At 70.2% G+C, this 87,576-nt stretch carries 87 protein-coding genes; 32 read left to right on the forward strand and 55 right to left on the reverse strand.

Annotation, left to right across the window (positions count from 1 at the left end):
- The coding region (locus A9X00_RS27325; RefSeq protein WP_067160895.1) for an HNH endonuclease signature motif containing protein at positions 1 to 1,293 on the forward strand (1,293 nt) is incomplete at its 5' end.
- Positions 1,294 to 1,296: 3 nt separating this feature from the next.
- On the opposite strand, the gene A9X00_RS27330 is transcribed toward A9X00_RS27325, so the two are convergent.
- Entirely contained in the window at positions 1,297 to 2,058 is a 762-nt protein-coding gene (locus tag A9X00_RS27330) for an SOS response-associated peptidase (RefSeq protein ID WP_067160898.1), read from the reverse strand.
- Positions 2,059 to 2,102: 44 nt separating this feature from the next.
- Between A9X00_RS27330 and aroA the strand changes: the two genes are divergently transcribed.
- Together aroA and rsgA are read left to right on the forward strand one after the other, a co-directional pair.
- Positions 2,103 to 3,386 carry a 3-phosphoshikimate 1-carboxyvinyltransferase gene (gene aroA, locus A9X00_RS27335; RefSeq protein ID WP_067160901.1) on the forward strand — a complete coding sequence of 428 codons (1,284 nt, stop codon included), beginning with the start codon at positions 2,103 to 2,105 and terminating at the stop codon, positions 3,384 to 3,386.
- Positions 3,383 to 4,363 carry a ribosome small subunit-dependent GTPase A gene (gene rsgA / locus A9X00_RS27340; RefSeq protein WP_067160904.1) on the forward strand — a complete coding sequence of 327 codons (981 nt, stop codon included), beginning with the start codon at positions 3,383 to 3,385 and terminating at the stop codon, positions 4,361 to 4,363. Before aroA ends, rsgA begins: the two co-directional genes overlap by 4 nt.
- Positions 4,364 to 4,437: 74 nt before the next feature.
- Here rsgA and A9X00_RS27345 read toward each other — a convergent pair whose 3' ends face one another.
- Positions 4,438 to 4,911, reverse strand: coding sequence for a helix-turn-helix domain-containing protein (locus tag A9X00_RS27345; protein ID WP_067161103.1), 474 nt, complete (start codon positions 4,909 to 4,911; stop codon positions 4,438 to 4,440).
- Between the two features lie 96 nt (positions 4,912 to 5,007).
- Here A9X00_RS27345 and A9X00_RS27350 point away from each other — a divergent pair, with 96 nt between their 5' ends.
- The 3 genes from A9X00_RS27350 to A9X00_RS27360 are packed head-to-tail and all read left to right on the forward strand — an operon-like array spanning position 5,008 to position 7,578.
- Positions 5,008 to 6,189 (forward strand): thiolase family protein, encoded by a 1,182-nt coding sequence (locus A9X00_RS27350; protein WP_067160907.1) that lies wholly within the window; start codon positions 5,008 to 5,010, stop codon positions 6,187 to 6,189.
- 23 nt (positions 6,190 to 6,212) lie between these two features.
- Positions 6,213 to 7,091, forward strand: a complete 879-nt coding sequence (locus tag A9X00_RS27355; protein ID WP_197515287.1) for an NAD(P)H-binding protein — start codon at positions 6,213 to 6,215, stop codon at positions 7,089 to 7,091.
- On the forward strand, positions 7,084 to 7,578 hold the full coding sequence (locus A9X00_RS27360) for a DUF302 domain-containing protein (protein ID WP_067160910.1): 495 nt from the start codon (positions 7,084 to 7,086) through the stop codon (positions 7,576 to 7,578). Before A9X00_RS27355 ends, A9X00_RS27360 begins: the two co-directional genes overlap by 8 nt.
- 21 nt (positions 7,579 to 7,599) lie before the next feature.
- On the opposite strand, the gene A9X00_RS27365 is transcribed toward A9X00_RS27360, so the two are convergent.
- The 9 genes from A9X00_RS27365 to A9X00_RS27405 form a co-directional block, all read right to left on the reverse strand.
- Positions 7,600 to 8,571 carry a carbon-nitrogen hydrolase family protein gene (locus tag A9X00_RS27365; RefSeq protein ID WP_067160913.1) on the reverse strand — a complete coding sequence of 324 codons (972 nt, stop codon included), beginning with the start codon at positions 8,569 to 8,571 and terminating at the stop codon, positions 7,600 to 7,602.
- 4 nt (positions 8,572 to 8,575) lie between these two features.
- Positions 8,576 to 8,962: a hypothetical protein gene (locus tag A9X00_RS27370; protein ID WP_067160916.1), complete on the reverse strand. Its 387-nt coding sequence runs from the start codon at positions 8,960 to 8,962 to the stop codon at positions 8,576 to 8,578.
- Positions 8,963 to 9,009: 47 nt separating this feature from the next.
- The gene (locus A9X00_RS27375) at positions 9,010 to 9,342 is read right to left on the reverse strand and encodes a DUF732 domain-containing protein (protein WP_067160919.1); all 333 of its coding nucleotides are present in this window, start codon (positions 9,340 to 9,342) and stop codon (positions 9,010 to 9,012) included.
- A 71-nt stretch (positions 9,343 to 9,413) separates the two neighbouring features.
- On the reverse strand, positions 9,414 to 9,950 hold the full coding sequence (locus tag A9X00_RS27380) for a hypothetical protein (protein WP_067160922.1): 537 nt from the start codon (positions 9,948 to 9,950) through the stop codon (positions 9,414 to 9,416).
- Positions 9,951 to 10,005: 55 nt separating this feature from the next.
- A complete protein-coding gene (locus A9X00_RS27385) occupies positions 10,006 to 11,286 on the reverse strand; it encodes a fatty acid desaturase (RefSeq protein WP_067160925.1) in 1,281 nt (426 codons plus the stop codon).
- 87 nt (positions 11,287 to 11,373) lie between these two features.
- Complete coding sequence (locus A9X00_RS27390) at positions 11,374 to 12,564, reverse strand: ferredoxin reductase (protein ID WP_369830799.1); 1,191 nt, start codon at positions 12,562 to 12,564, stop codon at positions 11,374 to 11,376.
- 96 nt (positions 12,565 to 12,660) lie between these two features.
- Complete coding sequence (locus A9X00_RS27395) at positions 12,661 to 13,173, reverse strand: hypothetical protein (RefSeq protein ID WP_067160928.1); 513 nt, start codon at positions 13,171 to 13,173, stop codon at positions 12,661 to 12,663.
- Positions 13,173 to 14,039, reverse strand: coding sequence for a polyphosphate kinase 2 (gene ppk2, locus A9X00_RS27400; RefSeq protein WP_067160933.1), 867 nt, complete (start codon positions 14,037 to 14,039; stop codon positions 13,173 to 13,175). The genes A9X00_RS27395 and ppk2 overlap by 1 nt, the downstream gene beginning before the upstream one ends.
- Before the next feature lie 54 nt (positions 14,040 to 14,093).
- The gene (locus tag A9X00_RS27405) at positions 14,094 to 15,512 is read right to left on the reverse strand and encodes a wax ester/triacylglycerol synthase family O-acyltransferase (protein ID WP_067160936.1); all 1,419 of its coding nucleotides are present in this window, start codon (positions 15,510 to 15,512) and stop codon (positions 14,094 to 14,096) included.
- Positions 15,513 to 15,722: 210 nt separating this feature from the next.
- Here A9X00_RS27405 and A9X00_RS27410 point away from each other — a divergent pair, with 210 nt between their 5' ends.
- Entirely contained in the window at positions 15,723 to 16,226 is a 504-nt protein-coding gene (locus A9X00_RS27410; protein WP_067160939.1) for an Rv3235 family protein, read from the forward strand.
- 43 nt (positions 16,227 to 16,269) lie between these two features.
- On the opposite strand, the gene A9X00_RS27415 is transcribed toward A9X00_RS27410, so the two are convergent.
- The 5 genes from A9X00_RS27415 to mddA all read right to left on the reverse strand — a co-directional run bounded on the left by A9X00_RS27415 (position 16,270) and on the right by mddA (position 21,227).
- A complete protein-coding gene (locus tag A9X00_RS27415) occupies positions 16,270 to 17,409 on the reverse strand; it encodes a cation:proton antiporter (RefSeq protein WP_067160942.1) in 1,140 nt (379 codons plus the stop codon).
- A 4-nt stretch (positions 17,410 to 17,413) separates the two neighbouring features.
- Positions 17,414 to 17,896, reverse strand: coding sequence for a cation:proton antiporter regulatory subunit (locus tag A9X00_RS27420; RefSeq protein WP_067161112.1), 483 nt, complete (start codon positions 17,894 to 17,896; stop codon positions 17,414 to 17,416).
- A gap of 42 nt (positions 17,897 to 17,938) precedes the next feature.
- Positions 17,939 to 19,879: a potassium transporter Kup gene (locus A9X00_RS27425; RefSeq protein WP_067160945.1), complete on the reverse strand. Its 1,941-nt coding sequence runs from the start codon at positions 19,877 to 19,879 to the stop codon at positions 17,939 to 17,941.
- Between the two features lie 48 nt (positions 19,880 to 19,927).
- A complete protein-coding gene (locus tag A9X00_RS27430) occupies positions 19,928 to 20,401 on the reverse strand; it encodes a GtrA family protein (protein WP_067160948.1) in 474 nt (157 codons plus the stop codon).
- 61 nt (positions 20,402 to 20,462) lie between these two features.
- The gene (gene mddA, locus A9X00_RS27435) at positions 20,463 to 21,227 is read right to left on the reverse strand and encodes a methanethiol S-methyltransferase (RefSeq protein WP_067160951.1); all 765 of its coding nucleotides are present in this window, start codon (positions 21,225 to 21,227) and stop codon (positions 20,463 to 20,465) included.
- Positions 21,228 to 21,437: 210 nt separating this feature from the next.
- Between mddA and A9X00_RS27440 the strand changes: the two genes are divergently transcribed.
- Positions 21,438 to 23,168 (forward strand): ATP-binding cassette domain-containing protein, encoded by a 1,731-nt coding sequence (locus A9X00_RS27440; protein ID WP_082975561.1) that lies wholly within the window; start codon positions 21,438 to 21,440, stop codon positions 23,166 to 23,168.
- Positions 23,169 to 23,187: 19 nt separating this feature from the next.
- On the opposite strand, the gene A9X00_RS27445 is transcribed toward A9X00_RS27440, so the two are convergent.
- From A9X00_RS27445 to A9X00_RS27515, 16 genes are all read right to left on the reverse strand, one after another.
- Positions 23,188 to 23,982: an adenylate/guanylate cyclase domain-containing protein gene (locus A9X00_RS27445; protein ID WP_067160954.1), complete on the reverse strand. Its 795-nt coding sequence runs from the start codon at positions 23,980 to 23,982 to the stop codon at positions 23,188 to 23,190.
- 54 nt (positions 23,983 to 24,036) lie between these two features.
- Entirely contained in the window at positions 24,037 to 25,590 is a 1,554-nt protein-coding gene (locus tag A9X00_RS27450) for an HD domain-containing phosphohydrolase (protein ID WP_067160957.1), read from the reverse strand.
- A gap of 177 nt (positions 25,591 to 25,767) precedes the next feature.
- Positions 25,768 to 28,617 carry a preprotein translocase subunit SecA gene (gene secA, locus A9X00_RS27455; RefSeq protein WP_067160959.1) on the reverse strand — a complete coding sequence of 950 codons (2,850 nt, stop codon included), beginning with the start codon at positions 28,615 to 28,617 and terminating at the stop codon, positions 25,768 to 25,770.
- A 96-nt stretch (positions 28,618 to 28,713) separates the two neighbouring features.
- Complete coding sequence (gene hpf / locus A9X00_RS27460; RefSeq protein ID WP_067160961.1) at positions 28,714 to 29,397, reverse strand: ribosome hibernation-promoting factor, HPF/YfiA family; 684 nt, start codon at positions 29,395 to 29,397, stop codon at positions 28,714 to 28,716.
- Between the two features lie 325 nt (positions 29,398 to 29,722).
- Complete coding sequence (locus A9X00_RS27465) at positions 29,723 to 30,361, reverse strand: ComF family protein (protein WP_067161125.1); 639 nt, start codon at positions 30,359 to 30,361, stop codon at positions 29,723 to 29,725.
- Between the two features lie 37 nt (positions 30,362 to 30,398).
- Positions 30,399 to 31,229 (reverse strand): hypothetical protein, encoded by an 831-nt coding sequence (locus tag A9X00_RS27470; protein WP_067160963.1) that lies wholly within the window; start codon positions 31,227 to 31,229, stop codon positions 30,399 to 30,401.
- 63 nt (positions 31,230 to 31,292) lie between these two features.
- Positions 31,293 to 33,071, reverse strand: a complete 1,779-nt coding sequence (gene lpqB / locus A9X00_RS27475) for an MtrAB system accessory lipoprotein LpqB (RefSeq protein ID WP_067160965.1) — start codon at positions 33,069 to 33,071, stop codon at positions 31,293 to 31,295.
- A complete protein-coding gene (gene mtrB, locus A9X00_RS27480; protein WP_082975562.1) occupies positions 33,071 to 34,738 on the reverse strand; it encodes an MtrAB system histidine kinase MtrB in 1,668 nt (555 codons plus the stop codon). The genes lpqB and mtrB overlap by 1 nt, the downstream gene beginning before the upstream one ends.
- 13 nt (positions 34,739 to 34,751) lie before the next feature.
- A complete protein-coding gene (gene mtrA, locus A9X00_RS27485) occupies positions 34,752 to 35,438 on the reverse strand; it encodes a two-component system response regulator MtrA (protein ID WP_055576516.1) in 687 nt (228 codons plus the stop codon).
- 80 nt (positions 35,439 to 35,518) lie between these two features.
- Entirely contained in the window at positions 35,519 to 36,151 is a 633-nt protein-coding gene (locus A9X00_RS27490; protein ID WP_067160969.1) for a dTMP kinase, read from the reverse strand.
- 91 nt (positions 36,152 to 36,242) lie between these two features.
- Complete coding sequence (gene ahcY, locus A9X00_RS27495) at positions 36,243 to 37,715, reverse strand: adenosylhomocysteinase (protein WP_067160971.1); 1,473 nt, start codon at positions 37,713 to 37,715, stop codon at positions 36,243 to 36,245.
- A 58-nt stretch (positions 37,716 to 37,773) separates the two neighbouring features.
- Positions 37,774 to 38,385, reverse strand: coding sequence for a TetR family transcriptional regulator (locus A9X00_RS27500; protein ID WP_369830800.1), 612 nt, complete (start codon positions 38,383 to 38,385; stop codon positions 37,774 to 37,776).
- 35 nt (positions 38,386 to 38,420) lie between these two features.
- Positions 38,421 to 38,603, reverse strand: coding sequence for a rubredoxin RubB (gene rubB, locus A9X00_RS27505; protein WP_067160977.1), 183 nt, complete (start codon positions 38,601 to 38,603; stop codon positions 38,421 to 38,423).
- On the reverse strand, positions 38,600 to 38,773 hold the full coding sequence (locus A9X00_RS30360; protein WP_082975563.1) for a rubredoxin: 174 nt from the start codon (positions 38,771 to 38,773) through the stop codon (positions 38,600 to 38,602). Before A9X00_RS30360 ends, rubB begins: the two co-directional genes overlap by 4 nt.
- On the reverse strand, positions 38,770 to 39,993 hold the full coding sequence (locus tag A9X00_RS27510) for an alkane 1-monooxygenase (protein WP_067160980.1): 1,224 nt from the start codon (positions 39,991 to 39,993) through the stop codon (positions 38,770 to 38,772). Before A9X00_RS27510 ends, A9X00_RS30360 begins: the two co-directional genes overlap by 4 nt.
- A gap of 158 nt (positions 39,994 to 40,151) precedes the next feature.
- Positions 40,152 to 41,645 (reverse strand): amino acid permease, encoded by a 1,494-nt coding sequence (locus A9X00_RS27515; RefSeq protein WP_067160983.1) that lies wholly within the window; start codon positions 41,643 to 41,645, stop codon positions 40,152 to 40,154.
- 109 nt (positions 41,646 to 41,754) lie between these two features.
- On the opposite strand from A9X00_RS27515, the gene A9X00_RS27520 reads away from it, so the two are divergent.
- Positions 41,755 to 43,128 carry an NAD(P)/FAD-dependent oxidoreductase gene (locus tag A9X00_RS27520; protein ID WP_156772330.1) on the forward strand — a complete coding sequence of 458 codons (1,374 nt, stop codon included), beginning with the start codon at positions 41,755 to 41,757 and terminating at the stop codon, positions 43,126 to 43,128.
- Here the strand turns inward: A9X00_RS27520 and manA are convergent.
- From manA to A9X00_RS27540, 4 genes are all read right to left on the reverse strand, one after another.
- Positions 43,106 to 44,332 carry a mannose-6-phosphate isomerase, class I gene (gene manA, locus A9X00_RS27525; protein WP_067160988.1) on the reverse strand — a complete coding sequence of 409 codons (1,227 nt, stop codon included), beginning with the start codon at positions 44,330 to 44,332 and terminating at the stop codon, positions 43,106 to 43,108. The genes A9X00_RS27520 and manA overlap by 23 nt on opposite strands.
- 8 nt (positions 44,333 to 44,340) lie before the next feature.
- A complete protein-coding gene (locus A9X00_RS27530) occupies positions 44,341 to 45,456 on the reverse strand; it encodes a TobH protein (RefSeq protein ID WP_067160991.1) in 1,116 nt (371 codons plus the stop codon).
- Positions 45,453 to 46,838: a phosphomannomutase/phosphoglucomutase gene (locus A9X00_RS27535; RefSeq protein WP_067160994.1), complete on the reverse strand. Its 1,386-nt coding sequence runs from the start codon at positions 46,836 to 46,838 to the stop codon at positions 45,453 to 45,455. The genes A9X00_RS27530 and A9X00_RS27535 overlap by 4 nt, the downstream gene beginning before the upstream one ends.
- A 103-nt stretch (positions 46,839 to 46,941) precedes the next feature.
- Entirely contained in the window at positions 46,942 to 47,388 is a 447-nt protein-coding gene (locus A9X00_RS27540; protein WP_197515290.1) for a DUF3499 domain-containing protein, read from the reverse strand.
- A gap of 173 nt (positions 47,389 to 47,561) precedes the next feature.
- Here A9X00_RS27540 and A9X00_RS27545 point away from each other — a divergent pair, with 173 nt between their 5' ends.
- Entirely contained in the window at positions 47,562 to 47,984 is a 423-nt protein-coding gene (locus A9X00_RS27545; protein WP_067161129.1) for a metallopeptidase family protein, read from the forward strand.
- A 13-nt stretch (positions 47,985 to 47,997) separates the two neighbouring features.
- Here the strand turns inward: A9X00_RS27545 and A9X00_RS27550 are convergent, their stop codons facing one another.
- Positions 47,998 to 48,336, reverse strand: a complete 339-nt coding sequence (locus A9X00_RS27550; protein WP_067161000.1) for a WhiB family transcriptional regulator — start codon at positions 48,334 to 48,336, stop codon at positions 47,998 to 48,000.
- 320 nt (positions 48,337 to 48,656) lie between these two features.
- On the opposite strand from A9X00_RS27550, the gene cofD reads away from it, so the two are divergent.
- The 5 genes from cofD (at position 48,657) to A9X00_RS32650 (ending at position 55,291) form a co-directional block, all read left to right on the forward strand.
- Positions 48,657 to 49,649 (forward strand): 2-phospho-L-lactate transferase, encoded by a 993-nt coding sequence (gene cofD / locus A9X00_RS27555; RefSeq protein ID WP_067161003.1) that lies wholly within the window; start codon positions 48,657 to 48,659, stop codon positions 49,647 to 49,649.
- A 49-nt stretch (positions 49,650 to 49,698) separates the two neighbouring features.
- The gene (locus A9X00_RS27560) at positions 49,699 to 51,060 is read left to right on the forward strand and encodes a coenzyme F420-0:L-glutamate ligase (RefSeq protein ID WP_067161007.1); all 1,362 of its coding nucleotides are present in this window, start codon (positions 49,699 to 49,701) and stop codon (positions 51,058 to 51,060) included.
- 10 nt (positions 51,061 to 51,070) lie between these two features.
- Positions 51,071 to 52,645, forward strand: a complete 1,575-nt coding sequence (locus tag A9X00_RS27565; RefSeq protein ID WP_067161010.1) for a class I SAM-dependent methyltransferase — start codon at positions 51,071 to 51,073, stop codon at positions 52,643 to 52,645.
- Positions 52,642 to 53,184 carry an NUDIX hydrolase gene (locus A9X00_RS27570; RefSeq protein WP_067161132.1) on the forward strand — a complete coding sequence of 181 codons (543 nt, stop codon included), beginning with the start codon at positions 52,642 to 52,644 and terminating at the stop codon, positions 53,182 to 53,184. The genes A9X00_RS27565 and A9X00_RS27570 overlap by 4 nt, the downstream gene beginning before the upstream one ends.
- Positions 53,185 to 53,338: 154 nt before the next feature.
- Positions 53,339 to 55,291, forward strand: a complete 1,953-nt coding sequence (locus A9X00_RS32650; protein WP_082975564.1) for a PE family protein — start codon at positions 53,339 to 53,341, stop codon at positions 55,289 to 55,291.
- A gap of 64 nt (positions 55,292 to 55,355) precedes the next feature.
- On the opposite strand, the gene A9X00_RS27580 is transcribed toward A9X00_RS32650, so the two are convergent.
- From A9X00_RS27580 to rfbD, 3 genes are read right to left on the reverse strand one after another with little or no spacing between them, the layout of a single operon-like run.
- Complete coding sequence (locus tag A9X00_RS27580) at positions 55,356 to 56,432, reverse strand: sugar phosphate nucleotidyltransferase (RefSeq protein ID WP_067161016.1); 1,077 nt, start codon at positions 56,430 to 56,432, stop codon at positions 55,356 to 55,358.
- Position 56,433: 1 nt separating this feature from the next.
- Positions 56,434 to 57,327 carry a glycosyltransferase family 2 protein gene (locus tag A9X00_RS27585; RefSeq protein ID WP_067161018.1) on the reverse strand — a complete coding sequence of 298 codons (894 nt, stop codon included), beginning with the start codon at positions 57,325 to 57,327 and terminating at the stop codon, positions 56,434 to 56,436.
- Positions 57,320 to 58,219, reverse strand: a complete 900-nt coding sequence (gene rfbD / locus A9X00_RS27590) for a dTDP-4-dehydrorhamnose reductase (protein WP_067161021.1) — start codon at positions 58,217 to 58,219, stop codon at positions 57,320 to 57,322. The genes A9X00_RS27585 and rfbD overlap by 8 nt, the downstream gene beginning before the upstream one ends.
- Before the next feature lie 74 nt (positions 58,220 to 58,293).
- On the opposite strand from rfbD, the gene A9X00_RS27595 reads away from it, so the two are divergent.
- The 5 genes from A9X00_RS27595 (at position 58,294) to ctpC (ending at position 64,717) form a co-directional block, all read left to right on the forward strand.
- Positions 58,294 to 59,772 carry an LCP family protein gene (locus tag A9X00_RS27595; RefSeq protein WP_369830798.1) on the forward strand — a complete coding sequence of 493 codons (1,479 nt, stop codon included), beginning with the start codon at positions 58,294 to 58,296 and terminating at the stop codon, positions 59,770 to 59,772.
- A complete protein-coding gene (locus tag A9X00_RS27600; RefSeq protein ID WP_197515291.1) occupies positions 59,760 to 60,491 on the forward strand; it encodes a TIGR03089 family protein in 732 nt (243 codons plus the stop codon). The genes A9X00_RS27595 and A9X00_RS27600 overlap by 13 nt, the downstream gene beginning before the upstream one ends.
- A 115-nt stretch (positions 60,492 to 60,606) precedes the next feature.
- On the forward strand, positions 60,607 to 62,190 hold the full coding sequence (locus A9X00_RS27605) for a PPE family protein (protein ID WP_067161027.1): 1,584 nt from the start codon (positions 60,607 to 60,609) through the stop codon (positions 62,188 to 62,190).
- 70 nt (positions 62,191 to 62,260) lie between these two features.
- Positions 62,261 to 62,536 carry a DUF1490 family protein gene (locus tag A9X00_RS27610; RefSeq protein ID WP_067161029.1) on the forward strand — a complete coding sequence of 92 codons (276 nt, stop codon included), beginning with the start codon at positions 62,261 to 62,263 and terminating at the stop codon, positions 62,534 to 62,536.
- Between the two features lie 9 nt (positions 62,537 to 62,545).
- The gene (gene ctpC, locus A9X00_RS27615) at positions 62,546 to 64,717 is read left to right on the forward strand and encodes a manganese-exporting P-type ATPase CtpC (RefSeq protein ID WP_067161032.1); all 2,172 of its coding nucleotides are present in this window, start codon (positions 62,546 to 62,548) and stop codon (positions 64,715 to 64,717) included.
- 38 nt (positions 64,718 to 64,755) lie between these two features.
- Here the strand turns inward: ctpC and A9X00_RS27620 are convergent, their stop codons facing one another.
- Both A9X00_RS27620 and A9X00_RS27625 read right to left on the reverse strand, forming a co-directional pair.
- Positions 64,756 to 64,959, reverse strand: coding sequence for a hypothetical protein (locus A9X00_RS27620; protein WP_067161035.1), 204 nt, complete (start codon positions 64,957 to 64,959; stop codon positions 64,756 to 64,758).
- Between the two features lie 110 nt (positions 64,960 to 65,069).
- Complete coding sequence (locus A9X00_RS27625; RefSeq protein WP_067161037.1) at positions 65,070 to 65,726, reverse strand: cation transporter; 657 nt, start codon at positions 65,724 to 65,726, stop codon at positions 65,070 to 65,072.
- Between the two features lie 150 nt (positions 65,727 to 65,876).
- Here A9X00_RS27625 and A9X00_RS27630 point away from each other — a divergent pair, with 150 nt between their 5' ends.
- Together A9X00_RS27630 and A9X00_RS27635 are read left to right on the forward strand one after the other, a co-directional pair.
- On the forward strand, positions 65,877 to 66,791 hold the full coding sequence (locus A9X00_RS27630) for a class I SAM-dependent methyltransferase (protein WP_067161040.1): 915 nt from the start codon (positions 65,877 to 65,879) through the stop codon (positions 66,789 to 66,791).
- 13 nt (positions 66,792 to 66,804) lie between these two features.
- Positions 66,805 to 67,980 carry a CoA transferase gene (locus A9X00_RS27635; protein ID WP_067161043.1) on the forward strand — a complete coding sequence of 392 codons (1,176 nt, stop codon included), beginning with the start codon at positions 66,805 to 66,807 and terminating at the stop codon, positions 67,978 to 67,980.
- Here A9X00_RS27635 and A9X00_RS27640 read toward each other — a convergent pair.
- The 6 genes from A9X00_RS27640 to A9X00_RS27665 all read right to left on the reverse strand — a co-directional run bounded on the left by A9X00_RS27640 (position 67,977) and on the right by A9X00_RS27665 (position 74,332).
- Positions 67,977 to 68,426 (reverse strand): response regulator, encoded by a 450-nt coding sequence (locus tag A9X00_RS27640; protein WP_067161046.1) that lies wholly within the window; start codon positions 68,424 to 68,426, stop codon positions 67,977 to 67,979. The two genes, A9X00_RS27635 and A9X00_RS27640, sit on opposite strands and share 4 nt — an antisense overlap.
- Positions 68,401 to 69,909 carry a CHASE3 domain-containing protein gene (locus A9X00_RS27645; RefSeq protein WP_082975566.1) on the reverse strand — a complete coding sequence of 503 codons (1,509 nt, stop codon included), beginning with the start codon at positions 69,907 to 69,909 and terminating at the stop codon, positions 68,401 to 68,403. The genes A9X00_RS27640 and A9X00_RS27645 overlap by 26 nt, the downstream gene beginning before the upstream one ends.
- A gap of 71 nt (positions 69,910 to 69,980) precedes the next feature.
- Positions 69,981 to 71,171 carry a PP2C family protein-serine/threonine phosphatase gene (locus A9X00_RS27650; protein ID WP_067161139.1) on the reverse strand — a complete coding sequence of 397 codons (1,191 nt, stop codon included), beginning with the start codon at positions 71,169 to 71,171 and terminating at the stop codon, positions 69,981 to 69,983.
- 240 nt (positions 71,172 to 71,411) lie between these two features.
- Entirely contained in the window at positions 71,412 to 72,581 is a 1,170-nt protein-coding gene (locus A9X00_RS27655; RefSeq protein ID WP_067161053.1) for an acyl-CoA dehydrogenase, read from the reverse strand.
- 25 nt (positions 72,582 to 72,606) lie between these two features.
- On the reverse strand, positions 72,607 to 73,122 hold the full coding sequence (purE, locus tag A9X00_RS27660; protein ID WP_067161056.1) for a 5-(carboxyamino)imidazole ribonucleotide mutase: 516 nt from the start codon (positions 73,120 to 73,122) through the stop codon (positions 72,607 to 72,609).
- The gene (locus A9X00_RS27665) at positions 73,115 to 74,332 is read right to left on the reverse strand and encodes a 5-(carboxyamino)imidazole ribonucleotide synthase (RefSeq protein WP_082975567.1); all 1,218 of its coding nucleotides are present in this window, start codon (positions 74,330 to 74,332) and stop codon (positions 73,115 to 73,117) included. The genes purE and A9X00_RS27665 overlap by 8 nt, the downstream gene beginning before the upstream one ends.
- 66 nt (positions 74,333 to 74,398) lie before the next feature.
- On the opposite strand from A9X00_RS27665, the gene A9X00_RS27670 reads away from it, so the two are divergent.
- Complete coding sequence (locus tag A9X00_RS27670; RefSeq protein ID WP_067161059.1) at positions 74,399 to 75,070, forward strand: GtrA family protein; 672 nt, start codon at positions 74,399 to 74,401, stop codon at positions 75,068 to 75,070.
- Here A9X00_RS27670 and A9X00_RS27675 read toward each other — a convergent pair.
- Complete coding sequence (locus tag A9X00_RS27675; protein WP_067161062.1) at positions 75,025 to 75,543, reverse strand: PH domain-containing protein; 519 nt, start codon at positions 75,541 to 75,543, stop codon at positions 75,025 to 75,027. The genes A9X00_RS27670 and A9X00_RS27675 overlap by 46 nt on opposite strands.
- A 10-nt stretch (positions 75,544 to 75,553) precedes the next feature.
- Positions 75,554 to 76,378 carry a biotin--[acetyl-CoA-carboxylase] ligase gene (locus A9X00_RS27680; RefSeq protein ID WP_067161065.1) on the reverse strand — a complete coding sequence of 275 codons (825 nt, stop codon included), beginning with the start codon at positions 76,376 to 76,378 and terminating at the stop codon, positions 75,554 to 75,556.
- Between the two features lie 50 nt (positions 76,379 to 76,428).
- On the opposite strand from A9X00_RS27680, the gene A9X00_RS27685 reads away from it, so the two are divergent.
- The 7 genes from A9X00_RS27685 to A9X00_RS27715 all read left to right on the forward strand — a co-directional run bounded on the left by A9X00_RS27685 (position 76,429) and on the right by A9X00_RS27715 (position 82,943).
- Positions 76,429 to 78,069, forward strand: a complete 1,641-nt coding sequence (locus A9X00_RS27685; protein WP_067161068.1) for an acyl-CoA carboxylase subunit beta — start codon at positions 76,429 to 76,431, stop codon at positions 78,067 to 78,069.
- Between the two features lie 49 nt (positions 78,070 to 78,118).
- Positions 78,119 to 78,346, forward strand: coding sequence for an acyl-CoA carboxylase subunit epsilon (locus tag A9X00_RS27690; protein WP_232006960.1), 228 nt, complete (start codon positions 78,119 to 78,121; stop codon positions 78,344 to 78,346).
- A complete protein-coding gene (locus tag A9X00_RS27695; RefSeq protein ID WP_067161075.1) occupies positions 78,343 to 78,987 on the forward strand; it encodes a nucleoside triphosphate pyrophosphatase in 645 nt (214 codons plus the stop codon). Before A9X00_RS27690 ends, A9X00_RS27695 begins: the two co-directional genes overlap by 4 nt.
- A 100-nt stretch (positions 78,988 to 79,087) precedes the next feature.
- The gene (locus A9X00_RS27700) at positions 79,088 to 79,978 is read left to right on the forward strand and encodes a sulfurtransferase (RefSeq protein WP_067161078.1); all 891 of its coding nucleotides are present in this window, start codon (positions 79,088 to 79,090) and stop codon (positions 79,976 to 79,978) included.
- On the forward strand, positions 79,978 to 80,397 hold the full coding sequence (locus A9X00_RS27705) for a SufE family protein (RefSeq protein ID WP_067161081.1): 420 nt from the start codon (positions 79,978 to 79,980) through the stop codon (positions 80,395 to 80,397). Before A9X00_RS27700 ends, A9X00_RS27705 begins: the two co-directional genes overlap by 1 nt.
- Positions 80,398 to 80,526: 129 nt before the next feature.
- Entirely contained in the window at positions 80,527 to 82,320 is a 1,794-nt protein-coding gene (locus A9X00_RS27710) for an acetyl/propionyl/methylcrotonyl-CoA carboxylase subunit alpha (RefSeq protein ID WP_067161084.1), read from the forward strand.
- A gap of 203 nt (positions 82,321 to 82,523) precedes the next feature.
- The gene (locus tag A9X00_RS27715; protein ID WP_067161087.1) at positions 82,524 to 82,943 is read left to right on the forward strand and encodes an STAS domain-containing protein; all 420 of its coding nucleotides are present in this window, start codon (positions 82,524 to 82,526) and stop codon (positions 82,941 to 82,943) included.
- Here the strand turns inward: A9X00_RS27715 and A9X00_RS27720 are convergent.
- Both A9X00_RS27720 and A9X00_RS27725 read right to left on the reverse strand, forming a co-directional pair.
- The gene (locus A9X00_RS27720; protein ID WP_067161090.1) at positions 82,914 to 83,705 is read right to left on the reverse strand and encodes an RNA polymerase sigma factor SigF; all 792 of its coding nucleotides are present in this window, start codon (positions 83,703 to 83,705) and stop codon (positions 82,914 to 82,916) included. The genes A9X00_RS27715 and A9X00_RS27720 overlap by 30 nt on opposite strands.
- Entirely contained in the window at positions 83,702 to 84,139 is a 438-nt protein-coding gene (locus A9X00_RS27725; protein WP_067161092.1) for an ATP-binding protein, read from the reverse strand. The genes A9X00_RS27720 and A9X00_RS27725 overlap by 4 nt, the downstream gene beginning before the upstream one ends.
- Positions 84,140 to 84,400: 261 nt before the next feature.
- Here A9X00_RS27725 and A9X00_RS27730 point away from each other — a divergent pair, with 261 nt between their 5' ends.
- Complete coding sequence (locus A9X00_RS27730; protein WP_067161093.1) at positions 84,401 to 84,784, forward strand: phage holin family protein; 384 nt, start codon at positions 84,401 to 84,403, stop codon at positions 84,782 to 84,784.
- Positions 84,785 to 84,803: 19 nt separating this feature from the next.
- On the forward strand, positions 84,804 to 85,139 hold the full coding sequence (gene usfY, locus A9X00_RS27735) for a protein UsfY (protein ID WP_232006961.1): 336 nt from the start codon (positions 84,804 to 84,806) through the stop codon (positions 85,137 to 85,139).
- A gap of 10 nt (positions 85,140 to 85,149) precedes the next feature.
- Here the strand turns inward: usfY and A9X00_RS27740 are convergent, their stop codons facing one another.
- From A9X00_RS27740 to A9X00_RS27750, 3 genes are all read right to left on the reverse strand, one after another.
- Complete coding sequence (locus A9X00_RS27740) at positions 85,150 to 85,533, reverse strand: hypothetical protein (protein WP_067161094.1); 384 nt, start codon at positions 85,531 to 85,533, stop codon at positions 85,150 to 85,152.
- A 117-nt stretch (positions 85,534 to 85,650) separates the two neighbouring features.
- On the reverse strand, positions 85,651 to 86,973 hold the full coding sequence (gene lat, locus A9X00_RS27745) for an L-lysine 6-transaminase (protein ID WP_067161097.1): 1,323 nt from the start codon (positions 86,971 to 86,973) through the stop codon (positions 85,651 to 85,653).
- Positions 86,974 to 87,017: 44 nt separating this feature from the next.
- Positions 87,018 to 87,470 (reverse strand): Lrp/AsnC family transcriptional regulator, encoded by a 453-nt coding sequence (locus A9X00_RS27750; protein WP_067161100.1) that lies wholly within the window; start codon positions 87,468 to 87,470, stop codon positions 87,018 to 87,020.
- Positions 87,471 to 87,576: the final 106 nt, after the last annotated feature.

The following is an 87,576-nucleotide window of genomic DNA, read 5'->3' on the forward strand; positions in this document are numbered from 1 at the left end:
GACGTGTTGACCACCCCGGAACGACTGGCCGCCCTCGAACAGCTGGAACGCGCGGCGCGTCGGCTGCGCGCCCCCCAGCACGAGCTGATCAATCAGCTCGACGCGCAGGCCACGCCGGCAGAGCTGGGCGGCAACCTGTGTTGCGCGCTGGCCGACCGGCTGCGGATCACCAAGGCCGAGGCCGGGCGGCGCATCGCCGAGGCCGAGGACCTCGGCGAGCGCCGGGCGCTGACCGGTGAGGCGTTGCCGCCGCAACTCGGCGCGACGGCGGCCGCCCAACGCGATGGACTGATCGGCGATGGGCACGTGAAGGTGATCCGCAGCTTTTTCACCCACCTACCCACCGAGGTCGACCTCGGGACGCGGGAGGCCGCCGAGGCGGATCTGGCGCGAAAGGCCCGCGGGTATCGGCCCGACGAGTTGGCCAAATACGCCCGCCGGATCATGGACTGGCTTCACCCGGACGGCGAGTTCAGCGACCAACACCGGGCCCGCCGGCGCGGCCTGACCCTCGGCGAGCAGGACTTCGACGGCATGTCACGGCTCACCGGCCTGATCACCCCGGAACTACGCGCGGCCGTCGAGGCCCTGCTGGCCAAGCTGGCCGCCCCCGGCGCGGCCAACCCCGACGACGACACGCCCGTCATCGACGACACCCCCGACGAGGACGCGGTGCGCCGCGACCACCGAACGTGCGCCCAGCGCAACCACGACGCCTTCCTCGCGGGGCTGCGGGCCCTGTTCTCCTCGGGAAAGCTGGGCAGCCACAACGGGCTACCGGTGTCGATCGTGGCGATGACCACACTCAAGGAGCTCGAGGCCGCCACCGGCAAGGCCCTCACCGGCGGCGGCACCCTGGTGCCCATGTCCGACATCATCCGCTGGGCCGGCCACGCCCACCACTACCTCGCCATCTTCGACGACGCCAAACCCCTGGCGCTCTACCACACCAAGCGGCTGGCCTCACCCGCGCAACGCATCATGCTCTACGCCAAAGATCGCGGCTGCACCAAACCCGGCTGCGACGCCCCGGCCTACCACAGCCAGGTCCACCACATCACCGGCTGGACGACCACCCGGCGCACCGACATCAACGACCTCACCCTGGCCTGCGGACCCGACAACCGCCTCGCCGAACAGGGCTGGACCACCCGCACCAACACCCGAGGCGAAACCGAATGGATCCCCCCACCCCACCTCGACCACGGACAACCACGCACCAACAGCTACTGGCACCCCGAAAGACTGTTCCACAAGGAAGAGGACGACGACGACAGTCCCGGGGCGGCCTGACCGCTACAGCAGCTTCATCTGCTCCGACTGCTCCTCGACCGGCTCGAGCAGCTGCGGCCCGTTGTTACGCACGCTGTTGACCAGCGTCGACACCTCGCGCATCCGGATGTCGCGCACGTCGGGCGCGCGGGTGAGCAGCTCTTCGTCGATGGGGGCGTCCGGGTCCAGCCACCGGTCCCAGTCGCGTTCCGGCAGCGCCAGCGGCATGCGGTCGTGGATCTCGGCGAGTTCCCCGGGCGCGTCGGTGGTGATGATCGTGCAGCTCAGCAGCGGCGAACCGTCCTTGGCGGGCTTCCAGACCGACCACAACCCCGCCATGAACAGCTGCTCGCCGTCCTCGCGGTACATGAAGAACGGCGTCTTGGCGGACTTCTTGCCGTCGCGGTCGGGATTGACGCGCCACTCGTAGTAGCCGTCCATCGGGATCAGGCAACGCTTCGACTTGGCGCTCGAGCGGAAGGCCGGCGAGCTGGTCACCTTGTCGGCGCGCGCGTTGATCAGCAGCGGGCCCTTGCCCTCCGGCGCCCCATCGGGGCCGGCCTTGACCCACGGCGGGATCAGGCCCCAGCGCATGAGCCGGACGCGCCGCGTCGGGTCGTCGTCGGGCTCGGTGTGCCGGGTGACCACGGTTGCGATGGTCGTGGTCGGGGCGACGTTGTAGTTGTGCGCCTGCGCGTTGGGGGCGGTCCCGGTCGCCTCGTCGATCGCCTTGATCTTCTCGGCCAGCTTGGCCGGATCGGTAGTGACTGCAAACCGCCCACACATACCTTCCATGGTGGCAGAGCGCGGCGACAGGCGATGATGTAGCGGTGACGACGTGGACGGCCCCCCAAGCGACCGCGCCGGTGCGCGCGACCGTCACGGTTCCGGGCTCGAAGTCGCAGACCAACCGGGCGCTGGTGCTCGCGGGGCTGGCGGCCGCGCAGGGGCAGGGCCCCTCGACCATCAGCGGCGCGCTGCGCAGCCGCGACACCGACCTGATGATCGGCGCGCTGCGCACCCTGGGCCTGCGCGTCGACGGGCCCGGCTCCGACCTGACGGTGAGCGGCCGGATCGCCCCCGCGCCCGGCGCCACGGTGGATTGCGGCCTGGCCGGGACAGTCCTGCGCTTCGTGCCGCCGCTGGCGGCGCTGGCCGATTCGGTCGTCGAGTTCGACGGCGACGAGCAGGCCCGCGCCCGGCCCATCGCGCCGCTGCTGGACGCCCTGCGCGGCTTGGGCGTGAAGATCGACGGCAACGGTCTGCCCTTCCGGGTTCACGGCGGCGGGTCCGTCGCGGGCGGCACCGTCGCCATCGACGCCTCGGGGTCCTCGCAGTTCGTTTCGGGCCTGCTGCTGTCCGCGGCCTCGTTCAAAGAGGGCCTGACCGTGCAGCACACCGGGGCGGCGGTGCCGTCCGCCCCGCACATCGCGATGACCATCGTGATGCTGCGGCAGGCCGGGGTCGACGTCGACGACTCCGTTGCCAACCGGTGGCGGGTGCCCGCCGGCGCGGTCGCGGCCCGGCACTGGGAGGTGGAACCCGACCTGACCAACGCCGTCCCGTTCCTGGCGGCGGCGGTGGTCAGCGGCGGGACGGTGCGCATCACGGGCTGGCCGTCGACCAGCGTGCAACCCGCCGGCGACATCCTGGGCGTCCTGGGCAAGATGAATGCCGTTGTGACGCAAACTGATTCGTTCCTCGAGGTGAGCGGGTCGGCCGACTACGCCGGCTTTGACGTCGATCTGCGCGCGGTCGGGGAGCTGACGCCGTCGGTGGCGGCGCTGGCCGCGCTGGCCACCCCCGGATCGGTGTCGCGCCTGTCCGGCATCGCGCACCTGCGCGGCCACGAGACAGACCGGCTGGCCGCGCTCAGCGCCGAGATCAACCGCCTGGGCGGCGACTGCGCCGAGACGCCCGACGGCCTGGTGATCACCGCGAAACCGCTGCACGCCGGCACCTGGCGCGCCTACGCCGACCACCGGATGGCGATGGCCGGCGCGATCGTCGGGCTGCGGGTGCCCGGGGTGGAGGTGGACGACATCGGCTCCACCGGCAAGACGCTGCCTGAGTTTCCGCGATTGTGGGCCGACATGCTGGGGCCCGGCGTTTGAAGCCCGGCGACTACGACGAGTCCGACGTCAAGCTCCGCTCCGGCAGGGGCTCGCGACCGCGAACGAAGACCCGTCCGGAGCACGCCGACGCCGAGGCCGCCATGGTGGTCAGCGTCGACCGCGGACGCTGGGGGTGCGTGCTGGGCGGCCGACCCGATCGGCGAGTCACGGCCATGCGGGCGCGCGAGCTGGGCCGCACGCCGATCGTCGTCGGCGACGACGTCGACCTGGTCGGCGACCTGTCCGGGCGCACGGACACCCTGGCCCGCATCGTGCGCCGCGGCGAGCGGCGAACGGTGTTGCGGCGCACCGCCGATGACACCGATCCCACCGAACGCGTCGTGGTCGCCAACGCCGACCAGCTGCTGATCGTCGTCGCGCTCGCCGACCCGCCGCCGCGCACCGGGCTGGTCGACCGGGCGCTGATCGCCGCCTACGCCGGCGGCCTCACGCCGATCCTGTGCCTGACCAAGACCGACCTCGCCCCGCCCGGCCCGTTCGCCGAGCAGTTCGTGGACCTGGAACTGACCGTGGTCGCCGCCGGCGTCGACGATCCGCTGCTCGCGGTGGCCGGCCTGATCGCCGGGAAGATCACCGTGCTGCTCGGGCATTCCGGCGTGGGCAAGTCCACCCTGGTGAATCGCCTTGTGCCGGAGGCGGATCGGGCGGTCGGCGAGGTCACCGAGATCGGCAGGGGCCGGCACACCTCCACGCAGTCGGTCGCCCTCCCTCTGGAAGGATCCGGCTGGGTGATCGACACCCCGGGCATCCGCTCCTTCGGCCTGGCCCACATCCGGCCCGACGACGTGCTGGACGCGTTCTCGGACCTGGCCGAGGCCATCGACGACTGCCCCCGGGGCTGCGGACACATGGGCCCGCCGGCCGACCCCGAATGCGCGCTGGACACCCTGTCCGGGCCGGCGCTTCGCCGCGTGGCCGCGGCCCGCCGGCTGCTCGCGGTGCTGCGCGAGAGCTGATACGCCCGGCGAGGGTGCGTGTTTGTACGGCGACACGCCGTAATAGGCGTGCATTTGTGCACCCTCGCGCCCGGTCAACCGGACTTGGCCAGCCGCATCCCGAGTTCGCCCGGCGGCACCAGATGCCCCTCGGTGCAGCGGATTTCGACGCCGGCCTCGGCGCCGCAGCCCACGTGCGTGAGCCGCAGGCGGTTGCGGCCCGGCAGGTGGCGCCGGCCCCACTCGAACATCGCCCAGACCACCGGCATGAAATCGACGCCGGCCCGGGTGAGCACGTACTCCTCGCGGGCGCGCTGCCCGGGCTCGCGGTAGGGCCGCCGCTGCAGCAGGCCGAGCTCGACGAGTTCGGCCAGCCGCGCCGACGTGGCCGCCTTGGTGATGCCGACCCGGCGGGCGAAGTCGTCGAACCGGGTGGTGCCGTAATACGCCTCGCGCATGATGAGCATCGCGGACTTGGTGCCGACCACCGCCATGGTCTTCTCGATCGCGCATTCACCGACCGCCGACCACTTCTCGCGGTCGGCCAGCGCGCCTTGCAGGAATGTCATGTAGATCACCTCCCGGTCTGGGTTGATTTTAGTGTACCTAGATGTTTACCTGGGTACAGCTAGTAATACCTAGCTACTCGGTCTCAAGGAGGAGCCATGGTTCAAGGCCGCGACGCCGTCATCGTCGGTGCGGTACGCACCCCGATCGGCAAGGGCAAGGCCAGCGGCGCGCTGCACGACGTGCTGCCGGCCGACCTGCTGGCACACAGCCTGCGCGAACTGGTAACCCGCACGGGCGTCGACCCGGAGCGCATCGACGACGTCATCGCCGGCGCGGTCACCCAGGTCGGCGACCAGGCCGCCAACATCGCGCGCAACGCCCTGCTGGGCGCGGGATTCCCCGAGTCGGTCCCGGGCGTCAGCATCGACCGCCAGTGCGGCAGCAGCCAGCAGGCCATCAGCTTCGCCGCCCAGGGCGTGCTGGCCGGCGCCTACGACATCGTCATCGCCGCCGGTGTGGAGTCGATGAGCCGCGTCCCGATGGGCACCCAGGTGCTGCCCGGCAGCAACCCGATGGGCCTGGACATGACCCTGCGCTACCCCGACGGGCTTGTCCCGCAGGGCATCAGCGCGGAGCTGATCGCCGCGAAGTGGGGCTTCTCGCGCACCCAGCTCGACGAGTTCTCCGCGGCCAGCCACGACAAGGCCGCCCGCGCCACCAAGGAGGGGCTGTTCGACAACGAGCTGACCCCGATCGCCGGGCTCGCCACCGACGAGATCATCCGGCCCGGCACCACCGTCGAGACGCTCGCCGCCCTCAAGCCGGCGTTCTACAGCGACGCGATGAACGAGCGCTTCCCGCAGATCAATTGGGAGATCACGCCCGGTAACTCCTCGCCGCTGTCCGACGGCAGCGCCGCGGTGCTGATCACCACCAGCGAGGTCGCCAAGCAACTCGGACTGCGCCCGCTGGCGCGGATCCACACCACCACGGTGGTGGGCTCCGACCCGCTGTACATGCTGACCGGGGTCATCCCCGCCACCGAGAAGGTGCTTCGCCGCGCCGGGCTGACGCTGGCCGACGTCGACCTGTTCGAGGTGAACGAGGCGTTCGCGCCCGTCGTCCTCGCCTGGGCGCACGACACCGGCGCCGACCTGGCCAAGACGAACGTCAACGGCGGCGCCATCGCGATCGGCCACCCGCTGGGCGCCAGCGGCGCCCGCATCATGACCACGCTGGTCAACGCGCTCGAGCAGCGCGGCGGACGCTACGGCCTGCAGACGATGTGCGAGGGCGGCGGCATGGCCAACGCGACGATCATCGAGCGGTTGGGCTGAGCGCGGCCGTGACAAGGATCCTGGTGACCACCGCCAACGGTGATACCGGCCGTCCGATGGTCGAGTACCTGCTCGACCGCGGACTGCCGGTCACGGCGATGGTCCGCCGGGACGACGAACGCGCTCAACGCCTCCGCGACGCCGGTGCCGAAGTTGTCCTCGGCGACCAGCTCAATCTCCGCGATGTTCGCGCAGCACTCGACGGCGTGCGGCGCGCCTACTTCAATTTCCCGGTCGGTGAAGGACTCGTCGAGGCGGCGGTGATGTTCGCCCAGGCGGCCAGGGAGCAGAGCCTCGAGCTGATCGTCAACATGAGCCACATTCAGTCGCGACCGCGGGCCCGGAGCAAGGCCACGCAGAATCACTGGCTCTCCGAGCAGGTATTCGCCTGGTCGGGGATCCCGACCACCAACCTGCGGGTCACGTTCTTCATGGAATGGTTGACGTACATCGCCGGTTTGATCCGCGGCGGCCGCTATGTCATGCCCATTGACGCCGACAGCCGCTTTGCCCCAATCGCCGCGCGAGACATCGCGTTGACCGCCGCCACCATCCTGAGCAAACCCCGCGGCCACGGCGGAGCCTCGTACACCCTGACCGGACCGGCGGAGTACAGCCACCAAGAACTGGCTACCGAGGTCGGCCGCGTCCTCGGTCGAGAACTTCAGTTCGAAAGCGTCACCGCGACAACATTTCTGGACCTTATCGGGATCCCCGACGACACCGCCAAGCTGAGGCACTTCGAAGCTGTGGCGATCGACCAACGCCAAGGGCGCTTGGCCGGCGTCAGTGATGCGGCGCTCAAGATCATCGGCCGCCCGCTCACCACGATCGAGGACTTCGTCACCGACCACCGCTCGATGTTCGAACGAGACCACGACAGAGAGGCCGAACATGTCTGAGCGCACCGAAACCAAGTTCGACGGCGTGCGGGTCCGCCACGACAGCGCCAAGGGTTTCGGCGAGCTGGTCGCTGCGCTGCTGGCCGACATCGGCGACAAACCGGTGCCGATCAACGAGATCGCCAACACGCATGACGACTGGGCATCATTTCAGCAGGAGGTCGAAAAATACGTCGGGCCAAGCGGGTTCATGCTGTTCGATTTGTTCGACCACGGCGCGTGGATCACCAAGGCCGGCATCGACCGCAAGGTGCTACGGGTCATCCTCGGCAACCCGCTGATCGCGATCACGATGCTGCGCCACGACGTGACCGCGGGCCTGTTCGCCCCGGTCGAGCTGCTGCTCACCGACGAGGGCGACGGCAGCAGCCTGACCTACGTCAAGCCGTCGTCGCTGATGGTCGTCGAGCCGAACTCCGAATTACTCAGCGCCGCAGAGGCGCTCGACGCCAAGCTGGCGGCCCTGGTCGAAAAGGTAACGGCCTGACGATGAATCTGCGGCTCGAGTTCAACCCGTGAACATCGCTCGGACGTAGGGCAGCGTCGTCGACAAGTAGTACCGGTGGCCGGTGTCCAGGTCTTGTTCCCATTGCCGATAGACCGCGTCGGGAAACTCGGCGATCCAGCAGCTGTCCGGTACCGGGTCCGGCTCGCCCGACACGGGACCGAGCGTGACGTCGGCGGTGATGACGCCCTCGCCCTCGTCGCGAGACATCCGCGCGAGAATGCGGCCGTTACCGTCGACGATCTGAGCCTCGCCCAGGTAGCGAGACGGGTAGCTCTCGTCCGAATCGGGCCAGGAGCGCCCGACGAACCGTCCGGCGTGCGCGGCATGAACCACCGGCACCCCAAGCATTCTGGCGAATCGGCTCGGCGCGGCTTTCATGACGGCGAGGCCGAACTCGGCCGAGGGGCCATCCGATCGGCCGCTGTCCTTTCCGCCCCACCATCCCGAACCGCCCACCACGATGTCGACCTTTCCCTTCAACCGCGCGGCCGTCCTGGATCGGATGAACTCCCAACACAGCGCGGCCCCTATGACGCCGTGGGGGGTGTGCAGAACGCCGTCGTCGTCGCCTCCGACGTAATAGCAGTTCTCCCAGAACGTCGGGTCGTCCTTGTCGTGCCGGCGGGTGCTTCCGTCCGGCAGCGCCAGAACGAAGGTGTTGTAGACGTGGCCGTCGCGCCACGCCAGGAACGAGCCGCCGACGATGGCGTTGCCCTCGCGCGCCAGGTCCACGAGCAACTGGGCCGGCGACCCGTCGATCGCCCGAGTCGTCGACGCCATGTGGGGGAAGAACGCGTTGCCGGAGGCGAACAGCTCCGGCAGGATGACCAAGCTTGCGCCGCGTTCGAAGGCGACCCGAACCAGGCGTTGCGCCATCGCCAGGTTGGCGTCGACATCGCCCAATTCGGCGAGCATCTGAATCGCCGCGACACGAAGTGTCGACGAGGCGACGGTGGCCTGATCGTTCGCCATCGCCCTACGGTGTGCCTTGCCAATGCTTGGCAAGCGCGGTGCCGGAATACTTTTCGAGCATCAGGCGGGAGAAGGACAGCACCGCACTGCGCGGCCGGTGGTTCACCACGACCCGCTGCGTCTGGCCCGCGGCGTTGAAGGTGACCCAGACGATTACGTGGGTGCGCACGCCGCGGATCTCGCAGGTGTAGTCCTCGACGAAGCCATGGTCGCCGGCGGGCCCGGCGAAGTTGAACTGCTGGTCGTCGTACACCTCGCGCGCGGTCACCACGATGGAGCGAACGTCCTGGGCGCCGTGGGCGGTGCCGTCCATCGCCGCGGCTTCCAAGGTGACGTCCTCGGCGAGGTTGTCCAGCCACACCGGGTAATAGGGCTTGCCCAGGTAGGTCACGGGCGCCTCCCTCGAAACCCGGTCAGCCGGCCGGACTCTGCGCTCGCTCAGTCAAACTTGCTGGAGTACTGCGGGCAGTAAACCCCGGTCGCCGCACCCATGATCTTGGCCAGCGAGGTGTCCTGCAATTGCGGGAGCCCCTGTTTCGCATCGGCGAAGGTCTGCTCGAACGTGAACCCGTGAGCCCAGTCGGTGCAAACGGCGCGGCCGATTTGGACCATCGTCTGGTCCGAGCCGCTGGACCAGCTGATCCCCTTGTCCTTCAGGGTCTGCAGGTAAGCGTCATCCGACGAGTCGGCGTTCGCGATCGGCGCGGCCACGACAGCGATACCTCCCAGAACGGCGGCGAGCGGGGCGGTCAGGCGTGCGGTCTTCTTCATTTGCTGGCTCCTCAATCTGGGCGGCAGCAGTTAGATTATCCGGAACCTGGCGGCTAGCAAATCGAAACGGATCAAAGCCATCCGGTGCGGGCGGCGGCGACGGGCTCGGCGGGGGCCGGGGCCAGCGCCCCGTCGCGCACGCCGTCCAGCATTCGCTTGACCGCGGCCACGATCTCCGGGGCCGTCGCGGCGAGCCCGGCCAGATCGGCCGCGCTGACCTCACCCACGTCGACGCCGGCCCGCTCCAGCACGGCGGCCGGGTCGGCCAGCTGGCCGGCCAGCCACGACACCGGGTCGGCGGTCAGTTCGGGGACGAAGTTCCGGCGGCCCGGTTCCCAGCCGTCGAAACGCGGATGATGATGCGCGCGGTCCAGCGTGCCCGGCGGGCTCTCGGTGGACCCGAACAGGTCCACCCGCCACACCGGCCGGGTGAAGGCGATCGGGACGCCGGCGTAGATCGATCCCTGCGGCTCGCCCCGGTCGACGAGGCGCAGTTCCAGCCTGACGCCCCGTTCCGGCGTCTCCTGACCGGCGAGCGGGCGCGGGTCGACGAAGTACATGTCCCCGACGACCACACCGAGGGTTTCGAATCCGAACGCTGCGAACATCGCTTGCCTCTCTAATCCCGAGCGGGGTCCCGCATCGAGACTAGGACGCGCAGCGTCAGGCGGCCAGGTCGTCCCGGCGGCCCCGCCTCGCTTGCTTCTTGGCGCGCCGCCAGTCCCGCACGGTGGCGATGGCGGTCTTCAGGCCGCGCCGGCGTCCGGTCGCCGGATCGGTGCCGGCGAAGCCGGGCTCCAATTCGGCGAACATCCGCTCGCTGCGCGTCTCCGGCGCGTTGTCGGCGTCGTCGCGCAGGTACTGGTTCGGCAGCGACAGCTTGGCCAGCGTGCGCCACGTCTTGGCGTACTGCACCAGGAAAGAGCCTGTGGTGTAAGGCAAGTCGTACTTGTCGCACAGCGCGCGCACCCGGACCGAGATCTCGTGCAGCCGGTTGCTCGGCAGATCGGGATACAGGTGGTGCTCGATCTGGTGGCACAGGTTGCCGCTCATGAACCGCAGCGCGGGGCCGGCCTCGAAGTTGGCGCTGCCCAGCATCTGGCGCAGGTACCACTGGCCCTTGGTCTCGCCGATCATGTCGGTCTTGGTGAATTTCTCTGCGCCGTCGGGGAAGTGGCCGCAGAAGATCACGGCGTTCGCCCACACGTTGCGGATGATGTTGGCGACCGCGTTGGCCGTCGCCGTGGAGCGATAGGTCGCCCCGGGCGACAGCGCGGTCAGCGCCGGGAACGCCACGTAGTCCTTGACGACCTGCCGGCCGGCCTTGGCGAGGAACTCGTCGATGCGTTGGCGGGCGTCCTCGTTGTCCATCCGCTTCTTGACGATCTTGCCGATCTCGACGTGCTGCAGGCCCACGCCCCACTCGAACAGCAGCGCCAGCATGGTGTTGTAGACCAGGTTGAAGGTGTTGAAGCGCTTCCAGCGCTGATCCCGGGTGACGCGCAGCAGGCCGTAGCCCACGTCGTCGTCCATCCCGAGGATGTTCGTGTACTTGTGGTGCACGAAGTTGTGCGTGTAGCGCCAGTGCTTGGACGACCCGCTCATGTCCCACTCCCACGTCGAGGAGTGGATCTCCGGGTCGTTCATCCAGTCCCACTGGCCGTGCATGACGTTGTGGCCGATCTCCATGTTCTCGACGATCTTGGCCACGGCCAACGTCACGGTCCCGGCCCACCACGCCGAGCGTCGCGAGCTGGCGGCCAGCAGCACCCGGCCGGCCACCTCCAGCGCGCGCTGCGCGGCGATGGTGCGGCGGATGTAACGGGCGTCGCGCGCCCCGCGAGAGTCTTCGATGTCCTGGCGGATGGCGTCCAGCTCAACGGCCAGGCTATCGATGTCAGCGTCCGTCAGATGGGCGAATACGTCGACGTCTGTGATTGCCACTCGTCGTCATCTCCCTACGGTCGTGTCGTCGGTGCAATACCTACGCTATCGTAACCTACGAATCCGTAGGTTACCTGTGAGTAATCTTTAAATGTCGAGCACGCAATCACCGGACGCGGCCGACACGCAGGTCTGAATCCGGGTTCCGGGCTCGTGTTCGGCGCCGGTCCGCAGATCGCGGACGTGCCCGTCCACCAGGCTTACCACGCACGACTGGCAGATACCCATCCGGCAGCCGAAGGGCATCTGCACACCCACGCCCTCGCCGGCGTCCATCAACGACGTCGCCGCGTCGGCCGCGACGGCGCGACCGCTGCGCGCGAACGTCACCGTGCCCCCGGCCCCGGCGGGTGCCGCCTTGGACACGGCGAATCGCTCGAGGTGCAGCCGGTCGCCGATGCCCGCCGCCGACCACACCTTCTGCGCCTGGTTGAGCATGCCCTCCGGCCCGCACGCCCAGGTCTGGCGCTCGCGCCAGTCCGATACCTCGTGGTCCAGCGACGCCAGGTCGAGCCGGCCCTGGCTGCGGGTTTCCCGCACCTGCAGGCGGTACCCCGGCTGGTCGGCGGCCAGCGCGGCCAGCTCGGCGCGGAACATCACGTCGGACTCGGTGGGCGCCGAGTGCAGGTGCATGACGTCACCAATCTGGTTGCGGCGCACCAACGTCCGCAGCATCGACATCACCGGCGTTATTCCGGACCCGGCGGTCAGGAACAGGATCGACGCCGGCGCCGGGTCCGGCAGGACGAAGTTGCCCTGGGGCGCGGCCAGCCGCACGATGGTCCCGGGCTCGACGCCGGCCACCAGGTGGGTGGACAGGAATCCCTCGGGCATCGCCTTGACGGTGATGGTCACCGTGCGGGGTGAGCCGGAGGTCTCGGCCGGGCTCGAGGTCAGCGAGTAGGACCGCCACCGCCAGCGCCCGTCGATGAGCAGCCCGATGCCGATGTACTGGCCGGGCTGGTAGTCGAAGCTGAAGCCCCAGCCCGGTTTGATCACCAGGGTCGCGGAGTCCTCGGTCTCGCGCCGGACCTCGATGACGCGGCCCCGCAGTTCCCGCGCGGACCACAGCGGGTTGGCCAGATGCAGGTAGTCGTCGGGCAGCAGCGGGGTGGTGATGCGGGCGGCGAGCTTGCGCAGCGCGTGCCAGCCGGGGTGCCGCTCGGCGCCGGCCACAACGGGTCGCTTGGTGTCGACGACGTTGCCCCGGATCGATGGGTTACGTCTGCCCAGCGGAAGCTCCTGCCCATTAGCCGGCGTCTGGCTTACGCCCAACATTGTCGCCGATTCGGTACGCTCCACGAAACCTACGGTAGCGTAACCTACGGTGTCGTAGCTAGCCGCGCTTCGTCACATCGGACGTCGCATCGGACGTCAGAGCAGGTCAAGCAGGAACGGCAACTCCTGATTCGCATACCACGCCAGGTCGTGGTCCAGCGCGTCGCCGACGATCAGCTCGGCGTCCTCGTCGCCCAGGTCGGCGGCGTCGATGATCTCGATGGCCCGGATGACGTCCGGCTCGGCGGCGGCGTTGTCGACGTAGGCCGCGACCACCTGGTCGAGCGTGACCGGCGCGCCGAGGCGGACGACGGCGTCGTCGAGATCGGGACGGTACTTGGCCTCCTCGACCTCGGCCGCCAGCACCGCGCGCCGGGGTGGCAGCCCGGTGTCGGCTCCCCCGGTGTCGTGGGCCGCGAGCAGTCGCAGCGACGCCAGCGCCGCCTCGCGCAGCGCCACGTCGGCGAGTTCGTCGTCGTCGCCCTCGGCGTAGGCCTCGCGCAACGTCGGCGTCACGGCGAACGCGGTGCCGTTGACCGGCCAGAGGGAGCCGTCGGCGACGAGCCGCTGCAACATCTCCAGCGTGGCCGGGATGTAGACCTGGATCATCAGCTCCCGACCAGCGTGGCCGCGTAGTCGCCGACGTACTTCGACAGCTCGCGCGGCGGGCGCTGGTAACTGCCGCTCACTACCGGCCGCGCCGGCAGTTTGACCTTGGGCCGCTTGACTTCTCGGTAGTCGATCGAGGACAGCAGGTGGTGCATCATGTTGAGCCGGGCGTGTTTCTTGTTGTCGGATTCCACGACGTACCACGGGCTGTTGGAGGTGTCGGTGTGCACCATCATCTCGTCCTTGGCGCGCGAATAGTCCTCCCAGCGATACACCGATTCCAAGTCCATGGGGCTGAGTTTCCACTGCCGGACCGGGTCGTTGAGACGTGCCTTGAACCGGCGCAGCTGTTCCTCGTCGGAGACCGAGAACCAGTACTTGCGCAACAAGATCCCGTCGTCGATGAGCATCTGCTCGAAGATCGGCGTCTGCCGCAAGAACAACACGTACTCCTGCGGCGTGCAAAAGCCCATGACCTTCTCGACGCCGGCGCGGTTGTACCAGGATCGGTCGAACAGCACGATTTCGCCCCTGGCGGGCAGATGGGCGATGTAACGCTGGTAGTACCACTGACCGCGTTCGCGATCGCTCGGCGCCGGCAGCGCCGCGATCTGCGCCACGCGGGGGCTGAGGTATTCGGTGATCCGCTTGATCGCACCGCCCTTCCCCGCGGCGTCGCGACCCTCGAAAAGCACCACCACGCGTGCGCCGGTATCGCGAACCCACTCCTGCAACTTCACGAATTCCGTTTGCAGTCGGAACAATTCGGCTTCATAGGCTTCGTTGGAAAGCTTGGGTCCGGCGCCCGGGCCCGACTTGTTCTTCTTCGGCTTCGCCGAGGCGCCATCGTTTACCGCGGTGCTCATAGCAACGAATGTTATCGCTAAGCAGCGGTTTTGACTCCCCGAGACGATTTGGGACTATCTGGACGCCTCGAGTAATTCCTCGAGCGATTGGCTCAGCAGGCCGGGCAGCAAGTCGACGTCGCTCATCGCCTCGCGGTCGGCGTTGATCCCGAAATACAGCATGCCGTTGTAGGACGTCACGCTGATCGCCAGCGCCTGGTTGTGCAGCAGCGGTGGGACGGCGTAGGTCTCCAGCAGCTTGGTGCCGGCGATGTACATCTGCGACTGGGCGCCCGGAGCGTTGGTGATCAACAGGTTGAACGTCCGCTTGGAAAAGCTCGGGAAGCCGGTGGCGACGCGGATGCCCATGGCGTGCAAGGTCGGTGGCGCGAAACCCGACAGGGTCACGATGGTTCGGGCGTCGACCAGGCTGCCGGCGGTCGGGTTGGACTCGGTGGCGTGGGCGATCTGCGACAGCCGCACCACCGGATTGGCCTCCCCCACCGGCAGATCCACCAGGAACGGCGTGACCTGACTGATCGTCTGGCCCGGGCCGGTCGAGTCGAGGCCGTTGTCGGCGTAGATGGACAGCGGCGCCATCGCGCGCACCGTCGCGGTCGGTGACACCGCCACGCCGCGGGACAGCAGCCAGTTGCCCAGCGCGCCGGCCACGACGGCCAGCACCACGTCGTTGATGTCGCAGTCGTAGCGCGCGCGCACGACGCGGTAGTCCTCGAGGTTGCCGCGAGCGACGGTGAACCTGCGGTGCCGCGAAACGGGCGCGTTCAGCGGGCTGCTGGGCGCGGTGCCCCGCGCCACCGCTCGCGCGATGTCGACGGCGCGGCGGCCCGCTTCGAGCAGCTCGTCATAGCTCGTCACGAGTCCGGCCACCGCCGACCCGACCGCCTGCAGCTGCGTGCCGGGCCGCGCGATCCAGTCGCCGATCGCGCCCAACGCCAACCGGGTGTTACCGGGGTCGCGTTCCGGTATCCAGATGTCCTCGGGGAACGGCGGCGGGCGGCGCGTCCGGTCGGCGATGACGTGGCCGATCTCCAGCGCCGTCATGCCGTTGATCAGCGCCTGGTGGGACTTCGTGTACAGCGCGATCCGGTTCTTGGCCAGGCCCTCGACCAGGTACATCTCCCACAGCGGCCGCGACTTGTCCAGCGGCCGCGCGGCCAGCCGCGCGATCAGCTCGTGCAGCTGCTCGTCGCTGCCCGGGGACGGGAGCGCCGACCGCCGCACGTGATAGGTGATGTCGAAGTCGTTGTCGTCCAGCCACACTGGCCTGGCCGTGCCGATCCGCACCTCCCGGACCTTCTGCCGGTACCGCGGGATCTGGGGCAGCCGCTGTTCGATGGTGGCCAGCAGCGTCTCGTAGCTCAACCCGGCGCGCGGGCGCTGCAGGATGGACAGCGACCCCACGTACATGGGGGTGGCCGTGTTCTCGAGTCGATAGAAGGACGCGTCCGCCGGGGACAACCGGGTCACCATGACGGCGCGTCCCTCCTGGTCAATTCGTCGTCGGTTCCTCGAGTGAACGGATGTACCCGCTCACGGTAATCGTCGGGGCGGCCGGGGGCCCGGCGCGGGTGCGCGCCCGGTGGATGAGCGCGGATACGCGCCGGGCCGAGCTGTGCCATGATGACGACTTACCAGCCCCGTCTGTCACTCTCCAGCAGGCCGATCCATGGAGAGTGCGCGTTGACCGTTTTCGCCGTGACGCCCGTCGTCGACTACGAGCCGCCCAGGCGGGACGTCCCCGAGTGCCGCCAGCCACCCCACCCGACGCCGCGCCGCCGCGCGCGTGCTCCCCGCCGGCCCCTGGCCGGGCTGCCGGTCCGGCCGCCGAGACCGTCGGCGCCGATGCGCCAGGCGGCCGCGTTCGCCGACGCCGCGCTGCGCCGGGTGCTGGAGGTCGTCGACCGCCGCCGCCCCGCCGCGCAGCTGCGCCCGATGCTGGCGCCCGGCCTGGTGGACGCCGTGGTCGCGATCGGCGCTGCGGCGGCCGGTCGCGCGCGCGGACGTGACGGGGCGGCGGTGCTGCGCCGGATGCGGCTGCAGCCCGCCGGCCGCCGCGACCCCGACGCCGCGGCCGAGGTGTTCGGGTCCTACAGCCGCGGGGACCGGATCCACGCCATCGCGTGCCGCGTGGAACGGGTGCCCCCCAGCGGCCGCTGGCAGATGGTGGCCCTGCACATCGGCTAGTGGGTGGGCTAGTGGGTGGGCTAGTGGGTGGGCTACTGGGCGGCTAGTTGGCAGCGCGGCCACCCGCGTACCGGGCCAGCACCGGGCCCATGATCGCCATGACGAACACGTACGACGTCGCCAGCGCGGCGACGGCGGGGATCGAGGTGCCCACCAGGCCGATGATGATCAGCGAGAACTCTCCCCTGGCGATGAGCGCGGCGCCCGCCCGCAGCTGCCCGCGCCGCGCCACGCCGTCGCGGCGGGCGGCGAGCACCCCGGTGGCCAGCTTGGTCGCCGCGGTGACGGCGGCCAGGGCCAGCGCCGCCGGGAGCATCGGGAGGAGCTCGTGCGGGTCGACCGAGAGGCCGATCGCCAGGAAGAAGATGGCCGCGAACAGGTCGCGCAGCGGGCCGAGCACCTGGCGGGCCCGGTCTGCCGTCGCGCCGGTCAGGGTCAGGCCCACCAGGAAGGCGCCGACGGCGGCCGACGCGTGCAGCACCTCCGCCACCGCCGCGACCATCAGCGTGATGCCCAAGACCCGCAGCAGCAGCTGCTCGGAATCGGGGTGCTCGACCAGCCGGCCGACGTGGTGGCCCCAGCGGTAGGAGGCGGCGAACGCGGCCAGCAGCGCACCGACCGCGGCGGCCATGCCGACGACGGCGTGCACCCAGCCGCCGCCCGACGCCAGCACCGCGAACAGCGGCAGGTAGGCCGCCATTGCGAAATCCTCGAGCACGAGCACCGAGAGCACCGCCGGCGTTTCCCGGTTGCCGAGCCGGCCCAGGTCGACCAGCACGCGCGCGATGACGCCCGACGACGAGATATAGGTGACCCCGGCCAGCGCCAGGATGGCGACGCCGTCCAGGCCCAGCAGCCAGCCGGCCACCGCGCCGGGTGTGGCGTTGAGGACGATGTCGACACCGGCGGACGGCAGGTGGTGTCGCAGGCTGCTCGCGAACTCGGTCGCCGAGAACTCCAGGCCCAGCGTCAGCAGCAACAGCACGACGCCGATCGGCGCGGCCGTCGAGATGAACTCGCCGGCCGCGGCCACCGGCAGCAGGCCGCCCTTGCCCAGCGACAGGCCCGCCAGCAGGTAGACCGGAATGGGGGACAACGCGAAACGCCTTGCCAGCGCGCCCAATACGGCGAGTGTGGCCAGGAGGGCGCCGAGTTGAAACAGTAGCGCCCCCGAAACCTGCATCGGCTCAACCCTTATCGATGATCCGCTCGACACCGGCGATGCCGTCTTCGGTGCCGATCACGATCAAAACGTCTCGCGCGCGCAGCATTTCGGCCGGGCCGGGCGAGGCGAGCACCTCCTCGTTGCGCACGATCGCGACGATAGACGCCCCGGTGCGGGTGCGGGCGCGGGTGTCACCGAGCGGGTGGCCCACGAACGGGCTGCCGGCCACGATGTGGACCTGCCCGGTCTCGATGCCGGGCAGCCCCCGGGAAAGCTCGGTGAACCGCTCGGCGATGCGCGGCGCGCCCAGGATCTGGGCCACCGCCTCGGCCTCGGCGTCGGTCAGGTGCAGGACGGGTCTGGCCTGGTCGGGATCGTCGGGGCCATACAGGACGACGTCGAAATCGCCGCCGCGGCGGGCGATGATCCCGATCCGCTCACCGGTATGGCTGGTGAATTCGTACCGAAGACCGACCCCGGGGAGCAGCACCTCCTTGACGTCCATGCCGTCCATCCTTGCAGCCGGACGGCCCTGGCTACATCTGAGCTACACCTGAATTCGCGCGCCCATGACCACCGTCCGGTCGATGGGCAGGCCGAAGTATTCGGCGGCGTCGGCGGCGATGTAGGCGGTGGCGACGAACAGGCGCTTGCGCCACGGCGCCATGGTCGGCGCGGGGCCGGCCCTCAGCTCCAGCTTCGACAGGAAATAGGAGGCCTCGTCGACGGCGATCTGACCCTCGGTTTGCTTCGGGTCGAGCAGGCGCAGCGCGGCCGGGATGTTGGGCCGTTCCATGTAGCCGAACCTCGCGGTGACGTGCACGACCCCGTCCTCGGCGTAGCCCAGGGAATCGACCTCGATTCGGTCCTCGTCCGCCACCCGCGGCGCCGGCAGCGTCTCGATCGACATGATCACCGACTGCTCGTGCAGGACCCGGTTGTGTTCGACGTTGGCCCGCATCGCCAGCGGCGCGGTCTGTTTGCCGCGGTTGAGGAACACGGCCGTCCCGGGTGTTCGCACCAGCGGTGGCTCACAGCCGGCCAGCTGGTCGACGAATTCGCGCAGCGGTCCCTCGGCCCGCGCCCGGGCCTGCGTGACCAGCTCGCTGCCCCGGCGCCAGGTGGTCATCACGGTGAACGCCGCGGCGCCGATCAGCAGCGGCACCCACGCCCCGTGCACCAGCTTGGTCAGGTTCGCCGCCACGAACAGCAGGTCCACCGACAACAACGACCCGGCGCCGATCACGATCAGCCACACCGGCGTGCCCCAGCGGGTGCGGGCGACGTAGAAGAACAGCAGCGTGGTGATGGTGATCGTCCCGGTCACGGCCATGCCGAACGCGAAGGCCAGCGCCGCCGAGCTGCGGAACGCGAAGACCAGGATCAGCACCGAGACCATCAGCAGCCCGTTGATCCACGGCACGTAGATCTGGCCGATCGTCGACTCGGACGTGTGCACGACCCGCACCCGCGGCAGGTAGCCGAGCTGCGCGGCCTGCGACGCCACCGAGTAGGCCCCGGTGATCACCGCCTGGGAGGCGATGACGGTCGCGGCCGTCGCCAGCAACACCATCGGCAGTCGCGCCCACCCCGGCGGGAGCAGGAAGAAGGGCGCGTCGACGACGCTCTTGTTGCCCAACAGCAGCGCGGCCTGACCGAAATAGCTGAGCACGCACGCCGGCATGACCACGAACAGCCAGGCCCGGGTGATCGCCGGCCGGCCGAAGTGGCCCATGTCGGCGTACAGCGCTTCGGCGCCCGTCACCGCCAGCACGACCGCGGCCAGTGAGAAAAACGCGACCTCGAAGTGCCCGAACAAGAACGACAGCGCGTACGTCGGTGACAGCGCTTCGAGGATCTGCGGGTGGGCGGTGATCCCGGCGACGCCACACGCGCCGATCGCGACGAACCACACGACCATCACGGGTCCGAACAGGCGCCCGATGGTGGCGGTGCCGCGGTTCTGGAAGGCGAACAGCACGACGATGATCACCGCGGTGATCGGCACGACGAAATCACCGAGGCGCGGCTGTATCACCTTGAGGCCCTCGACCGAGGAAATCACGGAAATCGCCGGGGTGATCATGCTGTCGCCGAAGAACAGCGAGGCGCCGAAGATGCCGAGCACGGCCAGCATCGCCGCCGTGCGACGGCCCCCGGGGCCGCCCAGCCGGCGCACCAGGGTGATGAGCGCCATGATGCCGCCCTCGCCGTCGTTGTCGGCGCGCATCACCAGGGTGACGTAGGTGAGGGTGACGATGACCATCACCGACCAAAAGACCAGGGACACAACGCCGTACAGGTTGGCGGTGGTGATCGGTATCGGGTGCGGATCGTGCGGGTCGAAGATCGTCTGGATCGTGTAGATCGGGCTGGTCCCGAGGTCGCCGAACACGACCCCGAGCGCGCCGATCACGAGCGACGAGCGGGCCTTGTCGGTGCCGAAGGCGGCGCGAAGCGGCGACGCGGGCTTGACAGGCGTGGGCATGGCGAGGTCCCTCCACCGGGGGCTAGCGGGAGGTCGATCCTAAGGCCGTCAACGGCGGAAGACCACCCATCGCATCGCGCAGTACATGTACACCGCTTCGCACACACCCGCCAGCACTCGCGACAGCTGATACTGCACCCCGATCGCCGTCAACGCGCTGGAAACCCCGAGGATCAGCGCCAGGTAGTTGACGACGACCACCACGACGTAGACGGCGAGCTGCTGCCCCACCGGGGCGTGGGACTGAAAGTTGAAGGTGCGGTTGAGCACGTAGCTGAGCGCGAAGGCGCACGCGTAGGCCACGGTGACGGCGATCGGCACGGGAAGGCCGAGCCCGCCCCGCAGGCCCGTGAGGATCGCCAAGTCGACGCCGAAGGTGAGCCCGTTGATCAGGCAGAAGCCGAGAAACGTGGGCGCAACGAGGGATCCGAGCCCGAACGGAAGCCGATCCACCACCGCCTCGCACCCCTGGTGGAATCGGTCCACCCAGCGCGATTGAGCGACCCGCGGCCCGGTTTGCACACCGGTACGGTGGCATGCCCAGGTATCCGGGACGTGATCAATGGGCCAACGCCGGGCAGATCTAGTGCTGGCCAATCACTTCCGCCGAGCGCCGGCGCGGCCGGTGCTTTATCGGGACCAGCATCGGGACCTCGCGACGGTACTGGCGGTAGTCGCTGCCCAGCGCCGCGACGAGGCCGCGCTCCTCGATGTGCACGGCGATCAGGATGTACCCCGTCATCGCGATCGAGAAGAGCAGGTGCCCGGCCGTCATCGTGGGCGCCGCCCAGAACGAGATGAGGAATCCCAGCATCAGCGGGTGGCGCACCAGCCGATAGAACAAGTGAGTGCGGAAATGCAGCTCGGTGTAAGGCTTTTGGCGCCACGCCAAATACACCTGCCGCAGCCCGAACAGGTCGAAGTGGTTGATCATGAACGTCGCGCCCAGCGCGATCAACCAGCCCAGCCAGAACAATCCCCACAGCAGCACGCGCGCCACCGGCTGCCGCACGTCCCAGACCACGCCCGGCATCGTTCGCCACTGCCAATAAAGCAGCAGCAGTACGGCGCTCGACAGCACCACGTAGGTGCTGCGCTCGATCGACGGCGGCACCAACCGGGTCCACCACGCCTTGAACGACGGCCGGGCCATGACGCTGTGCTGGAGCCCGAACGCCCCGACCAGCAAGACGTTCACCAGGATCGCCTCGCCGATCGGCGACGGGATCCCTTGATCGACGGTGCGCGGCACCCACAGGTTCGCCACGAACCCAACGAGATACAGGAAGGCGACGAGGAACAGCAGGTAGGCCGCCGCGCCATAGGCAACAGTCAAGTAGCGCTTCATGGCCTCAGTGTCGGCCGCGCAGGCGGCCGGGTATATAGGTCATCTGCCTCATCTTTGCCCGGCGGCGCCCTAGTCATTTTTGACTATTCGCCTCCCGGCTTGCGCATTTGAGGCAAACGCCTCATGCGGCCGGCGCAGCGGTGCACCGATGATCGCCCGTGACAACGCCACTTCGACAAGGCCACTTCGAGAAGGCACGGAGATCGGATCATGAGCGAAACGACATGCGACACATCGGCCATCCAGCCACTCGGCACCCGGGACGCCGAACCGCCGGGCGGCGCGCGGATCGACGCGATCGACGTCAGCCGGCGCGTCGCCGGCCGGCAGATCCTCGACAAGCTGTCGCTCTCAGTGGAACCCGGCGAATTGGTCGCCATCGCCGGCGGCAGCGGCGCCGGCAAGACCACGTTGCTGGAGATCCTCGCGGGGCTGCAACCGCCGTCCGCCGGTGAGGTTCGGCACGACGGCGTCGTTCGCCGCGGCAAAGCCCTCGGGGCCAGCGCCGACGCGAAGGTCGGCTTCGTGCCCCAGGACGACATCATTCACCTCGAGATGCCGCTGCGCCGCACGCTGCGCTACGCGGCACTGCTTCGGCTCCCGGCGGGCACACCCGCGGTCGAAGCGGAGCGGATCGTCGAGGAGACCATGCGCGACCTCGACTTGGCCGATCGGGCCGACGTGCCGGTGCGTTCCCTGTCCGGCGGACAGCGCAAGCGGGCCAGCATCGCCGTGGAGCTGCTGACCAGGCCACGCCTTTTCTTTCTGGACGAACCCACCTCCGGGCTCGACCCGTCGACTGCGGCCGACGTCATGCGCCTGCTGCGCCGGCTCAGCCGACGCGGGGTCACGATCGTTCTCACCACGCACGAGCCCGCCGGCATCGACCAGTGCGACCGGGTGGTCTTCCTGGCCCGCGACGGCCACCTGGCCTTCACCGGCAGCCCGACCGCGGCGCGGCATTACTTCGGCGTGGAGAACCTCACGGAGGTCTACGAGCGCCTCGCCGCGGAGCACACCCCGCGGATCTGGGCCGAGCGCTTCGCGCGGAGCCGCGCGCAGTCAAACGCCCGGCCCGGCGTCACCCGGCAAGCCCTCTCGGCCAGCGATGCCAGGCCCCCGGGCATGGTCCGGCAGTGGTGGCTCCTGACCCGGCGCAACGTCGACGTGCTCTTCCGCAACCGGCTGACCCTGGCGATCCTGCTCGGATCACCGGTGCTGGTGACGGCGATGATGGCGACGCTGTTCAAGCGCGGCGCGTTCGATCCCGGCGGCGCGGCCGGCGTCGGCCCGGCCCAGATCGTCTTCTGGATCGCTTTCGACGGCTTCTTCTTCGGGCTGACGTACGGCCTGCTGCAGATCGTCGGCGAGATGGCCGTCTTCCGGCGCGAACGCCTCGCCGGGCTCAGCGTGGGCGCGTACGTGGCGTCCAAGGTGACGGCGCTGCTTCCGGTTCTGGCGGGCGTGAGCGCGGTTTTGCTGCTGGTGCTGCGGGCGCTCGGGCGGCTACCCGCGGCCGGGTGGGACGTCTACGCCTCGCTGTTCGCGACGATTGTGATCGAGGCGATCTCCGCGCTTGCCCTGGGCCTGTTCGCCTCGGCCGCCGTCTCCAACGCCGCGCAGGCGGCACTGGCCCTGCCGATGCTGTGCTTCCCTCAGGTGCTGTTCGGTGGCGCGATCGTGCCGACCGGCCAGATGGCCACCCCCGGGCGGCTGCTGAGCCTGGCCCTGTCCAACCGCCACGCCTTCGACGCGTTGGGGCGCGACCTGGAACTCGGCCGCTACACAACGACGCTGCCGGCCATGGCGGTCTACCGCGAGACCTTCCAGGGCGGCAACGCCGCTAGCCTCATCGCGCTGGCCTCGTTCGCCATCGCCCTCACGGCGGCCACCGCCTGGCTGTTGGACCGGCGATCCCGGCCCGGCGCGTCCACGCGATGACGGGAGCAAGCCGAGGGGCTCAAGCCTGATGGACGAAGACGTCGATCGGCTCGTCCTGCCCCGGCAGCATCAGGGTGCGCCGCTGCATGCCGGCCGTCATTTCGTCGGCGACCCCACGGGCCACGAGCAGCTCGCCGCCGGCGGCGCGTTGTTGCATCCGGGCCGCGGCGTTGACGGGGCGGCCCAGGGCGGTGAAGTCGACGACGGCCCCGCCGACGTTGCCGACGTATGCGACGCCCGCGTGCACGGCGACGCCGACGTCCAGCCAAGGCCCGTCCGGGGTGCCGTAGCCGACGGCTCGGAGCAGCTCGATTCCCGCCTGGACGGCTCGTTGCCGATACCGGGGGCCACTGATGCCCCGCACGAAGAACGCCATCACCTCGTCACCGATGAGCTTGTCGATCACGGCGTCATGGCGCAGCAGGGTCTGCGTCGCGGCGCCGTAGAACCGGTTGAGCAACGCGGCGAAGTCAGCGGCGGCCTGACGGTGGCCCAACGCCGTGGAGCCTCGAACATCGACGAACAGCACCGCGATATCGACCTCGGCCCCGCCGCGCGGCAGCGCATCGCAGCACCGCGTGCACAGGTTGGGATTCTTGCGCGACCGGCGGAATCCGGCAACGGCAAACAGCCGGCCGACGGGGCCGCCGAACGGGTTGTTGCACAGCTTGCATCGCGGCGCCGACGGCAGGTAGCGGAAGGCGTGCCGCGCCCGGACCAGCGATGAGTGGCCCTCGGTCAGCACCGTGTCCCACAAGCGTGGCGAGAGCCCCGCCTGCCATTCGTACCGAGGGCGTTCGCCAGTGCTGGTCATGCACACATGGTCGCCTCGATTTCCCGGGCGCACATGGGGCATTCGCCCCAAACATCAGTCGGGCGCGCCGACGCCGGTCAAGCCGTGCCGGGTCGCGTACAGGCTGGCCCCGATCCGGTTCGAGACCCCGATCTTGGCGTAGATGTGCTCGACGTGATTGCGCACGGTCTTCTCGGAAATCCAAAGAGCCGAGGCGATTTCGCGGTTGGACCGCCCCTGCGCCACATGGAGCAAGACCTCGGCCTCGCGCCGGGTCAGGCCCGACGGCCGGGCGGCTCTGCGCGACGGCTGGTGACCCGCGGCCTCCAGCACGGCTTCGACCGCGTCGCCGTCCAGGCGTCCGCGCGCGGCTTCGCCGCGCAATCGCGTGGCGGCGGCGGCCCCATCGAGCGCCTCGCGGTACGGTCGCGGCTCGGTTGAGCCGCAATAGCTTTCGGCGGCGGCGAGTATCCGCTCGCGCATCGAAAGATCGTCGCCGCGGAGCCCGTTCGGGTAACCCGACCCGTCCAGCCGTTCGTGGTGGTTGACCGCGACCTCCCGGACGGCCTTGAGTCCACCGACGCGGGCCAAAATCCGGCCGGTCAGATACGGATGCAGGTGCACGCGCTCGCGTTCGGCGGGGGTCAACCCGCGCGGCTTTTCCCACACCCGGTTGGACACACCGATCCGGCCGAGATCGTGAACGTAGCCGGCGCGGCGCAGCGTGTCGATCTCGTCCGTCGCCAGCCCGGCACACTTGCCGGCTTTCTCCGCCAGCTCGGCCACCGCTCGCGAATGGCCAAGGGTGAAGGGGCATTTCAGGTCCACGAAATCGCCCATCGCACACAACAGCCGGTCCAGCGACGAACCACTCAGCGTTTCGCCGGGATCCGGCGCCAAGCCGGCGGCCGTCTCCCACGCGTCTTCGTCGTCGCGCAGCAGCTCGTCGGCGACGTCGCAAAACACCGCGACTATGTCGGGGTCGAACTGTTTGCCGCTGCGGCGGCGAACCTCCGCGATCGCGCCGCTGGCGCCGTGGGCGCGATGATGCACTTCGGCGATGTCGGCGAGCTGCGCCACCCGCATGGTCACGGGTATCTGGGTTCCCGCGGCGCCGGTGGGCAGGCCGCTGCCGTCCCACCGCTCGTACGCGAAGGGCAGGGCGTCGCACACGTCCTCGCCAAGGCCGATCTCCTCGGCGAGCAGCGCAGCCGACAGGCAATGGGAGTGCATCAGCGTGCCGAGGTTGCCGCGCGCGTCCAAGAACAGCTTCGCCGCCAGCTGGGCCCGTTTCGGCAACGTCGACCCGCGGCCCAGGTTGCCGAGGAGGAATCGCCGGAACTCCGCGCCGGACCAGTCGATGAAGTGGCTGTCATGTCGCACCGCGATGTCGTCGCCGAACCACCGCGCGTACTCGTGCGAGTCGGCATGACACCCGATCCACATCACCAGGCCCGTGTAGAAAACCGTCCCGCGCTCACGCTCGCTGAGGCCGAGGCGCTCGGCAAGCCTCGTCCCCATCGCCGCCGACCGCAGCATGTGATCCATGGGCTGGCCGAGCCCGAGGTCGATCGCCAAAGACAGCGCCGCCAATACCTCCGTCCGCGACACCGCTCCGTCGAAGGGCATGAACTCGCCCCTTCCCGGCCCGTCACAGTGGCGGCGTCGGTGTAGCCACACAGAAGCCGACGCCTGATAAGCCTATGGCATCGGCGTTGCCGGGTCGCCGAACGTGCGGCCCGCCGCACAGTCGATGCCGAGCGTGCGGCCAGCCGCACACTCGGCGCAGGCGAAGGAGATCCCCGGCTAGCGGCGCTTGACCGACTTCGGCGGCTTGGCGCCGCGCCCCTGCTGGCGCGCGGCGGCACGGCGCTCGCGGCGGCTCGCCCGGCCGGGCACGCCGGCCGGCGCCTTCTGGGCGCCACCGCCGTTGCGCTGCACCTGCGCCGAGCCGTCCTCGGACGGGCCGGAATACGTTAGCGCGGGCGCCTCGTCATCAATGCCCTTGGCGCGCAACATGCTTGGCGCCTCCTCGCGGAGCGGGGCGGGGGCTTCGGTTTCGCCGCCGGGCTCCCCGGCGGCGCCGGTCCCCAGTTCCGCCAGGCCCTCGGGCGTCGGCTGCGGGGCGACCTGCGGGGCGGGCACCGCCTCCACGGTGACGTTGAACAGGAAGCCGACCGACTCCTCCTTCATGCCGTCGAGCATGGCCATGAACATGTCGTAGCCCTCGCGCTGGTACTCCACCAGCGGATCGCGCTGCGCCATCGCCCGCAGCCCGATGCCCTCCTTGAGGTAGTCCATCTCGTAGAGGTGCTCGCGCCACTTGCGGTCGATGACGTTGAGCAGCACGTTGCGTTCCAGCTGACGCATCGCGCCCTCGCCGGCGATTTCCTCGAGCTCGGCTTCCCTTGCGGCGTAAGCCTTTTCGGCGTCCTTGATCAGCGCGTCGAGCAGCTCGTCGCGGGTGAGGTCGTCGCGGTCGGAGTCGGCGTCCGGATGGGTCAGCGTCTCGTGCGCGATGCCGACCGGGTACAGCGTCTTCAGCGCCGTCCACAGCGCGTCCAGGTCCCAGTCCTCGGCGTAGCCCTCGGCGGTCGCGCCGTCGACGTAGGCGGTGATCACGTCGCGGACCATGCTCAGCGCCTGGTCCTTGACGTTCTCGCCCTCGAGGATGCGGCGGCGCTCGGCGTAGATCACCTTGCGCTGCTGGTTCATCACCTCGTCGTACTTGAGGACGTTCTTTCTGACCTCGAAGTTCTGCTGCTCGACCTGGGTCTGGGCGCTCTTGATGGCGCGGGTGACCATCTTGTTTTCGATCGGCACGTCGTCGGGCAGGTTCAGCCGGTTGAGCATCGCCTCCAGCGCGGCCCCGTTGAAGCGGCGCATCAGCTCGTCGCTCAGCGACAGGTAGAAGCGCGACTCCCCCGGGTCGCCCTGCCGGCCGGACCGGCCGCGCAGCTGGTTGTCGATGCGCCGCGACTCGTGGCGCTCGGTGCCCAGCACGTACAGGCCGCCGGCCTCGATCACCTCTTCGGCCTCGGCGCCGGCCTCCTCCTTGACGATCGGCAGCTCCTCGTGCCAGGCCGCCTCGTACTCGTCGGGCGTCTCGACGGGGTCGAGGCCGCGGGCCCGCAGCCGCTGGTCGGTGAGGAAGTCGACGTTGCCGCCCAGCACGATGTCGGTGCCGCGGCCGGCCATGTTGGTGGCGACGGTGATGCCGCCGCGGCGGCCCGCCACGGCGATGATGCCCGCCTCCTGCTCGTGGTACTTGGCGTTGAGCACGTTGTGCGGGATGCGGCGCTTGCCGAACTGCCGCGACAGGTACTCCGAGCGCTCGACGCTGGTGGTCCCGATCAGGACCGGCTGCCCCTTCTCGTAGCGCTCCTCGACGTCGTCGACCACCGCGATGTACTTGGCTTCCTCGGTCTTGTAGATGAGGTCGGACTGGTCGGTGCGGATCATCGGCTTGTTGGTCGGGATACTGACCACGCCCAGCTTGTAGATCTCGTGCAGCTCGGCCGCCTCGGTCTGGGCGGTACCCGTCATGCCGGCCAGCTTGTCGTAGAGGCGGAAGTAGTTCTGCAGCGTGATGGTGGCCAGCGTCTGGTTCTCGGCCTTGATCTCGACGTGCTCCTTGGCCTCGATGGCCTGGTGCATGCCCTCGTTGTAGCGGCGGCCGATCAGCACGCGGCCGGTGAACTCGTCGACGATCAGCACCTCGCCGTCGCGGACGATGTAGTCCTTGTCGCGGTTGAACAGCTCCTTGGCCTTCAGCGCGTTGTTGAGGTAGCTGACCAGCGGCGAGTTGGCCGCCTCGTACAGGTTGTCGATGCCGAGCTGGTCCTCGACGAACTCGACGCCCTTCTCGTGCACGCCGACGGTCCGCTTGCGCAGGTCGACCTCGTAGTGGACGTCCTTTTGCATCAGCGGCGCGATGCGGGCGAACTCGGTGTACCAGTTGGAGGCGCCGTCGGCCGGGCCGGAGATGATCAGCGGGGTGCGGGCCTCGTCGATGAGGATGGAGTCGACCTCGTCGACGATGGCGAAGTTGTGCCCGCGCTGCACCAGGTCGTCGAGCGAATGCGCCATGTTGTCGCGCAGGTAGTCGAAGCCGAACTCGTTGTTGGTGCCGTAGGTGATGTCGGCGTTGTAGGCGACGCGCCGCTCGTCGGGCGTCATCTGCGCCAGGATCACGCCGACGTCGAGGCCGAGGAAGCGGTGCACGCGGCCCATCCACTCGCTGTCGCGCTTGGCCAGGTAGTCGTTGACCGTGACGACGTGCACGCCCTTGCCGGCCAGCGCGTTGAGGTAGGCCGGCAACACGCAGGTCAGGGTCTTGCCCTCACCGGTCTTCATCTCGGCGACGTTGCCCAGGTGCAGCGCGGCCGCGCCCATCACCTGCACGTCGAAGGGTCGCTGGTCCAGGACCCGCCACGCGGCCTCGCGGGCCACGGCGAACGCCTCGGGCAGCAGGTCGTCGAGGGTTTCCGGGTTTTTGTCGTCGCCCAGGCGCTGCCGGAACTCGGCGGTCTTGGCCCTCAGCTCCGCGTCGGTGAGCTTCTCGACGTCGTCGGACAACGTGTTGACATAGTCGGCCACCCGCTTGAGGCGCTTGACCATGCGACCTTCACCAAGGCGCAGCAACTTCGACAGCACAGCTATATCCCCTGTGGGTTGGAGTCTTCCTCTTTTTGCGAGGCGGCATCCATCCTAGGTGAAGAGGCAGTTACGGCCCTCAAACGTCGCTCAACGTCAGGCCAGCCGGATCAGCCCGTAGTCGTAGGCGTGCCGGCGGTACACCACGGACGGCCGTTCGGTCTCCTTGTCGTAGAACAAGAAGAAGTTGTGCCCGACCAGCTCCATCTCGTAGAGCGCCTCGTCGACCGTCATGGGCGTGGCCTGGTGCTCCTTGGTGCGGACCACCCGGCCCGGCTCGTGGTCGTCATGCTCGGCCGCCGCGCCGTCGTGCAGGTGCGGCTCGACGGATTCGGCGTTGAAGGCCTTCGGGGGAAGCGGCGACATCGCGGTGGCGGCGGCCAGCGACACCGGCGTCTTGTCGCCGTAGTGCACCTTGCGGCGGTCCTTGGCGCGGCGTAGCCGGTTCTCCAGCTTGTCCACCGCGGACTCGAAGGCGGCGTAAAAGCTGTCGGCGCAGGCCTCCGCGCGGCTGACCGGGCCGCGCCCGCGGGCAGTGATTTCGACGCGCTGACAGGACTTGCGCTGGCGGCGGTTGGGCGCGTGTTTGAGCTCGACGTCGAAGAGATAGATGGAGCGATCGAATCGTTCGAGGCGGGCGAGTTTTTGCGAGACGTAGAAGCGGTAATGATCGGGGATTTCGACGTTGCGGCCCTTGAACACGACTTCGGCGTTGAGGGTCGGTTCGGCCGGCTCGCTGCTTTCTGCCGGCGCTTGGTCGAGAGTCTGACCGGAATCCACGGTAAGCCTTGACATACGTGTCAACTCGTTTCCTTTTCCACGTCGCACGCGGGGCGTGCCGGCTTTCTAGAGGACGCGCCGACGGGGGGTTGGGAGCGGCTTCCCTCGGGTCACCGCCGCAGGCTGCCCGCCGATGCAAGGTGTCGGATTCTCACCCCCTCCATGTGTGGCGTATCAACCCGGGAAATCGCCGACTGCGTTGTGACTCGGGCCAAAAGATGTTCCTGAAGGTTGTCCTCGACGTTAGCTCGTGTTCGCCTTGGGATGCCACCAATTCCGGGCAGCTGTTGCGAGTTCTTCACATGCGGTTGGCGGGCGCCCAGCGTTAGGCGGCCGCGATCGCCAGCACCGCCGCCACGCCGATCCCGGCGGCGCGCAGCGTCCGCACCGACTCGCGCGCCGTCGTCCCGGTGGTGACGATGTCGTCGACGACGACGACCTCGGGAATTTCGGGGCGCGCCCGCCCGCGCAGCACCACCCGGCCGGCGATGTTGCGCTCGCGGGCCGACGTGCCCAGGCCGACGGAGTCGCGGGCCAGGGCCTTCATCCGCAACGCCGGCACGACGGCGATCTCGGGGTGCCCGGCCACCGCCGCCCGCGCCAGCCGGGTGACCGGGTCGCCGCCGCGCGCCCGCGCCGCCGTACGCCGCGTCGGCGCGGGCACGATCGTCAGCGGGGTCTCGACCATGCCCCACGTCAGGAGCCGGTGGATCCCGACGGCCAGCGCCCGGGCCAGCGGACCCACCAGGTCGGCGCGCCCGTGCTCCTTCAGCGCGAGGATCGCCGCGCGGCGGGCACCGGCGTAGCGGCCCAGCGCGAACACCGGCGCCTCGGGGTCGACGCGGGGGTTGGCGACGTGCGGCTCGTCGGGCCGGACGGCGAGCTCCGTCGCGCAGGCCTCGCACCAGCGGGTCGACGGCGCCCCGCAGCCGCCGCATTCCAGCGGCAGGATCAGGTCGAGCACGAACAAAAGTGTGGCGGCCGGCGGTGACAACGTCAGCTCAGTCGGATCCCCTCAGTAGCGCGGGCCAGGCGAAGCTGAAGGTGCCCTGGCTCAGCCGGGTGATGAGGTCCTCGAGGTTGCGCGGCGGCAGATCCATTCGCCACTCCGGCAGCAACGCCGAAATCTCCAGGGAATCCTGCCCGAGGCTGACGTCGGTGACCAGCAGCTCATGCGGAAGCTCGGGCAGCGGTACCCGGTACGCGGGGGTCCGCGCGGGCAGCGGCCATCGGCGGTGGCCGGCCATCACGGCGCGGGGCCGCAGCCACAGCGTCTTGCCCACCACGTCGAGGTCGACGTCGAGCCCTCCCCAGCCCGGCTGGCGTCCCCAGCGCAGGCGGGCGGTCCCGTCCTCGGACAGCTCGCCACGCAGCTGCGGCACCGCTTGGCGCACCACGTCGTCGAAAATCCCGGGCGGCAGCGCCGACGACAACGTCACCGGCGCTGCCACCACCACCGGCGGCACGCCCGGACGGATGTGCACGTTGTGCAGGACGGCGACGGCGTGCTGCAGGCGCTGGTCGCCCCAGCTGATGTCGCGTGCGGCCACCCGGACCTCGCCGAGCTGACCGACGGCCAGCCCTTGCGGCTCGAGCGCCGAGTCCAGCTCGGTCACCGTCAGCACCACATCCTGCTCGCCCAGCCGCACCGTGACCTGCTTGCCGACGAGCAGTTGTTGCAGGCTGGTGAACAAGGTCCGGTATGGCGCGGCGACCGCCTGGGCGGCCCCGGCGCCGACGGACGGCAACCCGCTCGATGACCACAGCGAGGACAGCATGTCCAAGGCGCGCAACGGGTCATCCCAACGCAGGCGGGGCACTTTGGGGACCATCGGCGCGACTCCTCACTGCGAGGGTAGCCGCAAAGGCGAGCCCGCAGAAAGAAGGCCGAGCACCTAGCCGGGCAGCACCGGCAGCGCGCCGGGCACCGACAGCCCGGACACCTCCGCCCAGCCCTGCTGGCTTTCGGGGGCCGACGCCGAATACTGCAGCACCCCTTCGGGGGCCGCGACGTAGACGGCCGACGGGTTGGCCGCGACCGTCGTGACCGGCATCTGCAGGCCGCGGGCCGGCGCGTCGGAGTTCACCCCGTCGAGGTTGACGTAGGACACCGGGTGGCTGGCGTCGGTGCGGGTCACGACGATGTCGTCGCCGGTCCGCCAGGACAGCGAGACCACCGAGTTGCCGAGGCCGAAACCCAGCCGGCGCGGGTAGGTCAGGGCGTACTGCCCGGCCTGGGTCTGCTCGACGCCGGCGAGGATCACCTGGCCGTTGATCACCATCGCGGCGCGGGTGGAATCGCGGGACAGCTGCAGGTCGGTGATCGGCCCGGGGAAGGTGGAGGCCACCACCGCGGAATCCACCGGGATGCGCGCGGGTTGGCCCGACGCCGGTTCCTGGATCGCGCGCAGCACGTTGTTGTTGTCGACCACCACCCACACGGCGTCGTCGAGCGACCAGCTGGGCCGAGTCAGGGTGTGCCCGTCGGCGGCCTGGACGGCCTCGCCGCCGAGGTCGCCGATCCACAGCGACGCCGCCTGGTCCGGGGCGCCGCGGCGCAGCGTCACCACCGACGCCACCTGCCGCCCGCTGCGCGACAGCGCGGCGCCGGTCTGGTCGCCCACCCGCCCGAACGCCCCCGGCACGGTGTTGGCGCGCTGCCCGTCCAGCCCCACCAGCGACCCGTTGACCAGGGCGTGCAACCCGGCCCCCGCGCCGTCGGCCACGCCGGGGTCGGTGGCGGCGACGTCGGAGGTGGTCCACCCGTCGGCGAACCTGTCGTCGAGCGGCGCGCCGTCGGCGTTGATCACGTACGGGCCCCGGATGTCGGCCCGGGCCAGCGTCCAAATGATCTGTGCCGCAAGCAATTGCCTGCTGTGCGGGTCGGTGGTGGACAGCTTCTCCAGCTCGATGCGGGCGCCGCCGTAGCCCTTGCCGATGCCGTTCTTGCCGCCGTCGGCCCGGGTCACCGGCCCGCGCAGCCGCAGCGGCGGGGCCAGCAGGTTGCGCACCGTGTGGGCCATCTCCGGCCGCGGACCGGCCAGCATCTTGGACACCAGCTCGGTGGCCAGCTGGTCGTGATCGGCCACCGCGACGTAGCGCGGATCGGGCACCACCGTCTTGCCGGTCGGGTCGGCGAAGTACAGCGTGTTGCGTTTGTAGGTGGACTGGAACTGCTGCCAGTCCAGGAAGACGCCGTTGGGCAGGCGGTCGATCCGCCAGCCGCCCGACGTCTTGACCAACTCGATCGGCCCAGGGTCCGGCAGCACGCCCTCGGCGGTCTCGAACACACCCACGTCGGACAGCGAGCCCAGGATGTCGGCGCGCATGGTCGCCGAAACCCGTTCGGCGGCACGGGTTTCCACGAACACCACGTGGTCGATGAGCAGGGCGCTACCGGCGTCGTCCCAGGCGTTGGACGCCGACTGGGTGAGAAATTGCCGGGCCGCCAGGTGCCGGTTCGCGGGATCGGCTGTGGCCTTGAGGAATTCGCGCAGCAACACGTCGGGGTCCATGCCCGGGGTCGGCTTGGGCAGGTTGGACGGCGCCGGCCGCTCGACCGTGCCGATGGCCTGCGGGGCCGACGCGCTGGGCACCCCCGCGCAGCCGGCCACGGCAAACGCCGTCGACAACACGGCGAACAGGGCGAGCAGCCTGCGCCGATGATCCCGCATCAGACGCTCCGCTCGGCGTGCTCGCGCGGGCGCTGCGGGTCCGGGCCCGCCGGCGCGGCCGGCTCCGGGATCGGCTTGAGGGGCAGCGGGCTGGTGGTGACCTTGTGACCGCGAACCAAGGGCAGCGTCAACCGGAAGCACGCCCCCTGGCCGGGCTCGCCCCACGCCTCCAGCCGGCCCTGGTGCAGCCGCGCGTCCTCGACGCTGATCGCCAGGCCCAGCCCGGTGCCGCCGGAGCGCCGCACCCGCGACGGGTCCGAGCGCCAGAACCGGCTGAACACCAGCTTCTCCTCGCCGGGCCGCAGCCCCACCCCGTAGTCGCGGACGGTGACGGCGACGGTGTCCTCGTCGACGCCCATCCGGATCTGCACCGGCTTGCGCTCGGCGTGGTCGATGGCGTTGGCGATCAGGTTGCGCAGGATCCGCTCCACCCGGCGCGGGTCGACCTCGGCGATCACTTCCTCGTCGGGCAGGTCGACGAGCAGCTCGATGCCGGCGTCCTCGGCCAGGTGTCCCACGTTGCCCAGCGCGCTTTGCACGGTGGTGCGCAGGTCCACCGCCTCGACGGACAGCTCGGCCACACCGGCGTCGTGCCGGGAGATCTCGAGCAGGTCGTTGAGCAGCGTCTCGAACCGGTCCAGCTCGTTGACCATCAGCTCGGTGGACCGGGCCAGGGTGGGGTCGAGGTCGCCGCTGTGGTCGTAGATCAGGTCGGCGGCCATCCGCACGGTGGTCAGCGGGGTGCGAAGTTCGTGGCTGACGTCGGAGGTGAACCGGCGCTGCAGGTTGCCGAACTCCTCGAGCTGGGTGATCTGGCGGGACAGGCTCTCGGCCATGTCGTTGAACGACACGGCCAGCCGCGCCATGTCGTCCTCACCGCGCACCGGCATCCGTTCGGACAGGTGCCCCTCGGCGAACCGCTCGGCGATCCGCGACGCCGATCGGACCGGCACCACCACCTGGCGGGAGACCAGCAGCGCGATCCCGGCCAGCAGCACCAGCAGCACCGCGCCGCCGGTGATCATGGTGCCGCGCACCAGCTGGATGGTGGCCTGCTCGTTCTTCAGCGGGAAGATCAGGTACAGCTCGAGGTTGGCCACCTGCGACGACGTCGGCGTCCCGATGACCAGCGCCGGTCCGGAGAAGCCGTCGGTGTGCACGGTGGCGTATTGGTAGGCCGCCTGCCCGGCCTTGACGAACCCGCGCAGCGCGTTGGGCACCTGGTCGACGGGACCGGCCGTGGTGGCGGCGCGCGGGCCGTCGCCGGGCACCATCAGCACCGCGTCGAACGCGCCGGCCAGCCCGGCGCCCGAGGCGGGGTCGGTCTTGGATGTCAGGGTGTTGCGGGCCAGCTGCAGGCTCGAGTCCAGCGAGCGGGTCTCCTCGCCGTTGACGATGCCGGCGACGGTGGTGCGCGCCCGCTCGATCTGCTCCATGGCGGCCCGGACCTTCACGTCGAGCACCCGGTTGGTCACCTGGCTGGTCAGCACGAAACCGAGCGCGAGGATGACGGCGAGCGACAGGCCCAGGGTCAGCGCGACGACCCGCAATTGCAGCGATCGGCGCCAGGCAGCGCCCACGGCCCGACTCACCGCACCCATGCCCCGCGTCATCGGGCCGGAGCGCCCCCAGCGGCTCCTAGTGCGTTGCCTCGAGCCCCAGATCAATGACCCTCCAAGATCACGGAGGTCCGGCCTTGTATCCCACTCCTCGAACGGTCAACACCACGGTCGGGTTCTCCGGGTCTTTCTCGACCTTGGCCCGCAGACGCTGAACGTGCACGTTCACCAGGCGGGTGTCCGCCGGGTGCCGATAGCCCCACACCTGTTCGAGCAGCACATCACGAGTAAACACCTGGCGCGGTTTGCGTGCCAGCGCGACCAAAAGGTCGAACTCCAGCGGTGTGAGGGAGATCTGCTCGCCGTTGCGGGTGACCTTGTGCGCCGGCACGTCGATGTCGACGTCGGCGATGGAAAGCATCTCGGCGGGCTCGTCGTCGTTGCGCCGCAACCGCGCGCGCACCCGGGCGACCAGCTCCTTGGGCTTGAACGGCTTCATGATGTAGTCGTCGGCGCCGGACTCCAGGCCGAGCACCACGTCCACGGTGTCGGTCTTGGCGGTCAGCATGACGATGGGCACGCCGGAGTCGGCGCGCAACACCCGGCACACGTCGATGCCGTTCATGCCCGGCAGCATCAGGTCCAGCAGCACCAGATCCGGGCGCAATTCGCGCACCGCGGTCAGCGCCTGAGTGCCGTCGCCGATGACCGCGGTGTCGAAGCCCTCCCCACGCAGCACGATGGTGAGCATCTCGGCCAGCGAAGCGTCGTCGTCGACGACCAAAATCCTTTGCCTCATGGAGTCCATGGTGTCACCAGATCGGGACAAATTCGGCGCACCACACGGGCGTTTCTTATTCGATACGGCCAAATCGTGACAATTTTGTGCTAGCCGGCGGTCAAAGACGCCGCCAATCGCCCCGGATCGACGTCGGCGTCGACCACCAGCCACCGCCCGCCCCAGCCCGCCGCGGCCAGCTCGGCGTAGACCGCGCCGGTGCGCTGCTGCAGCCCGTCGTCGCGTTCGTAGCTGTCGCGGGCGCGGCCCGGCTCGTGCTCGGCCCGGTGCCGGGCCCGCCGCGCGGCGAGTTCGGCGGGCCGCGCGAGCAGCACCTGCCAGTCCGGCGCGGGCAACCCCAGCCGCCCGTATTCGAGCCGGTGCACCCAGGCCGCCGCCTCCCCGGCCGCGTCCTGGTGCAGGCGCGCCGCGCTGTAGGCCGCGTTGGAGGCGACGTAGCGATCCAGGATCACCACGTCGTGGTCGCGGCCCAGCGCCGCGATCTGCCCGATCGCCCCGGCGCGGTCGAGCGCGAACAGCGTGGCCATCGCGTACACCGACGACGCCAGGTCGCCGTGCCCGCCGTGCAACGCCTCGGCCGCGATGTCGGCGGTCACCGACTGCCCGTAGCGCGGGAACGCCAGCGTGGCGACCGACTTGCCGGCGGCCTCGAAGGCCCTGCTCAGCCCGTCGGACAGCGTCCGCTTGCCGGAGCCGTCGACCCCCTCGATCGCGATCAGCACGGCGCGAGCCTATCGCCGGTACGCCGAGCAGACGCAGAATCGCACGCGAGTGGCTTGGGTGGTGCGATTCTGCGTCTGCTCGCGCAGGAGATCAGTAGCGGTAGTGGTCGGCCTTGTAGGGGCCGTCGACGTCGACGCCGATGTACTCGGCCTGCTCCTTGGTCAGCTTGGTCAGCTGGCCGCCGAGCGCCTCGACGTGGATGCGGGCCACCTTCTCGTCGAGGTGCTTGGGCAGCCGGTACACCTCGTTGTCGTACTCGTCGTTCTTGGTCCACAGCTCGATCTGCGCGATCACCTGGTTGGAGAAGCTGTTGCTCATCACGAACGACGGGTGACCGGTGGCGTTGCCCAGGTTCAGCAGCCGGCCCTCGGAGAGCAGGATGATCGACTTGCCGCTGTCCGGGAAGGTCCACACGTCGACCTGCGGGCGGATGTTGACCTTGGTGGCGCCGGACTTTTCGAGCTGGGCGACCTGGATCTCGTTGTCGAAGTGCCCGATGTTGCCCAGCACCGCGTGGTCCTTCATCGCCTTCATGTGCTCGAGGGTGATGATGTCCTTGTTGCCGGTGGCGGTGATGACGATGTCGGCCTCGCCGATCGCGTCCTCGACGGTCTTGACGTCATAGCCCTCCATCAGGGCCTGCAGCGCGTTGATCGGGTCGATCTCGGTGACGACGACGCGCGCGCCCTGGCCCTTGACCGAGTCGGCGCAGCCCTTGCCGACGTCGCCGTAGCCGCAGATCAGCACCTTCTTGCCGCCGATCAGCACGTCGGTGCCGCGGTTGATGCCGTCGATCAGGGAGTGGCGGCAGCCGTACTTGTTGTCGAACTTGGACTTGGTGACCGAGTCGTTGACGTTGATGGCCGGGAACGCCAGGTCACCGGCCGCGGCGAACTGGTAGAGCCGCAGCACGCCGGTGGTGGTCTCCTCGGTGACGCCCTTGACCGACTCGGAGATCTTCGTCCACTTGTCCTTGTCGGTCTCGAAGCGGTTGCGCAGCAGCTCCAGGAAGACCTTCCACTCGGTGGGGTCGTCGTCCTCGGCGGGCGGCACCACGCCGGCCTTCTCGTACTGCGCGCCGCGCAGCACCAGCATGGTGGCGTCGCCGCCGTCGTCGAGGATCATGTTGGCGGGTTCGTCGGGCCAGGTCAGCATCTGCTCGGCCGCCCACCAGTACTCCTCCAGCGTCTCGCCCTTCCAGGCGAACACCGGCACACCCTTGGGCTCCTCCGGGGTGCCGTACGGGCCGACGACCACCGCGGCGGCCGCGTGGTCCTGGGTGGAGAAGATGTTGCACGACGCCCAGCGGACCTGCGCGCCCAGCGAAACGAGGGTCTCGATGAGCACGGCGGTCTGCACGGTCATGTGCAGCGAGCCGGAAATCCGCGCCCCCTTGAGCGGTTGGACGTCGGCGTACTCGCGGCGCAGCGACATCAGACCCGGCATCTCCTGCTCGGAGAGCTCGATGTCCCGGCGGCCGTAATCGGCCAGCGACAGGTCGGCGACCTTGAAATCGATGCCGTTGCGGACGTCGGCGGTCAGGGAGCTTTCGGTCGTCGTCATAGCGTGGTCTTCCTTCTTCGACGTTTGGGGGGCTCGCTCGAGCCAAGCGGTACTTAGCTTAGGTATGTTCTTCCGCCACTGTAGCCGCGACCCCATGGCGCTCCGCGAACGGCGTCATCAGCCGGGCCAGGTCCGCCGCCACGTCGTGATCGGCCTCCGGCGGCATGGACACGTAGCTCAGCGCCAGCCGCACGATCGCGCGGGCCAGCACCCCCGCGTCCTCGTCGCTGGTCGCCACCCAGCTCTGCGTCAGCGCCGTGGTCAGCCGCGCCGACGCCCGGTTGATGATGGGCCCGCTGTCGGTGGTGATGATCTGCAGCAGGTCGGGCTTGGCGACGCCGGTCAGCAGCGAGATCACCAGCGGGTCGGCGGCCGACTCGGCGAAGAAGTTACGGAAGCCCTGCAGGAACGCCTCGTGGATGTCGCCGACGTTGGCGTCGATGGCCGCGTGGACCGCGTCGACCAGGCGGTCGGCCAGGCGCAGCGCGTACCCCTGCGCCAGGCCCTGGCGCGAGCCGAATTCGTTGTAGATGGTCTGCCGGCTGATGCCCGCGGCGCGGGCGACGTCCGACAGCGTGATCGCGGACCAGTCGCGGGCCAGCAGCAGGTCGCGCATCGCGTCCAGCACCGAGTCGCGCAACAGGACGCGTGACGCCTCGGCATACGGCATCCGCTTCACAGGCGCGACAGTAGTAGTCGAGGCGTTCACGGTCTCGCCACTTCCACCATTTCGAAGTCGGATTTCGCGGCGCCGCAGTCCGGGCAGCTCCAGTCGTCGGGGATGTCGTCCCAGCGGGTGCCGGGCGCGATCCCGTCCTCCGGCCAGCCCAGCGCCTCGTCGTACTCGAAGCCGCACTGGATGCAGCGGAACAGCTTGTAGTCGGTCACTGGTTGACTCCTAACGTTTCGAAATCCACCTTCTCGCGCACCGCGCAGTCGGGGCAGCACCAGCCGTCGGGGATATCCTCCCACCGCGTGCCCGCGGGAAAGCCTTCCCGCGGAGCGCCTTTCGCCTCGTCATAAACGTAGTCGCAGCCAGGGCAACGGTAGGCGATCATGCCGGCACCCCGTGCTTCGCGAGCAGCTTTCCGCGCAGCCGCGGCGCCACGTTGACCCGGGTGATGTCGCCGTCGTAGTGCGCCAGCACCCGGTGGTCCATCACCCGGCGCCACAGCGGCGGGAAGTAGGTCAGCGAGATCATCGACGCGTACCCGCTCGGCAGGTTCGGCGAACCCTCCAGGCTGCGCAGCGTCTGGTAGCGACGCGTCGGGTTGGCGTGGTGATCGCTGTGCCGCTGCAGGTGATACAGGAACAGGTTGGTCACCACGTGATCGGAATTCCAGCTGTGCACCGGGGCGCATCGTTCGTATCGGCCGTTGGGGCCCTTCTGCCGCAGCAGCCCGTAATGCTCGAGGTAGTTGACCGCCTCCAGCAGGCTGAACCCGAAGACTGCCTGGATGATCACGAACGGGATGAGGCCCGGGCCGAAGATCGCGATCAGCGCGCCCCACAACACCACCGACATCAGCCAGGCGTTGAGCACGTCGTTGGACAGGTAGGTCCGCGGGTCCCACGGGTTCTTGCCGAGCCGGCGCAGCCGCTGCGCCTCCAGCCCCAGCGCCGAACGCAGGCTGCCGAACACGCTGCGCGGCAAGAACTCCCAGAAGGTCTCGCCGAAGCGCGCCGACGCCGGGTCCTCCGGGGTCGAGACGCGCACGTGGTGGCCGCGGTTGTGCTCGATGTAGAAGTGGCCGTAGCAGGACTGCGCCAGGGTGACCTTGGACAGCCAGCGCTCCAGCGAGTCCTTCTTGTGCCCCATCTCGTGGGCCGTGTTGATCCCCACCCCGCCGAGGACCCCGACCGACAGCGCCACGCCCAGCTTGCCCGCCCAGCCCAGGCCGCCTTCGAAGCCGAGCCAGCCCAGGTTCGACGCGGTGAACAGGTAGGCGCCCAGGACCACGCTGAGGTACTGGAACGGGATGTAGACGTAGGTGCAGTAGCGGTAGTACTTGTCGTTCTCCAGCCGTTCCATCACCTCGTCGGGCGGGTTCTGCCCGTCGGGCCCGAACCGCAGGTCGAGGATCGGCAGCAGCACGTAGAGCAGGATCGGCCCGATCCACAGCGGCACCTGCGCGGCGGCGTGCCAGCCGAGCCGGTTGAGCGCCCAGATGATCGGCAGCATCACGAACAGCGCCGTCGGGGCGATCAGCCCCATCAGCCACAGGTGGCGCTTCTTGTCCCGCCAGACCGGCGCTTCCTCGGGCCGCAGTGTGGTCATATGCCAAACCTCCTCGTGTGTCATGGACCACCGCCGAGCCTGAAAATCCGCAGACAAAGTGCGAGTAGAGACCTGCGGGATTACAGGCTCGGCGAAACGGGGTCGCATCTCGATTTGGACAATACGACAGTTTGCGTCTTGTGTCTAGACACAGAACGCTATTTTGTAAACTGCGCTGCGGGCACCTCTCCGTGCTGCCGACGCCCCTGAACCGAGTGCCGGTACCCGTAGCCGGCGTAGATCGCGGTCCCCACCACCAACCAGACGCCGAACCGCACCCAGGTCAGCGCGCTGAGGTTCAGCATCAGCCACGCGCAGGCGGCGATCGACGCGATGGGCAGCACCGGCACCCACGGCGCCCGGAAGCCCCGCTCCAGGTCGGGCCGGGTGCGTCGCAGGACCATGACACCCGCCGACACCAGGACGAACGCGAACAGCGTGCCGACGTTGACCATCTCCTCGAGCTTGGTGATCGGGAACACCGAGGCCGTCGCCGCGATCACGACGGCGACCAGCACCGTGATCCGGACCGGCGTCCCGCGCGCGCCGGTCTTGGCCAGCGACCGCGGCAGCAGCCCGTCGCGCGCCATCGCGAACAGCACCCGGCACTGCCCGAGCACCAGCACCATCACCACGGTGGTCAGGCCCGCCAGCGCGCCGACGGCGATGATCTTGCTGGCCCAGTCGATCCCGTTGGCCGCGAAGGCCGTGGCAAGGTTGGCCGGCTTGTGGCCGGGCGCGGTCTTGAGCTGGGTGTAGGAGACCATGCCGGACAGCACCACCGACACCGCGACGTAGAGGACGGTCACGATCGCCAGCGACACCAGGATGCCCCTCGGCACGTCGCGCTGCGGCTTCTTGGTTTCCTCGGCCATGGTGGCCACGATGTCGAACCCGATGAACGCGAAGAACACGATCGATGCCCCGGCCAGCACGCCGTACAGGCCGTAGTGGCTGCTGTGCGCCCCGGTCAGCAGCGACAGCACCGACTGGTTGACGCCCGACGCCTCGTGCCCGGCCTCCGGCTTCGGGATGAACGGCGAATAGTTGGAACCCTTGATGTAGAAGACCCCGACCAGCACGACGAAAATCACCACCGACACCTTGATGCCGGTGATCACGGCGGAGAACCGGGAGGACAGTTTGGTGCCCAGGCCGACCAGGGTCGCGACCACGGCGACGATCAGCAGCGCGCCCCAGTCGAGGTTGACCGACCCGAGTTGCACTGTGCCACCGGCGAATCCGAACACGTTACCCAGGTAGCTCGACCACCCCTTGGATACGACGGCGGCCCCGATTGCCAACTCCAGCACCAGGTTCCAGCCGATGATCCAGGCCAGGAACTCACCGAAGGTGGCGTAGGAGAAGGTGTAGGCGCTGCCCGCCACCGGCAGCGTCGAGGCGAATTCGGCGTAGCACAGCGCCGCCAGCGCGCAGGTGACCGCGGCGATCACGAACGAGATCCAGATGGCCGGCCCGGTGATGTCGCCGGTGGTCGACGCGGTGACCGTGAAGATGCCGGCGCCGATCACCACCGCGACGCCGAACACGACCAGGTCCCACCAGGTCAACTCCTTGCGCAGCCGGGTCTCCGGCTCGTCGGTGTCGGCGATCGATTGCTCGACCGATTTCGTGCGCCATCGATTTGCCATTCGTCCGCCTTCTGGGCTTGCTGGGGGCCCGGCTGGGGCCCTTGGACCGCACAGTACTGGGTAGTCTGCGGGCATATCGGAGAGCGGGGGAAACATGCGGGACCATGCCGTGGTCATCGGGGGAAGCATCGCCGGTCTGTGCGCCGCGCGGGTGCTGTCGGACTTCTACGCGCGGGTCAGCGTGTACGAGCGCGACGAGCTGCCGAGCGCGCCGGCGCACCGCGCGACGGTCCCCCAGGACCGGCACCTGCACATGCTGATGGCCCGCGGCGCGGCGGAGTTCGAGAGCCTGTTCCCCGGCCTGCTCGACGACATGGTCGACGCGGGCGTGCCGATGCTGGAGAACCGGCCGGACTGCATTCACCTGGGCGCCGCGGGCCACGTGCTGGGGACCGGGCACACGCTGCGCGACGAGTTCACCGCCTACGTGCCCAGCCGCCCGCACCTGGAATGGCAGCTGCGCCGGCGCGTGCGGGAGATCGAGAACGTCGAGATCATTCGCCGCTCGGTCGCCGAGCCGCGGTTCGACCCCGCCCGCCAGCGGGTGACCGGCGTGCTGCTCGACCCGCAGGGGGACGCGGAGCCGGAGTTCGTGCCGGCCGACCTCGTCGTCGACGCCGCCGGCCGGGGCACCCGCCTCCCGGTGTGGTTGGAGCAGTGGGGATTCGAGCGCCCGGTGGAGGCCACCATCGACATCGGCATCAACTACGCCACCCAGCAGTTCCGGATGCCGGAGGGCCTGATCGCCGAGAAGGTGGTGGTGGCCGGCGCGTCCCACGACGAGTCGCTCGGGCTGGGCATGCTGCACTACGAGAACCGGGTCTGGGTGCTGACCACCTTCGGGGTGGCGGGCGCAAAGCCGCCGGCGACGTTCCCTGAGATGCTGGCGCTGGCCGACAAGCTGCTGCCCGCGCACTTCAATTCCGCTCTGGCGCGGGCCGAACCGGTCGGCGAGCCGGCGTATCACGCGTTTCCGGCCAGCCGGTGGCGCCGCTACCACAAGCTGGACCGCTTCCCCGCCGGCATCGTGCCGCTCGGTGACGCCGTCGCCAGCTTCAACCCGACCTTCGGGCAGGGCATGACGATGACGGTGCTGCAGGCCGGTCACCTGCGCCGGGCGCTGGCTTCGAATGACCTTGCCCGCGAACTGAATCGGGCCACCGCCAAGACGACCTACCCGGTGTGGATGATGAACGCGATCGGCGACATCACCTTCCACCACGCCCGGGCCAAGGGGCGGGTGCCGTGGTGGTGGCGGCCGTCCGGCGCGCTGTTCGACCAGTTCCTCGGGGCCGCCGAGACGGAACCCGTTCTGGCCGAATGGTTTTTGCGCCGGTTCTCGCTGCTCGACAGCCTGTACATGGTCCCGCCGCCGCGGATCGTCGGCCGCGCGATGGCGCACAACATGCGGCTGTGGCTGCGCGAGCGCCGGGAAGCCGCCCGAGACCGGCGGCGCCCGCTTACAGCCCTACGGTCGCCCTGAACAGTTTGGAGGGCTCGCGCGCGACGAGGCGGATCGGTCCGTCGTCGGCCGCCACCCAGGCCGCCATTCCCCGTTCCAGCGTGAGCGATCCGGACTTGGCGTGCACCGTCGTGCAGCCCTGGGTGCCCAACAGGATCTGCGGGCCCTCGTGGGCGCAGCCCGCGTCGACCTCGTGGCCGAGGTACTCGCCGTCGAGCTCCAGCAGCGCGACCGCGAACTCGTCGGTCGGCGTCTGGTAGATCTGGCCGAACCCCTCGCGGCGGATGGGCGGGCGCAGCTGCGCCTCGGTGGTGGGCGTGAAGTCCAGCACCCGCAGCAGCTCGGGCACGTCGACGTGCTTGGGGGTGAGCCCGCCGCGTAACACGTTGTCGGAGTTGGCCATCACCTCGACGGCGAAGCCGCGCAGGTAGGTGTGCAGGTTGCCGGCCGACACGAAGATGGCCTCGCCCGGGGCCAGGGTAATGCGGTTGAGCAACAGCGCCGCCAGCACGCCGGCGTCACCGGGATAGCGTTCGCCCAGTTCCAACACCGTCTTGGCCTCGGCCACGAATTCCGTTGCCCCGGAACTGACGTACTGGATCGCGCCGTCCAGCACGGCGGGCACCAGCACGTCGATGTCCGGCTGGGGAGCGGTGATCCAGGTGGTGAACAGCGCGCGCAGGCCGTCGGCGTCGGACTGGTCGTTCAGCAGGTCGATGTAGGGATCGAGGTCGGAGACGTTCAGCGCGCGGAGCAGCTCCACGGTGCGCGACGCCTGGCGGAACCCGGCCAGCGCCTCGAACGACTGCAGCGCCACCAACAACTCCGGCTTGTGGGAGGTGTCGCGGTAGTTGCGCACCGGCGAGTTGACCGGGATGCCCAGGCGCTCCTCACGCAGGTAACCCTCGACCGCCTGCTCGGCGCTCGGGTGGGCCTGCAGCGACAGCGGCTCGTCGGCGGCCAGCACCTTGACCAGGAACGGCAGCACGTCCCCGAAGCGCGCGCGCGGCCCCGGGCCGAGCTGTCCCTCCGGGTCGGCGACGACGGCCTCGAGCAACGACACCTCGCCCTTATCGGTCTCCAGCCAGGCCGGGTCGCCCGGGTGCGCCCCGAACCACAGCTCGGCCTCCGGATGAGCCGCCGGAACCGCCCGCCCGGTGAATTCCGCCAGGGCGGTGCGCGATCCCCAGGCGTACGTCCGTAAGGCCCCGCGAAGCAGTTCCACTTCTCTATTTATCCCCGCACCAGTCGCATGTAAACCGCGGCCATCTCCAGCCGAACGGCCAATACTGCCAGTTGCTGCTCGGCACTGATGGCGCCCCCCAACGCCGGCGCAACCGTGGAGCCGGCCGAGCCGCCGGGCCCGTCCGGCACGTCTTCCGCGGCGAGCAGGTAGACGTTTTCCAGCCCGGCGGTCCGGGCGGCCACCACCGTCTGCTCGTCGCGCAGCGTCAGGGCCAGCACCCGAAGCCGGTCCGGCCGCGGCCCATCGATCTCCTCGTCGTGGAACAGGTCCTCGACCGACGACGCGGCGCCGCCGGAGCCGTCGGGGCCATCCGCCGCCGCGCGCAGCGCCGCCACCACATCGGCCAGCCCGGTCGCGGCGACGACCTCGTGGGCGAGCCGCAGCAGCACCGAGCTGCCGTGCCGGGCCAGCGCCAGCGTCGCGGCGCAGTCGCCGGCCAGCGCCGCCCGGCGACCGGCCAGCCGCTCGGCGATGTGCTTGGCCGGGTTGGTGAACAGCTCGCGGCCGGCGCTGTTGCGCAGCGCCTCGGCGTCCAACGCGTCGGCGAGCGCGCCCAGCTCGACACCGGGTCGCGGGTCGACGGCTTGCAGCACGGCCAGGCCCACGGCCAGGTACCGGCACAGGCCGAATTCGGCGGGAACCCGGACCCGCGGCTCGAGCACCGCGGCCCGTCCGGCCGTCGAGTCGCGCAGCGGACCCTCGTAGGGCGCGGCGACGACGACCCGCGCGCCGCGGCGCACCCCGGTCGCGGCGGCGCTCACCAGCGCGGGGTCGCCGGGGTCGTCGCCGGCGACGATCAGCACGTCCAGAGGGCCGACCCAGGGCGGCGCCTCGCCGACGACCGTGATCGGTTGGGAGGCCGCCCCGCCCAGCGTCGCGACCAGCAGCGCCCCGGCGGTCTCGGCGGTCCCGCGCCCGGCCACCCAGATCACGCTGCGCGCGCGGTCGTCGGTGCGCAGCGTGTCCAGCGCGCCTTCGTCGGCGGCGGCGCCGATCGCGCGCACCTGCGCGCCCGACGACGACGCCGCCCGCAGCAGGCCCTGCCGGTCGGCTTCCAGCAGGCCGTCGGTGTCCTCCAGGTCGATCGCCTGGGTGGTGCTCACGGCGCGGCCTCCTGGCCCGTGATCTGGGTGCTGATCGCGGCGACCAGCGCGTCGACGTCCTCGGTGGTGCGGCCCTCGACGTTGAGCCGCAGCAGCGGCTCGGTGTTGGAGCTGCGTAGGTTGAACCAGCTGCCCTCGCCCAAATCGACCGTCACCCCGTCCAGATGATCGATGGACTGAATCCGGGTGCCGAACGACTTCAGCACCGCGTCCACACAATACGACGCGTCGGCGACCTTGAAGTTGATCTCGCCAGAAGATTCGTAGCGCTGGTAGTCGGCGGTCAATTCCGAGAGCGGCCGGTCCTGTTCGCCGAGCGCGGCCAGCACGTACAGCGCCGCAAGCATCCCGGAGTCGGCGCCCCAGAAGTCGCGGAAGTAGTAGTGCGCGGAGTGTTCTCCGCCGAAGATCGCGCCGGTGTCGGCCATTAGCGCCTTGATATAGGAGTGGCCGACGCGTGAGCGCAGCGGTGTGCCGCCGCGTTCGGTGACCAGTTCGGGCACCGCGCGGGAGGTGATCACGTTGTGGATGATCGTGGCGCCGATCTCGCGGCCCAGCTCGCGCGCGGCCACCAGGCTGGTCACCGTCGACGGCGAAACCAGCTGGCCGCGTTCGTCGACCACGAAGCACCGGTCGGCGTCGCCGTCGAAGGCCAGCCCTATGTCCGCGCCGCTGTCGCGCACGAACTGCTGCAGGTCCACCAGGTTGGCCGGGTCAAGCGGGTTGGCCTCGTGGTTGGGGAACGAGCCGTCGAGCTCGAAGTACAACGGCAACAAGGTGATCGAGTCGATCGCGCCGAGCACCGCCGGGGCGGTGTGCCCGGCCATGCCGTTGCCGGCATCCACGGCCACCCGCAGCGGGCGCAGCCCGGAGGTGTTCACCAGCGAACGCAGGAACGTCCCGTAGTCGGCGAGGACGTCCTGGTCGGTGGCGGTGCCGGCCGGCCCGTCGTACGCCGGGACGCCGGCGATCACGTCGTCGCTGACGGCGCCCAGCCCGGTGTCGGCGCCCACCGGTTTGGCGCCGGCCCGGCACAGCTTGATGCCGTTATAGGCGGCCGGGTTGTGGCTGGCGGTGAACATCGCGCCGGGGCAGTCGAGCAGCCCCGAGGCGAAATAGAGCTGGTCGGTGGACGCCAGCCCGATCCGCACCACGTCCAGGCCCTGGCCCAGCACGCGGCGCGCGAACGCGGCGGCCAGCGCCGGCGAACTGTCGCGCATGTCGTGGCCGATCGCCACCCGGGTGGCGCCCTCGCCGCGCATCAGCCGGGCGAACGCCGCCCCCAGTTCGGTGACCAGTGACTCGTCGAGCTCCTCGCCGACCAGCCCGCGCACGTCGTACGCTTTGACGACACGGTGAACGGTCGCGGCGGACCGGGACATGCGAAACTCCTGACGCTCCTGACTATGGGGTCTTGGCGCCAGCCTATCGGCCCGAGAAAAACGTGCGGCGCTTTAGACCCGGCTAGACGGGCCTAGTCCCGGCCTAGTCAGCGGGGTCGGGCAACACCCGCAGATGCCCGCGCCGCCGACCCGAACGGTGCTCCGGAGGCGCGAGCAGCCCGCTGCTCGGCGCGGTGGCATGGGCCCCGGCGTGGATGTGGGGATCGGCAAACCCGTTGACCGGCGCCGCCCCGTAGGGCACGGCCGCGTCGCCCGGGCGCCCCTCGCGCACCGCGTCGGCCAGGGCGACCAGGTCGTCCTCGTCGGGATGGACGGGTTCGGCAAGGAGCGGTCCGGCGTGGCGCACCAGCTCCCATCCGCGCGGCGCGGTGATCCGGCCGGCGTGGCCGACGCACAGGTCCCACGAGTGCGGTTCCCGCGCGGTGGCCAACGGGCCCACCACCGCCGTCGAGTCCGAGTAGACGAACGTCAAGGTCGCCACGGCATAGTGCGGACACCCGGGCCGGCAACAGCGACGGGGAACGTTCACGCCGAAAGGCTATCGTGCGCAAACGCCACGGAAGCGCCGGACACGCGCATCCGCCCGACGCGCGATTCCCAACCGTTACCATCGGCCCGATGACGGATTCCCGGGGCTCCCCGCACAGCGATCGGTCGCGGCGCCGGTCGGCTGCCTACCGCGCGGCGCGCCGGGGCCGCGAGATGCGCGGCCCGTTGCTGCCGCCGACGGTGCCGGGCTGGCGCAGCCGGGCCGAGCGGTTCGACATGGCGGTGCTGGAGGCCTACGAACCGATCGAGCGGCGCTGGCAGGAGCGGGTGTCGGAACTCGACGTGGCGGTCGACGAAATCCCCCGCATCGCCGCCAAGGACCCCGACAGCGTGCAGTGGCCGCCCGAGGTGATCGCCGACGGGCCGATCGCGCTCGCCCGCCTGATTCCGGCCGGCGTCGACGTCCGCGGCAATTCCACGCGGGCACGAATCGTCTTGTTCCGCAAGCCGATTGAGAGGCGGGCCAAGGACACCGACGAACTTGGCGAGCTGCTGCACGAAATCCTGGTGGCCCAGGTGGCAATCTACTTGGACGTCGAGCCCTCCGTCATCGACCCCACGATCGACGACGAATGACGTTGCGCGGGCGTCAGATGATGCCGCGCTTGAGGCGGCGGCGCTCGCGCTCGGAGAGGCCGCCCCAGATGCCGAAGCGCTCGTCATGCGCCAGGGCGTACTCGAGGCACTCGTGGCGCACCTCGCAGCCGAGGCAGATCTTCTTGGCCTCGCGGGTCGAGCCGCCCTTCTCGGGGAAGAAGGCCTCGGGGTCGGTCTGCGCGCAGAGCGCGCGATCCTGCCACTGATCCGGGGTCGGCAGCGGCTCGGGTTCGGGCTCGAAAGCGACTGGGGCATCGGGAACCACAGTCAGATGCGGGCGGACGGGTGCCGCCGGCAGCGAGCCGATGGTGCTGTGCGGTGTGCTTGCCATGACGCCCCGAAGGTGCTCATAAGACATGCTTCGTCCGCCTCCTCAGGTTTGATTTGAGAGAGTGAGTGAGTTCCCACTGTTCTGATGTACAGACAATTCGAACATGTGATCGAATCTCGGTCTGCGACACCGGAATCGGCCGGCCAACCGGGAAATGACACTGATGTGATTAGACACTTGTTAACCTGCCTGGTCAAGCGCAACGGCGAATTTCCATATCATCTCGTGACCAAATTCCGGCGTTTCCGTTGTTTTGCGACCTTCGGCGTGTCGATCACAGTCCCCACCCGGGCAGTACTGTCGAGCCCTGTGAAGGTCAAGTGAAGGTCACCGTTCTGGTCGGTGGGGTTGGCGGCGCCCGGTTCCTGCTGGGTGTTCAACAGCTGCTGGGGCTGGGTCAGTTCTCGCATCAGGGCCAAGATTCCGACGGACACGAACTGGCCGCGGTCGTCAACGTCGGCGACGATGCGTGGATCCACGGGGTGCGCGTCTGTCCGGATTTGGACACCTGCATGTACACCTTAGGTGGAGGTGTCGACCCGGAGCGCGGGTGGGGTCATCGCGACGAAACCTGGCACGCCAAAGAGGAATTGGCGCGCTACGGCGTGCAGCCGGACTGGTTCGGGCTCGGAGACCGCGACCTGGGCACCCATCTGGTGCGCACCCAGATGCTCAACGCGGGCTACCCGCTGTCGCAGATCACCACCGCGCTGTGCGATCGCTGGCAACCGGGCGCGCGGTTGCTGCCGGCCACCGACGATCGCTGCGAGACGCACGTGGTGATCACCGATCCCGCCGACGACAGCCGCCGCGCCATCCACTTCCAGGAGTGGTGGGTGCGCTACCGGGCCCAGGTGCCCACGCACAGCTTCGCGTTCGTCGGCGCCGAAAAGGCCAGCGCCACAGCCGAAGCCGTGGCGGCCATCGGCGAAGCCGACGTGATCCTGCTGGCGCCGTCCAACCCGGTGGTCAGCGTCGGCGCCATCCTGGCGGTGCCCGGCATCCGCGGGGCGCTGCGCTCTGCCAAGGCCCCGGTGGTCGGCTACTCGCCGATCATCGGCGGAAAGCCGTTGCGCGGCATGGCCGATGCGTGCCTGTCGGTGATCGGGGTCGAATCCACCGCCGAGGCGGTGGGCCGGCATTTCGGGGCGCGGCGGGCCACCGGGATCCTGGATTGCTGGCTGATCCACGAGGGCGACGAGGCCGACATCGAGGGGGTGGCGGTGCGCGCGGCGCCGCTCATCATGCGCGACCCCAAGGCGACGGCCGAGATGGTCGCCGCGGGGCTGGAGCTCGCGGGCGTGACGGCGTGACCCGCGCCGGCGACGATGCAGAGCGGAGCGATGCTGAGGAGCGGCGCCAATGATGGAGCACGGCACCGGCTCGGCGATCGAGATCCTGCCCGTCAGCGGGCTCCCCGAGTTCCGGCCCGGCGACGACCTCGCCGCGGCCGTCGCCGCCGCCGCGCCTTGGCTGCGCGACGGCGACGTCGTGGTGGTGACCAGCAAGGTGGTGTCCAAATGCGAAGGCCGGCTGGTGCCGGCGCCGCGGGACGCCGAGGAGCGCGACCGGCTGCGCCGCAAGCTGGTCGACGACGAGGCGGTGCGCGTGCTGGCGCGCAAGGGCCAGACGCTGATCACCGAGAACCGGCTCGGCCTGGTCCAGGCCGCCGCCGGGGTGGACGGATCCAACGTCGACCGCGACGAGCTGGCGCTGCTGCCGGTCGATCCCGACGCCAGCGCCGCGGCGCTGCGCGCCGGCCTGCGCGAGCGCCTCGGCGTCGGCGCCGCCGTCGTCGTCACCGACACGATGGGCCGCGCCTGGCGCAACGGCCAGACCGACGCGGCCGTCGGCGCCGCGGGTCTTCGTGTGCTGCACAGCTATTCGGGGGCCGTCGACGCCCACGGCAACGAGCTGCTCGTCACCGAGATCGCGATCGCCGACGAGGTCGCCGCCGCCGCCGATCTGGTCAAGGGCAAGCTGACCGCGATGCCGGTGGCCGTGGTGCGCGGGCTGCCGGGCAGCGTCGTGACCGACGACGGCACCACCGCGCGGCAGCTGCTGCGGCCCGGCGAGGAGGACCTGTTCTGGCTCGGCACCGCCGAAGCCCTCGACCAGGGCCGCCGCGAGGCCCAGCTGCTGCGCCGCTCGGTGCGCCAGTTCAGCGCCGAGCCGGTGCCGCCCGAGCTGATCGAGGCCGCCGTCGCCGAGGCGCTCACCGCGCCGGCGCCCCACCACACTCGGCCGGTCCGGTTCGTGTGGCTGCGCACCCCGGGGAGGCGGGCCCGGCTGCTGGACCGGATGAGGGACAAGTGGCGCGCGGACCTCGCCGGCGACGGCCGGCCCGCCGACTCGGTCGAGCGGCGGGTGGCGCGCGGCCAGATCCTCTACGACGCGCCCGAGGTCGTCATCCCGTTCCTGGTCCCCGAGGGCGCCCACGACTATCCCGACGCCGCCCGCACCGCCGCCGAGCACACCATGTTCACCGTCGCGGTCGGGGCGGCCGTGCAGGCGCTGCTGGTCGCGCTGGCGGTGCGGGGGGTGGGCAGCTGCTGGATCGGCTCGACGATCTTCGCCGCCGACCTGGTCCGCGCCGAGCTCGAGCTGCCCGGCGACTGGGAGCCGTTGGGCGCCATCGCGATCGGCTACGCCTCCGAGGCCGCCGGGAAGCCGCCCGGGCCGCGCGCCGCGCCGGACCCCGGGGATTTGCTGCTACGCAAGTAATACTGGGCGCATGCAGTTCGCGGGCAAGGCGGCGGCGTCGGCCGACAAGGTCCGCGGCGGCTACTACACGCCCGCCCCGGTGGCGCGGTTCCTGGCCCGCTGGGTCCGCGAGGCCGGCCCGCGGATCGTCGAACCGTCCTGCGGCGACGGCGCGATCCTGCGCGAGCTGGCCGCGCTGGGCGCCCGGGCGCGCGGGGTGGAGCTGATCGCCGACGAGGCGGCCAAGGCAAGGCGCTTCGCACCCGTCGACGCCGAGAGCCTGTTCACCTGGCTGGCCGGGGCCGAAGCAGGCTCGTGGGACGGCGTCGCCGGCAACCCGCCCTACATCCGCTTCGGCAACTGGCCGCCCGACGAGCGCGACCCGGCGCTGGAGCTGATGCGCCGCGCGGGGCTGCGGCCCAGCCGCCTGACCAACGCGTGGGTCCCGTTCGTCGTCGCCGGCACGGTCCTGGTGCGCGACGGCGGCCGGGTGGGCCTAGTGCTGCCGGCCGAGTTGCTGCAGGTCGGCTATGCCGCGCAACTGCGCGAGTTCCTGCTCGGCCGGTTCCGCGAGATCACGCTGGTGACCTTCGAGCGGCTGGTGTTCGACGGCGTCCTGCAGGAGGTCGTGCTGTTCTGCGGCGTGGCCGGGCCCGGCCCCGCGCGGATGCGCACCGTCCACCTCGCCGACGCCGACGCACTGGCGGGCGCCGATCTCGACACCGACTGGGCGCCTGCGCTGCTGCACGAAAAGGAGAAGTGGACCAAATACTTCCTGGAGCCCGACGCCATCCGGCTGCTGCGCGCGCTCAAGGCGTCGCCGGCGATGACACGGCTCGGGTCGCTCGCCGACGTGGACGTCGGGATCGTGACGGGCCGCAACAGCTTCTTCACCTTCACCGACGCGCAGGCCGACGGGCTCGGGTTGCGGCCGCACTGCGTCCCGCTCGTGTCGCGCAGCGCACAGCTGACGGGGCTGATCTACGACACCGATTGCCGCGCAAGCGATGTCGCGGCGGGGCAGCGGACCTGGCTGCTCAACGCGCCGCCGGCACCCACCGACGCCGCCCTGCTCGCGCACGTCGGGGCCGGTGAATCCGCCGGCGTGCACCGCGGGTACAAGTGCTCGATCCGCGCGCCGTGGTGGATCACCCCGTCGCTGTGGATGCCCGACCTGTTCCTGCTGCGCCAGATCCACCGGGCGCCGCGCCTGACCGTCAACGCCGCCGCGGCGACGAGCACCGACACCGTGCACCGGGTCCGGCTCGCGCCCGGCGTCGACGCCAGCTCGCTGGCCGCGGTGTTCCACAACAGCGTGACGTTCGCGTTCGCCGAGATAGTGGGCCGCAGCTACGGTGGGGGCATCTTGGAGCTGGAACCGAGGGAAGCCGAGCAGCTGCCCATTCCGCCACCCGCGCACGCCTGCGCCGACCTCGCCCGCGACGTCGACCTGTTGCTGAAGGCGGGCGAAACTGAGAAAGCTCTCGACGTGGTCGACCGCCACGTCCTGATCGACGGGCTCGGGTTGTCCGGCGACGTCGTGGCGCAGTGCCGCACGGCCTGGGCCTCGCTGCGGGACCGCCGAACGAGGCGGGGATCCCGGTGAGCCCTCGGGAGTCCGCGATCGCGATCCTCGGCGACTGGCGCGCCCCCGACGCGGCGCAGGACTCGCTGCGGCACGCGGTGCTGGCCTTCGTGCACGCCCGCCCCGACGCCTGCCGCCGCGCATGCGCGGCGGGCCACGTCACCGCCTCGGCACTCGTCCTCGATCACACCGGCTCCCGGGTGCTGCTGACCCTGCACCCGCGGTTGGGCCGCTGGGTGCAACTCGGCGGCCACTGCGACGAGGACGACCCCGACGTCGTCGCCGCGGCGCTGCGCGAGGCGACCGAGGAATCCGGTGTCGACGGCCTGCGCATCGAGCCGGAGCTGGCCGCCGTGCACGTGCACCCGGTCACGTGCTCGCTGGGCGTGCCGACCCGCCACCTGGATATGCAGTTCGTCGCCCACGCGCCGGCCGGCGCCCGGATCGCGATCAGCGACGAGTCCGACGACTTGCGGTGGTGGCCCGCCGACGCGCTGCCGGACGGCACCGATCACGCGCTGAAGTACTTGGTCGCCCGGGCCTGCGCCCGCCGCGCGTGAAAGCCAGACCGCAATTTGCAGTACTTGCAGTAGTCACGCATTGATCCAGATGGAAATTGCAGTAGTCCGTTCCGGCTCCAAGGAGCGCTCGGCGGGCTGACAATAAGCCTTCAGGCGTTGGCGACACCCCACGCCATCGCTCGAAGGGACAGCAATGTCGTACCTAATGGCGGCTACAGAATCTTTGACGTCGGCGGCGTCGGACGTGGCGGGCATCGGCTCGACACTGAATGCGGCCACCGCGGCGGCGGCCCCGACCACCCAGGTGCTGGCCGCCGCCGAGGACGAGGTGTCAGCGGCAATCGCGTCGCTGTTTTCCAGCCACGCGCAGGTCTTTCAGGCGGCCAGCGCGCGGGCGGCCGCGTTCCACCAACAGTTCGTGCAGGCGTTGAATGCCGCCGGGAGCGCGTATACGGCCGCCGAGGCGGCGAACGCCTCGCCGTTGCAGACGGCGTGGGGCGACGTCAAGGCCGTGATCAATACGCCCACCAACCTGTTGTTGGGGACCCCGTTGATCGGCAACGGCACCGATGGTGCACCGGGGACCGGACAAAACGGCGGACCGGGCGGATTGTTGTGGGGCAACGGCGGTAACGGCGGGTCGGGGATGCCCGGGGGGCCCGGCGGGCGCGGCGGCAACGCCTGGTTATTCGGCAACGGCGGCCACGGTGGCGCCGGCGGCACGGGCACCACCGGCACCACGGGCTCCGCGACCGGGCTCACCAACGGGGGCATCGGCGGCAGCGGCGGAACGGGCGGCGCGGGCGGCAACGGAGGTTTCTTCCTCGGCAACGGCGGTGCAGGCGGCATCGGTGGGACCGGCGGAGTCGGCGGGACGGGCGGGGCCGGTGTCGCCGGCAACGCCCTCGCTCTCAACGGCACCGACGGTGGCCAGGGCGGCGACGGCGGCCAAGGCGGGGCCGGCGGCCAAGGCAACGGCGTGTTCGGAGGCGCCCACGGCGCCTTCGGCGCCGCCGGCAACGGAGGCCAGGGCGGCGTGGGCGGCGCAGGTGCCGACAACAACGGCGTCACTGCCGCCGGCAACGGTGGCAACGGCGGTCATGGCGGCGTCGGCATCACCGCCGGCGCCGGCGGGGCCGGCGGCAACGGCGGGGCCGCCGGCACCACGAGCGTCGGCGGCCACGGCGGCAACGGCGGCACCGGTGGCAGCGGGATCACCGGCGGGGCCGGCGGTACCGGTGGTGATGGCGGCGGCGGCAGCGACACCCACGGCTCCGGCAGCGGCGGCAACGGCGGCAACGGCGGCGTCAGCATCGCCGGCACCGGCGGCGCCGGCGGAGACGGCGGCGACGGCGGAACAGTTTTCACGAGCCGCCCCGACAACGGCGCCAATTTGTTAGCCGGCAACGGCGGCAACGGCGGTACTGGCGGCGTCGGCCCGACCGGCGGCGCCGGCGGCAACGGCGGCAACGGCGGTTCGGCCACCGTCAACGCCACAAACCCCAATGCCTTCGGCGCCGCTGCTGGCGGCGGCGGTGGCGGCGGCGGGCAGGGCGGCGACAGCAGCGGCGGCGGTTTCGGCGGTAATGGGGGTAACGGCGGCGCCGGAGGCGCGGCCACCCTCAGCGTCGATTCCTTCGGTAACCTCACCGTCGCCGTCGGCTTCGGCGGCGGTGGCGGCGGCGGCGGCATCGGCAGCCCCAGCACCACCGGCAATTACGGTGGTGCTGGAGGTGGCGGCGGTGTATCCCTTAACGCGTTTGGTGCAACGGGTGGCGCCGGAGCCGCGGGTGCCGGCGTCGGCGGCGGAGCCGGCGGCGCCGGTGGCTCCGTAAGTACTAATAGCTTTGTGGCGATAGCGGGCGGCGGCGGTGGCGGTGGTGGCGGCATCGGCACCGGCGGCGCAGGCGGCGCCGGTGGCGACGTAGTCACGAATCCCGGAGGGTCCTCCGCCCTCGGCGGTCTCGGGGGTACCGACGGCGGCGACGGTGCCACCGGCAACGCCCTTTTCAACGGCACACCTGGCGGCGGCGGCACGGGGGGCGGCAGCGGCTTCGGTGGCGGCGGTGGCGGCGGTGCCGCGTACCTTCAGCTTTTCGCACCACCCGGCTCCTCGAAGGGCGGAACCGGCGGCAACGGCGGCTAGCCGAACCGACCACCGGCTGAATCGACTGCGAGCGTGCGGCCAGCCGCACGCTCGGTGCAAGGCCCTACACGTCGGACGAGTAGCGGATCCCGCCGTCGGGAATGGCGACGCCGGGCCACACCCGCGCGCCGCGCAGCAACTCGCAGCGGGCGCCGATGTCGGCGCCGTCGCCGATCACCCCGTCGCGGATCAGCGCCCGCGGGCCGATGCGCACCCCGAAGCCGATGATCGAGCGCTCGATCACGCTGCCGGCCTCCACCTTCACCCCGTCGAAGACCACCGCCCCGTCCAGCCGCACGCCCGGGCCGATCTCGGCGCCGCGCCCGACGACCGTCCCGCCGATCAGCACCGCGCCCGGCGACACCGCCGCGCCGTCGTGCACCAGCTGCTCGCCGCGGTGGCCGTGCAGCGCCGGCGACGGGGCGATGCCGCGCACCAGGTCCGCCGACCCGCGCACGAAGTCCTCCGGGGTGCCCATGTCGCGCCAGTAGGTGGCGTCGACGTAGCCGCAGACCTTGACCTCGGAATCGGAGAGCAGGGCCGGGAACACCTCGCGCTCGACCGAGACCTCGCGCCCGCGCGGAATCCGGTCGATGATGCCGCGCTGGAAGACGTAGCAGCCGGCGTTGATCTGGTCGGTCGGCGGATCCTGGGTCTTCTCCAAAAACGCTGTCACCCGGCCGTTTTCGGTGGGCACGCAGCCGAACGCCCGCGGGTCGCCCACCCGCACCAGGTGCAGGGTGACGTCGGCGTGCTCGTTCTCATGGAATTCGAGCAGCTGGCCCAGGTCGGCGCCGGAGAGCACGTCGCCGTTGAACACCATCACGGTGTCGTGCCGCAGGTGGCCGGCGACGTTGGCGATGCCGCCACCCGTGCCCAGCGGCTGCTCCTCGGTGACGTATTCGAGCTGCAGGCCCAGCTTGGAGCCGTCGCCGAACTCGGCCTCGAAGACCTGGGCCTGATACGACGTGCTCAGGATGACGTGCTCGATGCCGGCCGCGGCGATCCGCGACAGCAGGTGGGTCAAGAACGGCAGCCCCGCGGTGGGCAGCATCGGCTTGGGCGCCGACAGCGTCAGCGGCCGCAGCCGGGTGCCCTTGCCGCCGACCAGGACCACCGCATCGACCTGAGATGTTCCCATTTCAGCGCCGCCCTCCCACCGCGTTCCGTCTACTCAGGCGCCGCGCGCTGCGCACCATCAGCCGCGAACGCACCAGCAGCGAGGCCCGCAGCGTCCAGCGCAGCGGCGCTCGCCACCATCCAGGATGCCGGTCGGCCAGGAACATGTAGGTGCTTTTGTGATGCGCGGCCAGGTGGCGTCCCGGGTCGTGGCCGGTGGAGTGGCCCTTGTCGTGCAGCACCTCGGCCGTCGGCACGTAGACGTTCAGCCAGCCCGCCTTGCCCAGCCGGTCCCCGAGGTCGACGTCCTCCATGTACATGAAGTAGCGCTCGTCGAACCCACCGACCTGGCCGAAGGCCGACCGCCGCACCAGCAGGCAGGACCCCGACAGCCAGCCCACCGCCCGCTCGCTGGGCTCCAGCCGCTCCTGGCGGTAGGCCGCCGTCCACGGGTTGCGCTTCCAGAACGGGCCGACCACCGCGTGCATGCTCCCGCGGATCAGGCTGGGCAAGTGCCGCGCCGACGGATACACCGAGCCGTCGGGGTCGCGGATGAGCGGCCCCAGCGCGCCGGCGTGCGGCCAGCGGGTGGCGGCGTCCAGCAGCGCGTCGATGCTGCCCGGGCCCCACTGCACGTCGGGGTTGGCCACGATCAGCCAGTCCCCGTTCTCGTCGTCGTCCAGCCGCGCGACGGCGCGGTTCACCGCGGTCCCGTAGCCGAGGTTGGCGCCGGTTTCGATGAGCCGGACGTTCGGGTAGCGCTCGACGGCCTCCTGCGGGGCGCCGTCGGTCGAGCCGTTGTCGGCCAGCAGCACGCTGACCGGGCGCTCGGTGGCGATCGACAGGGAGGCCAAAAACCTCTCGAGGTGCGGGCCCGGTGAGTAGGTCACCGTCACGACCGGCAGGACGTCAGTCACGCGTCGAGGGTAACGGTCGATCGCCGGCGGACGCGGCCAGCGCCGCGACAAGCGCAGGGCGCCAGGGCCTTAACGGGGTCAGGCCCGCCGCCGCGGACTCGCGGCTGCCCAGCGCGGAATAGGTAGGGCGCGGCGCCGGACGCGGGAAGTCGTCGGTCTTGACGGGCCGCACCCGGTCCGGGTCGGCGCCGGTCTCGGCGAACACCGCGCGGGCCTGCTCGAAGCGCGACACCGCACCCTCGTTGGCGGCGTGCAGGATGGGCCCGGGCACCCGCTCGTCGGCGAACAGCAGCAGCGCGACGACGAGGTCGGCGACGTAGGTCGGCGATCCGACCTGGTCGTCGACGACGTCCACCGGGCCGTCCCCGGCGGCCAGGCGGCGCATGACGGCGACGAAGTCCTTGCCGGTTCCGCCGGTGTAGAGCCAGGCGGTCCTGACCACTACGCCTTCCGACGCCTCCGGCAGCGCCGCCAGCACCTCCTCCTCGCCGGCCAGCTTGGACAGGGCGTACACGCCGCGCGCGTCGGTCTTGTCGCTGGGCTCGTACGGCTGCGCGCCCTCGGGGGCCGGGCCGGTGAACATGTAGTCGGTGGAGACGTGGATGAGCCGGGCGCCGACCTTCGCGCAGGCCCGCGCCAGGTGCCCCGGGCCGGTCGCGTTGACGGCGTAGGCCGCGGCCTCGTCGCTCTCCGCGCCGTCGACGTTGGTGTACGCGGCGCAGTTGACGACGACGTCGCCGGCCCGGATGATCCGTTCCGCCGCGGCGGGGTCGGTGATGTCCCACTGCGACGACGTCAGCGCCAGCACGTCGCGGCCCTGATCGGCGGCCAGCGCCGTCAGAGAAGTGCCCAATTGCCCGCCCCCGCCGCTGATCACAAGCCTTTCCGACATGCGTTGAGTCTGGCATGGCCCAGGCACGCCGCTTTCGGCTACCCGCGAAGCGGCTGTGTCACAAGTAATCTGTTGTGATGCCTGTGCAACGTGTGGTTCGTGTGGTTGCCACTGTGCTGACCGTCGCGGTCGTTTTCGGCACCGGAATCGCCTGGAGCAATGTCCGGTCCTTCGAGGACGGCATCTTCCACATGTCCGCACCGTCGCTGGGCAAGGGCGGCGACGACGGCGCGATCGACATCCTGCTGGTCGGCCTGGACAGCCGCACCGACGCGCACGGCAACGCGCTGTCGGCCGAGGAGCTGGCGACGCTGCGGGCCGGCGACGAGGAGGCCACCAACACCGACACGATCATCCTGGTCCGGATCCCGAACAACGGGACGTCGGCGACCGCGATCTCGATCCCGCGGGACTCCTACGTCGCGGCACCCGGGCTGGGCAAGACGAAGATCAACGGCGTCTACGGCCAGACCCGGGAGGCGAAGCGGGCCAGCCTGGTCAAGGCCGGCGCGTCGGCCGCCGAGGCCGAGGCGCAGGGCACCGAGGCCGGCCGTGAGGCCCTCATCAAGACCGTCGCCGACCTGACCGGGGTGACCGTCGACCACTACGCCGAGATCGGGCTGCTGGGCTTCGCGCTGATCACCGACGCGCTCGGCGGCGTCGAGGTCTGCCTCAAAGAGCCCGTGTACGAACCGCTTTCGGGCGCCGACTTCCCGGCCGGCCGGCAGAAGTTGGACGGCCCGCAGGCGCTGAGCTTCGTCCGCCAGCGCCACGACCTGCCGCGCGGCGACCTGGACCGGGTGGTGCGCCAGCAGGTGGTGATGGCCTCGCTCGCGCACCGGATCATCTCCGGTCACACGCTGTCCAGCCCCGCGACGCTGAAGCGGCTGGAGGCGGCCGTCCAGCGCTCGGTGGTGATCTCCTCGGGTTGGGACGTCATGGATTTCGTCCAGCAGCTGCAAAAGCTGGCCGGCGGCAAGGTCGCCTTCGCCACCATCCCGGTGCTCGACGGGGCCGGCTGGAGCGACGACGGCATGCAGAGCGTGGTCCGGGTGGACCCGCACCAGGTCGCCGACTGGGTGGGCAGCCTGCTGCAAGGCCAGGCGCAGGGCAAGACCGAGGAGCTGGCCTACACGCCGGCCAAGACCACCGTCGACGTGGTCAACGACACCGACATCAACGGGCTGGCCGCGGCCGTGTCGGATGTGTTGAGCACCAAGGGATTCGGCGCCGGAACCGTCGGCAACAACGACGGCGCCCACGTGAAGGGCAGCCAGGTGCGCGCCGCAAAGACCGACGACCTGGGCGCACAACAGGTCGGCAAGGAGCTGGGCGGGTTGCCCATCGTCGCCGACCCGGCGCTGACGGCCGGATCCGTCAAGGTGGTGCTCGCCAACGACTACACCGGCCCGGGCTCCGGCCTCTCCGGTGGCCCCAGCACCCAGGTGCTGCCCGCCCGGGCGTCCAACGCGGGCGCCGCCGGCGGGCCCAACACGCCGCCGCCGTCGCCGATCCTGACCGCCGGCTCCGACAAGCCCGAGTGCATCAACTGAGCACGCTCGCCGGCGCGATCCTGGACCCGATGCTGCGGGCCGACCCGGTCGGCCCCCGCATCACCTACTACGACGACGCGACCGGCGAGCGCATCGAATTGTCCGGGGTGACGCTGGCCAACTGGGCGGCCAAGACCGCCAACCTGTTGCGCGACGAGCTGGGCGCCGGGCCGGCCAGCCGGGTCGCGATCCTGCTGCCCGCGCACTGGCAGACGGCGGCCGTGCTGTTCGGGGTGTGGTGGATTGGCGCCGAGGCGGTGCTCGAACCGGGCGCCGCCGCCGACCTGGCGCTGTGCACCGCCGAGCGGCTGGACGAGGCGGACGCGTCCGTTGCCGGCGGTGAGGTCGCCGTCCTGTCACTGGATCCGTTCGGCCGCCCCGCCCCCGACCTGCCGATCGGCGTCACCGACTACGCCACCGCCGTCCGGGTGCACGGCGACCAGATCGTCCCCGAACGCCAGCCCGGCCCGGCGCTGGCCGGCCGATCGGCCGAAGCAGTCCTGGTCGATTGCGAAAGATCCTCCGCCGCAAGGGGATTGACGTCCAGCGACCGGGTCCTGTCCACCGCCGCCTGGTCCGGCCCCGACGAACTGGTGGATGGGCTGCTGTCGATCCTGGCGGTCGGCGCGTCGCTGGTGCAGGTCGCCAACCCGGATCCCGCGGCGCTGCCACGCCGGATCGAGACGGAAAAGGTCACCCGCGTCCTATCGACAAGTTAGCTTACCCTGAGCTAACTTTACGGGGTTAACTCAGCTCAGGTGGGGGCAGAGGCTTGGCCGACGGGGGCATCGGCATGCGTACGGCTCGTATCGGGGCCGGCGAGGTGCGCGGCCCATGACGGCGCCGATGTGGATCGCCGCACCACCGGAGGTCCATTCGGCGGCACTGAGCAGCGGCCCCGGTCCGGCGTCGTTGCTGGCGGCCGCCGGCGCGTGGAACGCGTTGAGCGCCGAATACGACTCCGTCGCAACGGAACTCGCTGCCATTCTGGCTGACGTGCAGGCGTCGGTGTGGCAGGGTCCGAGCGCGGAGTCGTTCGTGGCGGCACACGTGCCGTACTTGGCGTGGCTGACGCAGGCCGGCACCAACAGCGCGGCGTCGGCAGCTTTGCACGAGACCGCGGCCGCGGCCTACACCGCCGCGCTGGCGGCCATGCCGACGCTGGCCGAGCTCGCCACCAACCACATCGTCCACGGCGTGTTGGTGGCAACGAACTTCTTCGGGCTCAACACCATCCCGATCGCGCTCAACGAGGCGGACTACGTGCGCATGTGGATTCAGGCCGCCACCACGATGAGCGTCTATGACGCGACCTCCAGCGCGGCAGTGGCCTCGACGCCACCCACCGCCCCGGCGCCGGCGGTGGTGAACCCCGTGTCGACGTGGCTCGACTCGGTGACCAGCGCCGTCCAGACCGCCGGGCAACTCGCCCGGGACGCATCGACGCTGAACCTGACCGATCTGCAGTCGGCGCTCTTGAACCTGATCCAGAACTTCAGCATCGCGGCCTTCATCGCGGATCCGGCCGGGTACTCCCAGCAGACCGTCGAATCCTTCGTCGGGCAGTTCCCGCTGCTGTCGGACCTTTACCTCGGGTTCGGCGGCGACCACGTCTTCGAATTCGCCGAGAACCCGGTGGGATTCGTGGAGAACATCGTCAACAAGTTCCTGGCGGATCCGGCGACGGCGCTGAGCAATCCGTTTCTCCTGGTCCTCAGCCCCGACGATTTCGCCTCCATCGGCTACAGCGCGCTTTCCCCGTTCATTCCCTTCGCGGCCGCGCCCGCCGGCGCCGTCGGCGGCTTCGCGGGGCTGGCGCAGGCGACCGGGCCGGCCGACCTTCCCGAACCCGCCGTCGCGCCGGTTTCGGCGCCCATGGCGCACGCGCCCGCCTCGTCGCCGGTCGTCGGGGTGGCCGCGACCGGGGTCGGGTCGGCCGCCGCCCCCGGCACGGCCCCCGCGCCCACGGCAAGCACCGTCGCCAATCCGGCGCCGCCGCCGGCGCCCCCGGCGGCGGGGGTCGCAAGTTTCGCGCCCCCCTACGCGGTGGCGCCGCCCGGGTTCGAAGTCGGTTCGGGGTTCGGCTCCCGCGCGAGCGCCGGCGCCAAAAGGGCGGCGCCGCAATCGGATAGCGCCGCGGCGGTAAGCGCGTCGGCCGTCCGGGAACAGGCGCGGCGGCGCCGGCGCGCGAAGCAAGGCGGGCACGACGACGAGTTCATGGACATGGACGTCGACGTCGATCCGGACTGGGGCGCCTCGGAGGCTTCGGATCGGGGGGCGGGAGCCCTGGGGTTCGCCGGGACGGTGTCGAAGGGCGCTGCTCGCCCGACTGGGCTGACCGCCCTTTCCGGTGACGAGTTCGGCGGAGGTCCGGCCACGCCCATGCTGCCCAACACGTGGGATCCCGATTCATATTGATATCGCAATATTTGGATGTTAACGTCGTGCGAGCATTAACCGACGCGGTGACGACAGGAAGGTGCGGGCGATGGCGGTCTACGGGCTCCTGGCGAAGGCGGCGGGGACGGTGGTCACCGGCCTGGTCGGCGTGACGGCCTACGAGGTGGTGCGCAAGGCCGTGGCCAAGGCGCCGCTGCACGAGACGGCGGTGTCGGCGGCCGAGGTGGGGTTGCGCGGCACCCGCAGGGCCGAGGAGGCCGCCGAGTCGGCGCGCCTCAAGCTGGCCGACGTCATGGCCGAGGCGCGCGAACGCATCGGCGAGGAGGCGCCCACGCCGTCCGTCACCGACGCCCACGACCACTGATCGCCTGACATGGGCCTCGCACTGGTTGTCAACGAGGCGCAACCCGAAGACCCTGCCCTGCAAGTGATTTCGGATGCGGCCGGACGCATTCGGGTTTCGGTCTCCTGGGTGCGCGCCAACTCGCGGCGCGCCGTGGCGGTCGAGGAGGCCGTCGCCAAGGTGGCGGGGGTGCGCGCCGTGCACGCCTACCCGCGCACCGGCTCGGTGGTCGTCTGGTATTCGCCCCGGCGCTGCGACACCACCGCGGTGCTGCGGGAGATCGACGGCGCCGCCCAGGTCGCCGCGGAGCTGATCCCGGCGCGGGCGCCGCATTCGTCGGAGATTCGCAACACCGACGTGCTCCGCATGGTGATCGGCGGCGCGGCCCTGGCGCTGCTCGGCGTGCGCCGATACGTCTTCGCTCGGCCGCCGCTGCTCGGCCCGAGCGGGCGGCTGTTCGCCACCGGCGTCACCGTCTTCACCGGCTACCCCTTCCTGCGCGGCGCGCTCCGCTCGCTGCGCTCCGGCCGGGCCGGCACCGACGCGCTGGTCTCGGCGGCCACCGTGGCGAGCCTGGTGCTGCGCGAGAACGTCGTGGCCCTCACCGTGCTGTGGCTGCTCAACATCGGCGAGTACCTGCAGGACCTCACGCTGCGGCGGACCCGGCGCGCGATCTCGGAGTTGCTGCGCGGCAACCAGGACACCGCGTGGATCCGGTTGCCGGACGGCGAGATTCAGGTGCCCATCGACAGCGTCGAGATCGGCGACGAGGTGGTGGTGCACGACCACGTCGCGATCCCGGTGGACGGCGAGGTGGTCGACGGCGAGGCGATCGTCGACCAGTCGGCGATCACCGGCGAGAACCTGCCCGTTTCCGTCATCGTCGGCGCCCGCGTGCACGCCGGCTCGGTCGTGGTGCGCGGGCGGCTGGTGGTGCGCGCCCACGCGGTCGGCAACCAGACCACCATCGGGCGCATCATCGCCCGGGTCGAAGAGGCGCAGCACGACCGGGCGCCGATCCAGACGGTCGGCGAAAACTTCTCCCGCCGTTTCGTTCCCACCTCGTTCATCGTCTCGGCCGTCACCCTGGCCGTCACCGGCGACGTGCGCCGCGCGATGACGATGCTGCTGATCGCGTGCCCGTGCGCGGTGGGCCTGGCCACCCCGACCGCGATCAGCGCGGCGATCGGCAACGGCGCGCGCCGCGGCATCCTGATCAAGGGCGGTTCCCACCTGGAACAGGCGGGCCAGGTCGACGCGATCGTGTTCGACAAGACCGGAACCTTGACCGTGGGCCGCCCGGTGGTCACCAACATCGTTGCGATGCACAAGGATTGGGAGCCGGAGCAGGTGCTGGCCTACGCGGCCAGCTCGGAGATCCACTCCCGCCATCCGCTGGCCGAGGCGGTGATCCGCTCGACCGAGGAACGCCACATCAGCATCCCGCCGCACGAGGAGTGCGAGGTGCTGGTGGGCATGGGCATGCGGACCTGGGCCGACGGCCGGACCCTGCTGCTGGGCAGCCCGTCGCTGCTGCAGTCCGAAAAGGTCAAGGTGTCCAAGAAGGCCAAGGAGTGGGTCACCAGGCTGCGCCGCCAGGCGGAGACGCCGTTGCTGCTCGCGGTGGACGGCACCCTGGTCGGTCTGATCAGCCTGCGCGACGAGGTGCGGCCCGAGGCGGCCGAGGTGCTGACGAAGTTGCGCGCCAACGGGATTCGCCGGATCGTCATGCTCACCGGCGATCACCCCGAGATCGCCGAGGTGGTGGCCGCCGAGCTCGGGATCGACGAGTGGCGAGCCGAGGTGATGCCCGAGGACAAGCTCGAGGTAGTGCGCGAGCTGCAGGGCGACGGCTTCGTGGTGGGCATGGTCGGCGACGGCATCAACGACGCCCCGGCGCTGGCCGCCGCCGACATCGGGATCGCGATGGGGCTGGCGGGAACCGACGTGGCCGTCGAGACCGCCGACGTGGCCCTGGCCAACGACGACCTGCATCGCCTGCTCGACGTGCGCGACCTGGGCGCCCGCGCCGTCGACGTGATCCGGGAGAACTACGGCATGTCCATCGCGGTCAACGCCGCCGGGCTGATCATCGGCGCCGGCGGCGCGCTCTCCCCCGTGCTGGCCGCGATCCTGCACAACGCGTCGTCGGTCGCGGTGGTGGCCAACAGCTCCCGGCTGATCCGGTACCGCCTGGACTGAACAGCACGCGGGAATACGGCAAACCACGTATCTTCTGCTCAACGCGCCATATCCGAGCATCGGAAACCCGCACGATGACAAGTCTGGACCCCCAATTTCGGTTTCGACGGCTTCGGCTCGGGCTTCTTCAACTCGGCCAGCGGACCGTCCTTCATCAACGGCGAGACCTCGCGCTTCTTCAACTCGGCCACCGGCGGGACCATCGTCAACGGCGACACCTCGGGCTTCTTCAACGTCGGCATCCCGGGCAGCCTGGCCGGCCCCGGCACCAGCGGCCAACTCTCCGGCCTGCTGAACTTCGGCACCGTCGTGTCCGGGATCTTCAGCCTCAGCCGGCTGCTGCCCTAACCGCTCAGCAGCCGCAGTCCCGGCCGCGCCAGGCCCGGACGCCCTGCCAGGCCGCGACCCCGGCGATGCCGAGGCCCACCGCCGGGTCGAGCCACCAACCGCCCGACCACAGCCCGGTCAGCGCGAGGGTCAACAGCACCCCGGCGGCCTGCGCGGCGCACAGGTAGTTCTGCATCCCTTCGGCCTCGGTGGCGCCCGAGTCCAACCGCGCGCCGAGTCGGCGGTTGGCCCGGCCCAGGAGTGGCATGAGCACCAACCCCAAGGCCGTCAACCCGATGCCGATCACGGACATCTCGGCGTGCTGCTCCTCGGTCAGTTCACGCAGGGATTCGGCGGCGATGTACGGCGCGGTGAGCCAAAACGACATCGCGACACCGCGTTGCGCGCGCCGCTCGGCGACCGGCGAAAAGGTGCGCGCGCCGCTGAACCGCCACACCACCATCGCGCTGGCCAGGGCTTCCGACGCCCCGCCCAGCGCCCATCCGGTCAGCGCGATGGACCCGACCGCCAGTCCCTGCCACAAGCCGACCGCGCCCTCGACGAGCACCACGACCAGGCTGACCCAGGCCAACCGGCGCGCCCACGCGGCGGCGCTCCGCCAGCCGGAATCCCCGCTCGCGGCGACGTGGCAGTCGGCGACGACGGCGGGCGAAGTGGTCATTGACGCGAGGCTAGCGACGGCAGGGCGGTGCCGCGAACCCGCACACACCGACGTAACACAACCGTGTCCGGTCTCTTACACACCGGCGGGCGGTCGGCACCGTGGCCTCGTAGTTATTGTGGCTAACGAGTAGCGGGGAGAAGGGACGACATGGCGCGCACCGAGAACGACACCTGGGACCTGGCGACCAGCGTGGGAGCCACCGCGACCATGGTGGCCGCGGGGCGCGCCCGGGCGACCCGGGACGGGCTGATCGACGACCCGTTCGCCGAGCCGCTGGTGCGCGCCGTCGGGATCGACTTCATGACGCGGTGGTCCGCCGGTGACTTGAGCTCCGCCGACGTCGACGAGCCGGGCGCCCCGTGGGGCATGCAGCGGATGACCGACCTGCTAGCCGCCCGCACGCGCCACATCGACGCGTTCTTCGCCGAGGCGGGCGCCGCGGGGATCCGCCAGGTGGTGATCCTGGCCTCCGGGCTGGACGCGCGCGCCTACCGGCTGCCCTGGGCGCCGGGCACGACAGTGTTCGAGATCGACCAGCCCGAGGTGATCGAATTCAAGACCGCCACCCTCGCCCGGCAGGGCGCCGAGCCCACGGCGGAACTGCGGGCCGTCCCGATCGACCTGCGCCATGACTGGCCCTCGGCGCTGCGCCGGGCGGGGTTCGACGCCGCGCGGCCCACCGCCTGGGCCGCCGAAGGACTGCTCGCCTTCCTGCCGCCCGAGGCGCAGGACCGGCTGCTCGACGACGTCACCGCGCTGTCCGCCGACGGCAGCCGGCTGATGGCCGAGGTCTTCAGCAACACCGGCGCCAGCGGTGACGCCCTGAACGCGGCGAGCGAGAAGTGGCGGGCCAACGGCCTGGACATTGCGCTCGGCGACCTGGGCTTCCCCGGCGAGCGCACCGACGCGGCGACCTACCTTGAGCGGCACGGCTGGCGCACGGTCCGCACCCCCCTCAATCGGCTGTTGGCCGACACCGGGTTACCTTTGCAGCGCAGCGAACCGGGTGCGCCGTTTTCCGGCAACTACTACTGCACCGCGGTGCTGGACCGGGCAGCTTAGAGGAAGGCCGCACATGCCAAACAGCAAGCCCGCCAAGCCACTTGACGGGTATCGGGTGCTCGACTTCACGCAGAACATCGCCGGGCCGCTGGCCGGACAGGTGCTGGCCGACCTGGGCGCCGAGGTGATCAAGGTGGAGGCCCCCGGCGGCGAGGCGGCCCGGCAGATCACCGCGGTCCTGCCCGGGCGCCCGCCGCTGCCCACGCTGTTCCTGCCGCACAACCGGGGCAAGAAATCGGTGGCGGTGGACCTCACCGACGACGAGAGCAAGCAGCGGATCCTGCGGCTCGTCGACACCGCCGACGTTGTGCTGGAAGGCTTTCGGCCCGGCGTCATGGAGCGGATGGGCCTGGGGCCCGACGAGCTGCGGGCCCGCAACCCGAAGCTGATCTACGCGCGGCTGTCCGCCTACGGCGGCAACGGGCCGCAGGGCAACCGGCCGGGCGTCGACCTGATGGTCGCCGCCGAATCGGGCATGACCACCGGGATGCCCACCCCCACCGGCAAGCCGCAGATCATCCCCTTCCAGCTCGTCGACGCCGCCAGCGGTCACGTGCTGGCCCAGGCGGTGCTGGCCGCGCTGCTCAACCGCGAGCGGCACGGGGTCGCCGACGTCGTGCGCGTCGCGATGTACGACGTCGCGGTCAACCTGCAGGCCAGCCAGCTCACCATCCACCTCAACAAGCCGAGCGAGCCGAAACCGGACGCGGAGCCGAAACCCAAGAAGCGCAAGGGAGTTGGCTTCGCCACGCAGCCGTCGGACGCATTCAAGGCCGCCGACGGCTACCTGGTGATCAGCGCGTACGTGCCCAAGCACTGGGCGAAGCTGTGCGAGATCATCGGCCGCCCCGAGCTGCTGACCGACGAGCGGTTCATCGACCAGCGTGCGCGGGCGCTGAACTACCCGGAGCTGACCGAGGAATTGGAGTCGGCGCTGGCGGCCAAGACCGCGGCCGAATGGGTTCAGCTACTGCAGGAGGGCGGCTTGATGGCCTGCCACGCCTACACCTGGAAGCAGGTGGTCGGCACCCCGCTGTTCGCCGAGAACGAGCTCGCCCTGCGGGTCGGCAGCGGCGAGGACGCGATCACGGTCGTCCGCATGCCGGCGCGCTATTCGAGCTTCGAGGCGGCGGCCACCGATCCGCCGCCCGCGCCCGGGCAGCACAACGAGGAGTTCCTCACCGGTTAGACGCCGGGGAGGCGCACCACCTGGACGAAGAACTCGTCGATCTGCCGCACGGCGCTCATGAACTGGTCGAGGTCGACCGGCTTGGTGACGTAGGCGTTGGCGTGCAGTTGGTAGCTGCGCAGGATGTCCTCCTCCGCCGAGGAGGTGGTGAGCACGACGACGGGGATGCGGGCCAGGTCCGGGTCGGACTTGACCTTCTCCAGCAGCTGTCGGCCGTCGTATTTCGGCAGGTTCAGGTCGAGCAGGATGAGGTCCGGTCGCGGCGCGTCCGCGTATGGGCCGCGCCGGTAGAGGAAGTCCAGTCCCTCCTCCCCGTCGTGGGCGACGTGCAGGTTGTTCTTGAGCTTGTTGTGCTCGAACGCTTCTCGCGTGATCAGCTCGTCGCCCGGATCGTCCTCGACGAGCAGAATCTCGATCGCTCTACCGGCCGATGTCGCTGACGTCACGGTGGTCTCCTTCGGTGGCGATGGGCAGGGTGAACTGAAGCCGGGTTCCGTCGGTGTAGGTCGTGTCGACCCAGATGGTGCCGCCGTGCTGCTCGACGATCTTCTTGCACAGCGCCAGGCCGACGCCGGTGCCGGAGTACACCTCCCGGCCGTGCAGCCGCTGAAAAATGACGAAGACCTTCTCGGAAAATTCCTCGGCGATGCCAATCCCGTTGTCCGACACTGACAACAGCCACTCGCCGGCGCGCCGTTCGCAGTCGACGACGACGCGGGGGCGGCGGTCCTTGTGCCGGAACTTCACCGCGTTGCCGATCAGGTTCTGCCACAGCATGGTCAGCAGCGTGGGATCGCCGATGATCCGCGGCAGCGGCTGCGGGGGCCGCACGATTTCGGCGTCCGTCTCCTCGATGGCGGCGGCGAGGTTGGCCACGCCGGCGTCCAGCACCGTGCCGAGGTCGACCTCGGTTTCCATGGTGGCCAGGCGACCCACGCGGGAGAACGTGAGCAGGTCGTTGATCAGCACCTGCATGCGCTTGGCCCCGTCGACGGCGAACCCGATGTATTCGAGTCCACGCTCGTCGAGCTGGTCGCCGTAACGCTTTTCGAGCAGCTGACAGAACGAGGCGACCTTGCGCAGCGGTTCCTGCAGATCATGGGACGCGACGTAGGCGAACTGCTCGAGTTCGGCGTTCGAACGCCGCAATTCGAGGGCCTGCTCGTCCAAAAGCGTACGGGCCGAATGGGATACCTCGAGCTCCTCGACGAGGCGCTCCCGCATGTTCTCCACGTCGATCGCCATGTTGCGAATGTCCTTAGGGCGCCGCGGCGCCGAGATGGTCTCGCCGAAGTCTCCCCGCGTGATCCGCCGGCAGGCCGCGGCCAGCACCGCGATCGGGCGGGTGACCGCGTCCCGCACCAGGATCCCCAGCGCGGCCGCCGTGCCGAAGAACAAGAGGACCATTGCGACGAGCACCCGGTCCCGCCAGGTGTCGGTGCGTTTGAGATCGTCGGCCGCCTGGTTGCGCGCCGCGGTCAGGTTCGCGTTCTGCCTGTCGAAAAGGGCACGCAGGTGGTCGAATTGGGCCTTGCCGCGTTCGGCCGCGGGCCGGCTCGTGACGTTGCGGGCGTCGGGGGCCACGCTCGCGATCGCGGGCTCGGCGTAGTTGGTGCGCCAGTTGGCGGCCGCCCGCTCGATCGCGTCGAGGTCGGCGAGCAGGTCCGGGCGCTCGGGCAACCGTCGCCGGATGTCCTCGGCCGCTTCGCGTTCGGTGTGCTGCCCGTCGTAGTAGGGCGTGAGGAACTGGCGATCGGCCGCGATCAGGTAGCCGCGCACGCCGGTTTCCTGGTCGCGCAGCGCCGACTGCAGCTGATAGGCCGCCACCCGCGACGGCTGGATTCCGTCGACCAACCCGCGCAGCATGTGATCGGAGCGCTGCAGCAGCACGGCCCCGACCACCGCGTCGGCGAGCACCATAACGCCCATGGTGGACAGGACCAGGAACTGCCAGCCGCGCACGGTCAGCTGCGTCAGGCGCGGCACTCGCAGGGTGGGGCTCACGTCGTCGTCCGCTCGACGCGCACCACCGCGATGTCGTCGCTGAGCCCGCCGCGCGGGCGGGCGAGTTCCTCGGCGCCGTCGATGAGGGCGTCGACGAACGCCGGGCCGGGCAGCCGCGCATGCTTGCGGGCCAGCGTGAGCAGGCCGTCCTCGCCCAGGCGCCGGTTGCCGTCCCCGGAATACCCCTCGAAGAGCCCGTCGGTCAGCAGCAGCAGTCCCTGTCCCAAATGCAGGCGCAGCTCGTGCCGCGGCCAATGGTCGCCGCCCAGGCCCAGCGCCAGACCGCCCGGCGGCTCCACCCATTCGACGTCCTCGCCGTCGTGCAGCAGCATCCCCGGGTGGCCGGCCCGCACGGCGGTGACGCCGGTGCCGTCGGGGTGGATCTCCAGGCTGAGCACCGTCGCGAAGATTCCCCGCCCGGTGCGCTCGGACTGCAGCACCCGCTCGAGCTTCGGCATCAGCTCGACGCCGTGCACGCCGGCGAAGGTGAGCGCGCGGAACGCGATGCGCAGGGCCGCCCCCAGCGCCGCCTCGTCCGGCCCGTGCCCGGCGACGTCGCCGATCAGGACGTGCAGGACGCGGTCTTGTGTCTGGACGACGTCGTAGAAGTCCCCGCACAACAGCGCGTCCTCGCGGCTCGGCCGGTACCGCGCGACGATGTCGACGCCGGGCTCGTCGAGCAGCAGCGGCGACGGCAGCAGGCCGCGCTCCAGCAGCGCGTTCTCCCGGGCCCGAAGCCGGGTCGCGTGCAGGTCGGCGGCGATGAGCTCGGCCCGTTTGCGTTCGATCGCATAGAGCAGCGCGCGCCGCAGCATCTCGGGTTCGACCCGCCCCTTGACGAGGTAGTCCTGCGCGCCCGCCGCGACCGCGGAGGCCCCGAAGTATTCGTCGTTCAACCCGGTCAGCACGACGATCGGAACCGTGGCGTCGCGCCGGGCGATGCGGCCCAGCGCGTCGATCCCGCTGGCGTCGGGCAGGTTCAGGTCCAGCAGCACGCAGTCGGGCCGCGCCGACGCGATCTCCTCTTCGGCCTGCGCGATCGACCGCGCCCAGGTCAACCGGATGTCGGCGACGGCGTCGGCGATCAGCTCTTCCACGAGCAGCGCGTCCGCGCGGTCGTCCTCGACCAACAGCAGCGACAGTGACTGCCACTGCGCGGGCGGCGTGGAAGCAGAGCGCACGGCCATCAAGCCCCGGTCACCCATGGAAGCCCACGGGACGCCATGTTATGCATCGGACGCTCCCCTGGCCGCGACAAGACGCGGAAAAGACGCGGAAAAGACGCGGAAAGACACTGCGCTGGATGACGGTCGGAGTGGATGGCCGGTGCCTGTTTACCGACGCTCGGGCCGGACTTACCGGCCCATCTCGTTGCCGTCGGAGATCCTATTCGGTGCGCCGACGCGTTCCCCAACGGAGTCCCGCATTCAGCGCAGCAGCGCCCGCGACATCACCACGCGCTGAATCTGGTTGGTGCCCTCGTAGATCTGGGTGATCTTGGCGTCGCGCATCATCCGCTCGACCGGGAAGTCGGTGGTGTAGCCGGCGCCGCCGAACAACTGCACCGCGTCGGTGGTGACCTCCATCGCGACGTCGGAGGCGAAGCACTTGGACGCCGCGGAGATGAAGCCGAGATCCGATTCGCCGCGCTCGGCGCGGGCCGCCGCCTGGTACACCAGCATCCGCGCGGCCTCGACCTTCATCGCCATGTCGGCCAGCATGAACTGGACGGCCTGGAAGCTGCTGATCGACTCGCCGAACTGCTTGCGGTCCTTGGTGTAGGCGATCGCGGCGTCCAGTGCGCCCTGGGCGATGCCGACCGCCTGGGCGCCGATGGTGGGACGGGTGTGGTCCAGCGTGGCCAGCGCGGTCTTGAAGCCGGTGCCCGGCTCACCGATGATCCGGTCGCCCGGGATGCGGCAGTTCTCGAAGTACAGCTCGGTGGTCGGCGAGCCCTTGATGCCCAGCTTCTTCTCCTTGGGACCGACGGTGAAGCCCTCGTCGTCGATGTGCACGATGAACGACGAGATGCCGTTGGCGCCCTTGTCCGGGTCGGTCACCGCCATCACCGTGTACCAGGTCGACTTGCCGCCGTTGGTGATCCAGGCCTTGGCGCCGTTGAGGATCCAGTCGTCGCCGTCGGCCTTGGCGCGGGTGCGCATCGACGCCGCGTCGCTGCCGGCCTCGCGCTCGGACAGCGCGTAGGAGGCCAGCGCGCCGCCCTCCGCGAGCGTGGGCAGCACCTGCTTCTTCAGCTCCTCCGAGCCGCGCAGGATCAGGCCCATGGTGCCCAGCTTGTTCACCGCCGGGATCAACGACGCGGACGCGTCCACCCGCGCCACCTCTTCGATCACGATGCACGCCGCGACCGAGTCCGCGCCCTGCCCGCCGTACTCCTCCGGCACGTGCACGGCGTTGAAGCCCGACCCGTTCAGCGCGTCCAGCGCCTCCTGCGGGAACCGCGCGTTCTCGTCGACGTCGGCCGCGTGGGGCGCGATCTCCTTTTCCGCCAGCGCGCGGATCGCGGCCCGCAGCTCCCGGTGTTCCTCGGGCAGTTGGAACAGGTCGAACGACGGGTTTCCGGCCCATCCAGCCATGGTCGGCCTCCTTGCACTCGCTAAGCTACTCGCCGGTAACTTTACCGTGGCGCTGTTGCAGCGCCGAATCCTTGGCACGCACGCTCTCGGCCAGCTGGTTCTGAAACGCGACGATCCGCGCCCGCAGCGCCGCGTCGGACGCGGCCAGGATGCGCACGGCGAGCAGGCCCGCGTTGCGGGCGCCGCCGATGGAGACCGTGGCGACCGGAACGCCGGCCGGCATCTGCACGATCGACAGCAGCGAGTCCAGGCCGTCGAGGCGGGCCAGCGGCACCGGCACCCCGATCACCGGCAGCGGCGTGGCGGAGGCGACCATCCCGGGCAGGTGCGCGGCTCCGCCGGCGCCGGCGATGATCACCTCTAGGCCGCGGTCGGCCGCGGTGCGGGCGTAGTCGAACATCGCCTGCGGCGTGCGGTGCGCCGAGACCACCCGGACCTCGGCCGGGACGTCGAACTCGGCCAGCGCCTCGGCGGCGTCGGCCATCACCGACCAGTCGCTGTCGCTGCCCATGATGACCCCTACCCGAGGTGCGTCACCCATGTGGATCCCATCCGTCCGTCCACTGCCCGTGTGACAACCAGTGTGCCGCCAGCTCGGCGCGTTCACGCAGTTGGACCAGGCCCGCCGGGTCCGCGCCCAGGAAATTGACGTGCCCGATCTTGCGGCCGGGCCGTTCCTCCTTGCCGTACAGGTGAACCCGGGCGCCGGGCATCCGCGCGAACAGGTGGTGCAGCCGCTCGTCCATGCTGATCGCCGGGAGCTGCGGGGCACCCAGCACGTTGGCCATCACGATCACCGGTGCGATGGCGTCGGTGTCGCCGAGGGGATAGTCCAGCACCGCGCGCAGGTGCTGCTCGAACTGGCTGGTGCGCGCCCCGTCCATGGTCCAGTGCCCGGAGTTGTGCGGCCGCATCGCGAGCTCGTTGACCAGCAGCGCGCCATCGGTCGTCTCGAACAGCTCGACCGCCAGCACGCCGACGACACCGAGCTCGGCGGCCAACCGCAACGCCAGCCGCTGGGCCCCGGCGGCCACGCCCTCGTCCAGGTCCGGCGCGGGCGCGATCACCTGCACGCAGATCCCGTCGCGCTGCACCGTCTCGACCACCGGCCACGCCGCGCCCTGGCCGAACGGGGAGCGAGCCACCAGCGCCGACAGTTCGCGGCGCAGGTTCACCTGCTCCTCTGCCATCACGGGCACGCCGTCGGCCAGGAAGCTGGCGGCGATTTCGCGGGCGTGCAGGGGGTCGCGGGCCATCCGGACCCCGCGCCCGTCGTAGCCGCCGCGGACCGCCTTGACGACGACGGGGCCGCCCACCCGCGCGGCGAACTCCTCGAGCTCGTCCAGGTTGCCGATGCCGGCATAGCGCGGCACCGGCGCGCCGAGGGCCTCCAACCGCCGCCGCATCACCAGCTTGTCCTGGGCGTGCACCAAGGCGTGCGGCGGCGGCGCCACGTTGACGCCCTCGGCGACCAGCTTCTCCAGCAGCTCGGTCGGGACGTGCTCGTGGTCGAACGTCAGCACGTCGGCCCCGGCCGCGACCCGGCGCAGGTCCTCAAGCTCGGTGTGCGAGCCGATCACCACGTCGGGGCTGACCTGCGCGGCGGATTCGCCGGGGGCGGTGGCCAGCACCCGCAGCGTCTGCCCCAGCGCGATCGCGGACTGGTGGGTCATGCGGGCGAGTTGACCGCCGCCGACCATCGCCACGACGGGGGCGGCCTTGGGTGAGCGCTTGTTCGGCACGGCCATCATCGTGTCACGGTCCGCGGCGAAACAGATTTTGCGTCGTTTTTGCGTCCGTCCGTACACTGACGTGTTGTGTCCTTCGCCGATGCCGTAATTTCGCGCCTGCCCGAGGCCGTTCAGCCTCATTTGCTGCGCCATCACGAGCTGATCAAATTCGCGATCGTCGGCGGCACCACGTTCATCATCGACTCGGCGATCTTCTACACCCTCAAGCTGACGATCCTCGAACCCAAGCCGGTGACGGCCAAGGTGATCGCGGGCATCGTCGCGGTCATCGCCTCCTACGTCCTGAACCGGGAGTGGAGCTTCCGCGACCGCGGCGGCCGCGAGCGCCACCACGAGGCGTTCTTGTTCTTCGCCTTCAGCGGCGTGGGGGTGCTGCTTTCCATGGCGCCGCTGTGGTTCTCGCACTACGTGCTGCAGCTCCGAGTGCCCGAGGTGTCGCTGACGCTGGAGAACATCACCGACTTCATCTCGGCCTACATCATCGGCAACCTGCTGCAGATGGCGTTCCGCTTCTGGGCGTTCCGCCGCTGGGTGTTCCCCGACGAGTTCGCCCGCAACCCGGACAAGGCGATCGAATCCGCCCTTACCGCAGGCGGTTTCGCCGAGGTCCTGGAGGACGCGTACGAGGGCGGCTTGGAGAAGAGCAACGTCACCCTGCTGCGGTCGTGGCGGAAAAAGGCGAGCCGGTTCGGTCAGCTCGGCGACTCCTCCGAACCCAGGGTGTCGAAGACTTCGTGATACAGCAGCGCGTGCACTTCGCGCAGCCGCGGAATGTTGTAGAACTCCAACGGATCTTGTGACGCCGACTCGATGATCAGCGTTCCGGTGCGAAACATGCGCTCGGTCAAGCGGTCCCGGAACTCCACGCTGTTGATGCGGGCCAGCGGGATGTCGATCCCGCTGCGGGTGAGGACCCCGTGCCGGAACATCACCCGGCGGTTGGTGACGACGAAATGTGTGGTCAGCCAGCCCAGGAACGGCCACAGTGTAAGCCAGCCGACGATCACCAGCCAGACGCCCCAGATGACGCCGTAGATGATGTTCTTGGCGAGCTGCTCCCAGTGCGTCGAGTTGAGGTAGCCGGAACCGAACGCGGCCAGCGCGGTCGCCAGCACGAGCACCACGACGGGCCAGATCAACCGCTTCCAGTGCGGGTGGCGGTGCAGGACGACCTGTTCGCCGGCGGCCAGGGCGTTGTCCGGATAGCTCACGTGAGCGAAGCTACCGCTGCTCGCGCAGATGCACCACGTCACCGGCCGAAACAACGACGGTTTCGCCGCCGGCCTCCAGACACAGCCGGCCCTGGTCGTCGACGGCGGTCGCGGTGCCCACGACCTCCTTGTCGCCCGGCAGCACGGCGCGCACCCGGCGCCCGATGGTCAGGCTGCGCGCCCGGTAGTCGGCGGCCAGCGCCCAGTCGGCGCCCCGCGCGGCCCGCCAGGCCACGATCCGCCTGCCCAGTTCGGTCAGCACCGCGCCGACAAGCCGGCCGCGGTCGGGCTCGGCGACGCCGAGGTCGAACAGCGATGTGGCGCCGGGCCCGTCGACCTCCTCGGGGGCCTGAGTCACGTTGAGCCCCAAGCCGATCACCACGACCGGGCGGGACACCTCAGCGAGGATGCCGGCCAGCTTGCCCGGCGAGTCCGGCGGCCCGGCCAGCACATCGTTGGGCCACTTGAGGCCCGCCCGCACCCCCGTGACGGCCTGCACCGCGTCGACGATCGCCACCCCGGTGGCAAGCGACAGCCAGCCCCAGCCCTCGGTCGGCACGTCGACGACGCTGACGCCCACCGACATCGTGATCTGGGCCCGCGGGCTGGCCGTCCAGCCGCGCCCGTGCCGCCCGCGCCCCGCCGTCTGGTGCTCGGCGATCAGCACCGCCCCGGCGACGTCGTCGCCGGCCGCGGCCCGCGCCAGCAGGTCGGCGTTGGTGGAGCCGGTCTGTTCCACCACGTCGAGCCGGCGCCAGCCCAGACCGGTGCCGATCAGCTCGGCGCGCAGCGCGGCCTGATCCAGCGGTTGCCGAAGCGAATCGCGGTCCGTCACTCCACCCAGCCTAAGCACCGGCGCGGGGCCTGCCGATACCATCGAGTCCCATGACAAGCGTTACCGACCACACCGCCGAGCCCGCCTCCGAGCACACCATCGACATCCACACCACCGCGGGAAAGCTGGCCGAGCTGCACAAGCGGCGGGAGGAGTCGCTGCACCCGGTCGGCGAAGAGGCCGTCGAGAAGGTGCACGCCAAGGGCAAGCTGACCGCCCGCGAGCGCATCCTGGCCCTGCTCGACGAGGACTCGTTCGTCGAACTCGACGCCCTGGCCAAGCACCGCAGCACCAACTTCGGCCTGGACAAGAACCGCCCGCTCGGCGACGGCGTGATCACCGGCTACGGCACGATCGACGGCCGCGACGTGTGCATCTTCAGCCAGGACGCCACCGTGTTCGGCGGCAGCCTCGGCGAGGTGTACGGCGAGAAGATCGTCAAGGTACAGGAGCTGGCGATCAAGACCGGCCGCCCGCTCATCGGCATCAACGACGGCGCCGGCGCGCGCATCCAGGAGGGCGTCGTCTCGCTGGGCCTGTACAGCCGGATCTTCCGCAACAACATCATCGCGTCCGGGGTCATCCCGCAGATCTCGCTGATCATGGGCGCGGCCGCCGGCGGCCACGTCTACTCCCCCGCCCTGACCGACTTCGTGGTCATGGTCGACCAGACCAGCCAGATGTTCATCACCGGCCCCGACGTCATCAAGACCGTCACCGGCGAGGACGTCACCATGGAGGAGCTGGGCGGCGCCCACACCCACATGGCCAAGTCGGGCACGCTGCACTACGTCGCCTCCGGCGAGCAGGACGCCTTCGACTGGGTCCGCGACCTGCTGAGCTACCTGCCGCCGAACAACGCCACCGACCCGCCCCGCTACGCCGAGCCCGCCCCGGCGGGCCCCATCGAGGAGAACCTCACCGAGGAGGACCTCGAGCTGGACACCCTGATCCCGGACTCGCCCAACCAGCCCTACGACATGCACGAGGTGATCACCCGGATCCTCGACGACGACGAGTTCCTGGAGATCCAGGGCGGTTACGCGCAGAACATCGTCGTCGGGTTCGGCCGCATCGACGGGCGCCCGGTCGGGATCGTGGCCAACCAGCCCACCCAGTTCGCCGGCTGCCTGGACATCAACGCCTCGGAGAAGGCGGCCCGCTTCGTGCGGACCTGCGACTGCTTCAACATCCCGATCGTCATGCTGGTCGACGTCCCGGGCTTCCTGCCGGGCACCGGCCAGGAGTACAACGGCATCATCCGGCGCGGGGCCAAGCTGCTGTTCGCCTACGGCGAGGCGACGGTGCCCAAGATCACGGTCATCACCCGCAAGGCCTACGGCGGCGCCTACTGCGTCATGGGCTCCAAGGACATGGGCTGCGACGTCAACCTGGCCTGGCCGACGGCGCAGATCGCGGTGATGGGTGCCTCCGGCGCGGTCGGCTTCGTGTACCGCCAGCAGCTGGCCGAGGCCGCCAAGAAGGGCGAGGACGTCGACACGCTGCGGCTGCAGCTGCAGCAGGAGTACGAGGACACGCTGGTCAACCCGTACGTCGCGGCCGAGCGCGGATACGTCGACGCGGTGATCCCGCCGTCATACACCCGTGGCTACATCGCCACGGCGCTGCGCCTGCTGGAACGCAAGATCAGCCACCTGCCGCCGAAGAAGCACGGGAACATTCCGCTGTGAGTCGAGCGAGCGGAGCGAACGCAGTGAGCGACGGGAGTGAGGCGAACAATTGGGCACAGTGACGGGGCACGAGCCGCACATCCAGGTGCTCAAGGGCAACCCCACCGACGCGGAGCTGGCGGCGCTGGTGGCCGTGCTCGGCGGCGTCGGCGCCGCCTCCCCCGAACCCACCCAGCCGGAGAGCACCCGCTGGGGGCTCCCGGTCGACCGGCTACGCTACGCGATGTCGAACTACCAGCGGCTGACCCTGCAGCAGATGACGCACATGCGCCATTGACCCGGCTGGTGCTGGGGTCGGCCTCGCCCGGCCGCCTCAACGTGCTGCGCCAGGCCGGCCTCGAACCGCTGGTCGTGGTGTCCGGCGTCGACGAGGACCGCATCGCCTCGGGCCTGGCGCCCGACGCCTCTCCCGACGAGGTGGTCTGCGCGCTGGCCGCGGCCAAGGCCGACGACGTCGCGGGCCCGCTCGACGCCGACACCGCGGCGGATTGCGTTGTGCTGGGCTGTGATTCGATGCTGGCCATCGACGGCCGGCTGTGCGGCAAGCCCGGATCGGCCGATGCCGCCGTGGACCAGTGGCGGCTGATGGGCGGCCGGTCGGGCCGCCTGCACACCGGGCACTGCCTGCTGCGGCTGCGCGACGGCGCCCCCACCCATCGCGAGGTCCAATCCGCTTGCACCACAGTGCATTTCGCCGAGCCGACCGAGGCGGATCTGCGGGCGTACGTCGCCAGCGGCGAACCGCTGCGGGTGGCGGGGGGCTTCACCCTGGACGGGCTGGGCGGCTGGTTCGTCGACGGGATCGAGGGCGATCCGTCCAACGTGATCGGCGTGAGCCTGCCGCTGCTGCGCGCCCTGCTACAGCGGGCCGGGCTGTCCGTGGCCGCGCTGTGGTCCGACAAGACCCGCGAGACTTAATCCTGCGCGACCCGCCTCGGCGAGTCGTGTGCGTCGTGTAAGTGTCGCGGGAGGCGAGCGTCGCGGCGGCGGTCGCGGGCCCGGCGGTAGGCTCGAAGTTGTGTCATTACCCCCCGATCCTCACCCGTCCCTGACCGAATACGCCCACCCCGAACGACTGGTCACCGCCGACTGGCTGTCCGCCAACATGGGCGCCCCCGGCCTGGCGATCGTCGAGTCTGACGAGGACGTGTTGCTCTACGACGTCGGCCACATCCCCGGCGCGGTCAAGATCGACTGGCACACCGACCTCAACGACCCGCGGGTCCGCGACTACATCAACGGCGAGCAGTTCGCCGAGCTGATGGATCGCAAGGGCATCGCCCGCGACGACACGGTCGTGATCTACGGCGACAAGAGCAACTGGTGGGCGGCCTACGCGCTGTGGGTCTTCACACTGTTCGGCCACCCCGACGTGCGCCTGCTCAACGGCGGGCGCGACCTGTGGCTGGCCGAGCGCCGCGACACCACCCTGGACGTCCCGACCGCGACGTCGAGCGGCTATCCCGTCGTGCAGCGCAACGACGCCCCCATCCGGGCGTACAAGGACGACGTGCTGGCCATCCTCGGATCCCAGCCGCTGATCGACGTGCGCTCGCCGGACGAGTACACCGGCAAGCGCACCCACATGCCCGACTACCCCGAGGAGGGGGCGCTGCGGGCCGGGCACATCCCCACCGCCGTGTCGATCCCGTGGGGCAAGGCGGTCGACGAGAGCGGCCGCTTCCGCCCCCGCGCGGAGCTCGAGGAGCTCTACGGGTTCCTTTCGCCCGACGACAAGACCGTCGTCTACTGCCGCATCGGCGAGCGGTCCAGCCACACCTGGTTCGTGCTCACCCACCTGCTGGGCAAGCCCGGGGTCCGCAACTACGACGGCTCCTGGACCGAGTGGGGCAACACCGTGCGGGTGCCGATCGTCGCGGGCGAGCAGCCGGGAGCCGTTCCGGTCTGATGAGCATGCCCGCCCCCCTGGCCGAGGTGGTGTCCGACTTCGCCGAAGTCCAGGGCCAGGACAAGCTGACGCTGCTGCTGGAGTTCGCCAACGACCTTCCCGCGCTGCCGGCCGACCTCGAAGAGGCGGCGATGGAGCCGGTGCCCGAGTGCCAGTCGCCGCTGTTCCTGCACGTCGACGCCAGCGACCGCGACCGGGTGCGGCTGCACTTCAGCGCGCCCGCCGAGGCGCCCACCACCCGGGGGTTCGCGTCGATCCTGGCCGCCGGCCTGGACGAGCAACCCGCGGCCGACATCCTCGCGGTGCCCGAGGACTTCTACACCGAGCTGGGCCTGGCCGCTCTGATCAGCCCGCTGCGGCTGCGCGGCATGTCGGCGATGCTGGCCCGCATCAAGCGGCGATTGCGCGAGACGGCCTGATCAGGAACGGATTTGGACACCGGGTGTCAGTCCGCGCGGCGCGGCGCATAAACTTCCCCGGACAAGACTTGTAAGAAATTCTCTTAGAGACGAAGAGACGTAGAGACGTCCAGCCGAACAGGAGGCGAAGTGGCTAGTCACGCCAGCTCGAGGATCGCCAAGGTGCTCGTCGCCAATCGCGGTGAGATCGCCGTCCGGGTGATCCGCGCGGCCCGCGACGCGGGCCTGCCCAGCGTGGCGGTGTATGCCGAGCCCGACGCCGACGCGCCGCACGTGCGGCTGGACGCCGAGGCGTTCGCCCTGGGTGGTCAGACGTCCGCGGAGTCCTACCTGGACTTCGGCAAGCTCCTCGACGCGGCGGAGAAGTCCGGCGCCAACGCCATCCACCCCGGCTACGGCTTCCTCTCCGAGAACGCCGACTTCGCGCAGGCGGTGATCGACGCCGGCCTGATCTGGATCGGCCCCAGCCCGCAGTCCATCCGCGATCTCGGCGACAAGGTCACCGCCCGCCACATCGCCGCCCGCGCCCAGGCCCCGCTGGTGCCCGGCACCCCCGACCCGGTCAAGGACGCCGACGAGGTGGTGGCCTTCGCCAAGGAGTACGGCGTGCCGATCGCCATCAAGGCCGCCTTCGGCGGCGGCGGGCGCGGCATGAAGGTGGCGCGCACCCTCGAGGAGATCCCCGAGCTGTTCGAGTCGGCCACCCGCGAGGCCGTCGCCGCTTTCGGCCGCGGCGAGTGCTTCGTCGAGCGCTACCTGGACAAGCCGCGCCACGTCGAGGCCCAGGTGATCGCCGACCAGCACGGCAACGTCGTCGTCGCCGGCACCCGCGACTGCTCGCTGCAGCGCCGATTCCAGAAGCTGGTCGAGGAGGCGCCGGCGCCGTTCCTCACCGACGCGCAGCGCAAGGAGATCCACGAGTCCGCCAAGCGGATCTGCAAGGAGGCGCACTACTACGGCGCCGGCACCGTCGAGTACCTGGTCGGCCAGGACGGGCTGATCTCCTTCCTGGAGGTCAACACCCGCCTGCAGGTCGAGCACCCCGTCACCGAGGAGACCGCGGGCATCGACCTGGTGTTGCAGCAGTTCAAGATCGCCAACGGCGAGAAGCTCGACATCACCGAGGACCCCACCCCGCGCGGGCACGCCATCGAGTTCCGGATCAACGGCGAGGACGCCGGGCGCGGCTTCCTGCCCGCCCCGGGGCCGGTCACCAAGTACGAGACGCCCAGCGGACCGGGCGTCCGGCTGGACTCCGGCGTTGAGGCCGGATCGGTGATCGGTGGGCAGTTCGACTCGATGCTGGCCAAGCTGATCGTGTACGGCGCCACCCGCGAGGAGGCGCTGGCGCGCTCCCGCCGGGCGCTGGACGAATTCAAGGTCGAGGGCCTGGCCACGGTCATCCCGTTCCACCGCGCGGTGGTGAGTGACCCGGCGTTCATCGGTGACGAGAACGGCTTCTCGGTGCACACCCGCTGGATCGAGACCGAGTGGAACAACACGATCGAGCCGTTCACCGGCGGCGAGCCGATCGACGAAGAGGATGCCCGGCCGCGGCAGACGGTGGTCGTCGAGGTCGGCGGGCGCCGGCTCGAGGTGTCGCTGCCCGGCGACCTGGCCCTGGCCAACGGTTCGGCCGACCCGGCCGGGGTCATCCGCAAGAAGCCCAAGCCGCGCAAGCGCGGATCGCACGCGGGCGTGGCCGCCTCCGGCGACGCCGTGACCGCGCCCATGCAGGGCACCGTGGTCAAGGTCGCGGTCGAGGAGGGCCAGGAGGTCGCCGCCGGCGACCTGGTCGTGGTCCTCGAGGCGATGAAGATGGAAAACCCGGTCACCGCGCACAAGGACGGCACCATCACCGGGCTTGCCGTCGAGGCCGGCGCGGCCATCACCCAGGGCACGGTCCTCGCCGAGATCAAATAACACATCAAATAACACAAAGAAACTCAGAAGAAACCTCAAGGTCGTTGTCCGACCCGTCCCGGCGCGGGTAGGGTCGGACTCAGGTTGAGTTCACAGCCGCCCGGATCACGTCAGGCAAGCGGGAAGGCGAACTTCCCGGACCTCGAGCTTCACAGCCACCTCGCGTCGTCCGCAGCAACACCCTCCAAATGACGGAGACACGCATGTCTGTGGCCCAATCTTGGCAACAAAGCCGGACCGCCCAATTCACCTCCCGCCGGAGCGCGCTGGGGGCGGTGCTCACCGTCGACGGTGAGCTCGACGCCGCCAACGCCGATCAGCTATCCATCTACGCGGAACGCAGCGTCCGGCGCGCCCGCCGGCTCATCGTCGACCTGCGCGGCCTGGAATTCATTGGTACCGCTGGTTTTTCGGCGCTACACCGGATCAACGTCACGTGCTCGGCCGCCCAGGTGCACTGGGCCATGGTGCTGAGCCCGGCGGTCGCGCGGTTGTTGCGGATCTGCGATCCCGACGGCACCCTACCGGTGACGACCCCGCAAGCCGAGCCGCTGCTGCGCGCCACCCGGGCCGGCCGCGCCGCGTCGCGGCCGCTACTTCAGCTGGTCCCGCAGCCGCGTTAGCGACTTGGCCAGCAGCCGCGACACGTGCATCTGTGAGATGCCGACCCGCTCGGCGATCTGCGTCTGCGTCATCGACTCGAAAAACCTGAGCACCAGCACCATTCGTTCCCGCTCGGGCAACGCCTCGAGCAGCGGGCGCAACGCCTCGCGGTCCTCGATGCGGTCGAGGCCGGCGTCGACGTCGCCCAACGTGTCGGCGATGGCGCGGGCGTCGTCGTCGTCGCTGCCGACGCCGCCGGTGTCGATGGACAGCGTGTTGTAGGAGCTGCCCGCCACCAGGCCCTCGACCACCTCGTCGCGCTCCATGCCGAGTTCGGCGGCGAGCTCGGTCGCCGTCGGCGCCCGGCCGAGCCGCTGGGACAGGTCGGCGGTGGCGGTGCCCAGCCGCAGGTGCAGCTCCTTCAGGCGCCGCGGGACCTTGACCGACCAGCTGTTGTCGCGGAAGTGGCGGCGGACCTCGCCCATGATCGTGGGCACCGCGAACGAGACGAAGTCCGACCCGGTCTCGACGTCGAACCGGACGACCGCGTTGACCAGGCCGACCCGCGCCACCTGAACCAGGTCGTCGCGCGGTTCGCCGCGGCCCTCGAAGCGGCGGGCGATGTGGTCGGCCAGCGGCAGGCAGCGCTCCACGATCTTGTCCCGCTGGCGCTGGAATTCCATCGACTCGGGCGCGACGCCGGCCAACTCCCGGAACATGTCCGGGACGTCCGCATACTCGTTCGGTCGCGAAACCGAACCGCCGGCAGCTCGCGCTGTCACCTGCTAGAGGCCGCCCGTCGCGCGGTCAGCGTGATACCGAAAACACTCCCGGTTTCATCGGGTTCGCGACCGTCATGGAAGGTCTGGACTTCGTCGGCCAGGGAGGTCAGAACGTGCCAGCTGAAGCTGCCGGGCGCCACCACGTCGTGGGTGTCGCATGCCGCGGAGGCCTCAACCACCAACTCGTCGTCGTGCGGGTCGACCACGACCACCAGCGTCGCGTCGGGCGTGGCCGAGCGAATCAGGCGGGTGCACACCTCGTCGACCGCGAGCCGCAGGTCGGCGACCGCGTCGAAGTCCAGGTCCTCGAAGGTGCCGATGGCGCCGACCAGCGTGCGCAGCATCGCCAAGTTCTCGAGGCGTGCCGCAACGTGCAGTTCGACGGCGCGGTGGCCGCGTTGACGCATGTTCGGACGAACTCCCGGATCGGTCATGTGGTCTCCCGGCAATGTCTGCTTGACATTACTATTGCCGCGACTATTGCCGCGCGACCCGCCATCGACCGTGGGTTCCAACCGATTAGTCACAATCACCGCCGCTGGTCGTCTCTATGGCAGTGGGCATCGATGTCGGCGTCGCTGACGCGACCCTTCCGGCACTCATCATGGTTTACAGCTGATACCCACTTGCAGCGGCGAGTAACCCCGTCGGCGGACCCTTAACACCGCCCTAACCCGCGACCTACACTTGTGGACATGAAGCAGGCTCTGCTTCGTGCCGTTGTTTTTCTGGCGTCGTGGGCCGTCGGCCTGCTGGCGGCGGCTTGGGTCGTGCCCGGCGTTTCGGTGTCGGCGTCGGGCTTCATCGTCGCCGTGCTGTTGTTCTCGGCGGCGCAGGCGAGCCTGTCGCTGCTGATCGTGAAGCTGCCGCGGGCCTACGCGTCGCTGCTGCTCGGGGGCGCCGGGCTGGTGCTGACCCTGGTCGCGTTGAACCTCGCCGCGGCGTTCACGCACGGGCTCACCATCCGCGGCGCCGCCTCCTGGTTCGCGGCGACGATCATCGCGTGGCTGGTGACCACGATCGGCGCGATTTCGCTGCCCGAGGCGCGGGTTCGCGACACGGCCGGCTCGACAACCTGAATCGACCGAAGGAGGGGTGATGAGCGACAGGCATCGCGATCCGACGGACCACTTCCGGACGACGCAACCGCACGCCGGTTTCTCGATGAAGGACAACCTCTATTGGCCCGGGTTCATCCTGTTCCTCGTCGCGATCGGCGGGATGATCAGCACCACGGCCGCCGCCGCCTACGGCCACTACGAATGGGTCGCCACCACCGGCCTGGTGGCCGTGCTGGGAACGATCGCCGGGGCGTTGTGGTTCGTCGTGGAGCATCGCCGGGTGAGCCACATCGACGAGCAATGGCACTTCGTGCCGCGAAGCGAGAGCGTCCGGCGAAGCGAGCGCCCCGCGCTCCCCGATTCCCGGGTCTAGCCGGCGGGGGTCAGAGCGCCAGCACGGGGCCGGCGATCGGGGATACGCCCAGCCCCAGGGCCACCACCATCAGCGTCAGCAGAAACCAGCCCGCGCCGTGCCACCCCCACCAGGTGCCGTGGCCCTTCCACACCCGGTAGGTGCGCAGGAACGCCCAGAGCGCCCCGGCCAGCAGGATCAGTGGACCGCCCAGCGCCAGCATCGTGCGCTGGGGCGTGCCACAGGCCGCCGTGTCGACGCCCGTCCCGGGGCAGGTGCTGACCCACAACGCGGCAAGAACCAGGAAGCCCATGCCCGCGGCCGCGGCCAGGGCGGCAAACCGGATGGCCGCGTGCACCTCGCGGTCCTCCTGCCCCAGGCGGTCGCCCGGCGACCGCTGATCCGCCGTTTGCATCGTCGTCCCCCGTTGTTCTGGACAGATTTCTTAGTCAATCGTTCGCTGCGTCGGATTAGTTACGCGCCACGATGATGCAGATCCGGATACCCTGCGCCCGACCACGGTAAACCGCCCTCAGCCCCGCGTCACGGCCGTCAAAGCGCCGCTCAGGGCGCAAACCAGGGCGTCGATCTCCCCGCGGCAGACCGTCAGCGCCGGCCGGAACCGGACGCCGTCCTCCCCGCAGCGCAGCGCGATCACGCGTCGTTGCCACAGCTGATCGATCACCTCCTCGCGGGCGGCGGTGCCCGGCAGGCTGAACGCGCACATCAGGCCGCGGCCGCGGGGGTCGAGGACCACCCCGGGGAAGTCGCCGGCCAGCTCGACCAGCCGGCCCAGCAGGTAGCGCCCCTGTTCGGCGGCACGGTCGAACAACCCGTCGGCCTCGATCACCTCCAGGATGCGGCGGGCCCGCACCATGTCGGTCAGGTTGCCGCCCCAGGTCGAGCTGAGCCGGGAGGCGACGGCGAACACGTTGTCGGCGACCTCGTCGACCCGGCGGCCGGCCATCACCCCGCACACCTGCGTCTTCTTGCCGAACGCCACCACGTCGGGTTGCACGCCCAATTGCTGGTAGGCCCAAGGGGTTCCGGTCAGCCCGCAGCCGGTCTGGACCTCGTCGAAGATCAGCAGGGCGTCGCGTTCGTCGCACAGCCGGCGCATCGCCGCGAAGAACGCGGGACGGAAGTGGCGGTCGCCGCCCTCCCCCTGGATGGGCTCGGTCACGAAGCACGCGATGTCGTGCGGGTGCGCGTCGAACGCCGCCCGGGCCTGCCGCAGTGACTCGGCCTCGAGCGCGTCCATGTCCGCGCCGGGCCGGATGTAGGGCGCGTCGATGCGCGGCCAGTCGAACTTCGGGAAACGGGCCACGGTCACCGGCTTGGTGTTGGTCAGCGACAGCGTGTAGCCGCTGCGACCGTGGAACGCGCCGCGCAGGTGCAGCACCCGCGTGCCCAGCGCCGAGTCGATACCGCGCGCCTCGTTGTGCCGGCTCTTCCAGTCGAACGCGACCTTGAGCGCGTTCTCCACCGCCAGCGCGCCGCCTTCGACGAAGAACAGGTGCGGCAGCGCGGGGTCGCCCAGCACCCGGACGAAGGTCTCGACGAAGCGGGCCATCGCCGCCGAGGCCACGTCGGGGTTGCTCGGCTTGTTCAGCGCGGCCTGCAGGAGCGCCGCGCGGAAGTCGTCGTCGTCGGCCAGCGCCGGGTGGTTCATGCCCAGCGCGGACGACGCGACGAAGGTGAACATGTCGAGGTAACGGCGGCCGTCCCGGGCGTCGACCAGGTAGGAGCCGGCCGATCGCGTCAGGTCCAGCACCAGGTCGAAACCGTCGACCAGCATGCTGCGCGACAACGTCTCCCGGACCCGGTCGGTAACGGCGGTGGTCATGCCGCCCATCCTAGCGTAATTATTACGGGCTCACGGCATATAGGCAGGAAATATTATGGTATGTATTGCCGATCACTGTAGAAAGTATTGAGGATGATAGTGCTTCGTGTCTGGACGTCGGCCGCCGTGCGGATCCGCTGCAGCAGGTCCTCGAGCGCCCGGGCGGACTCGACGCGGACCAGCAGGACGTAGCTCTCCTCGCCGGCCACCGAGTGACACGACTCGATCTCCGCGATGTGTTCCAGGCGGGCGGGCGCATCATCGGGTTGAGAGGGATCCAAGGGAGTGATGGCGACGAACGCCGAGAGCAGGTGCCCGACCGCCTCCGGGTTGATCCGCGCGGCATACCCCGCCACCACGCCGCGCGACTCCAGCCGGCGCACCCGCGACTGCACCGCCGAGACCGACAGGCCCGCCTTCGCCGCAAGCTCCGCCAGGGTCGCGCGCCCGTTGGCGACCAGCTCGCGCACCAGGGTCCGGTCAATGTCGTCGAGCGCGTCACCCATTGGCGGAGACTATCGCAGCAAAGCCGCAATCGCGGGTGCGCCGTGAGCGCCCGGCAGGGCACGGTGGCGCCGTGGCAGCTCCGCGCGCGATTCGCCGCCGGGCTGT

The organism is Mycobacterium sp. 1245805.9 (assembly GCF_001672915.1).
GTDB lineage: Bacteria > Actinomycetota > Actinomycetes > Mycobacteriales > Mycobacteriaceae > Mycobacterium.

Excerpts from the sequence above, each read along its gene's own strand:
- A9X00_RS27330 (WP_067160898.1), bottom strand. The coding sequence starts at position 2,058 with ATGTGTGGGCGGTTTGCAGTCACTACCGATCCGGCCAAGCTGGCCGAG.
- A9X00_RS27345 (WP_067161103.1), bottom strand. The coding sequence starts at position 4,911 with ATGACATTCCTGCAAGGCGCGCTGGCCGACCGCGAGAAGTGGTCGGCG.
- A9X00_RS27350 (WP_067160907.1), top strand. The coding sequence starts at position 5,008 with ATGGTTCAAGGCCGCGACGCCGTCATCGTCGGTGCGGTACGCACCCCG.
- A9X00_RS27360 (WP_067160910.1), top strand. The coding sequence starts at position 7,084 with ATGTCTGAGCGCACCGAAACCAAGTTCGACGGCGTGCGGGTCCGCCAC.
- A9X00_RS27365 (WP_067160913.1), bottom strand. The coding sequence starts at position 8,571 with ATGGCGAACGATCAGGCCACCGTCGCCTCGTCGACACTTCGTGTCGCG.
- A9X00_RS27375 (WP_067160919.1), bottom strand. The coding sequence starts at position 9,342 with ATGAAGAAGACCGCACGCCTGACCGCCCCGCTCGCCGCCGTTCTGGGA.
- A9X00_RS27380 (WP_067160922.1), bottom strand. The coding sequence starts at position 9,950 with ATGTTCGCAGCGTTCGGATTCGAAACCCTCGGTGTGGTCGTCGGGGAC.
- A9X00_RS27390 (WP_369830799.1), bottom strand. The coding sequence starts at position 12,564 with ATGTTGGGCGTAAGCCAGACGCCGGCTAATGGGCAGGAGCTTCCGCTG.
- A9X00_RS27395 (WP_067160928.1), bottom strand. The coding sequence starts at position 13,173 with ATGATCCAGGTCTACATCCCGGCCACGCTGGAGATGTTGCAGCGGCTC.
- ppk2 (WP_067160933.1), bottom strand. The coding sequence starts at position 14,039 with ATGAGCACCGCGGTAAACGATGGCGCCTCGGCGAAGCCGAAGAAGAAC.
- A9X00_RS27405 (WP_067160936.1), bottom strand. The coding sequence starts at position 15,512 with ATGGTGACCCGGTTGTCCCCGGCGGACGCGTCCTTCTATCGACTCGAG.
- A9X00_RS27415 (WP_067160942.1), bottom strand. The coding sequence starts at position 17,409 with ATGCAGGTTTCGGGGGCGCTACTGTTTCAACTCGGCGCCCTCCTGGCC.
- A9X00_RS27420 (WP_067161112.1), bottom strand. The coding sequence starts at position 17,896 with ATGGACGTCAAGGAGGTGCTGCTCCCCGGGGTCGGTCTTCGGTACGAA.
- A9X00_RS27425 (WP_067160945.1), bottom strand. The coding sequence starts at position 19,879 with ATGCCCACGCCTGTCAAGCCCGCGTCGCCGCTTCGCGCCGCCTTCGGC.
- mddA (WP_067160951.1), bottom strand. The coding sequence starts at position 21,227 with ATGAAGCGCTACTTGACTGTTGCCTATGGCGCGGCGGCCTACCTGCTG.
- A9X00_RS27440 (WP_082975561.1), top strand. The coding sequence starts at position 21,438 with ATGAGCGAAACGACATGCGACACATCGGCCATCCAGCCACTCGGCACC.
- A9X00_RS27445 (WP_067160954.1), bottom strand. The coding sequence starts at position 23,982 with ATGACCAGCACTGGCGAACGCCCTCGGTACGAATGGCAGGCGGGGCTC.
- A9X00_RS27450 (WP_067160957.1), bottom strand. The coding sequence starts at position 25,590 with ATGCCCTTCGACGGAGCGGTGTCGCGGACGGAGGTATTGGCGGCGCTG.
- A9X00_RS27470 (WP_067160963.1), bottom strand. The coding sequence starts at position 31,229 with ATGGTCCCCAAAGTGCCCCGCCTGCGTTGGGATGACCCGTTGCGCGCC.
- lpqB (WP_067160965.1), bottom strand. The coding sequence starts at position 33,071 with ATGCGGGATCATCGGCGCAGGCTGCTCGCCCTGTTCGCCGTGTTGTCG.
- mtrA (WP_055576516.1), bottom strand. The coding sequence starts at position 35,438 with ATGGACTCCATGAGGCAAAGGATTTTGGTCGTCGACGACGACGCTTCG.
- ahcY (WP_067160971.1), bottom strand. The coding sequence starts at position 37,715 with ATGACGACGACCGAAAGCTCCCTGACCGCCGACGTCCGCAACGGCATC.
- A9X00_RS27500 (WP_369830800.1), bottom strand. The coding sequence starts at position 38,385 with ATGCCGTATGCCGAGGCGTCACGCGTCCTGTTGCGCGACTCGGTGCTG.
- A9X00_RS30360 (WP_082975563.1), bottom strand. The coding sequence starts at position 38,773 with ATGATCGCCTACCGTTGCCCTGGCTGCGACTACGTTTATGACGAGGCG.
- A9X00_RS27510 (WP_067160980.1), bottom strand. The coding sequence starts at position 39,993 with ATGACCACACTGCGGCCCGAGGAAGCGCCGGTCTGGCGGGACAAGAAG.
- A9X00_RS27515 (WP_067160983.1), bottom strand. The coding sequence starts at position 41,645 with ATGGCAAATCGATGGCGCACGAAATCGGTCGAGCAATCGATCGCCGAC.
- A9X00_RS27535 (WP_067160994.1), bottom strand. The coding sequence starts at position 46,838 with ATGTCCCGGTCCGCCGCGACCGTTCACCGTGTCGTCAAAGCGTACGAC.
- A9X00_RS27545 (WP_067161129.1), top strand. The coding sequence starts at position 47,562 with ATGCGCGGCCCGTTGCTGCCGCCGACGGTGCCGGGCTGGCGCAGCCGG.
- A9X00_RS27550 (WP_067161000.1), bottom strand. The coding sequence starts at position 48,336 with ATGGCAAGCACACCGCACAGCACCATCGGCTCGCTGCCGGCGGCACCC.
- A9X00_RS27560 (WP_067161007.1), top strand. The coding sequence starts at position 49,699 with ATGATGGAGCACGGCACCGGCTCGGCGATCGAGATCCTGCCCGTCAGC.
- A9X00_RS27565 (WP_067161010.1), top strand. The coding sequence starts at position 51,071 with ATGCAGTTCGCGGGCAAGGCGGCGGCGTCGGCCGACAAGGTCCGCGGC.
- A9X00_RS32650 (WP_082975564.1), top strand. The coding sequence starts at position 53,339 with ATGTCGTACCTAATGGCGGCTACAGAATCTTTGACGTCGGCGGCGTCG.
- A9X00_RS27580 (WP_067161016.1), bottom strand. The coding sequence starts at position 56,432 with ATGGGAACATCTCAGGTCGATGCGGTGGTCCTGGTCGGCGGCAAGGGC.
- rfbD (WP_067161021.1), bottom strand. The coding sequence starts at position 58,219 with ATGTCGGAAAGGCTTGTGATCAGCGGCGGGGGCGGGCAATTGGGCACT.
- A9X00_RS27605 (WP_067161027.1), top strand. The coding sequence starts at position 60,607 with ATGACGGCGCCGATGTGGATCGCCGCACCACCGGAGGTCCATTCGGCG.
- A9X00_RS27610 (WP_067161029.1), top strand. The coding sequence starts at position 62,261 with ATGGCGGTCTACGGGCTCCTGGCGAAGGCGGCGGGGACGGTGGTCACC.
- ctpC (WP_067161032.1), top strand. The coding sequence starts at position 62,546 with ATGGGCCTCGCACTGGTTGTCAACGAGGCGCAACCCGAAGACCCTGCC.
- A9X00_RS27620 (WP_067161035.1), bottom strand. The coding sequence starts at position 64,959 with ATGCCGACGTTGAAGAAGCCCGAGGTGTCGCCGTTGACGATGGTCCCG.
- A9X00_RS27625 (WP_067161037.1), bottom strand. The coding sequence starts at position 65,726 with ATGACCACTTCGCCCGCCGTCGTCGCCGACTGCCACGTCGCCGCGAGC.
- A9X00_RS27630 (WP_067161040.1), top strand. The coding sequence starts at position 65,877 with ATGGCGCGCACCGAGAACGACACCTGGGACCTGGCGACCAGCGTGGGA.
- A9X00_RS27635 (WP_067161043.1), top strand. The coding sequence starts at position 66,805 with ATGCCAAACAGCAAGCCCGCCAAGCCACTTGACGGGTATCGGGTGCTC.
- A9X00_RS27645 (WP_082975566.1), bottom strand. The coding sequence starts at position 69,909 with ATGGGCGTTATGGTGCTCGCCGACGCGGTGGTCGGGGCCGTGCTGCTG.
- A9X00_RS27650 (WP_067161139.1), bottom strand. The coding sequence starts at position 71,171 with ATGGCCGTGCGCTCTGCTTCCACGCCGCCCGCGCAGTGGCAGTCACTG.
- A9X00_RS27655 (WP_067161053.1), bottom strand. The coding sequence starts at position 72,581 with ATGGCTGGATGGGCCGGAAACCCGTCGTTCGACCTGTTCCAACTGCCC.
- purE (WP_067161056.1), bottom strand. The coding sequence starts at position 73,122 with ATGGGTGACGCACCTCGGGTAGGGGTCATCATGGGCAGCGACAGCGAC.
- A9X00_RS27665 (WP_082975567.1), bottom strand. The coding sequence starts at position 74,332 with ATGATGGCCGTGCCGAACAAGCGCTCACCCAAGGCCGCCCCCGTCGTG.
- A9X00_RS27685 (WP_067161068.1), top strand. The coding sequence starts at position 76,429 with ATGACAAGCGTTACCGACCACACCGCCGAGCCCGCCTCCGAGCACACC.
- A9X00_RS27705 (WP_067161081.1), top strand. The coding sequence starts at position 79,978 with ATGAGCATGCCCGCCCCCCTGGCCGAGGTGGTGTCCGACTTCGCCGAA.
- A9X00_RS27715 (WP_067161087.1), top strand. The coding sequence starts at position 82,524 with ATGTCTGTGGCCCAATCTTGGCAACAAAGCCGGACCGCCCAATTCACC.
- A9X00_RS27725 (WP_067161092.1), bottom strand. The coding sequence starts at position 84,139 with ATGACCGATCCGGGAGTTCGTCCGAACATGCGTCAACGCGGCCACCGC.
- A9X00_RS27730 (WP_067161093.1), top strand. The coding sequence starts at position 84,401 with ATGAAGCAGGCTCTGCTTCGTGCCGTTGTTTTTCTGGCGTCGTGGGCC.
- usfY (WP_232006961.1), top strand. The coding sequence starts at position 84,804 with ATGAGCGACAGGCATCGCGATCCGACGGACCACTTCCGGACGACGCAA.
- A9X00_RS27740 (WP_067161094.1), bottom strand. The coding sequence starts at position 85,533 with ATGCAAACGGCGGATCAGCGGTCGCCGGGCGACCGCCTGGGGCAGGAG.
- lat (WP_067161097.1), bottom strand. The coding sequence starts at position 86,973 with ATGGGCGGCATGACCACCGCCGTTACCGACCGGGTCCGGGAGACGTTG.
- A9X00_RS27750 (WP_067161100.1), bottom strand. The coding sequence starts at position 87,470 with ATGGGTGACGCGCTCGACGACATTGACCGGACCCTGGTGCGCGAGCTG.